This is a genomic window from Synechococcus sp. RS9909 (assembly GCF_014279595.1).
Classification (GTDB): Bacteria; Cyanobacteriota; Cyanobacteriia; order PCC-6307; family Cyanobiaceae; genus Synechococcus_C.
Genome location: NZ_CP047943.1, coordinates 1,211,781 through 1,315,162 on the forward strand (window position 1 = coordinate 1,211,781; position 103,382 = coordinate 1,315,162).

Below are 103,382 nucleotides of genomic sequence, written 5' to 3' on the forward strand. Positions count from 1 at the left end.
GGCCTTCATGCCGGCAGCTGTTGGGCCCTGGTGAGTGACCTGAGAGTAACTCTGGAGTCACTCCGGGGCAACTGCGGGGTTGCTGTGAGGCTCGCCTTCAGCGGCGGAACAGCAGGCAGAGGTTGTTGGCGGGCATCGTTTGGAGCTGCTCCAGCGTCAGCCCCGAGTTGCTGGCGAGTTGCTCGACGGCCTCCAGCTCGCGCACGCCCCAGCGGGGATTGCGGGCCCGCAGGGATTGATCAAACGCGGCATTGCTGTCACTGGTGTGTTGCCCGCCGCGACGGAAGGGGCCATAGAGGATCAGGGCGCCGCCGGCGCTGAGCCGAGCAGCCGCTTCCTCAATCAGGGCCTGGCAGCAGCTCCAGGGGGCGATGTGGATCAGATTGATCGCCACCACGGCATCCAGGTGCTGCTCCAGCCGTTGGGGAAGCGGCCAGGGGCGGGATTCCACATCGAGTGCCAGCGGTGCTGGCAGGTCTGGCATGCCCGGTGGATGGCGAATCCAGGCGCTGATGCTGCGTCGATGGGCCGGATCTGGATCGCTCGTCTGCCAGTGGATGCCTGGGAGCTGCCGCTTGAACCAGAGGGCGTGCTCGCCGCTGCCACTGGCCACTTCCAGCACCACGGCGCCATCGGGGAGCCAGGCTTTTAGTAAGGCGGCGATCGGCTCCCGATTGCGTTCGGTGGCCGGAAAGAACAGGCGGGCATCCTCCATGGTGCTTTTCACTGTGGTTGCAGCCCTTGACCGGGCGTTGGCAATGGATGAAGAGGGAACCCTGCCAGGCCTGGAGCACCAACAGGCCTGGTGCATCAAGTCGTTCCGACTTGAGCTTGAACGTTAACTCCAGTCAGCGCCCACGTAGCTTGAGTTTCTGATCCCCGGCCCGCCTCAGCGGCTTCGCCTGCACCATGCCCCATCCCGCCCGTCTTGCCGCTTTGCAGGCCATCCAGCAGCGACAGCCGCTGGCTTGTGAGGCCACACCACCGCTGGCGAAGATCTGGGCCAGTGATGTGTTCACCCTGGGGCGGATGAAGAATGCCTTGCCCAAAGAGGCCTACAAGGCGGTCCGCAAGGTGATTCGCGATGGCGGCAAGCTCGACCTCGAGGTGGCCGATGTGGTGGCTCAGGCGATGAAGGATTGGGCCGTGGCCCAGGGCGCCCATTACTACGCCCATGTGTTCTATCCGCTCACCAATTCCACCGCGGAGAAGCACGACGGCTTCATCAGCCCCCAGGGTGATGGCGATGCCATCCATGAATTCTCCGGCAAGTTGCTGGTGCAGGGCGAACCGGATGGATCCTCGTTCCCCAACGGTGGCATTCGCTCCACCTTTGAAGCCCGCGGCTACACCGCCTGGGACATCACCAGCCCGGCCTATCTGATGCGCACTCCGAACGGGGTGACCCTGTGTATTCCCACCGTGTTCGTGAGCTGGACCGGTGAAGCGCTCGACAAGAAGACGCCCCTGCTGCGCTCCAACGCCGCGATGAACCGGCAGGCCCAGCGGCTGCTCCGCATTCTGGGCAACCAGGAGGTGGCTCCGGTGAACAGCTCCTGTGGCGCTGAACAGGAGTATTTCCTTGTGGATACCCAGTTCGCGACGCTGCGGCCCGATCTTCTCCTCGCCGGGCGCACCCTTTTCGGGGCGCCTTCACCGAAGGGGCAGCAATTTGATGATCACTATTTCGGAGCGATTCCGGAGCGGGTGCAGGTGTTCATGCAAGACGTGGAGCAGCAGCTCTACCGCCTCGGCATTCCGGCCAAGACCCGCCACAACGAAGTGGCGCCGGGGCAGTTCGAGATCGCTCCCGTGCATGAAGCGGCGAATGTGGCCACCGACCACCAGCAGCTGATCATGACCGTGCTCAAAGGCACGGCCAAACGCCATGGTTTCACCTGCCTGCTGCATGAGAAACCCTTTGCCGGCATCAATGGCTCCGGCAAGCATGTGAACTGGTCGGTGGGCAACAGCACCCAGGGCAATCTGCTCGATCCGGGGCATACCCCACACGACAATCTGCAGTTCCTGCTCTTCTGCGCCGCGGTGATCCGCGGCGTGCATCGTCACGGTCCCCTGCTGCGCGCTGTGGTGGCCACCGCCGGCAATGATCACCGCCTCGGGGCGAACGAAGCGCCACCGGCGATCATCTCCGTGTATCTCGGTCAGCAACTGGAGCAGGTGTTCCAGCAGATTCAGCGTGGCGAAGTCACCGGCAGCGCCAGTGGCGGTGTGATGCGCTTGGGGGTCGACACCCTGCCCGAATTCCCCAAAGACGCCGGAGACCGCAACCGCACCTCGCCCTTTGCCTTCACCGGCAACCGTTTCGAGTTCCGCGCCGTCGGCTCCGGCCAGTCGGTCGCCGGCCCGTTGGTGGCGATGAACACGGTGCTCGCCGATTCCCTTGAGTGGATCAGCGATCGCCTGGAGGCGGAGATGGCTTCAGGTCAGACGCTGGAACAGGCTGCTGGCGCCGTGCTCAAGCAGGTGATGGACCTGCATGGTGCGGCTGTGTTCGGGGGCGATGGTTACGCCGACGCCTGGCACCGGGAAGCGACGGAGCAACGCGGATTGGAGAACCTCCGCAACACGGCGGAGGCCTTGCCCGTGCTCCGTCGCGATGACGTGCGCGATCTCTTCCAGCGCCAGGCGGTGATCAGCCCGGTGGAACTGGAGAGTCGTTATGAGGTGTATGGCGAGCAGTATGTGTTGGCCATCGAGGTGGAGGCCCGCGTGGCCCTTGCGATGGTGCGCACCCAGATCAGCCCCGCCGTGGACAAGCAGATCAGCAGCCTGGCGCGCAGCCTTCAGCAGCAGCACGCCCTTGGCCTCCAGCCCGATCAGCGCCGTCTGCACCAGCTCAGTGACCTGCAGCGACAGATGGACGACCACAGCCTGGCCCTGGAGGGCGAGCTGGATCCACTGCACCACGGCGACACCGCCGCCTCGATGCACCACTGCGCCCAGGTGATCCTGCCCCGCCTCGCCCAGCTCCGGGAGGCGGTGGATGGCCTGGAAGCCAGGGTTGATGACGATCGCTGGCCGCTGCCCTCCTATCGCGAGATGCTGTTCGTGCGTTGAGCGCGTTGCTGTGAGGCAAGCCAGGCAAGCGATCGTGGTGACGTTCGGGCTTTCGGTGTGCGCCGTCAGCCCTGCAGCGTTGGCTCAGTCGCAGGCCGCCGCCCGCCTGCAACCCGTTCAGGTTCTGGCGGTGAACAACGGCCAGGAGCTGTTGGTGGAGATTGATGGCCAGGGCCGCACCCTGCGCCTCAGCTGTTTGCAGGCCCCCAGGCCCCAGCAGCAACCCTGGGCCGAGCAGGCGAAAGATGTTCTTGCCCGGGAGGCCCCGGTGGGCAGCCGTTGGCAATTCCAGCTGCGAGCGCGCGATGTGTATGGGCGCCTGGTGGGCACGCTGCAGCGCAACGGAAAGGATCTGGCCTCAACCTTGCTGCGCCAAGGGCGCGTGTTTGCCTACGACGGTTTTCTGGGCCGCTGCGACGACCTCCCCTACGCCCGCTGGCAGCAGGAGGCGGCGGCACAACGGCTCGGGGTGTGGAGCGTGCCGGGAGGGATCACGCGGCCCTGGGACCAACGGGAGCAGACCGCTGCAGCCGAGCGCCTGGCGCCATGATCCAAGCGTTACCGCCAACGGTGTGCAATCGCACAGCATCGGCCCTCGCTGGCTGAGTGAATGGAGGTACCGACTGATCCGCCATGCCCTACGAACCCGGCAGCACCGATTGCCGTCTTTTGATTGATGCCAAGCAACATCTCGAGGAGGCGATCCGCACCCTCAGCGGTCTGCCCCACACCGACCACATCCAGCGTCAGTTGAAGGCGGTGTACAGACAGCTGGAGGGGATGCATGATCTCAAGCGTGCCGGTGGCGCCGGCATCTCCCTTCGCAACGCTGACTGGTGTTCCGCAACGACCAACGCCCTGCCTGGCTGAACTGGCTGTTCCTGGCGATCTTCCTCTGGAGCTCCTGGCAGCTGGCCGGTTTCTGGTTTGCCCAGCTGCATGGCTGATCGGCACGAAAAAGCTGGATTATGCGTAGGGGTATGCATTCGGCACGAAGAACTGTTCATTGATCGGCGGCCGCACGTAGTCCCCCTGCTCCGGGCGGGGGGGCAGCTCGATCGCCGGCGGTGTCATGTCGTCCCAGGGCACCTTGCTGAGCACATGGCGCAGACAGTTGAGCCGGGCCCGCCGCTTGTCATCGGCCTCCACGGTGAACCAGGGGGCTTCCGGGATGTTGGTGTGGGCGAACATTGCGTCTTTCGCTCGTGAGAATTCCACCCAGCGATTGCGCGCTTCCAGATCCATCGGGCTCAGCTTCCAGCGCCGGGTCGGGTCATCGATCCGCGACTGAAATCGTGCTTCCTGCTCCTTGTCGCTCACGGAGAACCAGTACTTGAGCAGCAGAATGCCGCTGCGCACGATCATCCGCTCGAACTGAGGGCACGCCTCCATGAACTGATCGACCTGGTCGTCGCTGCAGAAGCCCATCACCCGCTCCACACCGGCGCGGTTGTACCAGCTGCGGTCGAATACCACGATTTCGCCGGCGCTGGGGAAATGCTCCACATAGCGCTGGAAATACCACTGGGTTTTCTGTTGATCCGAGGGGGTGCCCAGGGCCACCACCCGACAACCCCTGGGGTTCATCGGCTCGGTCAACCGTTTGATCGTGCCGCCCTTGCCCGCTGCGTCGCGCCCCTCGAAGAGCACGATCATTCGATACCCCGTCGCCTTGATCCAGTACTGCATCTTGACCAGATCGGTCTGGAGACGCACCAGCTCCGACTCGTAGAGCTTCTTGTTGAGCCGATCACCGTTGTGGTTGCGACCTTCCAGCAGGTCATCGAGCAGCTCGGATGGATGGTCGATGTCGCCTTCGCTGCCATCGAGGACCTCGAGCACGGTGTCGGGCAGCTTGCCCTTCACCTTGTTGTGCTTGTGTTTGTCTTTGGCCATCGTGCGCGAGGCTGCCCTCCCCATTGGTGCCGCGATCCGTTGCCAGGACGCCGCAGAGCAAAGCTTTTCTCAACCATTGCCCGGGCAGGGCAGCGCAAGGGCGATGCCGAACCGCCCTGGAGCCGTTGGCGGCTCGCCATGCAGCTGGTGCAGTGAGCCGCCGTGGAGCTGGGCCACATGGGCAACGATCGCCAGGCCCAAGCCGCAGTGTCCCTGCTGGCCTCGGGCTTCATCGAGCCGCTGAAACGGTTGCAGTGCCCGCTCCCATTGATGGGAGGCCATGCCGGCGCCCTGGTCCCACACCTCAACGGTGCAGTGCTGCGGTTGCCGTCGCAGGCGCAACACCACCGGTGGCTCGCCGTAGGTGAAGGCATTGTCGATCAGGTTGGCCACGGCGCGACTGAGGGCGACCGGTCGCACCACGATCTGCACCGGCTCGAGATCCAGACGCAGCAACTCCGAGGAATGGCTGCTCGACACCTCCGCCAGCAGCTGATCGAGGGGGAGATCCACCGGTTCCTCCGCATCGTTGCCACCGGCAAAGAGCAGAAACTGCCCGGTGATCCGTTCCAGGGCCTGCAGATCGTTGGCGCAGCGCTCACGCTCATCGGCATTGAGCTCGGGCAGGGAGAGCCGAAATTGCAGGCGGGTGATCGGTGCCCGCAAATCATGGGCAATCCCCGCCAGCATCGTCGCCCTTTCCTGGCGATTCGCTGCCAGTCGCCGCACCATCGCATTGAACCGATGGGTGAGCCGTTGCACCTCCGGTGCGCCGCGGGCCGGCACCGCCGCCGGGTCTTCCCCATCGCCCACTCGGCGCAGGGCCTTTTCCAGGCCCCTCAGCGGTCGCTCCACCTCCAGCAGCAGAAACAGCCCCCCCGAGATCACCGCGGCCCCCACCAACGACAGCCCCAGCAGGGTGGGCTCGGGGGGCCAGGCCATCGCTGAGCGCAGTTGCAACCGCAACCACACCGGCTCCAACGGGGAGATCAGCTCGATCCACACCACCCGGCCCCGGGCGCTGGCCTGCACCATCGGGCAGTGGGCCAGCCGCTGACAGAGTTGTTGTTGCAGGGCTTCCGCCTGGCGCTGCAACGCCAGCGCGGGCGCTGGCGTTGCGGGTGGTCGTGGACGCACCGCCAGATCGAGGCCGGTGAGTTCACTGACCAGATCAGGCGGGTAGCGCTCCAGTGCCAGTTCGGTGAGACGCACGTTCAAGGCCAGCTCGCGCGCCAGCTGCACCGTTTGCAGCGTTTCGATCTGCCGGCCGAACAGGCCCTGCAGCACGAGCAGGCAGAGGCCCCAGCTCGCCAGCGCCAGCCCGCCCCAGCCCAGGCCCCTGGCCAGGCGAGGGCCCCAGCTGGCTCGACGTTTCATCGCGACCGGGGCGTGCCGTCGGGAACGAACACATAGCCGTAGCCCCACACCGTCTGGATGTAGCGGGGGCGGCTGGGATCGGGCTCCACCAGCTTGCGCACCCGCGACACCTGCACATCCATGCTGCGGGTGTCGGTGTCGCAGCCCGGTCCGCGGGCCAGCTCGATCAGGCGATCGCGGGAGAGGGGGCGATGGGGATGTTGCACAAAGGCGGCCAGGAGGCTGAACTCACCGCTGGTGATCACCGTGGCCTGGCCGTCCTTGCACAGGGTGCGCGCGGCGAGATCGAGTTCGTTGTCGCCGAACTGGATCGATCCACCCTCCGCCAGGGGAGTGCCGGCGGGCATGGCGGTGCGGCGGCGCAACACCGCTTCGATGCGGGCGGAGAGCTCCCGGGGCAGGAACGGCTTGGCCAGGTAGTCGTCAGCCCCCTGCTCAAGGCCGATAATCCGATCGATCCCATCGCCTTTGGCGGTGAGCATCACCACTGGCAGGTCGTCGTCGGCATCCCGCAGCCGGCGCAGCGCCGTGAGGCCGTCATCGCCGGGCATCATCAGATCGAGCACCACCAGGTCGGGGCGCTGGAAGTCGAGGCGAGCTTCGAATTGCTTCACATCGCTGAGGCAACGCACCTCGTAGCCCTGATCGATCAGGTAAGTGCCCACCATCTGGCGCAGCTCAGGATCATCATCCACCACCCAGATCATCGTGGTGCGTGTCATCGCCGCGGCCGCCATCACTCGGCCTTGATCGTATGGAGACCGGCCCCACCTGTCCGCAGGAATCGGACCCTGTCACAGCTCGCGGGCTCTCGGTTGCGGATCAGACATGACCGGGCTGGCGGTCGTCCATAGGGTGGCGTCATGACGCGTGTTTCCGCCACCTTCCTGGCTGTCGGTCTGGCGCTGTGCCCCACCGCCGCTTCGGCCGCACCCGATGGCGTTCGCGCCTATGGCCGCCGGATGGAGGCTCTGTTCGTGCGCATGGATGCCAATCGTGATGGCCGGCTGGACTTGCATGAAGTGCGCGGCCATCCCTATCTGGAGCGCCGGCTGCTGCGCCGGGATTCGCCCGGTTTTCTGCGTATGGAGCATCTGCGCGGTCCGGCAAGTGCGCCCAGCGGTCAACGGCTGCAACGCCGCTTCCGTCAGGCCGATCGCAATGGCGATGGCCGGCTCGATCGTCAGGAGGTGCGCCGGCTGCCCTGGTTGGCGCGTCACTTCCAGAGCCTTGATCTCAATCAAGACGGCGTCCTCACCCTGGAAGAGCTCTGGATGTTGCAGCGCGCCCTTGCCCCTCGCCCCCAACCGTGATTCGCTGCGGCTAGCGCTGCAGTCCGCTGCGCTTCGTCGTTGGCTTCAGGGCCTGACTGAAGGCCCGGAGAATGCGCACACTGCCGCTCACCAGGGCGATCAGGCTCACAAGGAGCAGCGCGGCGAGCAGCAGCACGGCTCCGATCCCGAGCAGGGCCTCGAGCAACTGGCTGAGGCCACGGATCAGATCGGCAATCGCTTCACTCACCACCACCAGGGCATCGATGCGCTGAGGCAACCAGCTCAGGAACGCGAGCAGGCCCACTCCGAGCGCCAGCAGCAGCAGACCCTCCAGACCCTGACGCCAGGGGGCACGCTGCCGTGGCCGAGACCCCTTGGCGAACACCTTGCGTTGGCCACTGAGGGTTTGGATCGGTCTAGGACGACGCTGCTTCATACCACCAAAGGGTGCCCGGCGCCGCGCATCCAGCGTTCAAATTCCAGCACCACCAGTTCGTTGGGGCAATCGATCAAGGTCAGATCACCGACCGTGCAGTCGCCGTAGCCGCTGTGATGCAGGGTGAGGTGATAGCCGGAGCCGCTGAGTCCGCACACTTCAGGGTCACTGCGCACCACCACATCCAGTGCCGCACCGATGCGCGCCACCCGTCGCCTCAGATCTGACCAGCTGGATGCCATGGCAGGGTCCGGCGACGACCCCAATTCTCTTCCTCAGGGTGCGTTCGTCAACGCTTCCTTAACCGCCTGCTCGGCTGCGGGCGGTGCGCTGGGGGGCTGCACCGGCACCATCACCGCCACCACGGCCACGAGCGCCAGCGCCGAAGCGCCCAACAGGGGGGCGCCGAAGCGTCGACCTGCGGGAATCGATTCGCTGAGGTCGCGGCGGGCCAGGGGTTGGAGGCTGGGGCTGGGCCAGGCCACCTGCACATTGGGATCGAGCCGCAGCGCATCAAGGCAGCGCATCAGGTCGGCCAGTTCAGCATCATCGAGCTGGATCGTGAGCGGTTCCACCCCAGGTTGGCTGCTGCGCAGTTGCAGTTGATGCCCCGTGGCGTTGGGGCCGATGCTCACCGGATCCTGCTCGGCACCGAAGCGGCGGGCGACGCCGGAGAGCAGGTGCCGGCTGTAGGCGGTCACCACCTGGAGCAGGGCTTCGAGATGCTCCCGTTTGCCCTCCAGTTCCGGTGCTCCCACCAGTTGGAGGCGCCAGGTGGAGAGGATGCCGATCACACCGCTGCCCTGATCGGAGGAGAAATCGGGCAGACCCTCCACCACCAGGCGCACTGCCGACTGGTCATAGCGATAGGTGAGTTTGAGCATGACGTCAGGGAGTCGGATCGAGAAGGCTGGCGCGCAGACGATCAACACCGCCACTGCCGGCGGCGAGGGCCAGGGTGAGCACCAGTTGTTTCTGCAGCGGTCGGGACTGCTCCGGATCCAGCATCCGCTGCACGGCGCCGCGGCGCGGGTTCATGCGTTCGGCCACCAGATCACGCAGGCGCTGATCGAGCAGATCCCAGCGCTGTTGGCTGAGTGCCTCCGGCTCGCGGCTTGACAGCAGTTGATGCAACAGGGGGTAGAGCCGATCGGCCATGGCGCAGAGCAGCCGGATCAGCGCTTCGGTTTCAGCACCACTCACCACACCGCGGCGCGTCGATCGACGCAGGGGGTTGTGGCAGCGGCGCTTCCACAGTTCCACCCGGTTGGGAAACAACTCCGAGAACCCCAGCTGCTGGGTGGCCCAGAGCATGGCTTCACCGCCATTGAGGTCGAGGGCTTCAACGGTGAGCAGCAACAGATCAAGACGTTCAAATCCCCGTCTGCTCAGCTCGGCGGTGGCGTTCGTCATGGCTGCGATGATGACAGGGCTCTGGCCTTTACGTCACCTCTCCTTGGATCTTCGCCAGCTCATCCGGGACATTCCCGATTTTCCTAAACCTGGAATTCTGTTTCGGGACATCAGCCCCCTGCTGCGGGACCCGGCGGGATGGTCGGAGGTGATGCGGCGCCTCGGTGGTGTGTGCGACCAGTTGCAGCCGGATCTGATCGTGGGGATCGAATCCCGGGGCTTCATCGTGGGCACCGCCCTCGCCACCGATCGGAAACTGGGTTTCGTGCCGGTGCGCAAGCCGGGCAAATTGCCCGGTGAGGTGATTGCGATCGACTACTCGCTGGAATATGGCAGCGATCGCCTTGAAATGCATGCCGATGCCCTGCGGGACGGGGCACGGGTGTTGATTGTGGATGACCTGCTCGCCACCGGCGGCACAGCCAGCGCCACCGCCAGCCTCGTGCAACAGGCCGGCGGTCAGTTGGTGGGCTGCGGCTTTGTTGTGGAGCTGGCTGGTCTGGATGGACGCCGTCGCCTGCCCGATCAGACCCCGGTGGAATCCCTGATCATCTACAGCTGACCCAGGCGCCGCTGCCACTCCAGGACCTCCTGGTATTGCAGGAGGTTGAGCAGGCCGAAACTCCAGAGCACGATCGGCAGGGGTGCTTGCTCCAGCTCCGCCTGGCGCAGGCCCAACTCCAGAGCGTTATCGCTCAGGCCCAGTTTCTGTTGCAGAAACGCGAGCAGCTCCGCTGGCGGTTTTGGTTGGGGCTGCGTGCTGAGCACCATGGCGGCACGGGTTGATGGCCTCAGTCTGGTGGCCGTCGCCCGAATGTCATCGCTGCAGGGTCAAAGGTGATGGGGCAAGGGCCCATCGGTCATCGCTGCTAAGGCCAATCGCCGCAGGCTTGGCGAACGTTGGAGCAGGGCGAGGGCGATGCGGCGCAGACCGAGGAGCAGGGGCTGGCGGTTTGAGAACAGACGCACCAGGGCATCGGTGGCCAGGCCCACCAGGATCAGATCCGGCAAGCGGCGTCGGCTGTAACGGCGGGCGATCCGGCCGGGGGACACGGCTGCAGACGCGTGGTGTTCCAGCAGATCGAGCAGGGTGGCCACATCACGCCAGCAGAGATTGAGCCCCTGGCCGCCGACGGGATGGCAACGGTGGCCCGCTTCCCCCACCAGCAGGCGATGCCCCTGATGCAAGCGCGGGGCCAGGCTCAGCTGGAGGGTCACAGCGCTGGGCTGATCCAGGAGGGCTTCGACCTCAAGCCCGGCCGGAAGCACGCTCGCGAGTTGATCGAGCAAGCGTGGTCCGGTTAAGGAGGCTCGCTCTTGGCATCGCGCCAACGGAGCACTCCAGACGATCTGGAAAGTGCGATCACCGAGGGGCAACACCGCCAGGGGACCTTCGGCCCGGAACAGTTCGTAGGCCAGTCGCGGCTCTGGATCGCGCAGACGCACCTTCAGGGTGAGACAGCCCTGGTTGTAGGGCAGGCTCCAGAACGGCAGCTGCCACTGCTTGCGGTGGGCTGAGCCCGGGCCGTCGCAGGCGATTTCAAGATCAGGCCTGCTGCTGGCGGCCTCTGGCGAACCCTGACTGGCCAGCCTCAGCTCCACAGCGGCTTCGCTGCGCAAGCGATCGAACAGCAACGTCATCAAGGGCTGGTGGTCGAGGATCCAGCCGATCGCAGCAATGCCACGGTTGGCACCGTTCAGATCGTCAGGGCCGAACATCACGACCCGATGCAGCTCCTGGTCCTCAAGCCGCAGGGCCTGGAATGGGATCAGATGCTCCGACAGCGGTCCCCAGAGACCGAGGCGCTCCAACAGGCGCCGCGAGGAATGGGTGAGGGCATAGGCGCGACTGCGTGCCAGGATCTGGTCCTGGCTCAGGGGATCCTGAAGGATCACCGAGCACTGGCGTCGAGCCAGCCCGAGGGCAAGAAGAGCCCCGGTGGGTCCGGCCCCGGCGATCGTCACCCGCAGGAGCGCGTCCTGGGTGCGGCTGACGTCGGTGAGGGGCTGGGTGACCAGGGGAAGGGCCAGGGGCTGCAATGAGTCTGCATCACATGCCCCTGCCATTGCGGCTGATCAGCCGAGGCCGAGCAGGCCGTGGGTGAAGGCTTCACCGCCGAGGGCGAATTCGGTGGCGAGCAGGGCGATGAAGCCGAGCATGGCCATGCGGCCGTTGAGCTTCTCGGCGCGCTCATGGAAGCCCCAGCCGCTTTCCGGAGCCACCACTTCCATGCGGGGCTCGGTGGCGAAGGCGTTGAGGCGACCGCCGTCTTCGGTGGTGACGGTGGCACCGCGGATGGTGGGAGCAGAAGAGGGAGTGGATTGGGTCATGGTTCTCGTGGCGTCTCCCTGAAGTGTAACCCGTTGTTAAGAAATTTTTCGCGCTCGTGACAAGCGGAGTTGGCAGAGCTCTTCGAATGCGGGCCGCAGCAGATAGGGATACTCCCCCACCCAGAGGCGCAGGCCCGGCAGCCAGGCATCACTGAGGGCAGCCACGCGGGAGAAATCCTTGCGGTCGCTGAGCACCAGGCAGCGCAGCCGCGCTCCAGCGCGAATGCTGGCGTATTTCTTCTGCATCGGAAAACTGAGTCGGCCCAGATAGCCGTCCTCATCCGCCAGTTCCAGCACCATCCAGGTGCGCCGTTGTTCCACCAGCTCCAGGTCGCCGTTTTGATCGGCCTGTTCGCGGCGGTTCTCCACCCGTTCGCGGGTGTAGGCCTCAGCCACCTCGCCATCGAACAGGGCGGCTGCCGGATAGCGGCGCAGGGTCGCATTGCGCTGTCCCGCCTCCAGAATCGGCCCCCAGAGGATGTAGAGCAGCAGGGCCACTCCCGCCACCAGCCACACCGAGCCCCAGCGATTGAAGGACAGGGTCTGGCTGATCAACAGGGTGATGACGCCGCCGATGGTGGAAATCAGCACCCGCTGCAGGATTTTGCGTGGGTTGCCCAGGGCAGCGGTGAACTGGTTGCTGGTGGCCACCGCAGGGATCAGCCGCTGCAGCTCACCAGGACGTAGGGGAATCAGCATGACCGGATCGCAGGTGTGGACAGCTCAGTTCAAAGCAGCCGTTCCAGGCCGTACACCAGCCCGTCGAGTTGGCGCACGCGCCGCACGCTGAGCAGCACGCCGGGCATGTAGGCGGAGCGATCGATCGTGTCGTGGCGGAGGGTGTAGGTCTCGCCGGGGGCTCCGAACATCACTTCCTGATGGGCCACCAACCCGGGCAGGCGCAGGGAATGCAGGCGCAGGCCGCTGGGACGCAGGCCACCACGACTGCCCTGCAGCGATTCGTGCTCCTCCACCTCGCTGGGATTGAAGCGTTTGCCCAGCTCCTCCATCAGTTCTGCGGTTTTGATGCAGGTGCCGCTGGGGGCATCGGCCTTGCGGTTGTGGTGCAGTTCCGTGAGCTCGGCGTGGTCGTAGAAGCGGGCCGCCGCCGCTGCGGCCTGTTGCAGCAGCACCATGCCCACCGAGAAGTTGGGGATCACCGCCCCGCCCATCGAGGCCTTCTCGGCGAATAACTGCAGCTCCTTCAGTTGCTCTGGGGAGAGGCCGGTGGTGCCGATCACCGGATGCACCCCATAAGCAATCGCTGCGCGGGTGTGGTCATAGACCACAGAGGGGTGGGTGAAATCCACCATCACGGCCCCCTGCCCCGGGCCCGCCTGACGCACCTCCTGGCTCACGGCACAGAGGCAACCCTCCAGATCGGCGGTGACTGCCACCTCCAGGCTGCCCAGACCCAGCGCTTCACCCACATCGACGCCCTCCTTGCCGCTGGTGGTGTCGACGGCACCTGCGAGCCGGCAATCGGCGGAGGCCTGCACGGTTTTCACCACCTCAGCGCCCATCCGCCCCAGGGCACCCACCACCACCACGGGAATCGGGTTGGCTGTTGCGGTTGTCATCGCGTTGGACTGGCTGGCAAGAGCCTATGGGGCCGGGCGGCTCTGTAACACCAGGGCCTCAACCCTCGCAGCAAGAACACGAACGCCCGTAGGCTTCTTCACATTGCTCAAACCACGCCGATGTTCACGCAGGTTCGCTCCTCCGACCGCCGGATTGCTCCTGCCGAGAACAACAGCCATCAAGCGGTGATGAAGGCTGTGTATGTGGTGCTTGAACCCCAATACCAGAACGCGCTCACCCAGGCCGCCCAGAGCCTCAATGCCCAGAATGGTCCCTTGGGGCTCGAACTGAGCGGCTATCTGATCGAGGAACTGCGCGACCCCGACAACTACGCCGATTTCCAGGCCGATGTGGCCCAGGCGGATGTGTTCATCGCCTCGCTGATCTTCATCGAGGATCTGGCGCAGAAGGTGGTGGAGGCGGTGGCCCCCCATCGGGATCGGCTCAAGGCCGCGGTGGTGTTCCCCTCCATGCCGGAGGTGATGCGCCTCAACAAGCTGGGGAGCTTCTCAATGGCCCAGCTCGGCCAGAGCAAGAGCGCCATTGCCGGCTTCATGAAGAAGCGGAAGGAGTCGGGTGGCGCCGGGTTCCAGGACGCCATGCTCAAGCTCCTCAACACGCTGCCCACCGTTCTCAAGTATTTGCCGGTGGAAAAGGCGCAGGATGCGCGCAGCTTCATGCTCAGTTTCCAGTACTGGCTGGGCGGCACTCCCGACAATCTGCGCAATTTCCTGCTGATGCTGGCGGATAAATACGTGTTCCCGCCGTCGGCTGGGGCGGAGCGCCCGGAGCTGGTGGTGGCCGACCCCGAAGTGTTCCCCGATCTGGGGATCTGGCATCCGCTGGCTCCCTCGATGTTTGAGGACCTCAAGGAGTACCTCAACTGGACAGCCAGCCGCAGCGACCTGAGTGAGGCGGCCCGCAAGGGACCCGTGATCGGTCTGGTGCTGCAGCGCAGCCACATCGTCACCGGGGACGATGCCCATTACGTGGCCGTGGTGCAGGAGCTGGAATTCCGCGGTGCCCGCGTGATTCCGATCTTCTGCGGCGGCCTCGATTTCTCCAAGCCGGTCAACACCTTCTTCTACGACCCGCTCAATCCGGATCAGCCCCTGGTGGACGGGGTGGTGTCGCTCACCGGTTTTGCCCTCGTGGGCGGTCCGGCTCGACAGGATCACCCCAAGGCGATTGATGCGCTCAAGCGCCTGAACCGCCCCTACATGGTGGCGTTGCCCCTGGTGTTCCAGACCACCCAGGAATGGGAAGACAGCGACCTCGGCCTGCACCCCGTGCAGGTGGCGTTGCAGATCGCGATCCCTGAGCTGGATGGTGCGATTGAACCGATTGTGCTCTCCGGCCGTGATGACGCCACCGGCAAGGCCCACACCCTCCAGGATCGGGTCGATGCGATCGCAGAGCGGGCGATCCGCTGGTCGTCGCTGCGGATCAAGCCCCGCGCTGAGAAGAAGCTGGCGATCACCGTGTTCAGCTTCCCGCCCGATAAGGGCAACGTGGGAACGGCCGCCTATCTCGACGTGTTCGGCTCCATCCATCGCGTCCTGGAGGAGATGAAGGCGAAGGGCTACGACGTGCAGAACCTGCCGCGCGATGCCAAAACCTTGATGGAGGCGGTGATCAACGATCCCGAAGCCCTGCAGGGCGCACCGGAATTATCGATTGCCCATCGCATGAGTGTGGAGGAGTACGAACGACTCACGCCGTACTCCGAGCGTCTCGAAGAGAACTGGGGCAAGCCCCCCGGCAATCTCAACAGCGACGGCCAGAACCTGCTGATCTACGGCCGCCACTTCGGCAACGTGTTCGTTGGCGTGCAACCCACCTTCGGCTACGAGGGCGATCCGATGCGCTTGCTGTATTCGCGCAGTGCCAGCCCCCATCATGGTTTTGCTGCCTACTACACCTATCTGGAGAAGATCTGGAAGGCAGATGCGGTGCTCCACTTCGGCACCCACGGCTCCCTCGAGTTCATGCCCGGCAAGCAGATGGGCATGAGTGAAACCTGCTATCCCGATTCCCTGATCGGCGCCCTGCCCAATCTTTATTACTACGCCGCCAACAACCCCTCGGAGGCGACGATCGCCAAACGTCGTGGTTATGCCTCCACGATCAGCTACCTGACGCCACCGGCGGAGAATGCCGGCCTTTATAAGGGCCTCAAGGAACTGGGTGAACTTGTTGGTTCCTACCAGCAGCTGCGGGAAGGCGGTCGCGGCGTGCAGATCGTCAACGCGATCGTGGAAACGGCGCGCCAGTGCAATCTTGACAAGGACGTTGCGCTTCCTGAAGGCGATGCCGCCAGCCTCGATCTTGAGGCCCGCGATGCGGTGGTGGGTGCGGTATATCGCCAGTTGATGGAGATTGAGAGCCGGCTGCTGCCCTGCGGTCTGCACACGATCGGCAAGCCACCCACGGCAGAGGAAGCGATCGCCACCCTGGTGAACATCGCCGCCCTGGAGCGCGAAGAGGAGGGGATCCGGTCGCTGCCGGGTTTGCTGGCGGAGGCACTCGGCCGCAAGATCGGCGACATCTACCGGGGTAACGATGACGGCGTGCTCGCCGATGTGGAGCTCAACCGCACGATCACCGAAACCTCCCGGGCTGCCGTCGGCGCGATGGTGCGCTCCCTCACCGGCCTGGATGGTCGGGTGAATCTGCGCGGCAACTTCGGCTGGTTGCTTGATTGGCTCACCAAGTTCGGCTTCAAGTTGCCGACCCCCTGGTTGCGTGCCTGTTGCAGCGCCGGTTTCACCAGTGTGGATTCAGTGGCGCTCGACAAGCTCTTCGCCTATCTGCGCTTCTGCCTTGAGCAGGTCTGTGCCGATATGGAAATGCAGAGCCTGCTGCGGGCCCTCGATGGTGAATACGTGCTGCCCGGTCCTGGTGGTGACCCGATCCGCAATCCCGGTGTGCTGCCCAGTGGCAAGAACATCCATGCCCTCGATCCCCAGGCCATTCCCACCCGGGCCGCCGTGGCGGCGGCCAAGGGCGTGGTCGACAAGCTGATCGAGCGCCAGCGCGAAGAGCAGGGTGCCTGGCCGGAAACGATCGCCTGCGTGCTCTGGGGCACCGATAACATCAAGACCTACGGCGAGTCGCTCGCCCAGATCCTCTGGTTCATCGGCGTGCGTCCGGTGCCGGATTCCCTCGGCCGGGTGAACAAGCTGGAGTTGATCAGCCTGGAGGAGCTGGGCCGACCCCGCATCGATGTGGTGGTGAATTGCAGTGGTGTGTTCCGCGATCTATTCATCAACCAGATGGCCCTGATCGATCAGGGCGTGAAGATGGCAGCAGAAGCTGATGAGCCTCTCGACCAGAATTTCGTGCGCAGGCACGCGCTGGAGCAGGCCGAGAAGGAAGGCACCAGTCTGCGCGATGCCGCCTGCCGTGTGTTCTCCAATGCCAGCGGCAGCTACAGCTCCAATGTGAACCTGGCGGTGGAGAACAGCACCTGGGAAGAGGAGGGTGAACTGCAGGAGATGTATCTCTCTCGCAAAACCTTCGCTTTCAATGCCGATAACCCCGGCGAGATGAATCAGAAGCGTGAGGTGTTCGAATCGGTGATGAAAACGGCCGATGTGACCTTCCAAAATCTTGATTCCGCTGAGATCTCGCTCACCGATGTGAGCCATTATTTCGATAGCGATCCCACTAACCTGATCAAGGGGTTGCGGGACGACGGCAAGGCTCCCACGAGTTACATCGCCGACACCACCACCGCCAACGCCCAGGTGCGCTCTCTCAGTGAGACGATTCGACTCGACTCGCGCACGAAGCTGCTCAATCCCAAGTGGTATGAGGGCATGCTCAATTCCGGCTACGAGGGTGTGCGGGAGGTGGCCAAACGTCTCAACTTCACCCTGGGTTGGAGTGCCACGTCAGGCCAGGTGGATAATTTCGTGTATGAGGAAGCCAACGAGACCTTCATCAACGATCCGGAGATGCGCAAGCGGTTGATGGAGCTCAACCCCCATAGCTTCCGTCGCATCGTTGGCACCCTGCTGGAAGTGCATGGCCGTGGTTATTGGGAAACGTCCGATGCCAACATCGAGCAACTGCAGGAGCTCTATCAGGAAGTGGAGGACCGGATCGAGGGGGTGGCCCCGGCCGCTTGAGGCTCGGATTACTGCCCTGGATTGTGCTGTCGCTCGGGTTGGGCATCACGGCACTCTGGTGTGCGGATCAGCGCGATTTCCAACGCCTCGAACATGAGCGGATCGAGCGGGACCTCAGTCAAGAGGTCAGCCAGGCAATCAGCGAACGCCTCCACACCAACATCGTGACGCTCGACTCGGTGGTGGGGTTGTTCAACGCTTCCGAGCAGGTGAGCCTGGCCGAATTCACCACTTTTTATGACACCCTGAACGGCCGAGGGTCCACGCTGAAGGGCATCCAGGGCCTCGGCTATGCCGCCGTGGTGCCGGACAGCAATATCGCCGCCTTTGAGCAACAGGTTCGCCGGGAGGGGCAACCGGATTTCACGATCAAACCTCTCCGCCCGAGGGACATCACCACGGCGATCGTGTATCTCCAACCCAACGATTGGCGCAACCAGCGGGCCGTGGGCTACGACATGTATTCCCAATCCACCCGTCGCGATGCGATGCAGCAGGCGGCCCTGACGGGGGAGCCGGTGCTCAGCGGACCGGTGCGCCTGCTGCAGGAAACCAATCTTCAACCCCAGGTAGGAGCGCTTCTGTATCAGGCGGTGTATCGCCAGCCTGAGGCGGTTTTCCCCTCCAGCGAGGACCGGTTACGGCGACTCCGGGGTTGGGCCTATTCGCCTCTGCGGATCGACGATCTGATCGAGGGGGCGCTGGCAACGGTGCAGGCGCCGGCCTTGGAGAGCGCTGCGGTGGTGATTTACGACAGCGATCGCACAATCAAGCGGAATCTTGTTTTTGACAATCGCAATCTTGCCGGCAGTGCCCGGTTGACCCATCCCACCTGGCGCAATCTCATGGTGGCCCAGCGCAACTGGCTGATCGGTGTGCAACTCGATCACCGCAGCATCGATCCGGACGGATGGAGTCAGGGGCTGTTGCTCGAGGCATTGCTGGGCATGAGTCTCAGCGCCCTGGCGGCCGTGATCAGTCAGCGCCTGCTCGCCAGTCACCTGGAGCTGCGCAAGGCGCTGGCACGGGAGCAGGAAGCTGCCAAGGAGCGGGCCCTCGCCACCACGGTGTTTGACACGTCACCCATTGGCATCGTGGTGACCGATCCCGACGGCATCATCGTGCGGGTGAACCCGGCCTTCACGCAACTGAGTGGCTATTCCGATCGGGAGGCCCGGGGGCAGAAAACCAATCTGATGCGCTCCGGTCGCCACGAGACCAGTTTTTATGCGCAGATGTGGACGGCGATCATTCAACGCTGTTACTGGAGCGGCGAAATCTGGAATCGCCACCGCAATGGTCAGATCATGCGCCATGAACTCACCATCACCGCCGTTCTTGATGCTCGCCACCAGATCGCCAACTTTGTGGGCCTGCTGAGCGATGTCAGCGATCGTTATCGCCAGCAGGAGCAGATGCAGTATCTCGCCACCCATGATCCGCTCACCGGTCTGGCGAACCGTGCCCTGCTCGCCGAAGAACTGGAACGCAGCCTTGCCCTCGCCAGGCGGGAGAACCGTGGTGTGGGGTTGTTGTTCATGGATCTGAATGCGTTCAAACCGGTGAACGATCGCTATGGCCACGCCGCCGGCGATTTGCTGCTCCAGTCCCTGGCCAGGCGCCTGAAAGACTGCCTGCGCGACAGTGACACCCTCTGCCGGCAGGGTGGGGATGAATTTGTGGTTCTGGTGCCGAACGCCCCATCGATGGAGAGTCTGCTGGTATTGGCGCGGAAACTGCACCACGCCATTCAGCAGCCGTTTGAAGCGATCACAGGCCTGTCTGAACCGGTGCGCATCTCCGTCAGCATCGGTGTGGCCCGCTGGCCCGATCACGCTGACGATGCCGACAGCCTGATCCGTGCGGCGGATGCGGCGATGTATCGCGCCAAATCGATGCACAAGCCCCGCATCCTCGTGGCGGATTGAGTCCTACCGCCACAGCGCATCGGCCATTTGCGCTACCTGTCGGATCGGGCCGACGTCATGGACGCGCACCATCGCCACCCCCACCGAGGCGCACTGCGCCACCACCGCAGCCGTTCCCCACAGGCGTGCCTTCGCCCGTGGCTCCTCCAGCACCGCACCAATGAAGCGTTTGCGCGATGGACCCACCAGCAAAGGGATGCCCGCATCCCGGAGACGGGGCAGGCCGCGGAGCAGCGCCAGGTTCTGATCGGTGGTCTTGGCAAAGCCCAGGCCCGGATCCCAGATCAGCTGTTGCGGCTGCACGCCACAGGTCAGGGCCCGTTCCGTCGCCCTTTGCAGGGCCTGATGCACTGCCTCCACCACACCAAGGCTGCCGTAGTCGGTGAGGCCATCCATCGTGCGGCTGTCGCCGCGGGAATGCATCAGCACATAGGGGCAGCCCGCTGCAGCGATCAAGGGGAGCATCGCCGGATCACGCGTACCGCCGCTCACATCATTGATCCAGTCGGCACCGGCCTCCAGGGCGGCGGCTGCGACCGGGGCGTGAAAGGTGTCCACCGACAGAATCGCGTCCGGCTGGCTGCGACGGATGGCGCCAAGCACCGGCAGGAGCCGGGCCAGTTCCTCCTCGCTGCCCACCTCGACGGCACCGGGGCGGGTGCTTTGGGCTCCCAGATCGAGCACATCGGCGCCAGAGGCCAGCATCCGCTCCGCTCTGGCGAGCGCCCGCTCCGGTCGATCAAACTGACCGCCGTCGCTGAAGGAATCGGGTGTGAGGTTGAGCACCCCCATCACCCCGGTGCGTTGGCCCCATCCCGCCGGCCAGCGCTGCATGGTTCAGCTCTTCTGGTAGTTGGCGATCCGGCCAAAGCTTTCCGGATCGAGCGACGCCCCACCCACAAGCACGCCGTCGATGTCGCTCATCGCCATCAGTTGGTCGATGTTGCCCGGCTTCACCGATCCGCCGTATTGGATGATCAGATCAGGAGAGCCCACCCAGCTGCGGATCAGGCCACAGATCCGGTTCGCTTCGCTGGCTTCGCAGGTTTTGCCGGTCCCGATCGCCCAGATCGGCTCGTAGGCCACCACCAGCTTGGCGGGATCGAGGCCCTCCAGGCCCTGTTCCACCTGCCGGCGGATCACCCGCTCCGCTTCACCGCGGCTGCGCTGCTCATCGCTTTCGCCCACACACACGATCGGGATCAGGCCATGGCTCTGGGCCGAACGGCCGCGGTGGTTGATCTGTTCGTCGCTTTCGCTGAAGTATTTGCGCGGCTCGCTGTGGCCCACGATCGCGTATCGAACGCCGTGCTCGAGCAGCATGGTGGGGGAGATTTCACCGGTGAAGGCCCCTTCCCCCTCCCAGTGCACGTTCTGGGACGACAGCTCCAGGCGAGAGCCCTGGCCCATGGCCGCCAGGGTGGAGATCGCCGTGAAGGGCGGCGCCACCACCAGATGGCGATCCTCTGGTGTGTTGGCGATCAGCGGCAGAAACACGGTCATCCAGTCCCTGGCCTGGGCACAGGTCATGTGCATCTTCCAGTTGCCAGCGATCACCGGTTTGCGCACGCTTGCGTCCTCTGCAGCTCAGCAGCAGCCAACTTACGGCCCAGGCTGAAGCGGCTCCTCAACGCTGGCGACCTCCAAACCCAGCTGCACGCGATCACCGTTCTGCAGCTGCCGCCCCCGCCGTTGCTCCACCGCACCGTTCACCGACACATCCCCCGCCTGGATGCGCAGCTTCGCTTCCCCACCGGTGCCCACCCAACCCTGCCATTTGAGGAATTGATCGAGCCTCATCACGCCTGGGTCCACAGGATGCCATTGATAGTGTGGCGCGATGCTCAGCCCTTCTGAAGCCGGTTTCCGCCGGTTGTTGCCGCTCCTGCGACCCCATGGACGCCGGCTGCTCTGGGGTGGTCTGAGCATGGCGGTGTTTGTGGGTAGCTGGCCGGTGCTGATGCACCTGGTGGGGCAGTTCATCCCCGCCCTCGGCTCCGGTGACCTCCAGGTGGTGGTGCCCGTGCTGGGCCTGGTGCTGGTGGTGTTTCTGGTGCAGAAACTGGCCCAGTTTCTCCAGGATTCCCTGTTGGCCGGTCCGGCGTTGCAGGTGAGTCAGGCGCTGCGGCGCGATCTGTTTGAGCGGTTGCAACGGGTGGAGCTCGGTGCGCTCGAGAAGCTGTCGGCCGGTGACCTCACCTATCGCCTCACCGAGGATGCGGACCGGGTGAGTGAGGTGATCTACAAAACCCTGCACGACACGATCCCCAGTGCTCTGCAGCTGGTGGCGGTGCTCGGATACATGCTCTGGCTCGACTGGAAGCTCACCCTGGCCATCCTGTTGCTGGCCCCCCTGATCGCCTGGTTGATCAGTCTTTTCGGTGCCCGGGTGATGGCCGCCACCGAACGCAGTCAGAAGAAGGTGAGCGAACTGGCCGGTCTGCTCGGTGAAGCGATCGAGGGGTTGCCGCTGGTGCGGGCCTTTGCGGCGGAACCGTGGTTGCAGGGTCGCTTTGAAGAGGAGATCGATCAGCATCGGCAAGCGCGCTACAACACCTATCGGCTGGTGGCGCTGCAGCATCCGGTGGTGGGGGTGATCGAGGTGCTCGGCATCGCCTTTGTGCTCGTGTTGGCGGCGATCCGCATCAGCAGCGGCGATCTCGACAGCCAGGGGTTGAGCAGCTATCTCACCGGATTGATCGTCTTGATCGATCCGATCGCCCACCTCACCACCAACTACAACGAATTTCAGCAGGGTCAGGCGTCGCTGCGACGCTTGCGGGCGATCGAGAAGGAACCCGCCGAAGCGGCCGACCCCCAGCCAGCCCTGCCGCTGGGTCGCCCCCGTGGTGATCTGGACCTGGAGCGGGTGGAGTTTGCCTATCAGGAGGGGCAGCCTGTGCTGCACGACCTCAGCCTGCAGGTGGCGGCGGGGCAGGTGGTGGCCCTGGTGGGTCCGTCGGGCGCCGGCAAGAGCACCCTGTTTTCGCTGTTGTTGCGCTTCAACACGGCCCAGCGCGGACGGGTGTTACTCGATGGCAAGGACCTGGCCCAGGTGAAGGCCCGGGAGCTGCGGCAGCAGGTGGCCCTGGTGCCGCAGCGCAGCAGTGTGTTTTCCGGAACGATCGCTGAGGCGATTCAGTTCGGGCGCCAGGCCAGCCAGGAGCAGCTGGTGGAGGCGGCGCAGTTAGCCAACGCCCACGACTTCATCATGCGCTTACCGGAGGGGTACAACACCCGCTTGGAGGAGCGGGGCACGAACGTGTCGGGGGGGCAGCTGCAGCGGTTGGCGATTGCCCGGGCCGTGCTCGGCAACCCGGCGGTACTGTTGCTCGATGAGGCCACCAGCGCCCTTGATGCGGAAGCGGAGGCAGCCGTGCAGGTGGGTTTGCGCCAGGCGATGCGCGGTCGCACGGTGCTGGTGATTGCCCATCGCCTGGCCACGGTGCAGGAAGCGGATCGGATTGTGGTGATGGAACACGGGCGCATCCGCGAGCAGGGCAGCCACGATGAGTTGATGCAGCGGGGCGGCCGCTACCGCGAACTCTGCGAGCGCCAGTTCATCCGCGATTTGCAGAACGTTTGAACGCTGTCTGAGCGCCGTGCAGGGCTCAGTACAGTCAGGCCGAATCCGTGACCCCCATCGAGGCCCCTGCCATGACCAGTTCTGCCGGTGAACAGAACCCCGTGCTCACTTTCGAGGGCAAGCGTTATGACCTCAACGCCCTGCCCGACGAGCTGAAGGAGCTGGTGCGGGGCATGCAGGTGGCCGACGCCCAGCTGCGGATGCATGAAGACACCCTCAAGGTGCTCGCCGTTGGCCGCCAGTCGATGGCGATGCAGCTGAACGAGCGCCTCAAGGACATCACCCCTCTTCCGGACGGGAACTGAAGCGGTAGGCGCCGGTGAGTCGGAAGACCACCGGCGAGAGCAGCAGCAGCGCCACAAGGTTGGGCAGGGCCATCAGGCCGTTAAGGATGTCAGCCACGGTCCACACCGTGCTGAAGGTGGCGACAGCGCCCACCACCACCACCGCAACCCAGACGAGGCGGAAGATGGTGAGGGGGAGGCCCACACCCACCAGAAATTCCAGGCAGCGCTCGCTGTAATAACCCCAGCCCAGGATGGTGGTGGCGGTGAAGAGGATCGTGGCGAAGGTCACCAGGTGATCCCCCCCCGGCAATCCCCAGGCGAAGGCGGCTTTGGTCATGTCGACCCCGGCCAGGCCTTCGTTGTATTGGCCACTGATCACAATCACCAGGGCGGTCATCGTGCAGATGATCAAGGTGTCGATCACCGTGCCAAGCATGGCCACCGCACCCTGCAGCACCGGATCACCGGGGCGGGCGGCGGCCTGCGCGATCGGTGCCGTGCCCAGGCCGGCTTCATTGGAGAACACACCCCGGGCGATGCCCTTCTGAATCACCACCCCCACCACGCCACCGGCGGCGGCCTGACCGGTGAAGGCATCGCGCACGATCAGGCCAAGGGCCGCTGGAATCGCCCCGAGGTGGGCGATGAGAATCCAAAGAGCCCCCACGATGTAGATGATCGCCATGAAGGGCACGACCAAACCGGCGATCCGTCCGATCCGCTCGATGCCGCCGATGATCACTGCGAAGGTGATCGCCGCCATCACCACGCCGGTGAGCAGGTCGGGGATGCCGTAATCGTCGAGAGCGTTGGCGAGTTCATGGGCCTGAACGCCGTTGCCGATGCCGAAGCCGGCAAGGGTGCCGAAGATGGCAAACAGGGTTCCGAGCCAGGCCCAGTGGGGGCCCAGACCGTTGCGGATCGCATACATCGGTCCGCCCACGTGTTCGCCGAGTGCATCGGTTTCGCGGAAATGCACCGCCAGGAGCGACTCACCGAATTTGGTGGCGGTGCCGAACAGGGCCACCAGCCACATCCAGAACACGGCGCCTGGTCCTCCCACACCGATGGCGGAGGCGACACCGGCCACATTGCCGGTGCCGATGGTGGCAGCCAAGGCGGTCATCAATCCCTGAAAGGCGCTTACATCGCCTTCGCCGTTGGAGCGGCGAACGGAATCGAGCATCGCCTGCACCGCAAAACCGAGGCGGCGCAGGGGCATGAAGCGCAACCCGATCATCAGATACACGCCGGTGAAGGCAATCAGGGTCAGGGTGACCGGTCCCCAGACCCAGCCGTTGATGGCATTGAGAAACTCCATGCAGCGGCTGACCCCCAGCGCAATCTTTAATTTTTCGATTCAAGCGAAAAAAAACTGATCAGCAATCAGGCGGCGTCGAGGGGCTCACAATCGAGGAACTGGAAGACCTGCTCGGACGCGGGGGTGTCGCCGTGGGCTTCGCTGCTGACGCGACGCTCATGCAGCACCCAGGGGCCACCCTCCTGGAGCGGAACAAAGGTGTCGATGAAGCGATTCAGGCCGCCGCGGGCTTCACCGGTGGCGGGATCGGCGTAGGCGCTGGTGTAGGTGTGGCTCAAATAGCCAGACCCGGTGTCGGTGGTGGAGCCGGTGTGGATCGTGACCACGGTGCCATGAATGTGGCGATGCACCATGGTCACCACCCGGTTGTGGATGCGGTAGCGATCACCGGCATTCTTGCCACCGACGATCACCTCCAACCCCTCATCGTTGCTGTCACCGGCGGTGAAGGTGTTGTCGCCATGCACCTGATCGAAACTGCGCCTCACCCGGTGGATCGCCACTTCCCAGAGCTGGGAGTGAATCGCCTTCTCCACCTCAGGATCCTCGATCCCTTCCACCGTCGCCTTCAGGTCGGCACCAACCTGGAAGCGCCCCTCGAGGTGGCGATCGCCCTGTTTCCAGAGGCAACGGCCGCGATAACCGCCGAACTCCGGATCCCAGGTGTAGCGGTTCTCATAGGCGGCCCGGAAAGCATCCCGGCAGTCGGCTCCCTGAGCTGGGGCGGCGGTGGTGGCGATCGTCACGGGCGCTCGTTTGACAGAGAGATGACCCTAACGAGCCGCCGGTGAGGCATGCACATCCTGGAGTGCATGGATCTCCAGTTGTTGATGCTGCAGGGCATCGATGCCCTCCACCGCAGCGCGGGCGGCGGCCAGAGTGGTCACCGTCGGCACGTTGTAATCCAGAGCGGCACGGCGGATGTAGCGATCATCGTGGGCGGCCTGGCGTCCGATGGGGGTGTTGATCACCAGTTGCACGCTGCCCGAGCGGATCAGATCCTCGATGTTCGGCCGGCCCTCATGCACCTTGAGCACGGGCGTCACCGCCAATCCCGCATCGGCCAGCACCGTGGATGTGCCGGCGGTGGCGATGATCTGGAAACCGAGGTCGATCAGCCGGGAGGCAATCGGCACCAGGGCCGGTTTGTCGCGGTCGTGGGTGGAGAGGAACACGGTGCCACGGGTGGGCAGGCCGTCACCGGCGCCCAGTTCCGCTTTGGCGTAGGCCATGCCGAAATCGGCGGCGGAGCCCATCACCTCACCGGTGGAGCGCATCTCCGGACCCAGCAGCGAATCCGCTCCCGGGAACCGGCGGAAGGGCAGCACCGCCTCCTTCACCGCCTGAAGGGGAGGCACCGGTTCGCTGAGCAAGCCGACCTGCTCGAGGCTTTCGCCGGTCATCAGGCGGGTGGCGATCCGTGCCAGGGGCTGACCGGTGGCCTTGGCCACAAACGGGACGGTGCGGGAGGCGCGGGGATTGGCTTCGATGATGTAGACCACCTCCTTGCCGCTGGTGTCGCGCTGAACGGCGAACTGCAGATTGATCAACCCCTGCACCTTCAGGGCCAGGGCCAGGGCTTTGCTCCAGCGGCGGATCGTGGCCAGGGCCTCCGCACCCAGGGACACGGCAGGCAGGCAGCAGGCGGAATCGCCGGAGTGGATCCCCGCCGGTTCGATGTGTTCCATCAACCCACCGATCACCACCGTGCCGGAGGCGTCGCAGAGGGCATCCACATCCACTTCCGTGGCGTTCTCCAGGTATTGGTCGATCAGCACCGGGTGATCCGGTTCCACCTGCACCGCTTCGGCCATGTAGCGATCCAGCTCCTCTTGATCGAACACCACCTCCATCGCCCGGCCGCCGAGCACATAGGAGGGACGCACCACCACCGGGTACCCCACAGCTGCCGCCACCTCCCGGGCCTCGGCCTCGCTGCGGGCCAGTCCGTTGCGTGGTTGGCGGATGTCCAGCTGCCGCAGGATCGCTTCGAACTGCTCCCGGTCTTCGGCGCGATCGATCGATTCCGGTGAGGTGCCGAGGATGCGTGTGCCGGTCTTGAGGCCCGGCTCGGTTTCTAACCAGCGCAGCAGGGGGAGGGCGAGCTTCAGCGGTGTCTGGCCACCGAACTGCACGATCACCCCCTCCGGCCGCTCCGTTTCGATCACGTTGAGCACGTCTTCGAGGGTGAGCGGCTCGAAATAGAGCCGATCGCTGGTGTCGTAATCGGTCGACACCGTTTCTGGATTGCTGTTCACCATCACCGTGGCGAAGCCCCGCTCCTGGGCGGCAAAGGAGGCGTGACAGCAGCAGTAGTCGAATTCAATGCCCTGGCCGATGCGATTGGGGCCGCCCCCGAGGATCATCACCTTGGCCCGTTCCTCGGGCTGCACCTCGCTCTCCGGCGCCAGGGTCTCCAGGTGACCCTCGGCATTGAGGCGCTGCACCGGTCGTTCGTAGGTGGAGTAGTGATACGGCGTGGTGGAGGCGAATTCAGCCGCACAGGTGTCCACGGTTTTGAACACCGGCCGCACGCCGAGACGGTCGCGCTGGCTGCGCACCGCCAGCTCATCGGACCCCACAGCGAAGGCGATCTGGCGATCGGAGTAGCCCAGCTGCTTGAGTTCGAGCAAGGCCTCAGCCGAGAGTTGCTTCAGTTGCTGCCCCTGCAGCAACCGTTGCTCGGCTGAGATCAGCTGGCGCAGCTTGGCCAGGAACCAGGGGTCGATGCGGCTCAGCTCATGGATCTCGCCATCGCTGCGGCCGGCCAGCATCGCCGCTCGCACCGCCAGGATCCGATCGGGTGATGGGGTGCGCAGGGCCCGCTCCAGATCGGTTTTGCTCCAGACGGCCTCGTCGCGATCACAACCCCAGCCGGAGAGGCCCGTTTCCAGAGAACGCAACGCCTTCTGGAAGGATTCCTCGAAGCAGCGCCCGATCGCCATAGCCTCGCCCACCGATTTCATCGCTGTGGTGAGAATCGCTGGTGATCCCTTGAATTTTTCGAAGGCGAAGCGGGGAATCTTGGTGACGACGTAGTCGATCGTGGGCTCGAAACAGGCGGGTGTTTTGCCGGTGATGTCGTTGAGGATTTCATCGAGTGTGTACCCCACCGCCAGCCGGGCGGCGATCTTGGCGATCGGGAATCCGGTGGCCTTGCTCGCCAGGGCTGAGGACCGACTGACGCGGGGGTTCATCTCGATCACCACCACATCGCCATCGACGGGGTTGATGGCGAACTGGATGTTGCTGCCGCCGGTGGCGACTCCGATTTCTCGAATGATCGCGATCGCTTGGTCGCGCAGGCGTTGATATTCCCGATCGGTGAGGGTCTGAGCCGGCGCCACGGTGATCGAATCGCCGGTGTGCACCCCCATCGGATCGAGGTTTTCGATGCTGCACACAATCACGACGTTGTCGGCCAGATCGCGCATCACCTCCAGTTCGAATTCCTTCCAGCCGAGCAACGACTGCTCGATCAGGATCTGGGAGACGGGGCTGGCATCAAGGCCGCTCTTGCAGATGGCGGCATAGTCCTCCGGGTTGTAGGCGATGCCGCCACCGCTGCCACCGAGGGTGAAGGCGGGGCGGATGATCCGGGGAAAGCTGCCAATGGCGGCACCCACCGCGTCCGCTTCCTCCAGGCTGGAGGCGATGCCCGATGGGCACACCTTCACGCCGATGCGCTCCATCGCCTGTTTGAACAGCAGGCGGTCTTCCGCTTTCTGAATCGCCTGGAGATCGGCGCCGATCAGCTCCACGCCGTAGCGCTCCAGCGTGCCGTTCTCCGACAGAGCAACGGCGAGATTGAGGGCGGTCTGGCCCCCCATGGTGGGCAGCAGGGCGTCGGGGCGCTCCTGTTCAATCACCCGGGTCACCACCTCGGGGGTGAGCGGCTCCACGTAGGTGCGATCGGCCATGTCCGGATCGGTCATGATCGACGCGGGGTTGGAATTCACCAACACCACCTCGAAACCATCGGCGCGGAGCGCTTTGCAGGCCTGGGTTCCCGAGTAATCAAACTCGCAGGCCTGTCCGATCACGATCGGGCCGGATCCCAGGAGCAGAATGCGACGCAGATCAGACCGCCGTGGCATGGGCCTCTTGGGATAGGCAAACCTGTTAAGCCTCCCACGCGGATGCACCTCTCACTGTTCATGCTGCGAAGGATGCTGGATCGAGTCGCTAGCGTGAGGAGATCGGCACGCAAGATCGAGATCATGAGCGAGCTCCAGCGCCTGAAGGGGCTGCTGCCACCGGAGATGCAGAGCTGGGTGTTCGTGGAGGCGGCGGCGGCTGTTGATCCGCCCCTGATCACCCTGGAGGAAATCGGCCGCGATGAGGTGGAGATTCAGGTGGATCTCGAGCCCTGGGACAACCTGGCGCTCGACCACCGCAACCTGCTCTTCTGGCATGAAGTGGGTCGGATCCAGAACGACACGATTCCCCGCGACGGTTGGGAGATGGCGGCCCTTGCCATCGGCCTTGGTGGCGCCATCGGTGAGCTCTGGGTGCAGGACGGCCTGCTGCTGGTGATGGCCCTGGGGCTGTCGGGTTTTGCCGGTTATCGCCTCTATCTCAAAAACAATGCTGAGAAACGGCTGCGGGATGCGATTGCCGCCGATGAACGGGCGATCGACCTGGCCTGCCGTTTCGGCTACAGCGTTCCCAATGCTTATAAGAGTCTGGGTGGTGCTCTGAAGGATCTGATCGAGCAGACGCGCAAGAAGAAGAAGCGGGGCTTCTATGAAGACCGTCTGGAAGCCCTGCGCAAGAGTGCGGGCAAGGCCCGGGCGGAAATGGCCCAACAGCAGGGATCCCGTCAGTCCGTGACCAGCGAGAACGTCTATGGCTGATGGCAGCGCCCCGGCTCCGGAGCTGGAGAGTGTTCAACTGGCGGAACTCGCCGCTGATGCCTGCGACGATCGCAAAGCCACAGACATCGAGCTGATCCGGGTCGATGCCGTTTCGAGCCTGGCGGACTGGCTGGTGATTGCCGGCGGACAGAGTGATGTGCAGGTGCGGGCGATCGCCCGGTCCGTCCAGGATCGGCTCGAGGCCGAAGCCGGCCGGCTGCCGCTGCGCAAGGAGGGCCTCAACGAAGGGCGCTGGGCGTTGCTCGATTACGGCGAATTGATTGTGCACATCCTCCAGCCCGGTGAGCGGGGCTATTACGACCTGGAGGCGTTCTGGAGTCACGGTGAGCGCCGACCCTTCGTAGCGTCGGCAACGACACCGGAGTCCTGAGTTGCGCACGCTGCGTTCAGGCCCGCCTGATTGCACCGATGGCCGCCACTCCCTGCCCTGTTCCGCCGGATCAACGCCCCCAGGAGGAGTTTGAGCAGCTATGCCGCTCCTGGTTCTTCGCCTGGCCCACCCGGGTCCCCCAGGGGCTGGATAGGGCCCTGCTGGTGAGTTGGTTGGTGTTTCTGCCGATCACCGTGCTCGTGGCCAGCGGCAGCTGGACCCTCCGCCATGACCCACCGCGTCTGCTGGCCGCAGGTGCAGTGGCGGCCCTGGTGTTGCCCATGCTGCTGCTCGTGCGTCAGTGGCTGGGTTGGAGCTACGTGCACAAACGTCTGCTCTCAGAGAGGGTGGAATACGAGGAATCCGGTTGGTATGACGGCCAGGTGTGGGAAAAACCCCTGGCCTGGCGTGAGCGGGATCTGCTCATGGCACGCCATGAGGTGCGTCCGATCCTGGGACGACTGGCCCGCTCGATGGCCTGGACCACGGGGTTGCTGCTGGCGGGAGCGAGTCTCTGCCAGGCTCTTTGAGCGCTGTTGACGTCGAGCACCATGGCATTGCCTGCAGGCTTCGGGAGTGGTGGTGCGTCGTTGGCTGGACCAAGCCCGCTGGAGGTGCGCCTGCGGCGGGGTGGTTGTGTGGAATCGGTGCACCGCGTTCATGCGGTGGTGTGCGATCAGCGGGGCCGGATCCTGATGCGGGCCGGACGCCCCGATCACGAAACCTTCATCCGGTCAGCCCTTAAACCCTTCCAGGCCCTACCCCTGCTCAGCAGCGGTGCGGCCGAGCAGTTCCATTGCGGCGAGAAGGGGGTGGCGATCGCCTGTGCCTCCCACGCCGGCACCCCCACCCATGCCCGCGAAGCCTTCAAGTTGCTGTGGAACGCGGATCTGGAGGTGTCGCAGCTGCAGTGTCCTGTCCCGTCAGGGGCGAGCAGCCCGCTGGAACACAACTGTTCCGGCAAGCACGCGGCCTTTCTGGCCACCTGCCGCAAGATGGCCTGGCCCACCGAGAGCTACCTGCAGGGGGACCATCCGGTGCAACGGGAGGTGCATCGGCGTGTGGCCGAGTTGCTCGGTCTGCCCGCCGCGGAACTGGTGGCCGCCCGCGATGATTGCGGCGCTCCGACGCTGCGCCTGCAGTTGGCGCAGATGGCGCTGCTCTATGCCCATCTCGGTGCCTCCACCCTGGCGGAGCTGGAGCAGATCAGCCGGGCGATGCTCGCTCACCCGGAGCTGGTGGCCGGTGAGGGTCGGTTTGACACCGAACTGATGCAACGGGCCCACGGTCAGGTGTTGAGTAAGGGAGGAGCGGAAGGCATCCAGTGCCTGAGCCGAATCGGCGAAGGTCTCGGTGTGGCGATCAAGGTAGATGACGGCTCCAGACGTGCCAAGCAGGCGGTGGCCCTGCATCTGCTGCGCCAACTCGACTGGTTGACCCCCTCAGGGCTGCAGGAGCTCGAGGAGCAGGTGCTGATCCTCAATCCCGGCGTGAGCCTGGAGGTGGAGGGGGCGCTTCGTTTCCAGGAGGGCTGACCGCCCAGGCCGCTGACCGCCCTGCCCATGGTGTCGGGTGACACCAAGTTGTACGATATGGAGGCCGACGCGGGGTAGAGCAGTCTGGTAGCTCGTCGGGCTCATAACCCGAAGGTCGGGAGTTCAAATCTCCCCCCCGCCACCACTTGAAAGCCCCCGGGAGGACCACCTTCCGGGGGCTTTTTGCTGTTGGGGACTGGGATCTTCCAGGTCTGACAGGACAAGTGCCTTTATCCCCTTCATCGGCCTCATGCGGATCAAGGCGCTGCCCACGGCCAGGCTGGGCCTGATTCCGACATCGATCCGCTGATCACCGCACCTGACAGCTGGCTTGAGAAGCACCATCGCTTTGAGGTGCTCAATCAGCTGCTCAACTCCCGCAGTGAATGTGAGGCTCGGCGCCATTGGCGCAGCCATGTGATCGGCCGCGCCTACGGCGAGGGAAAGCTTCACGTGGAGCAGCTTCTGGGCTGAACAGAAGCCAAAGGGGCAGCGCATGACCCCGCGCTTGTCAGATGTCAATCAGGTTGATGTGTGGCGTCAATCAGGTTGACCGGTGAATGAGCTTGGTTTCGGGACCTGCTTCTGGCTTGAAATCCAGTTGGGATCTGGATCGTGACCAGGCCTGTCGCGGCGCGTCAATTCGGTTGTCCTGGTGGGCTTACTGATTGGGTGGGTGGGCCAGTTTTCGTGTCGCCGCCTTGGTTCTGTTTGCTTAGGCCGATGGTGGTTGTGATCGTGCCGGCGATGACGCTCGCGTCAATTACGTTGGCGGGTTGCTCTGATCACTGGAAACCCTTGCAGCAGCTGCTTTCTGCCGGTAGCTCTCGCCTTTGATGCCGATGATGTGGCAGTGGTGCACCAGCCGGTCTACCGCCGCCACAGTCATCGATCCGTTGGGAAAGATGTCGTCCCACTCCCGGAACGGTTGGTTGCTGGTCACCAGCAACGAACGGCGCTCATAGCGGTGGCAGATCAGCTCAAACAGCACCGAGGTCTCCAGTTCGCTGCGGCGCACGTAGGAGATGTCGTCGATCACCAGCAGGCTGTAGCGGTCCAGCTTTTGCAGAATTGCCGGCAGGTCATAGGCCGCCTTGGCCTTCTGCAGCAGCTGCACAAGCGCCGTGGCCGGGAAGAAGCGGCAGGCCTGGTCCTGCGCAGCCATCGCCATCGTGATCGCAATCGCCAGGTGGGTCTTGCCCACGCCGCTAGGGCCAAACAGCAACAGGTTTTCCGCCTGCAGCAGCCAGGTGGTCTGCTGCGTCAGGCCTTGCAGCTCCTGCCATTGACGCGGGTCGAGATGCTGGTGGTCAAACCCGTCGAGCCCTTTCTGCCAAGGGAGATGGGCGCCGCGCAGCAGGCGCTGCTGGCGGGCGATTTGCCGCTGCTCCAGCTCCAGTTCACAGAGCGAGTAGAGGAACTGGCCAGGGCTCCAGCCCTGGGCCTCAGCCTGCTCGGCCAGCGGCTGCCAGTGGCTGCGAAAGCGCGCGAGTTTCAGCTGTTTGAGCAGCAACGGCAAGGTCGCTTCCACCGCCTGAGAGCGAGGAACCGGTAAGGAGGTGGTCATAGGAAGCCAGCAGGTGTTGAGGAATCACGGGATCAGGCAGGGCGCTCCGCCGCGGCGGCAGCCGGAAGCGTTGCTGCAACAGCGAGAGCGACAGGGCCTTGCGTTGGTGGGCTTGCTGCAGGAAGCTGAGCACAAGCTCAAAAGACGCCACCCGCACGGCGACATACAGTGCCTCGACCATCAACCGGGCCGCGCCGTCACGGTCACCGCCGGCCAAGAGCTGTTGCCACAAGCCCCACCAGCGCTCATCGGGGAACAGGTGGCGCTGGTAGCGGCAATGGAGCAGAGCCCGCGGCTTGGCACGTAGGCCATCGATCAGGTGCTCCAGATCGATGCACCAGGCTCGCTTCTCGCCAGAAGCGCCATAAGCGCGTGGGAGCTGGCAAACCCAGTCGCGACCGAGGTAAACGACCAGTCGGTCATGGTGCAAGCGCACCGCAACCTGGCGACCGATCAGGCTCGGCGGCACCGAGTAGACGACCTGGCGCACCTCGATCGTGCTGGTGCTCCGCACCCGCACCGTGAGCAGCTCGTAGTCGGCAAAGCGAAAGGCCGGCAGCGGGCTGAGCACCTCCAATTCCTGTTCGTAGCGCCGTTGCCGCGGGGCATTGAGCGTGCTGAACACCTCAGCGACCAGCTTGCCGTATTCGGCGGGTTCCTCGAAATCGCAGCTGCCGCGCAGGATCAGCTTCTGCTCCAGCCGCCGTTTCACGTGGCCATGGGGTGCCTCGACGATGCCGTTCTCATGGGCCACACCACGGTTATTGCGGCTGGGGCTCAGGCCGTAGTGGCTGCAGAGCGCCTGGTAGCGGGGCGTGATGTCGAGGGCGTAGCTGCCGTCACGGTTGCGGCTGGCGGCCGATAAGCGATCAGTACGCAGTTCTTTTGGCACCCCACCGCAGGCAGCCAGGGCGTTCTGCAAGCCCTCGGAAAGGGCCACAAAGCTCTCGCCGCCATGGATCACCTGCCCGTAAGCCCAGCCACTCCAGGCCAGGCGGTAATGGAACAGCAGGTGCGGGAATGGTTCTCCCCGCAGGGTGATCTCCACGCGCTTGACCTTGGTGAAATCACAGAAGCCGATCTCGCCGGGCTGGTACGCCAGCGGGAACATCACCTCAGGCGTTTGGCCATGGAGGGTCTTCCAGTGCTGAACCCGCCGCTGCAGGGTGCGTTTGACAGAACTCCAGTCCTGATCAGGATTTTGCTCCTGCAGGTGCTCCAGCAGCGTGGTGGGCGTGAGGGCTGGATGGCGTTCAAGCAGGGGAAGCAGCAACGGCTCCCACACCGCCGCCAATGGGTCAGGGCGTCGTCTACTGCGGGGCTTGGCGGCTTTGGGTTGCAAGCGACCGGAGTCGATCCGGTGGGCACTGCTCACCGAGATGCCCGCCGCAGCGGCAGCCACCTCCTGGCGGCTGCCGGCTCGTCGTTTGGACATGTACAGCGAAATCTGTTGAGCGGTGAGGGGAGCAGGCATGTCCCGGTGCCCTGCGCATGGCAACCGGATTCAGCAGAACCCCTCAAGAGCGGTCAACCAGATTGGCGTGACCCCTCAACCAGATTGTCGTCGAACACCGCGCTGGCGCTTAACGTTCGCGGCATGTCCGGGTTGGGGGTTGCGGCCATGGCGATCAATAACCTGCCGATCTGGGCGGACTGTCCCGCTATGGATCAGGCCTGATGCGGATCCTGCTTGATCCAGGCACCCCGGAGCTTCTGCGGCGCTGGTTGATCAACCATGAGGTGAGCACCGCCGCGGAAGAGGGCTGGCCAGTCGCCAGCAGCCTGGACCTGATCCAGCTGGCGCAACAGCGGGGCTATGAGGTGTTGATCAGCACTGATGTGAGCCTGAAACATCAGCCCAACCTGCAGCGTCCAGCGATCGCGATCCTGGTGCTCTCCTCAGGAGAATGGGACAGAGTGGGAGTGATCGCAGGCAACGTCGCCGATGTGGTGAATGCGTTGCGCCCGGGCGAGTACTGCGAGATGACCATCCCCTGACGCCCCCGGGCGGAACGTGAGGCGAGGATCCACTCCACGGCGCGATAGCAGGACTCCCCCAGGGCGATCGGATCACCTGGAGATGCCCGGCGCAGCGTCTCTTGCGGTGCGTCAGAAGCCGGTGGGGTGCATCTGGCGGGGTGCTCAACCCCTGGCACTGGCGGTAGTGAACGAACAACAGTGACAGACAGATGTCCTCTGCAAGCTTCACCGAACGGTGACGCGCTCCTGCAACGTGCCGCTCACGTATTTGTGCAGAACGCTGCTGATCAGGGTCTGATAAGGGATCCCCTCCTGGAGTGCCCGGGTGCGGATGGCCTGGAGATCACCACTGGAGAGGCGGATGTTGATGCGCTGATCCTTCTGCCCTGTAGCCCGGGCGGATTGGCGTAGGTCATTCAGCAGCGCAGGAGTGGCCACGCTGGTCAGCGCACCCTGCTCGAAAGCATCGAGGAGCTGCTGTTCGTCGGCTTCAAGCGCTGGCACAGGGTTCTGTTCAGGCATCGTTCTCTTCGTCAGAAGGATCGGGGGTGTACTGGCGCTGAGCTCTGCGGCTCGGAATGATCGTCTTCAGGACTAAGTGGTCATCTGACTCCGCATAGGGCACTAGGTGCACATAACCGCTGAGCCGGACCACCAGGATCCGTTGACCGGGGTAACGGGCCTGGTTTGGGTGGTCGAGCACGTCGAGCACGTCGAGGAGCTCTCCGGCTTCGATGGCGACCACGACCGTCTCGAAGCAGATCCCCCGTTCGGCCATGAGCTGATCATTCTTTTCAGTGCTCCAGGCGAACGGCTTCATGCCATCAAACTAGCCCGCCTGTGTGCCTGATGTCTTCACGTTGCCTGACGACAGCGATCGGGGTGGCCTGGCCCCCCACCTGCTCAGGCAAGAGGGATGGCCTCCTCTTCTATACGTTGACGCAGCTCAGCCCGCAGACCCCGGCGCGTCACCAGGTCCACCGGAACGCTCAGCAGATCCTCCAGCGCCAGCTTGAGGTCCATGACCTGCCCAAAGCTGGGGCTGGCCGGGAACTCCACCAACCAGCAGATCCAGATCGCTGCCCGGTCGCGCCGTCCCGTGAATCACCGAGCCGAACACCTGGAGGCCCAGCCCGCCATGGCGATGCCGTGTCCACGCCAGTTCTCTCCATGGCACATCCCTCTGCTCCCTGCTGCGAAGTCCGCTTCCTGCTGATGCACGTCTACCCGGCTGGCATCAAGGCCTATGGCCATGAGCGGATCACCATCCCACTCGGCCGGCGCGGCAAGCCCATCAAGAAGCTGCGCCTGATCCCTGCCGAGAGGGCCCATGCCCTGGCGCTGCAGCGCCGCCGCGACGGAGCGTGACTTGGGACCGTGCTGAAAATGGCGCCGTGAGGGGGGAGCCGCCTGGGTTGATGCGGATCCTGCATGAAGACGCGATTCGGGTTGCGCTCAGCCTTCATTCAGTAGAAGTTGGTAGCAGCCCATTCGTTCGCGTTCTAGACGCGTGAGTCCAATTGTTGCCCCCCCCCCCCTGAGTCGGAATTGAGGGAGCTGTTGGCCTTTGTCGCGGTTTGTGATGGCCGTTCCGATCTGCAGCAGGCCATTTCTTGCTGTACATCACCGCAGGAGATCATCGATCTGGCGGCGAAGGAAGGACATGGAATCAGCGTCAAGGCCTTGCGCTCATGCTCTCGCGACCTGGCAGCTGCGTACTGGCCCTGGTCTCAGAAAGGCCACGCCTGGCGTCGGGCCTTTTTTGCGTCTTGATCCGCCCCGCCTGATCCAGTGCTGAGCCCCGCCAGAAGCGGGGCTTTTTCATGGCAATGGCTGGAGGGCCGCTGCTCAAAGCACCGAGACGGTGACGCCAGGGTTGCCCTGCAGCTTGCGGGCGATGACGGGTCGCGGTTGAAGCAAGCTGTGCGCTTGTTGATTGCAGTGCACCAATGCACCAAAGCATTGAGGCGCTCAGTCAGAAAGGATGCAAGTGGAAGCGATGCCGAGTCGCCGTTTTGTACGCGAAAGCAGCAGAGAGCCAATTTGTTAGTTTCTGCGCGCCGGATGCCAACGCCTTCATGGAGATAGATCCGAACCAATTGCCCCGCCGCATTGAGATTGACGTGCCTGAGCGTGTGTTGGAGTGGGTGCGCCAGAAAGCTGCGGAGACGGGCCGCGATCCAGATGAGCTGCTGCTGGAGCTTCTGGATCGGGGACTGCAGCGGGAAGTGAACTGAAAGGCCCACAGGGCCTCGGTTGATTGACGGATGCGTTCAGCCAAAGGCCGCCCGTTCAAGCAGAAAGGCGGCGAGGTTGCTCATCGAGCGTCCCTCCTGGGTGCTGCGCTTGGCGATCTGTTCGTAGACGTGCAAAGGAATGGTGATGGTGATCCTCTGGGGAGCCCGAGCGATCAACAGGGGAGCGACGAAGTGAGACCTTGTCACTGAAGGGAAAGAAATTGTGCTTGGCGACTCTGAAGACCAGCTAGCCCCTGGTCAATATCATGAAGAAAATCTTAAATCTTGCACAAAGTGCATGATTGTGTTGGTTGCTGTGTCGTTGCAGGCGTTGTGCAGGTCTATTGGTTCGATGCGAACGGTTGATCTGCTGCAGAGTGCGGCAGATTTGCTGCAGACAGAAACAGCAACACCCAGCCACTAGCGCGCTGGCAGGCAGCTGGGTGAGGCCCTGTGGCTTAGAGCACCGAGACGGTGACGCAGGGGGGCCCTGCAGCTTGCGGGCGATGGCATGGGCGCGCTCAGCGGGAATCAGGCGCATTTTCTTGACGGGTTTGCCGCGCTTACCGAGCCACTGCAGCTCATAGGGGCTGGTGCCGCCTTTGCCCACGCCGGGCGCATAGCGATGGATGCAGAGGAATCGGATCGGGCAGGAGAGGGGTTGAACAGCGCAGTCCGTGGAGCAGAAGTGCGAGGGACCCCCCGAAGGGGTGCATGGCTCGATCCTTGCCGGGTGAGTAGGCCTGTGGCTGGATGGGGTTGCCCTCGCGCTGTTCTGTGGGCGGCAGTGCTCAACCAGAAGCGGTTGGTCGGTTCGACCCGCGTGAATTCAGAAGTGGGTCCGCTGGGCCTCGGCGCTGTTGCCCCAGAGCTTGCGTTTGGCGGCCTCGGCATCGGCGATGAACAGCCGTGCTTCTGCGCGGTTGGTGCAGGTGCGTGCCCGTTCTTCCAGTTGCATCAACTGCACCAGCTGTTGAGTGGTGGCGGTCATGGTCACCTTCTGGTGTTCCTGCATCAAGGTTAACCCTGGGTTAACCCATTGTGCGCGTTGGCGCGGATGGCGGTTGGGATGGGTCTGATCAGGCGGCGTGGTGCTCCTCTGCGGTGGCATGGAAGGGGAAGGGAGCCGGTGCAATGGTGCTCTGCCGGCGCTGGGCGCGGAGACGGCCGTGTTGCTGTTGCAGCAACTCGATCACCAGCGTGGGGTGGCGATGGATGAGCTCGAGAAAGGAGGCTCGATCCAGGCGCAGCAGCTGCACGGGTGTGAGCGCCCTGGCCGCCAGTTGGTGGTGCTGATGCCGTGAGGCGAGATCGGGATAGGAGAAGAGATCGCCGCTGCGGCAGCGAGAGGAGGAGGCGATATTCGGGCCATCAAGTGACACCAGCCCGCGCTCGACGGCAAAGATGGCGCGGACCGGATCGCCTTGCTGCACGATCACGCTGCCCGTGGGCAGGAACCAGCGATCGGCACCGGTCTGTTCTGCAATCAGCTCGAGGGGTGTAGGCAGGGTGCGCTGGCTGAGAATCTCCATTGCCAACGCCAGGGACTTGATGGAGTTGTAGGCACAGCAGCGCAGCGGCGCCAGGGTCTCCAAGGGAGCGCGTCCTGGTTCCTGTTGTGTTGCCACTCAGGGCTCGCTGCCATTGATCTCCCTGAGCAGCTCCTCCAGCAGCTGGCGTTCGTCTGGTGTGGGTTGATTGCGCAGGGGTTCCGCCATGTGGAGATCGTCGATCAGGCCGTAGAAGCGCACATCGAACCAGAGCAGGAACAGCTCGAGCGTGAGTGGTTGGGGCCAGTGGCTGGGGTCCTCACACCAGCAGCGCAGCTCCTCTCGAAAGATCGGCAGGACATGCTCCCGCAGGCGCTCGTTGGGGGGGCGGTCCTGATCCTGGAGGGGGATCAGATAAAGCGAGGGCTCCAGTTCAGCCAGCATCGTCCCCTCCGGTTCCATTGCATGGGCCCAGGCCCGCATGGGTGAACGGGCGCGGATGCCGATGGCGCAACGATTCACCACTCCCATGCGCCCGTTGCTGAACCGCGCCTGTCGGTGTTCCAGCGAACCTCCTGCACGCAACCGTAGAAGCGGCCATGGCGCCCGTCAGCTGATGAGGAGCCCTACGGGTCGACCGATCAGCCCTGCTTGCTGGCGTTGTCACCGCCGCAGTGTCGTTATGCGCGCTCTGGGATCAGACGATCTCGCGCTAATCCCTGGGCTTCGTAAGCCCGTAAGCTTGTGTACAAGTTATGAATTGATGGCATGGCCGCCAAGCGCTGCACCTCCAGTCGGGAGGGCAAGGTGCTCCTCTCCTGCTGGATCACACCCGAGTTGCGCATGGAACTCGATCGCATCTGGGCCGCCAAGGGCCATCGTCCCCATGGCCGCACCCAGAAGGGGATGGAGGAGGTGCTCTCCCGCTACCTGGCCTCAGAAGCGAGCCAAGGCTGATGGGCCGGGCGACTCCCTATCAGCCGTCCCTGCTGCGTTTGCTGCATGGCGTCACGGCGCTGGTTGTGCCTCTGGCCTGGCTGAGCGGATTGGTGGTGTTGATCAATCACGACGGTCGATGGCTGCAGCTGCCAGCCGTTCCGGGCGATTGGATTGATGTGCATGGAACGATCGGTGTGGTGCTGTGGCCCGTGGCGCTGCTGTTGGCGCTCTATGCCTTCACTGCTGGTCGGGCCCGATTGCGCCACCCGGCCAATGCTGCGGTGTTGATCGGACTGCTGCTGGCGATCGGCAGCGGCAAATTGATGGATGAGGACTGGTTGCGGACCGGTGAACTGGAGCATTGGCCTTATCACCTGCATCTTCTGGCGTGGATGATCATCAGTGGGGCTGTGATCTGGCACGTCGGTGATGTGGTGCGACGCGGCGGTTTGCCCTTGGCAGGTTCCATGGTGAAGTTGACTGTGCGCGAATCAGATCGTCCGCGCCACTGGCCAAAGCAGCTGCTGCAACGGCGATGATGCCATCTCTGCGATTGATTGGACTCTCTTTCCCATGAGTGATCACACCGAGACGAAGCTTTCTGGCCGGGAGATGATCCGTGCCCACGCCTATCCATTGCTGGCCCTGATCAGTACGGCGACTCTGATTGTTGTCGCGTTTTTGTTGACTCCTCAGGCTGTAAGGCATCATCGATACAATCTCTGCATCGATGAGCAGATGCGATTAAGACGCAGTAGTGGTCCAAAAGGCCAGGACGGTCCTGGCAAATTGTTCTATCTCAAGGCCGTTCAGCACTGCGAAGGTCGTTGAGGCAATTGCACTCTTTGTAGTCAGTGTTGGTGACGATGGTGAGCATCGCTCACGTGAGGGTGTTCATGCTCCGTTGCTTCATGGGGTTCGATTTTGTTGCGATGCAGGCCCACCGCCATGGGGGAGAGATCCGCGTGGTGTCAGAGCCGGGGCGCGGAGCCACATTCACGACACTGCTGCCAGCGGCTGGCTGAAGCTGTCCGATCGCCTTGACTCTCCACCTTCTGGAGACAATACGGTTGATGGAAATGCCTGATCCCGTGATGCGCACGCTCCCTCTGGTCCTCGCTCTGGCGGGCCTCTCCATCACCGCCGCCACACCAAGTCACGCCTCAGAGGTGGTGGTGGCTTACCGCTCCTCCAGCTGCGGTTGTTGCAAGGGTTGGCTCGATCACCTCAAGAAAGCTGGCTTCACGGTGCAGGACACCATCGTGAACAATCTCACCGCAATCAAGCAGCGGTACCGCGTTCCCGTCGCATTGGACTCCTGTCACACTGCCACGATCAATGGGTATGTGTTCGAGGGGCACGTGCCGGTCTCAGCGATTGAGAAGCTGCTCAAGGAGCGCCCCAGGGTGGCTGGCATTGCAGTGCCCGGCATGCCTCTGGGTTCTCCGGGGATGGAGTCGCCCTTGAAGCGTGAGACCTACACCGTGTTCACGTTCACCAATTCAGGGGTGATCAAGCCGTTCCAGACGATCAAGGGCTGATGACACCAGTTTCTCCCGAGGCCCGCTCAGCGCTGCGCGATGTTCAGCTTTATCGGATGGACACGCCGGAGCACGCCTGCCCCTGGGGCCTGAAGGCGGTGGCCCTGCTGCAGAGCCAGGGCATTGCGTTTGAGGATCATCCGCTGCGCAGCACTGACGACGTGGAGGCGTTCAAACGCAACCACGGGGTGAGCAGCACGCCCCAGGTGTTCAGCGGACCGGTGCGGATCGGTGGCTACAGCGAACTGGCCGCGCGGTTGGGTGTGAAGGCGGAGGGACTGGAGGTGTCCTACACCCCGGTGATTGTGGTGTTTGTCAGCGCGGCCTTGATGGCCCTTGCCCTCGCCGCGAGCGTGCGGGGCTTCATGGGCCTGGCGATCAGTCTGCTGGCCATGCTCAAGCTCATGGATGTGCCGGCCTTTGCTGCCAGTTTCCTGAAATACGACCTGCTCAGCCAGCGCTGGCGAGCCTGGAGTCGGCTCTACCCAGGGGTCGAGTTACTTGTGGGGCTGGGCATGCTTTTGCAACCGGCGTCTGGCTTGGATGGCCTGGTGGGAGCGGTGGCGGTGTTGTTGGGGGGGATGGGGATGCTGTCGGTGGGCAAGTCAGTGTTCATCGATCACCTCGCCCTCAATTGCGCCTGCGTGGGCGGCAACACGCGCACACCGCTAGGTGTGGTGAGCTTTGCTGAGAACCTGATCATGACCTTGATGGGTGCGTCGCTGCTGTTTGGCGTCAGCTTGAGTCCCATGATGAGGAGCGGTCTGGGATGAACCGGCGCTCGTTTCTCGCCTTGACGGCCGGAGGAGCGGCCGCTGCTTCTGCAGGGTTGCTTGGTCAGCACTGGCTGAGCCGAGCCGGTCAGGTGTCGCCGGTCATGTCTCAGCCTGTTGTGCGTTCGAGCCAAGGCGCCCTGATCCTTGATCTCGTCGCTCAGGAGACGCGGATCACGATCCCGGGGACAGCGGGTCGCGCGCTCACTTACAACGGCCTGCTGCCAGGGCCGGTGTTGGAATTCAACGCTGGTGATGACGTCAAGATCCAACTGCACAATCGGCTGAATCAGCCGACCAATCTTCATTATCACGGCCTTCATGTCTCGCCAGAGGGGAATGCCGACAACGTGTTTCTGAGTGTTCAGCCGGGTGCGAGTCAGAGCTATTCCTTCCAGATTCCAGATGACCATCCAGCCGGGCTGTTTTACTACCACCCCCATCACCATGGAACGGTGTCCGATCAGGTGTTCGGCGGCCTTGGTGGTGCGCTGATCGTGCGCGGCGAACTCGACCGAATTCCTGAGGTGCAGTCCGCTCAGGAAGAGGTGCTGTTTCTCAAAGATCTCCCAGCCGATCGTCAGCCAGGGATGGGCGGAGCGATGCTTGGCCGCGAGGGGTCCGTGCTCACCGTCAATGGGCAGGTCAACCCCACAATTGAGGCCCCTGCCGGAGGATTGCTGCGGCTGAGATTGGTGAATGGCTCCAATGCACGCTTCTGGCGTCTGGCATTGGAAGGGCAGCGACTGCATCTGATCGCCACCGATGGCGGTGCGCTGGAGCAGCCGCTTGCAATCGAAGATCTACTGCTCGTGCCTGGTGCACGCGCCGATGTTCTGGTGCAGATTTCACCGACGGGTGGGCAGTTCCGCCTGCGAAATCGCTCCTACAACCGCGTTGGCCGCAGGATGATGGGAATGCGGCGGATGGTGGCTTCCTCCCAGGGTGAGGAGACCATTGCCACGATTCAGACCCATGGCACGACAACACCAGTGGCGCTCCCCCGGGAATTGCTTCCCATTCAGCCGCTCAACAATCCAGTGCGAACGCGCCGGTTTGTGATGAACCATGGCATGGCACCAAGTATGGGGATGATGTTTCTGATCAACGGGCAGCCTTACGACCATCAACGCATCGACACCCGGGTGCGACTGGGTGATATCGAGGAGTGGGACTTGGTGAATACGGGGGTGATGGACCATCCCTTTCACGTCCATGTCAACCCCATGCAGGTCATCAGCCGCAATGGCGAGCCAGAGCGATTGCTTGCCTGGCGTGATGTGGTGCTGGTACGTGCCGGTGAAACAGTACGGGTTCGAACGCAGTTCCGTGATTTCTCTGGCCGCAGCGTGTACCACTGCCACATTCTCGATCACGAGGATCTGGGCATGATGGGGAATCTCTTGATTGAGGCTTGATCAGCGACCGCCGCAGGATTCCCAGCCAGCGAGCAGGGTGTTGAGATCGTGCTCCAATGCCCTTAGGTCATCAATGCGTTGATGGATTTCCGTGACTTTGTCGCGGATTGTGGCCTGCAGATCCGCGCAGGTGCAGAGTCCTGAACGTCGCGCCTGCAACACTCTGCGGATGCAATCAAGAGGAAGTTCCATGGCACGCAGCGTACGAATCATGGCGATGTCATCAAGGATATCAGCAGAAAATAGGCGATAATGACTATCGGATCGGGTTGTTGGTGCTAGCACCCCTTGATCGCAATAAAAGCGGATTGTTTTGACCGAGACGCCGGAAGCCTTGGCAACAGCTCCGATCTTGAGGAGAGTGTTAGCCATGGCGGAACCTGAACCTGATCAATCAAGTCTGCCATGTCTGAATCAGGTTTCGAGTCCTGATACTTCTTGTTGACGGGTGGCGAGGAGTCGATGAGTGTTTTGCTTGGTGCCGTCGATGCAAGCCATCGATGGTGTTCAATCCATCAGTCATGAGGTGTTGTTGGCCCCCCGGCGGCGGTGGATGAGGATGCCACGCGGCGCAAGGGCTGCGCGAGCCGATCAAGGCGCGATGCGCTGATCGGCCCTTGCGCTCGCGTGTTGTTGTTCTCCTCGCCGCCACCGGGGTGGGTGGTGTGGGTCATTGCAGCAAAGGGGTTCTCCCGCGGCTGCGGTGGCCCGGCGCATTGAGGTCCATCTGCGGCGCCTGGAAGCGGCTGTGGTGGCTGCGTTTCGGGCGCTCGATGGTGTGCGTTGGCTTGCTGATAGAGGGACGCTGGTCGTCACGCCGTGGCCTGAAGTGCAGCTCCTGGCGTCCATCGGACGCTTCTAATCAATGGGCTTGTTAGGCGGCACCTTCAGGAATCTGCGACACGGCAGTAGCAGTAGATGAACTTTTGGGTTGTCCCGAACGGTGTGTGATGCTCCTCTCTCTCCTGCTTTAGAAGAGCGAAGCTCGACCCGAACTGCCCGTGCAACTGCTCTGGCGAATACCGCATTACGGGCAACCCACTGCATTGCGTAGGACCGTCCTCGGCGAACGTAGCGATGATGACATGGCCGTGCGGCTTTACCGAGCGAAGAACCTGGTTCACGTAGGCCTGACGCTCGGCCTCCACCGTCAGGAAATGGAAGACTGCGCGGTCATGCCACACGTCGTAACCATGCTCAGGTAAGGCGGTATCAATGATGTTGCCCTCAATCCATGCCACCGATCGCCCGCGGTCGCCCAGTCGAACCCGCGCAGCTTTTAGTGCTGCGGCTGACAAATCAAGTACTGCGACGGAGCGATAACCATCGCGTAGCAAATCATCAACAAGTGTCGATGCGCCACCTCCAACGTCAATAATAGACGCAGTGCGGGGAACGCCAGTCGCATGGATGAGTTGCAGAGACTGCTCCGCGTGCTCCTGATACCAACTCACGTCGGTGGCTGGCTTGGTGCTGTAAACGTGCTCCCAGTGATCCTTGGATTGCATCACACCTTCCTGTTGATGCCGAACTTAGCCTGCATTTCAGGTTTTGAGACATAGGCCCAATTCAGCCTATGCAAGCGATCCTCGCAGGGCTTTCGCAAGCCTCGCCATCGCCATTGCCATCGAGATAGCGGTGCCGCTGCCGCCTCCAGGCGCGCCGGGCCGCAGGGCGAATATCGGCGAGCCTTGGGCGACGAACAGAACTGCCAAGGCTGGTAAAGGCGTCAAGGCTGCCGGGAGGGTTGCTGGATCAGCCCCAAAATGTCCACCCGGGTCGCTGGACCTTGGCTGCAGGGGTGCTCAGCCGCAGGTGGTTGCCATAACAGAGGGGCTGAAAGTGCCTATGCGATGGCCCGATATTGCCAGGGCACTCCCCGCACCACCATCTCGATGATCTGAGCCACCTCGGGAGGCCCCCCGCCGGCCCCGCGCATTGAGGCCCATCTGCGGCGCCTGGAAGCGGCTGTGGTGGCTGCGTTGCGGGCGCTTGATGGTGTGCCTGGCGCGTACACATGGAGTGGCGCTGCTGAATCAATAGGCGCGGTTGATTGATCGCATGAAGTTCTACAAAGCCAGCCCGAAAAGCCCCGTCTCATGTGGCGCATAGTACGCCCGTACTGATACAATAAGGGGGTGCTCAAGGGAGGACGTCTCGCCCGTTGATTCTCTTGTTGCTGCTGTCTTTTGCTATCTCATTTTCGTCATGGTTTTGTTGTCTGCTGCCGCCGCATTGGCGCCGCCTGTTTGTTCATCGGATCGCTTGTCTGGTTGCACGCAACTGGTGATCGTGGCCGGTGGTGGTCGTGATCTCGATTGGCCCCCGCCTCAGATCGCTGCCCATCTGCTGCAGGCCACCAGTGGCCGCTTGGTTCAGGCCTTGTTCCATGGCGCAGGCCGCGGTGCTGATCAAGCGATTGCCGCTGCCGCTGAGCAATTGGGTTGGCCCCAGATCGCCTGCCCCGCGGCCTGGCAGCAGTTCGGTCGCTCCGCCGGGCCGATCCGCAATCGGCAGATGCTCGTCGCAGCGCTGGAACGCGTTGCGGCTTTGCCACAAGGTTGCGGCCTGCTGGTGCTCGGCTTTCCCGGTGCCAATGGCACCCGCTCCTTGCTCGATCAGGCCCGCGCCATGGCGCAGCGCGCCAGTTCCTTCCCGATCGCGGTGCTCCAGATCCCAGCGGCCTAGCGGCTTGCGGTGGGGTTCAGATCCCCCCCATACCTCTGTTCTTAGCTCTCACGCCTCAGCTTTTCCCCCCTTTGCTTTTCATCCCATGTCTGTTGCCATTCCCCTCACTGCCCCTCCGGTTGAAACTCAGAAGCTGCCCAGCCTTTGGGAGCTCGGCCGTGATCTTGAAGCTGAAACCCACTGGATCGCCCAGTTGGCGGAACGCCTTGATACCGGCGACGACGAGGAACGCGCCCTCGCGATCGCTGATCTGGAGGAATCGCTCGCCTCTGAGGAGCACCAGCGCGAGGCATTTGTGCGTAAGGCCGATGCCACCTGCTGGGTGATCGAACGGCTGCGCGCTGAGGCCAGCTACCACCAGAGCCAGGCGAAACGGTTTGCGGCCCTGGCCAAGGGGGAAGACAACCGCGCTGATGCCCTGGAATCCACCCTGGTCCACCTGCTCGATCGTCTGGAGCCCGGCGCCAGCAGCCACCGGCTCCACGATCACACCCTGCGATCACGCACCACAGAAGCGATCGAGATCGACGATCCCGAGGCCCTGCCCGCTGAGTTGCTCACCACCCAGACGACGAGCACCCCGAACAAAAGCTCGATCAAGGCCCGCATCCGCGCCGTGATTGCAGCAGCCGTGGCGGGCCTGCCCAAACCAGAAGCGGCCCACCTCGCCTTTTCCCTGGCCGCAACAGCCGTGCCCGGCGCGCGGTTGATCAAACGGCGCCACTGGTCCATCACCTGAAGCCCCCCAGGGGGCCAGAGGCCCCCTCTCGGCGGCGGTTGCCGCTGCAGGCCCCACTCCGACTGATCTCTCCACTCCGCACACCCGCATTCCTCACCATGGCCATCACATCCACAGCCAGCACCAGCCAAGCCAGCAAGAGCGCAAGGCCGACGACCAGCCCAGGAACCGAGCGCACCACCATGCCGCGGATGCCCAGGCGCCATCCCTCGGCGCTGCAACTGCTGCGCGACTCGCTCCAGCAGGAGGGTGATGCCACCACGCCCGCTCCAGCGTTGCCAGCCCAGGTTGCAGCTGCTCCAGCTGTTTCTGGATTCAGCTCCCGTCAGCGGGAGCTGCTCGCCGCCCCGCTCGATCGCGCCAAGGTGCGGCAACGGGAACAGGGCCGGATGCGCGTCAGCTACCTCGAGGGCTGGCAGGTGATCGCTGAGGCAAACCGGATCTTTGGCTTTGATGGCTGGGACCGGCTCACCATGGATGCGAGCTGCGTGGCGGAACACGAACGGCCGGTGGGGCGGGAACGCAAGAGCGGCTGGGGGGTGACCTACACCGCCCGGGTGCGGATTGTCGTGATCGCCGGTGAGCGCTGCTTGATCCGCGAGGGCTCCGGTGCCGGCCATGGCATCGACGCCGACCTGGGCCTGGCCCATGAATCAGCGCTCAAGGAAGCCGAAACCGATGCGACCAAACGGGCGCTGATGAGCTTTGGCAACGCCTTTGGCCTGGCGCTCTACGACAAACAGCAACGGCAGGTGAGCAGCACAGCTTCGGCGCAGCCGGCCCCGGTGGCTATAGGCAAAGCTATGCCCGCCGAGGCTCCGGAGGCTCTACTCCCACCCGCTGCCATCACCCGGCTGCAGACCCAGATCAAGGCGCTGCCCCCGGCGCGGCTGGAGGCGTTCGCCAGGGGCTTCCGTGCTGCGTTCCAGGTGCCTGATGCCCAGCCCTCGCTGGCGGGACTGATCACCACAGGCCGCCACCAACGCTGGATCGAGGGCTTCCTGGCGGAGAGCGCTGCTGCCTGACCGACCCCGCGGGCCCACCGGGAGCAACAGAAAAGGCCGGCCAACGGCCGGCCTGGCCTCGGGCCTCAGCAGAGCTGAGAGGACGAGGCCTGCAATGCCTCGATCAAGGCCTCCTGCTCGGCCTCAAGCGCCTGATCGATTTCATCGATGCGGGCGAGGAAGGAGGCGATCACGGGCAGCACCTCCTCTTCCAGGCGTGTGATCTCTTCTTCTCCGTAGGGGTGATCAATCCAGGGCCTGGGGATCAGGAGCCCCTTGGCGGCATGTGAGGCGAGAATCCACTCCACAGCGCGGTAGCAGGACTCAACCAGGGCGATCGGATCACCTGGAGAGGCGGAGATCAGGGAATGAAAAGCCATGAGCAACTGACGCCTGATGGCGCAGCGACGGGACGCCTCAAGGAGCACCCCGCCCGTCAAGGGGCGATGCCGTAAGGGAAGGTGCGATGAGCAGCGGCGCACAGCGGCTCGCTGCGATCGCACCAGAGCAACCAATTCATTCGCCTCGCGTCAGCCCTTGACCAGGGGTGACCCTGGAGAGGCCCGGCGCAGCGTCTCTTGCGGTGTCTCCGGGTGTTGGTGGGGTGCATCTGGCGGGGTGCTCACCCCCTTGGTCAAGCGCTCACCGCCGCCGGCCTTGCCGTCCCAGCCGACGTTCCGCATCAGCTCCCTGATCATCAGAGTGCTCACCTCGATTGCATGTGCTGTTGGCCTGGTTTGGCTCAACGGCAGGCCTTTAGATCCAGTGATGGGGATACGATTCAGATAATCCGTTCAGCCGGCTGAAGAGCACGGCCGTGGCGGTAAGCAATACGGACCCAGCAAACACCGGCAGGAGCACAAACATCGGCTTCGCCTGTAGCAACACCCCCAGCAAGGCCACGGCTCCGGCGGGTGGATGCAGACAACGCAGGCGCTGACCAAGGGCAATGGCGATGCCAACAGCGAGACCCATCACCCAGGGATCGCTGCCCAACCAGTGGACGCAGGCCACGCTGACCAGCGCCGCCAGAGTGTTGCCCATCACAAGGTTGCGTGGCTGTGCCAAGGGGCTTTGGGGATGGCCAAACAGCAACACCGTGGAAGCGCCGAACGGCGCCTCCACCAAGGGGTAATGGCTCCACAGGCTGATCAACCCCAGCAACGTGATCGCCAGCACACCACCAAGCCAGGCCGCCAGGACGTCCCGGTTCTCAAAGCGTGGCTGGAAAGCACGGCCACGTGCACGATCGGCCTGGAGCCAGCGCCACACCATTTGGTATCAAGAGATATCAAATGGTCGTTTGCCTGGTGGCTGGCGTCAAGCCGAATCAGCGCGCCGAACCACTGAAAGACGACTGCGCCTCTGCAATCAGTCAGCTGCTATCGCGCAGGCGATCCTGGAGAGGCCCGGCGCAGCGTCTCTTGCGGTGCCTCCGGGAGTTGGTGGTGCCGTGTTCGACGACAATCTGGTTGAGGGGTCACGCCAATCTGGTTGACCGCTCTTGAGGGGTTCTGCTGAATCCGGTTGCCATGCGCAGGGCACCGGGACATGCCTGCTCCCCTCACCGCTCAACAGATTTCGCTGTACATGTCCAAACGACGAGCCGGCAGCCGCCAGGAGGTGGCTGCCGCTGCGGCGGGCATCTCGGTGAGCAGTGCCCACCGGATCGACTCCGGTCGCTTGCAACCCAAAGCCGCCAAGCCCCGCAGTAGACGACGCCCTGACCCATTGGCGGCGGTGTGGGAGCCGTTGCTGCTTCCCCTGCTTGAACGCCATCCAGCCCTCACGCCCACCACGCTGCTGGAGCACCTGCAGGAGCAAAATCCTGATCAGGACTGGAGTTCTGTCAAACGCACCCTGCAGCGGCGGGTTCAGCACTGGAAGACCCTCCATGGCCAAACGCCTGAGGTGATGTTCCCGCTGGCGTACCAGCCCGGCGAGATCGGCTTCTGTGATTTCACCAAGGTCAAGCGCGTGGAGATCACCCTGCGGGGAGAACCATTCCCGCACCTGCTGTTCCATTACCGCCTGGCCTGGAGTGGCTGGGCTTACGGGCAGGTGATCCATGGCGGCGAGAGCTTTGTGGCCCTTTCCGAGGGCTTGCAGAACGCCCTGGCTGCCTGCGGTGGGGTGCCAAAAGAACTGCGTACTGATCGCTTATCGGCCGCCAGCCGCAACCGTGACGGCAGCTACGCCCTCGACATCACGCCCCGCTACCAGGCGCTCTGCAGCCACTACGGCCTGAGCCCCAGCCGCAATAACCGTGGTGTGGCCCATGAGAACGGCATCGTCGAGGCACCCCATGGCCACGTGAAACGGCGGCTGGAGCAGAAGCTGATCCTGCGCGGCAGCTGCGATTTCGAGGAACCCGCCGAATACGGCAAGCTGGTCGCTGAGGTGTTCAGCACGCTCAATGCCCCGCGGCAACGGCGCTACGAACAGGAATTGGAGGTGCTCAGCCCGCTGCCGGCCTTTCGCTTTGCCGACTACGAGCTGCTCACGGTGCGGGTGCGGAGCACCAGCACGATCGAGGTGCGCCAGGTCGTCTACTCGGTGCCGCCGAGCCTGATCGGTCGCCAGGTTGCGGTGCGCTTGCACCATGACCGACTGGTCGTTTACCTCGGTCGCGACTGGGTTTGCCAGCTCCCACGCGCTTATGGCGCTTCTGGCGAGAAGCGAGCCTGGTGCATCGATCTGGAGCACCTGATCGATGGCCTACGTGCCAAGCCGCGGGCTCTGCTCCATTGCCGCTACCAGCGCCACCTGTTCCCCGATGAGCGCTGGTGGGGCTTGTGGCAACAGCTCTTGGCCGGCGGTGACCGTGACGGCGCGGCCCGGTTGATGGTCGAGGCACTGTATGTCGCCGTGCGGGTGGCGTCTTTTGAGCTTGTGCTCAGCTTCCTGCAGCAAGCCCACCAACGCAAGGCCCTGTCGCTCTCGCTGTTGCAGCAACGCTTCCGGCTGCCGCCGCGGCGGAGCGCCCTGCCTGATCCCGTGATTCCTCAACACCTGCTGGCTTCCTATGACCACCTCCTTACCGGTTCCTCGCTCTCAGGCGGTGGAAGCGACCTTGCCGTTGCTGCTCAAACAGCTGAAACTCGCGCGCTTTCGCAGCCACTGGCAGCCGCTGGCCGAGCAGGCTGAGGCCCAGGGCTGGAGCCCTGGCCAGTTCCTCTACTCGCTCTGTGAACTGGAGCTGGAGCAGCGGCAAATCGCCCGCCAGCAGCGCCTGCTGCGCGGCGCCCATCTCCCTTGGCAGAAAGGGCTCGACGGGTTTGACCACCAGCATCTCGACCCGCGTCAATGGCAGGAGCTGCAAGGCCTGACGCAGCAGACCACCTGGCTGCTGCAGGCGGAAAACCTGTTGCTGTTTGGCCCTAGCGGCGTGGGCAAGACCCACCTGGCGATTGCGATCACGATGGCGATGGCTGCGCAGGACCAGGCCTGCCGCTTCTTCCCGGCCACGGCGCTTGTGCAGCTGCTGCAGAAGGCCAAGGCGGCCTATGACCTGCCGGCAATTCTGCAAAAGCTGGACCGCTACAGCCTGCTGGTGATCGACGACATCTCCTACGTGCGCCGCAGCGAACTGGAGACCTCGGTGCTGTTTGAGCTGATCTGCCACCGCTATGAGCGCCGTTCGTTGCTGGTGACCAGCAACCAACCGTTCCGGGAGTGGGACGACATCTTTCCCAACGGATCGATGACTGTGGCGGCGGTAGACCGGCTGGTGCACCACTGCCACATCATCGGCATCAAAGGCGAGAGCTACCGGCAGAAAGCAGCTGCTGCAAGGGTTTCCAGTGATCAGAGCAACCCGCCAACGTAATTGACGCGAGCGTCATCGCCGGCACGATCACAACCACCATCGGCCTAAGCAAACAGAACCAAGGCGGCGACACGAAAACTGGCCCACCCACCCAATCAGTAAGCCCACCAGGACAACCGAATTGACGCGCCGCGACAGGCCTGGTCACGATCCAGATCCCAACTGGATTTCAAGCCAGAAGCAGGTCCCGAAACCAAGCTCATTCACCGGTCAACCTGATTGACGCCACACATCAACCTGATTGACATCTGACAGTGCGCCTTGATCGGTGTTGCTGTCGTGCTGGGTGTAGTACGGCACCTGGAGCTGGAGGCGATCACCACCGGCCACGGCGCTGTCGTCGGTGCTGGAGCGGTAGGTCTGCACCCAGGGGTGATTCGCCTCGAGAACGGGATGGCCGTTGAGGGCCTGCTGGAGCAGGGCGATCGCCTGGCGCTGGTGGGGTAGAGCGGCGTAGTGGGAAAAGAAATCCAGCAGGACGAGCGGCTCTTCGTCTGCAGAGCTGGTGGCAGTCGAGCTGCTCGTGTCTGGTGCGGTGCTTGTGGCCAGGGCCACTTCTGCCGCGCGCCTGCGGCTCAGGCCGGCAAGAACGCCGTTGACGCTTTTGTTCCAGCGGGGCAACTCCTCACGGATCACCCGATCGATGGCCTCTCCCTGGAGGATGCGGCGGCGCAGGCTGCTGGTTTCAACAGCGCCGAGGCCGACATTGAAGGCCCAGCTGACCAGGGCACCGAACTGCTGATCGTTGAGGCCTGGAATCAGGCGCTCGACGCCGCGTTCAAAGCGCGCAAGATCCTGATCCAGCAGTCGCTCGCATTGCTGCTGGCTGTAGGTCTGCCCGGGCTGCACGTCCGGGCCGGTGTGGCCCCAGCAGCAGGTCCAGGGCGCACCGCCGGTGCCGGGATCGGGATAGCTGCGGAGCTCGAGCCCCTCAAAGGACTGGATCAACTGACGGGCTGCCGCTGTGATCTGACGCTGCATGGGGCCGCATGAGAAGAGGTGGGACAACAGCAGGGTTCCGGGCTGGATCAGAGCGAGGCCAGGAGGGATGGGGCCGGAACCCTGGAGGGACCCGATGCGTAGGCGTTCTGTGCCCGATGCGATTCCGCCCCTGCCCTGCCCTGATGCGCCTGAGGAGAGAAGGCCATCGCCTGAGCTGGGGCTGGCTGAGTGGCCGGCCTCGCTCTGGGCGCTGCTGCGCGATTGGCTGCGTCCGCCGCGGAGTGCTGCTGGGGCGCTCTGGAAGGTGTTCTCAACCCTGAGCCTGGCGGTGCTGCTGGCGAGCGGCTGGCTGCTGTGGCGCCATCCGGAGCTGGTGGTGGAGGTGCTGCTGCAACGGGAGCAGGGCACCTCGATGGCGGTGCTGCTGCAGCGCTGGCCCAGACGCCAACGGCAGGTGATGGAGCTGCTGGCGGGATTTGCCGTGGAGTACCAGCCGACGCAGATCGCCCTGGTGGGCCGTCATTCAGCGGTGGGGATCGAGCTGATCTGGTCGAATGAACCGACGAGCGGCTGGCCGACGGCAACAGCCGGGGTGATGCACGCGAACCTGATGCCAGCGCTGGCGGCGATGCTGCATGGGGAGTGCTGGAGCGGTGCGCTTGTGCATCCGGCCCCCCGCTACCGCGGTGGTGCAGGGGGTGCAGACGGGCCCTGGTTGGTGTGCGGGCTGAGCGATGGCCGTGATGTGCGCGGTTATCTGCTGGTGCACTGGCAGGAGCAGGAGATGGTTCCAGCGGGAGCCGAAAAGCGGCTGGCGGGGTTGCGCCGGGGGATGGAGCAGGTGCTGTTCTGATGGCGAATCCGGGCCCGGAACCCTGCAGGAGAGCCAATCGAGACGACAGGAGGTTGCGTGTGATGGGTGCGGCGGAATGGCTGGCGGCGGGGCTGCTGGCGAGTGCGCTGGCAGCGCCGGTGTCGCAGGCATGGGAGCAGCAGCGCAGTGACGTGCGCTCTGGGAGCGGAGCTGGTGCGGGCTATGTGCTGCGGTCGGACTGCGGCGCTGATGCGCAAGGAGCTGGAGCAGAAGCCAGTGCGGGGCCGTGCCTGATTGAGCTCTCCAGTGGTGTGCGGCTGGGTGTGGCGATGCCCCTGCTGCCCACAGCTGTCAGGAGCGCAGCAGGTCTGGCCGGTGGTGAATCACAGGAGGTGAACTGATGAGCGGTGCCTGGGTGAAACGGCTGATCACCGGTGTGGTGATGGCGATTGCCGCCTGCGCGGTGTTGCTGTTTGCCGGTTGCAGCACAGGAGCGCTGCAGGGAAAGCAGTGCGATGACGGGCAGGAGCGCGCCTTTGCGGTGCTCAGCGGTCTGCTGACGACGGTGATGGGCCTGGCGATCAAGCTGGAGGCCCTCGATGGCCCCGGCGGAGGAACCAACCCCAACCCTGGTGCTGGTGCCGGTTATGGCGTGCAGCGCACGCGGCGGCAGGTGCTCGACCCGGACCGCTGAGGTGGGGCCACGGAGCCCGGAACACGGAGCCCGGAACCCTGTGGCAGCCACATCAGCTGTCATGGATCAGGTTCTGCGCATCGTCTTCTGCAACGGACAGGTGGCGGAGCGCCGTGGCGAAGACGATCTGGTGGCGGCCCTGTTTGCTGCGGATGCTGCGGGCTTGATCGATTACGTGCTGGCGCTGGAGGTAGACAGCGGCCGTTGCTTCTTTTTCACCCGCCCCGGTGATCAGCGCTTTGATGGCGAGACCGTGCTGAAACTGGCGTTCTGAAAGGGGAGGCGCCTGAGTTGATGCGGATCCTGCATGAAAACGCGATTCGGGTTGCGCCCAGCCTTCATTCAGTAGAAGTTGGTAGCAGTCCATTCGTTCGCGTTCTAGACGCGTGAGTCCAATTGTTGCCCCCCCCCTGAGTCGGAATTGAGGGAGCTGTTGGCCTTTGTCGCGGTTTGTGATGGCCGTTCCGATCTGCAGCAGGCCATTTCCTGCTGTACTTCACCGCAGGAGATCATCGATCTGGCGGCGAAGGAAGGACATGGAATCAGCATCAAGGCCTTGCGCTCATGCTCTCGCGACCTGGCAGCTGCGTACTGGCCCTGGTCTCAGAAAGGCCACGCCTGGCGTCGGGCCTTTTTTGCGTCTTGATCCGCCCCGCCTGATCCAAAGCTGAGCCCCGCCATAAGCGGGGCTTTTTCATGGCAATGGCCGGCGGGCCTGTGCTCAGAGCACCGAGACGGTGACGCCGGGTGTGCCCTGCAGCTTGCGGGCGATGGCATGGGCCCGCTCAGCGGGAATCAGGCGCATTTTCTTGACGGGTTTGCCGCGCTTGCCGAGCCACTGCAGCTCAAAGGGGCTGGTGCCGCCTTTGGGGACACCTGGGGCATAGCGATGAATGCAGAGGAAGCGGATCGGGCAGGAGAGGGGTTGAACAGCGGAGGCCATGGAGCGGAAGTGCGAGAGACCCCACCGCTGAGCCACGGCCGCGCAGCCCTCAGGCAAGGACACCCCGCAGGGGTGCATGGCTCGATCCTTGCCGTGTGAGCAGGCCCGTGTCTGGATGGGGCTGCCCTCGCGCTGCTCTGTGGCCGGCAGTGCTCAACCAGAAGCGGTTGGTCGGTTCGACCCGCGTGAATTCAGAAGTGGGTCCGCTGGGCCTCGGCGCTGTTGCCCCAGAGCTTGCGTTTGGCGGCCTCGGCATCGGCGATGAACAGCCGTGCTTCTGCGCGGTTGGTGCAGGTGCGTGCCCGTTCTTCCAGTTGCATCAACTGCACCAGCTGTTGAGTGGTGGCGGTCATGGTCACCTCCGGGTGTTCCTGCATCAAGGTTAACCCTGGGTTAACCCATTGGTGCGCGTTGGCGCGGATGGCGGTTGTGATGGGTCTGATCAGGCGGCGTGGTGCTCCTCTGCGGTGGCATGGAAGGGGAAGGGAGCCGGTGCAATGGTGCTCTGCCGGCGCTGGGCGCGGAGACGGCCGTGTTGCTGTTGCAGCAACTCGATCACCAGCGTGGGGTGGCGATGGATGAGCTCGAGAAAGGAGGCTCGATCCAGGCGCAGCAGCTGCACGGGTGTGAGCGCCCTGGCCGCCAGTTGGTGGTGCTGATGCCGTGAGGCGAGATCGGGATAGGAGAAGAGATCGCCGCTGCGGCAGCGAGAGGAGGAGGCGATATTCGGGCCATCAAGTGACACCAGCCCGCGCTCGACGGCAAAGATGGCGCGGACCGGATCGCCTTGCTGCACGATCACGCTGCCCGTGGGCAGGAACCAGCGATCGGCACCGGTCTGTTCTGCAATCAGCTCGAGGGGTGTAGGCAGGGTGCGCTGGCTGAGAATCTCCATTGCCAACGCCAGGGACTTGATGGAGTTGTAGGCACAGCAGCGCAGCGGCGCCAGGGTCTCCAAGGGAGCGCGTCCTGGTTCCTGTTGTGTTGCCACTCAGGGCTCGCTGCCATTGATCTCCCTGAGCAGCTCCTCCAGCAGCTGGTGTTCGTCTGGTGTGGGTTGATTGCGCAGCGGCTGTTCCATTGCCAGATCATCGATCAGGCCGTAGAAGCGCACATCGAACCAGAGCAGGAACAGCTCGAGCGTGAGCGGTTGGGGCCAGAGGCTGGGGTCCTCACACCAGCAGCGCAGCTCCTCCCGAAAGATCGGCAGGACATGCTCTCGCAGGCGCTCGTTGGGGGGGGGGCGGTCCTGATCCTGGATTGGGATCAGATAGAGCGAGGGTTCGAGATCATCGATCAGAGGGGCTTCTGGTTCCATTGCCTGGGCCCAGGCCCGCATCGGCTCCTTGGCAGAAATGCCGATGGCGCAACGATTCACCACTCCCATGCGTCCATTGCTGAACCGCGCCTGTCGGTGCTTCAGCGAACCTCCTGCACGCAACCGTAGAAACGGCCATGGCGCCCGTCAGCTGATGAGGCGCACTACGGGTCGACCGATCAGCCCTGCTTGCTGGCGTTGTCACCGCCGCAGTGTCGTTTTGCGCGCTCTGGGATCAGAAGATCTCGCGTTAATCCATAGATTTCGTCCAGCTGCGTACACTTGTGTACAAGTTATGAATTGATGGCATGGACGCCAAGCGCTGCACCTCCAGTCGGGAGGGCAAGGTGCTCCTCTCCTGCTGGATCACACCCGAGTTGCGCATGGAACTCGATCGCATCTGGGCCGCCAAGGGCCATCGTCCCCATGGCCGCACCCAGAAGGGGATGGAGGAGGTGCTCTTCCGCTACCTGGCCTCAGAAGCGAGCCAGGGTTGATGGGCCGGGCGACTCCCTATCAGCCGTCTCTCCTGCGTTTGCTGCATGGCGTCACGGCGTTGTTTGTGCCGCTGGCCTGGCTGAGCGGATTGGTGGTGTTGATCAATCACGACGGTCGATGGCTGCAGCTGCCAGCCGTTCCGGGCGATTGGATTGATGTGCATGGAACGATCGGTGTGCTGCTGTGGCCCGTGGCGCTGCTGTTGGCGCTCTATGCCTTCACTGCTGGTCGGGCCCGATTGCGCCACCCGGCCAATGCTGCGGTGTTGATCGGGCTGCTGCTGGCGATCGGCAGCGGCAAATTGATGGATGAGGACTGGTTGCGAACCGGTGAACTGGAGCATTGGCCTTATCACCTGCATCTTCTGGCGTGGATGATCATCAGTGGCGCTGTGATCTGGCACGTCGGTGATGTGGTGCGACGCGGCGGTTTGCCCTTGGCAGGTTCCATGGTGAAGTTGACCGTGCGCGAATCAGATCGTCCGCGCCACTGGCCAAAGCAGCTGCTGCAACGGCGTTGATGCCATCTCAATAGGTGAGAGCTTACATGCTAAGTGATTTTGTTGAGGCCTGGTGTCGGTTGGTTAGTGTAAAAAGCATTCAAAAATATCTGTTTGAGGAACGTTCTGGCTACCGGCAACACGCTCCAGGTCCACCTCCGAAATCTCTGATTGAGTCTTTTTGAGGTCAGCGGTTGAAATCGCAAAGCTTGCAGTCTTGGCAATCACGACCACGGCGTCGGCATCCTCAGCTGCCTTCAGCTCCGCATCAGCATTGACGGCTTCCAGGAAAGCTTTGAGTTGTTCTTCTGAGATCGCCTGGAATCAGTGGAGCACAAAGACGAACTTTTTATACGTGCATAACTGTTGTGTCTGCGCTCATCATGGTCGTGATGGCAAAGCGGCTGAGGGGTGACTCCGGCTCGGGTCGGGCGGCTTCGCATGTAAGATTCAAAGAATTATCTCTATCTATGGAAAGCGAGCCACAGAGCCAACCGCAGGCGAGGCGGCGATGGGGTGCACTGTTCGAATTGTTTCTGGCAATCGCAGCGGAGCAGATCGGGACCTCGGCTATGAAGGCATCGAATGGCTTCACGCAATTGCCACTTACCGTGCTGGCTCTTGCAGGCTACGCCCTCTCCATGCTGTGGTTCGGGAGAAGCATGCGGGTTCTGCCCATGGGATTCGCCTATGCGCTTTGGGTTGGTGTTGGCATGGTGGTGGCGAGTGTTTCGGGTGTTTTTCTTTTTTCAGAGGCTTTAACGCCTTCTGTCTTCCTTGGCTTGATGTTCGTTTTTGTTGGAATTCTTGTTTTGAACTCAAGTCAACAGGAGGCGGCCTGATGTTGCTTGGTTACGCCGTTCTGATTGCCGCCATTCTTTTTGAGAATATTGGCACGACCGCGTTAAAGGGCTCCAATGGCTTTAAGAGGCCAGTCCTGGGTTCTGTCGCGGTCCTGGGATACATCCTGTCGTTCGCTTTTATGGGGCAGGCCTTGGCAAGGCTGCCCCTTGCAATTGCCTATTCCATCTGGTGTGGCCTCGGTATGTCTGTTGTGACCCTGACGGGAATTCTCGTTTATAAAGAGAAATTTGGATGGAAGGTTGCTCTTGGCTTGCTTCTCATCTTCTCAGGAGTCATGATCTCGAACTATCATGGTTTGGTGGAGTCAATGCCAGGAGTCGGAAGGTGATTTGGGACTGTTCAGCTCAGGGATGAGTTTTCGGAGCAAGTCGTGATGTTCCCGCAACGCTTTTTCAGAGTCTCCGAGCAGCCCATGTTCCCAATAGTTCGACGCAGTGGCCTGATAGTGCAGTTCGCAGACATGTTTGTCCTCCAGCATTACCTCCGCATCGATTGCTGTTGATGTTTCCCTGGCGAGTGTCATGCTCTCGCTTTCTCCGTCGTACTTGTACGTCGCTCCCGTCATCACCGAGGTCTGCGCGTCGAGCGGAATAGAGCGGTAGAAGCCTGCTGATTCTGGATAAAAGACAAGCACGGAGACTGGAAACAGGCCGATGTAAAGCCAGGCTTGTGGAATGGAGCGGAAGGGCTCCGGGTGTTGCTCCACCAGCTCTCGGTAGCGCTGATTCAACTCTCGCCTTGATGGGTTCTCGTTGAAGGGGCCTCGGATGCGATGGGTTCCATCAATCCATGGACCTTCCTCGTAGCGACGTCCGTAGAGATCGGTGAGGCCCGGATGGGCAGTGGGGCAGTGGTAACACTCGTTGTCGACGTCGACCATTGCTTTCCAGTTCACCGGTGTGATCGGGCTGGTGTACAGGCCATCGGTTGGTTCGAGTGATTCCAGCGGGTAAACACTGAGCTCGTCCTCGTGTCGCGCCATCATTTCCGCGATCGAGCCCTGCGGCCCAGGTTCAAACCGCAGAAATAGGAAGCCTCGCCAGATCTCTAGCTCCAAGGGCTTCAGTGCCCAGGTGTTGCTGTCCAGATCAGGGAATTTTTCTGGCTGGGAAACTTTCTTAAGCTCTCCTTCCAATGTGTAAATCCAGGCATGAAATGGACACATGATGGCGCCACGACAATGCCCCTGGTCCCCTTCCACCAGCCTTGAGCCCCGATGCCGGCATGTGTTGTGAAAGGCGCGAATCACAGCGTCCTGACCCCGCATCACCAGGGCTCGTTCACCCAGGAGCTCAAAGCTCAGCCAGTCTCCAGGCTGCTTGAGATCGTTGGCGTGACCGACGACATGCCAATGATTAAGAAAAACCTTCTCTTTCTCCAGTTCTAGTAACCGTGCGCTGCGGTAGCTCCAGGCCGGGAGTCCGTCGCGATTCCAGGTGCTTGCCGATGTCATGGTTCGATTCGACTCAACCACTGATAGCAAGCGCGGAGCTGATTGACCTGATCTGACATGGGTCCGCAGGGCGACTCGAGACGTTCCAACCCGGTGAATTGATCTTTTGCAAGGGAGGTTGCTTCAATGTGTGATTGCCAGCATGTTGACAGCAGTGTGATCGATAATCTGTCAATCGAAGAAGCCAGATGCTGCACCTTTGGCCATGTGATCGCAATCTACTGCCAAAACTGACAACAAGCTGATCCAGTGGCTGGCCGACGATTATGTCTTCGATTCTGGGTCCGACGTGGCAAATTCAATTTGGTGCTTGAGGCTGGCTATCAGGAAACAAGGCACCACCAGGTTGCCCTCGAGGCCATCCGCCAATGGCCGGCGAAACCGGCTCGAGCTGTCTTAGCGGCTCCATTGATCGAGCAGGTTGGAGAAGAGCCTGCGGGCCTGCTGTTCGATCTGGGGGTGCAGCTGGCTCCAGTCCTGAAGCAATTGCTCAGGTCCATCGGCTCCCATCGCGGCGATGACGTAGTCCCGATCCTCCTCAATCCAGCGCTCCAGGCTGGGACCACTCACCTCGAGGTGGCATTGCAGAGCGAAGACATGCTGCGCGATGCGAAAGACCTGCTCGCGGCAGTGCAGGGAGGAGCCCAGCAATGTCGCTGAGGCGGGGAGGCGAATGCGATCGCCATGCCAGTGCAAAACGATTTCGCTTGGGTTCATGCCCCTGAGCACGGGTTCCTGCTCTGCGTTCCTGAGCCAGTGAATGGCGCCGTAGCCGACTTCTCTCAAGGGAACGGGTGGTTCACCGACCCGCAGGGGTTCCACCGAGCCACCTGCGGCGATAGCGAGGAGCTGGGCCCCAAGGCAGATGCCGAGGATCGGTTGTTGCATTTGGTGTCTGCAGCGGAGCCACTCGAGCTCCAGTTGCAGCCAGGGCAGCGGATCGGAGGTGCTCATCGGGCCACCGAGCACCAGGGCGATACTGCCAGGCGTTTCGGTGTGATCCGGTAAGCGATCGCCGCAATCAGTCCGGAACACCTCCACAGCCAGCCCACGCTCAAGTGCCAGATCAGCGATGAGATCCGGTCCCTCACAGTCGAGATGTTGAAGCACCAGCAGTCGATCGACCATCAGGGAAACCAGGCGCCATGACCCGGCCGAAGCCGGCAGGACAATGTCACTGTCGGATGCGCTGTCCAGGCTTGTTTGTTGCCGTTGCTGCAGACCAGGCCCTGATCCTCAGGAGATGGTGATGAAGGGATCAATTGGAGGCTAGGAGCCTGTCGCACATAGATCGGCGCACGCTCCTCTCTCCGCCGCCCCTGAATCCGCCCAGATCCCTGTGACAGCAGGGGCTCTGGGTGAGAGAATGGGGCATGGTGAAACCCAAGTCCTTCCGTCCCTGGAATCCCGAGCAGACCCTGCTGCTGTCACCGTCTCCGGTGGAGTGGCTGCCGGAGAACCACCTGGTGTTCTTCCTGCTGGATCTGTCGGCTAAAAGGATCCGCGCGGGGAGAAGGCCTATGACCCGCGGATGATGGTGGTGCTGCTGCTCTACGCCTACTGCGTCGGGCTGCCCAGCTCCCGCAGGATCGAGAAGGCCTGCTGGGAAGACGCCGCCTTCCGGGTGCTCACCGGCAACCAGCAACCGGACCACAGCCGCATCAGTGACTTCCGCCGTCGTCACCTCGATGCCCTGGCCGGGCTGTTTGTTCAGGTGCTGCGGCTGTGTCAGAAGGCCGGGTTGGTGAGCCTGGGCCATGTCGCCCTCGATGGCACCAAGGTGTAGACGAAGTCTTCTCCGAAGGAGTAAGCCAATGCCAGCAGGCACAAGGCCATGAGCCACGAACGGATGCTCAAAAGCGAGAAGCAGCTTGAGAACGAGATACGGGCGCTGCTGCGCAAGGCCGAGATCCTCGATGCCCAGGAAGACGGTCAGTACGGCAAGGGCAAGCGGGGCGATGAGCTGCCGGAAGAGCTGCAGCGCCGAGCCAGCAGGCTGGAGTGGATCCGCAAGGCCAAAGCGGAGTTGGAGGCAGAGGCTGCTGCCGGTAAGGCACGGCAACGGGAGGAACAGGCAGAGGCGGCCGATCAGGAGGCTGCAGACGCCGAGGCCACTGGCGAGGAGCAGCGCAGCAAGCGGGCCATACGCCGGGCCCGTGCAACCCGCCGGCGAGCAGAGGAGGCCCGGAAGCTGGCGACCTTGAAGGCAGAAGCAGCGGGGCTGGACTCCCCAGTCCTCAACGCAGGTGACGATCCGCTGGCGCTGCCCAGTCGCCAGCTCCCCACCGATGCAGCAGGTGAACCCAAACCTCAGGCCCAGCGCAACTTCACGGATCCAGAGAGCCACATCCTCAAAGGCTCGGGCGGCTGGATCCAGGGCTACAACGCCCAGGCCGCAGTGGATGGGGATCACAAGGTGATCGTGGCGATCGGCGTGAGCAACCAGCCCAGCGACGCGGTGCACCTGCTGCCGATGCTGGAGCGGATCGAGGCCAATATCGGTCAACCTCCCGAGGCCCTGATTGCTGACGCGGGGTACTGCAGCACCGCCAACCTGGAGGCGTGCGAGCAAAGGGGCCTGAAGGCCTACATCTCCACGAGCCGGGAGCAACACGGACAGAGGCCCCAGCCATCGCGGGGACCTGCACCCAGAGATCTCGATGCGAAGGGGCGGATGGATCGCAGGCTCAGGTCCAAAGCGGGTCAGGCGATCTATGCCCTGCGCAAGACGATCGTGGAGCCGGTATTCGGTCAGATCAAGGGCGCCAGGGGACTGGATCGCTTCTGCCTGCGCGGCCTGGAGAAGGTGAACGGGGAATGGGCGCTGATGGCCACCACCCACAACCTGCTGAAGCTGTTCCGGGCCTCGACCGCCCCGGCCTGAGGGCCTGGTTCAGTTCGCTCCAGCTGAGAACAGGTATCCCTGAAGCTCAGGGGCTCCATGTCGACGCTATGGCCCCAGCAAAATGTGCGACAGGTTCCTAGCAGATCCAGGTCGCTGCCCGGTCGCGCCGTCCCGTGAATCACCGAGCCGAACACCTGTAGACGCAGCTCACCCAGGGTTGGAGGAGATAAGGAGTCATCTGCTCATCATCGCGGCTTCTGGCTGCAGTGTCGTCCACATCTGATCGTCCGCACCAGGAAGCCATCGCAGGCCTCGGCCCCCAAGCTGATCGAGATGGTCCACCCGGTGGTGACCGCGGCCTTCACTGTCACGGAAGCACCACCAGTTTCAAGAGCTTGGCGGCCTGATTGAGTCGCCGATCGAAGCAGGCGAAGGTGAGCGGAAGCGCAAACTGCTCATGCAACTGATGGGCGGCTGCAAGCTGCACGCTGTCGTAGCCACGCAGGGCGAAGGCTTCGGAGAAGACTCCAGCTTTTTCGACCAGCGACTGGGTGACATCGGCGATTGCAAAGCCAGGCCAAGCCTGCTCAAACATGGATCTGGCCTGTGCCAATCCAGCTTGATTGGCACCCTTGCAGCGAGTGCGCTGGGCCAATGCGGCCATCGACTCGGCCCAGGTGATTCTGCAAACTGCAATTCCTTCTGAAGCGGAGCGCGCCTTGATCATGCTCTCGCTGTCCTGTTCATCAATGAACAGCTTGAGAAGAGCAGAGGTGTCACAGAAAAGGATCACAGTGTCTAGCCACGATCCTCGATCACAATGTCGCTCATCAGTGGACCACCATCATTCAGCTTGACCGGTGGTGGAATGACAGGGTTCTGACCATTCCAGCTGATCACGCCGGCATTGATCGCGCGCTGCAGCGGGCTCGCTGGAGCTGGTGCAGCTGGCTTCACAGCCGTGATGCGGGCGATCGGTTTGCGGTGTGAGGTGACTTCCACCTCCTCACCGGCCTGAACCCGGCCCAGCCATTCGGAGAGGTGGGTCTTGAGATCCCGCACCGAGACCTGGCTTGCGACTACTTCTGACACGACTGACTCCGCTGATGCGACCACAGTAGGTCTGATTTCGGCGCTCATGCCTCGCCTCCCTCCACCATTCCACTTGCCTGGATCCGCTCCTGGCGGCAGTGTGATTTCACCCCTGGGGTTGGCCCCGCATGAGCTGGCAGGCGTTCGAACGCCTGGTGGATGATGCCGAGAGCGATCGGGAGCTCCGCTGGAACTGTGGCAAGCACCCTTTCCACCTAAGGGGGCGATTCCGATCAAGTCCAGAACCTCCTGCAGGAAGCGCAGACCGAAGTGCAACCCGGCGTTGCTGAGCCCCGCACGCTGCTCCAGATCGCGGTACTCCTCCCAGAGCTCCTTGGGGCGGGCCATGGGGCAGAGGAGCTCGAAACGTGAATTGCGCTGTCAAACTGAAGGGAGATCTCACTCAGCCAGGAGGCCTGGCCCGATGGCCACCCTGACCCTGCACGACGTGCCTGATGCGGTGGTGGCGCGGCTTGAGGAGCGTGCCCGTGCCCATGGCCGCAGCCTCAACCATGAAGTGCTGGCAGCCCTGGAGTGCATCGCCGCCGATCCCAGCCCAGTGGAGCCGCCCGTTCCTCTGCCCGAAGACGCGTTGCACAGCATTCGAGCGACCATGGCCCGCTTCCCTGGTTCTGCGCAAGCGGCGCAGCAGCCCCGTGACCCCGGAGAGGTGAGAGCGGAACTTGATGTGTTGGCGCGGCTGAGAAGTCAGTTCAAGGGGCCACCGCTGACCAGCGAAGAAATCATCGCTGCGATTGGGAGAGACAGCCATCCACCGGAATTGGATCGCTTCGGTTACCGCATCAATCCGGAATCCTGATGCTCGTTGCTGATACCAATGTTCTGATCGAGCTGTTCCTACCGACGCAAAACTCCGCAGCCGTTCAGCAATGGCGCGTTGCAGACAAAGATTGGCGACTGCCGGCTCTCTGGGTTTTTGAATTTCGTCATGTCCTGCTGAAGTATCTGCGTGCAGAACGGCTTGATCTGGATGGGGCCATGGCTGCTCCAGCTATGACGCCGAATTCGTGGTGCTCGCTTAGGAGCTGAGCTGCCCGCTACTGACCTTCGATCGGAAGCTGCTCGAACTGTTCCCTGATCTTGCTGTGAAACCTGGTTCGTAACAGCGGCGCCGGCAGGAGTAGGAACAGCCCGATCACATCCACCGCCGGTGCTGGTTCGCTGGGATCGGGGTAGCGGAAATCAACGGCTGCTAACGACAACCGGTTGAGATCGATCGATGACGCACTCCAGCTTTCATCGGCCTGATGCAAAAGATCAGACAACTCACGCAGGTTATGGACTTTGGGAACAGGTTGTTCCATTCGCATCAGTTCAGCCTTGAACAGCTTCTCGAGGCATTGCTGCAGGTGAAAGCAGACATTGCGTTGATGACCACCTGCATTGATCAGGATCAGGCTGTCGTGCCAGTCATCCTCCGCATAGCGGATCCAGGCCTTCACCAATGGGGTGCATTCAGCCATGAAGGACTTCGCCGTGATCCAGTGCTTCCCGGATGAACGGATCTCCCCATCCATACCGCTGCACGGCTGCTTCCGGTTTGCAGAGCAGCAGGTCCACGGGGAACGACGGCGCTGCCAGCTCCAACATGGTGAGCCGCTGCTCAAGCGAACTCCCCTCAAACGGCATCACCACCAAGATGTCTGCGTCGGAATCCCAGCTCGCCTCGCCCCTGGCCTGCGACCCAAATAGGATCACCTTCTCAGGCGCGAAATGATCCACCAGTCTGTTGGTGAAGGCCAACAGGGCTTCACGGGTCACCAGCGGGCTGGGTGTGGCTGCCATGGCTCCATCATCGCGCGCCTTGCGGGATTTTCACGCAAGCGGTATCGGCTGGAACCAGTCGCCCTCAGGGCCTGATGTCGGTGGCCTCGAGCCGCTCCAGCAGCATCTCGAGTGTGCGGGTCTGACGCTCCAGCTGCAGCAGGAAGCCCCCACTGATCAACGCCAGGATCACCAGCCAGACCGCTGAGGTGATGAGCACCAGCCCAGAACAGACCCCAGGCGCGCTTGTCTTGCTGCAACGCCACCCAGCGGTGCGGCCGGGCGTCGTTGCGGATCAGCTTTTTGCGGCGTTTGACGGGATGGTCCGTCATGGCTTCAGACAGGGCGGGTCAGGCGGTTGAGACGCAGGGGCGCTCACCGAGGCTATGGCTTCAAAGTCGGCGTCGAAGGTGACCAGCACAGCGTTGTGGTGCAGGGCTACTGCGGCTATCAGCAGATCCAGGCTCAGCAACGTGCGGCCGATCTGACGGCAGGCCTGGCCAAGATCGATGGCCCGTTGCCAGAGGTTCTCTGGGGTAGCGAGCAGGGTCATGAACTGAGCTCCTGAGCGCGCCTCCGTTCGCGCTCCTGGTCGGCCTCATAGGTGTCCAACTCCACCCCCCACTCACCGTTGAGAAACTTCTGGGCAATCCGAGCCCTGCGCCGCAGCTGCAAAGCCTCCTCCATCAGACGGCGGATGGCGGGTCCTTTTTTGCGCTCGCCCGTCAGGTCAAGGATTTCGCTCATCTCAGAGTCCGATAGTTCAACGGTGACTTTCGTGGTTCGGGCCTCCCAGAGTCGGACTTTGGGGTCAGCATGGCAGCGCTTGTCAATGCGGTGCCTTCCCAGCTGCCTCCAGGCGGCGGAACTGGCCGGCCGGTTGCTGAATGCTGCATCGATCACAACAGCGTCCGCGAACCGGGCCTAGACAGTTTTGAGACGCCTGAGACTCATGTCTGCTTTTGCTGTTGCCTCCACGCCCCGCGGTTCTTCGATCGAAAGGCTCGACTCCGGTCGCTACCGGGTTTGTGACGTCGATCATCACTGCCGTGAGGTTGAGGACGTCTGGACCGCCTTTGAGCTGGTGCACGGTCAGGAGCTGGAGCTCGAGGGTGCACCGCTCTCCGACACCAATCTCGCCCAGCGCAGCTGATCAGCTCTGCCATTCCCTCTGCCAACGCTCATGTCAGCTCAACGCCTCGGTTGCCTGGGTGACGGATTCACGAATGATTGCTTGATCTGCCAGCTTGGGGATGGACCCATTGCGGAAAGCATGAACCGGAGCAGGTGCTTGGGGTGGACCACCGTCGCTGCGCTGGGCCTGACGCTCTCGATGGCGAGTTACCTGGTGCTCCAGGATGGTGCACTGCCCAGGAAAAAGAAGCCGGTGGCGGTGATCACCAGCAAAGAGATTGTCAAGAAGGCCGGCCGCCAGTGAGCTGAGGGGGTTCAAGGGGCTGCTGGTCTGGCTGTTTGTCCTTCAAAGATCACAGTCAACGCCAGTGCCAATTCGCGTGAGCACGCCTGATTTCTTGTTGATTGTCTCCATCCATTCGGCCGTGCCTAATCCAGAGAGGGTTGACCATCACGCTCCTTGTTGCGCCTTCCTGCAGCGCTTGGTTTGTTGGTGCCAAGACCGATGCTGCCCGTCGATGAGCCCTGCCCCTACTGGTGCTGACTTGTTGATCGACCCGTGAATTCAGAAGTGGGTCCGCTGGGCCTCGGCGCTGTCGCCCCAGAGCTTGCGTTTGGCGGCCTCGGCATCGGCGATGAACAGCCGTGCTTCTGCGCGGTTGGTGCAGGTGCGTGCCCGTTCTTCCAGCTGCATCAACTGCACCAGCTGTTGGGTGGTGGCGGTCATGGTCACCTCCTGGTGTTCCTGCATCAAGGTTAACCCTGGGTTAACCCTCGTGTCAGGGCTCGCTGCCATTGATCTCCCTGAGCAGCTCCTCCAGCAGCTGGCGTTCGTCTGGTGTGGGTTGATTGCGCAGCGGCTGTTCCATTGCCAGATCATCGATCAGGCCGTAGAAGCGCACATCGAACCAGAGCAGGAACAGCTCGAGCGTGAGTGGTTGGGGCCAGTGGCTGGGGTCCTCACACCAGCAGCGCAGCTCCTCTCGAAAGATCGGCAGGACATGCTCTCGCAGGCGCTCCTCTACCGGGCGGTCCTGATCCTGGAGGGGGATCAGATAGAGCGAGGGCTCCAGCTCAGCCAGCATCGTCCCCTCCGGTTCCATTGCATGGGCCCAGGCCCGCATCGGCTCCTTGGCAGAAATGCCGATGGCGCAACGATTCACCACTCCCATGCGCCCGTAGCTGAACCGCGCCTGTCGGTGCTTCAGCGAACCTCCTGCACGCAACCGTAGAAACGGCCATGGCGCCCGTCAGCTGATGAGGCGCACTACGGGTCGACCGATCAGCCCTGCTTGCTGGCGTTGTCACCGCCGCAGTGTCGTTTTGCGCGCTCTGGGATCAGAAGATCTCGCGCTAATCACGTGGTTTCGTCCAGTTCCGTAGACTTGCGTACAAGCAAGGAGTTGATGGCATGATCGCCAAGGGCCATCGTCCCCATGGCCGCACCCAGAAGGGGATGGAGGAGGTGCTCTTCCGCTACCTGGCCTCAGAAGCGAGCCAGGGTTGATGGGCCGGGCGACTCCCTATCAGCCGTCTCTCCTGCGTTTGCTGCATGGCATCACGGCGTTGTTTGTGCCGCTGGCCTGGCTGAGCGGATTGGTGGTGTTGATCAATCACGACGGTCGATGGCTGCAACTGTCAGCTGTTCCGGGCGATTGGATTGATGTGCATGGAACGATCGGTGTGGTGCTTTGGCCCGTGGCGCTGCTGTTGGCGCTCTATGCCTTCACTGCTGGTCGGGCCCGATTGCGCCACCCGGCCAATGCTGCGGTGTTGATCGGGCTGCTGCTGGCGATCGGCAGCGGCAAATTGATGGATGAGGACTGGTTGCGAACCGGTGAACTGGAGCATTGGCCTTATCACCTGCATCTTCTGGCGTGGATGATCATCAGTGGCGCTGTGATCTGGCACGTCGGTGATGTGGTGCGACGCGGCGGTTTGCCCTTGGCAGGTTCCATGGTGAAGTTGACAGTGCGCGAATCAGATCGTCCGCGCCACTGGCCAAAGCAGCTGCTGCAACGGCGATGAGCGATTCAAGGCGGTCAAGTGGTCTGAAAGGCCAGGACGGTCCTGGTCAATTGTTCTATCTCAAGGCCGTTCAGCACTGCGAAGGTCGTTGAGGTATTAGCACTCTTTGTAGTCAGTGTTGGTGACGATGGTGAGCATCGCTCACATGGGAATGGTCGTGCTCCTGTTCTTGATGGAGATGCTCATGAGCATGCCAGAACGGTTGCTCGTCTGCGTTCTCAGGCTCAGAATCAGGCGGATGCTCGTGGTTGTGATGCAGGCTTTCGGCCTGGGGGGTATGACGGTGGCGATGGTTATGACGTTGCGGCGCATGCCGGTGTCTGTGGGTGTGTTCATCGCCAAGCAGAAGCACCACCCCGATGAGCATCAGAGCTGATGCCAGCGTGATGGCAATCGTGAGCGGCACTTGCAACACGACGACGGAAAACAATGCACCTACAAAAGGAGCTGCCGCAAACAGCACCGCTTCTCTGGCCGCCCCCAGATTGCGGAGTGCCAGCAGATCCAGCCAGATCGAGAGGCCATAGCCCAGTGCACCGATCAACAGCAAGAGGGCCATCACCGCAGGCGATGGAAATCGTTCCTGCATGACCATGGCGAGGCCCAGCATGGGAGCGGCTGCACCAAGGGATTTGATCGCGGCGATCTGAAGTGGATTGCGCAGAGTCAGGCGTTGGCTGATGGTGTTGTCGATGCCCCAGGCCAGTGTGGCCACGGTGATCCAGGCGCCGCCTTGCCAGGTGCTGCCAGCCAGTGAACCCTCCGAGAGGATCAGGGCCCCGGCAATGGTCAGGCCCGCGGCGAGAACACCACGAGCGCCGATGTGTTCCCGGCCAAGGAGGACTGCGATCAAGAGCGTGAACACGGTTTCCAGATTGAGCAGGAGCGAGCTGGATGCTGGTGAGAGCAGCGCCAGTCCGTTCACCAGGGCCAATGGGCCGATCACACCGCCAAGAAGGGTCAGGATCACCAACCCTCCCCAGTCGCTTTTTTGCACAGGCGTTTCTTGCGATTGCCCGGCCTTGAGCAGCTGCAGGGGCCAGAGCATCAGTGCCGCACCGCCATAAAGCAGGCCCGCCAGGGTCAAGGGAGAGCCAGTCGCCGTGAGCGTGCTGATCAAGGGAGCACTGCATCCGAACAGCAGGGCAGCGCCGAGGCCAGCCCATTGGCCTCGCGATCGTGCCGTGATCTCAGGACTGGGGCTGATCGTCTTTCGCATCAGTCAGAATGGTGATGTGAGGTCGATGCGATCGGCAATGGCTTCGCTGCGGATGGAGTTTCCACAAGACTGATCCAGCCGTTCCAGACGATCAAGGGCTGATGACACAAGTTTCTCCTGAGAATCGTTCAGCGCTGCGGGATGTTCAGCTCTATCGGATGGACACGCCGGAGCACGCCTGCCCCTGGGGCCTGAAGGCGTTGGCTCTGTTGCAGAGCCAGGGCATTGCCTTTGAGGATCATCCGTTGCGCAGCACTGACGACGTGGAGACGTTCAAACGCACCTACGGCGTGAGCAGCACGCCCCAGGTGTTCAGCGGCCCGGTGCGGATCGGTGGCTACAGCGAACTGGCCGCGCGGTTGGGGGTGAAGGCGGAGGGACCGGAGGTGTCCTATACCCCGGTGATTGCGGTCTTTGTCAGCGCGGCCCTGATGGCCCTTGCCCTTGGCGCAGGCCTGCGCGGCTTCATGGGCCTGGCGATCAGTCTGCTGGCGATGCTCAAGCTGATGGATGTGCCGGCCTTTGCCGCCAGTTTCCTGAAATACGACCTGCTCAGCCAGCGCTGGCGGGCCTGGAGCCGGCTCTATCCAGGGGTGGAGTTGCTGGTGGGGCTGGGCATGCTCATGCAACCGGCGTCCGGTCTGGATGGCCTGGTGGGAGCGGTGGCGGTGCTGTTGGGCGGGATGGGGATGCTGTCGGTGGGCAAGGCGGTGTTCATCGATCACCTCGCCCTCAATTGCGCCTGCGTGGGCGGCAACACGCGCACACCGCTTGGTGTGGTGAGCTTGGCCGAGAACCTGATCATGACCTTGATGGGTGCGTCGCTGTTGTTTGGCGTCAGCTCACCATCAGGTTGGTGACCATGCTGAAGATTGTGGAATAGAAGAGGAAGCTGACGATGGCCTGCACGAACACCACACGTCGGGCAAATCCATCCTCCAGTTCAACATCGCTTATCGCAAAGGTCAGCGCAACGCCGAGATGCAGCTCCAGCCAGGTGGTGAACAGTGCTGCGAAAACAGGCAGATCCGCAAAAGCACGTGGATGGGGAGCAATGGAGCGATGGCTCCCCACCGGAGCAGACGCCATGGAGTGTTCTTTCAAGGTAGGTATTGCCACCAAGGCTGGATGACTTGTTGACGGCCGCCCGAAGGCAGGCGCTTTCAGTGATGCAGGCACGTCATCGCACGACACCTCCAGGGAGCGGCGCCTACCTGGCCCTGCTCCTGCCGATCTCCCTGGAACTTGGTAGACCTATGGGGTATGCACGATCTGCATGAGTGTGGCTGAGCTGGAGCGTTTGGTGGAGGCGGCGGAAACCGATGGGACGGTCCGTCACTCCCTTCGCCAGTGCCGATCGCGACGCGAGCTGGTTCTTGTCGCTCGGAAGCTTGGGTACCGCATCACCCGCATCGATCTTGATCACGCTGTGGAGGCCGATCGCCAGGAACAGCGCATCCGCCGACTCAATGCCCAGTGCACCATCGTGTCGCTGACGGATCCAGCCGACAGTGCTGACAGGTAGAACGGGCTCTGGCGCTGTTGCTGAGCGGTGGATCTGCGGCCCTGGGAGGCGATCGTGGTGGGCTCCGGCGCCACCGGTGGTGTGGCCGCCCTCACCCTGGCCGAGGCCGGAGTGCGGGTGTTGGTCATTGAGGCGGGGCGCTCGCTGTCGGTGCGCGATGCCCTGGGCTTTGAACCGCTCAACAGCCTGCGCCGCTTCAGCGCCCTCAGCAGCGGACGACAGCAACGCCAGGCTCAGCATCCCGGCTACTGGAAGCACAACCCCCAGCTTTATATCGACGAACAGGAGCACCCCTACAGCCATCCGGCCGATCGTCCCTTTCTCTGGACCCGTGCCGATCAGGTGGGGGGCCGCAGCCTCACCTGGGGCGGCATCACCCTGCGGCTTTCAGACGCTGATTTTCAGGCGGCTGAACGGGATGGCGTCGGCAGCAGCTGGCCGATTCGCCACGCCGATCTCGATCCGCACTACACGGCCCTGGAGCAACGGCTCGGCGTGCATGGGCAACGCGATGGCTTTGGCCAGGTTCCCGATGGCTGGGCCCAGCAGGCCTTGTCCTCCACCCTCGAGGAACAGCGCTTTGCTGCCGCCGTGCGAGAGCAGCTCGGCTATCCGTGGATGCCCTCCCGTGGCTTCGCGGCCCACCCAGCCAACGCCAGGACGCGTTGGCCCAGCTCCAGCAGCCCCGGGAGCACCCTGCAGGCCGCTCTGGCGACAGGGCGCGTGCAGCTCCTGAGTGATCACCGCGTCGAGAGCTTCGAGCTCAACCGCCATGGCGACCGCGCTGAAGCGGTGATTGCAATCGATCGGGCCACAGGCCAGCGGCAGCGACTTGCGGCTGAGCAGATCGTGCTCTGCGCCTCCACGATCCAGACCCTGCGTCTGCTGTTGCAGTCAGAAGAACAGGCGGCTGAGGGTCGCGGCTTCATCGATCCCTCCGGGCGACTCGGCGTGGCCCTGATGGATCACGTCTCGACCTGCCGCTTTTTTGCCATGCCGGCAGCAACGCCCGCCGATCCAAGCGCTCACGCGGCGACCCCGGCGGAGCTTTCCGGCGCCGGCAGCTTTTTTCTTCCTTTCGGTCATGAGCTGCCCGACACCAGTGCCGCCCTGCCCCTGCGGGGCTATGGCCTCTGGGGCGGCATCAACCGCTTTGATCCGCCCGCCTGGCTCAAACGGCAGCCCGATTGCCGGCTCGGGTTCCTGATCGGCCACGGTGAGGTGCTTCCGGATCCGGCTAATCGGGTCAGCCTTGAGGGGCCTCTCGATCGCTGGGGCAGCCCCACCGTGCACATCGACTGCCGCTGGCGCCGCAATGAGGAGGCGATGACCCGGCACATGGAGCAGACGATCGCCGCTGCAATCGCTGTTGCCGGCGGCACGATGTTGCCCCTGGTCGATCTGGTCAAGGCCCCCCTGATCGAACCGCTGCTGCGCCAGGCGGTCGCCTTGGCTGATGGTGCCGCTCCCCCCGGCTACTACATCCACGAGGTGGGCGGGGCAGCGATGGCGGCCAACGAAGCCGAGGGTGTGGTGGACCCCTGGAATCGGCTCTGGCGTTGCCCGAATGTGCTGGTGGTGGATGGCGCCTGCTGGCCCAGCTCCGCCTGGCAGAGCCCCACGCTCACGATGATGGCGATCACACGCCGGGCCTGTCTGGCGGCGCTCAGGCCTGGGAGCGACTGAACAGGTCGTCGAGGTAGCGCTCCGTCACAGCCCGATCACTGCAACCGTTCTGGAACAGGAAATGGGCCAGGGCGGAACTCATCAGCCGGTATTGATCCCAGTGGGGGTGATCGCCGATGAACTCCTTCATGCCGCGATAGAGCACTTCGGGAATTTCCGCTTCCATACTCACGTAGGTGGGGGCGTTCTCGGCCGCAGCCGATCCATCCACACAGCGTTCCAAACGATTCCGATCCATTCAGCGCCTCTGGCGTCGGCATGACATGACCCCAGTAGGAAGCCACAGAACGGCGGCGGGCGTCAAAAGCTGACGCAATCGATCACCATCTCCCGATCTTAGGCGAGACTCAAGCGCCCCTCGGCGGGACCTTGGCCGTCGGGTGGTCCTTAATACCTTCGCTAGCTCGGCTTGTCGCCATGTCAAGCCGACCTGGTTCCCGATCCTGCATTTCACAGCCGCTGCACCGGTGAAGCGATCTCAACCCCTGGCCTGGGGAAAACGCTGCACAGGTTGTGGAAACGCGGCGCAAAACCGATGGGGTCGCAAGCTGATAAGCCTTGCTAATGCGAGTGAGTCTCGCGAGACCAGGCCGGGAATGAGAAGGATGAGGGGGCGGGAATCACCGGTTTCCTTCAGGTTTCTGTCGCGTTCCCGTTACCGGAAGCCTTGGCGGGCCCCAGGGTGCTCGGCCCGAGGGGATGGGTCGCGTGGGGGTAGGGGTGGTGGCCATGGCTGTTCTCATGGTCATGGCTGTGCTCATGGTCATGGCTGTGGTCGTGCCCGTGGTCATGGCTGTGGCCACCCAGGGGAATCGGGATGCCATCGGGCTGGCAGGCGCCGGTGCATTCGCGCTCGCACAGATCGCAGCCCTCGGTGAGGCCCTCCACGTGATGGTGATGGCTGGCCTGCGCCAGGCCCACCTCCGCCTCGAAGCCCAGCACCTGGGCCCGGTATTTGCACAAGGAACAGTTCATCACCGCCTCGCCGCCCAGCACCTCCTCCAGCCGCTCCAGAAAGGTGTCGAGCACCAGGGGGTGATCGCCGAGATAGGGCGCCGAGAGGAAGTCGATCTCGGGATGGTCGGCGGCCACCTTGTCGGTGTGCATCCGGATCCGGCTCACCAACACGCCGGAGAAGAGGAAGTAGGGGAACACCACAATGCGGCGGAAGCCCAGACGCACCACATGGCGCAGGCCGGGTTCCACCAAGGGGAAGGTGACACCGGAATACACAGTTTCACCCCAACCGAAGCCGAACCCCTCCACCAGCATCCGCGTCACCTTGGCCACATTCGAGTTGGCATCGGGGTCGGAGGAGCCGCGCCCCACCACCACCAGCAGCGTTTCGGCCAAGGGCAGCGCGGGCTCCGCCTCCAGGGTCTCCCGGATCCGGGCGCCAGCGGCGGCGATCATCAGCCGGTCCACCCCCAGCTCACGCCCGTAGTCGATCGGCAGGTTCCACTCGGCGCTGTAGGTGTTCAACACCGAGGGGATGTCGTTTTTGGCGTGGCCCGCAGCAAACAGCATCGCCGGCACGGCGAGCACCCGCTGCACGCCCTGCTCCCGCAACCGATCGAGGGCATCGCGCAGGATCGGTCTGGCGAATTCGAGGTAGCCGTGTTCCACCGGAATCCCCGACAGCTTCGGGCGCAAGCCTTCGGCCAGCTGGGCGAATTCCTCAACAGCCAGTTTGTTGCGGCTGCCGTGGCCGCAGATCAAGACCCCATAGCCCTTGGCCTTCAGTTCCGATAACGATGGGATCACAACGGGAAAGTTCCTGTTCTGACCCTATCGCCATCAGGTCATCGCTCCAATTTCAGTCCTGGCCAAGGCATTGCTGTCACACCGGCCTGGCGTGGCGAACTAGGAGCCTGTCGTGTTGACAGATTCCGGCAGGTCGCATCGAGCGCCGATGACAAAAGCAGGCGTTTCGCTGATGCGATCAAATAGATCCAGACTCTCTTGATTGAGATTGATCAACTCGACTTTGGAGCCGCCTTGCTGAAGCTTACGAATAACCTGGTCGAGAGCTCGCATGCCAGTTTGATCCCAGACATGAGCCTGGGCCATGTCAATCGTAACACGGGCTGGATGGACGTGCTTCTTGAAGCCTGCCAGGAAATACACCGTGCTCACGAAGAAGAGCTGTCCCTGCACCGTGACGTAGAGATGATCGTTGGTGAGCTCAGTGGTGGTAACGGAGATCACTTTGGCCACTTTGCGGCTGAAGAGAATGCCAGCCAGTGCAACCCCGACCACCACCGCGATAGCCAGATTGCGGGTCATCAATGCCAACACCAGGGTGAGCAGCATCACAGAGGTGTCGCTCTTGGGCACGACTTTGACCTTGAGAAACGAATCCCAACTCACCGTGCTGATCGACACCATGATCATCACGCTCACCAGCGCCGCCATCGGGATGCGGGCCAACCAGCTGCTCAGTGAGATCACCAGGATCAAGAGCCCCACGCCAGCCGTGAGGGTCGACAGGCGGTGGCGACCACCAGAGTTCAGGTTGATGACCGACTGGCCGATCATGCCGGCGCCGGCCATGCCTCCAAACAGTCCGGCGGTGATATTCGCGAATCCCTGGGCCCTTGCCTCTGCCTCATAATCGGCTTGCTGATCCAGCATGTCCTCCACGACATTGGCGGTGAGGAACGATTGCAGCAGGCCCACGAATGAAATAGCCAGGGCGGTGGGCAAAATGATCCCCCAGCTGTCCCAGGAGCCGAAGACCGCCGGGATCTGAAAGACAGGCAGGCTGTTCGGGAGCTGGCCCAGGTCACCCACGCGGGGAATGGGTAATTGCAGCCATTCCGCCAGGCCGCTGATCAACAGGATCGCCACCAGGGTCGAAGGCACCAGCTTGGTGAGCCGGGGCAGCCCATAGATGATCAGCAAGCCCAGAGCCACCAATCCCCAGACCCACGGCCAACTGATGCTCTCTCCAGTGGCTGCAAGGCTGGGAATGGTTTCACCGCCGTCGCGGCCGATGCCCAGTTGTGGCAACTGGGCTAAAAAAATCAGCACGCCGATGGCGTTCACAAAGCCCACGGTCACGGCCCGAGGCACGAAACGCATTTGTTGCGCTAGCCGCAGGTAACCCCAGAGAATCTGAAACACACCGGCCAGGATCGTGGCGGCCAGCAGATAAGGCAGCCCATGGGACTGCATCAGGCCGCCCATCAACAGAGCCACACCGGCGGTGCAGGCTGACACCATGGCCGGTCTGCCGCCAAGCAGGGCCACAACGATAAGAATGCAGATCGAGCCGAACAAGCCAACCTGAGGATCCACGCCGGCCACAATTGAGAACGCGATCGCCTCGGGAATGATGCCGAGGGCCACCACAAGGCCAGCGAGGCATTCCTTGGGTATCGCTTGACGGTTGGGAATCAACGACAGACTTTGTGGCACTTTGAATGAAACGAAGAGCAGCAGCTTGATCAACCTGTTCTATACCGCAGCGACTAACGCTCTGATTCGTTCTCCCTATCGCCATAACGCCATTGCCAGAACTTGAGCCCCGTCCCGGTGATCTCTCCCGCTGCATGCGCGACTGGAGCGGGCCGACTCCCGTGCTCGTGCGCAGCGGCGGTACCTCGAGCCGGTCCCGTGATCCAGCCCTGTGGAGCCTCGATCTTCGCACCCATTGCCGTGAGCTGCAGCTCAGCGACAACGGCCACAGGGTGCGCGTCGGCGCCGGCGTGACGATGGCGGAGTTGCAACGGGCTCTGGCTCGAGCAGGGCGCAGCATTCCCACCGGCCTTTCCGGCCTGCCGGGAGCCGGCTATCTGCTCACCGGAGGGATCAGTCCGCTCAGCCGCAGTCAGGGTCTGGCCATCGATCGGATCCTTGCTCTGGAGGGGGTGTGGGGCGATGGGGAGCCGTTGGCGCTCACGGCAGAGCAAAGCCTGGAGGCCGATGGCCATGGCTCTGAGGCTTGGCGGGGTCTGCTCGGGGCGGCGCCGTTTCTGGCGGTGGTGAGCGCGATCGAGCTGTGCACCACCCCACGCCAGCCCCTGCAGATCGCCCGTGCCCTGGTGTCGCCCGAGCAGCTGGCTGAGTGGATTCAGCGGGCGGAGACCTGGCCGGATGGCCTCAGCCTGCAGTGGTTCTGGGCGGAACGGATCGAAATCCTGCTGGTGGCGATCGAGGTGGATGCCCCGTCGGTTCAGGCCTGGGCCGCGTGTCAACCGCAGCTCGCCCGCCTCCCCGGCGCCATGGTGGAGCGAATTGATGGGCTGGAGGCCTTGCCGCCGTTCGGATCGTTGGCGCGCACCCCCCACCAGGGACCGCCTGGCGCTCAGGAGGTGCTCGGCCTGCTGGCGCCCGCCTGGGGGGCGGCGACCCCGGCCCTGATCCAGATGGCGTGCCAGGCGTTGGCGCAACGGCCCGATCCCGGCTGTGCCCTGGCGAGTCAGCAGCTGGGGGGGGCGACCGCCCGGGTGTCTGCAACCGCGACCTCGTTTGTGCATCGCCAGGCGATCTGGAAACCCTGGATCACCGCCGCCTGGCCCGCCGACGATCCAGCGGCGCGGCAGCGCAGCCTGACCTGGCTGCTGCAGCTGCGGGATCAGCTTCGGCCCCACTGCCCCGGGGTTCACCTCGCCCAGCTGCATGACCATCTGCCCTGGCATGGCTGGGAGCTGGAGGCCGCCTTCGGCGATTGGCTTCCCGGTTTGCGACGCCTCAAAGCGCATCACGATCGTCACCGACTCCTGCCGGGGTTGTCATAATCCGCGCCCCCCGCTTCAGCGCTTCTGCGGCGGCTCCGGGGTGTCGGAGGGCTTGAGGAGAACGGCCACCGTGCCCGCCACGATCACCAGAATCAGCAGGCCACCGCCCAGAAGGGGAAGGGTGAGATCGGCATCCATGGCGGTGCGGCAACAAACCCCATGCTGACGCCCGATTCGGTTCAGCGGGTCTGCTGCATCAGCGCCAGGCAGCTGAGCAGGTCTTTGCGCATGCCCTTGAGCCGCTTGCGGATCTGTTCATCCTTCGGTTTGGCCTGCACGTACCGCTCGGTCACATCCACGCCGATGCCGAGCACAAGGCAAAGGGTTTCCACATCGCCGCTCTGGGCAGCCCGCTGCCCGGCGCCATCACGAATCACCTGCAACAGCGCCATCTTGTTGTTGTAAAGCTGGCGATCGTTGGCGTCCCAGGCGCGCACCTCGATCGGTGTGCCAAGGCTGAGGGCCATCCCCACCAGTCCTGCGGTCCAGGGCCAGCTCAGCGTCACGATCCGCCCCGACACGTTTGCGCGGAACTTAGGGACCCTGGCGTCGTTCTGCCATCCTCTCCTCAGCGAGGAGGTTGGAAGCCATGGTCAAGCATCGCCCCATGGCCCTGCTGCTGGGTCTGGCCCTGCTCGCGGGCTGCGCCACCCTCGGTGAGGGCGGCGCCTCACGGCTCGATCTGATCCGACAGCGCGGCAGCCTGCGCTGTGGCGTCAGCGGCAAGATTCCTGGCTTCAGCTACCTGCAGACCGACGGCCGCTATTTCGGTCTTGATGTGGATCTCTGCAAAGCGTTTGCGGCAGCCTTTGTGCCCGAAACCGGCGCTGTCGACTATCGGCCGCTGACGGCACCGGAACGGTTTACGGCCCTGCGCACCGGAGAGATCGATCTGCTCTCGCGCAACACCACCATGAACCTCAGCCGGGATGCGGCGGGTGGCAATGGCCTCAGTTTTGCCCCGGTGGTGTTTCACGACGGCCAGGGCTTGATGGTGTCATCAGGCAGCGGCATCAAGCGGCTGGAGGATCTTCAGGGGAAAAGCATCTGCGTGGGCTCCGGCACCACCACCGAGCAGAATCTCAACGATGCCTTTGAGGCCCGGGGCATCGCCTACACCCCGATCAAATACCAAGACCTGAACCAGGTGGTGGCCGGCTATCTGCAGGGCCGTTGTCAGGCGATGACCTCCGATCGCTCCCAGCTCGCAGCGGCCCGGTCCGGATTCGCCGATCAGCGCAACCACCGGATCCTCGAGGAGGTCCTGAGCAAGGAGCCCCTGGCGCCCGCCTCGGTGGGCGGCGACCAGCGCCTGGCCGATGCGATGCGCTGGGTGGTGTACGCCTTGATCACCGCCGAGGAACTGGGCATCACCCAGGCCAATGTGCAGGAGCGCTACGCCGAAGCACAGCGGCGCCCGGAACTGACCCGGCTGCGGCGGTTCTTCGGGCTCAATGCCGGCCTGGGCGAGACGCTCGGCCTGCGCGATGACTTTGTGGTGCAGGTGATCCAGGCCACTGGCAACTACGGCGAGATCTATGCCCGCAACCTCGGGCCTGACAGCCAGGTGCCGATCCCCCGTGGCCTCAATCGTCTCGGGCGCGATGGCGGTGTGATGGTCGCCCCTCCCTTCCAATGAGCGCTCCCATGTCTGGGCGTCGTCGCTGGTGGCTTCAGGCCCTGGTCGTTCTGGCGGCCCTCACCCTGCTGGGGCTGCTGGTGAACAACCTCACGGTGAATCTGATCCGCACCGGCCTTGGCCTCAGTTTTCGTTGGTTGTCGCGGCCGGCGGGTTTTGCGCTGGCCGAGCATCCGCTGCCCTACGCCCCATCCGACAGCTACGCCTGGGCACTGCTGATGGGGTGGCTCAACAGCCTCAAGGTGATCGTGGCGGGCCTGATCCTGGCCACCCTGCTCGGAGTGAGCGCCGGGGCTGCCCGCCGCAGCGCCAATGCCCTGCTGCGTTGGTTGGCGGCGCTCTATGTGGGCCTGATCCGCCAGATCCCCCTGCTGCTGCAGTTGTTGTTCTGGTATTTCGTCGCCTTTCTCGGGCTGCCCCCCGCCTCGGAACCCCTCAGCCCGCTGCCGGCGCTGCTTCGTCTCTCCAACCAGGGCATCGAGCTGCTCGGCGTGCCCTTGAGTGTGGAGTTCAGTGCGGTGTTGGTGGGCTTATCGGTGTTCAGCGGTGCGGCGATCGCCGAGTTGGTGCGGGGCGGCCTCGATGCGGTGCCCAGGGGGCAGTGGGAGGCCTTCCGCAGCCTCGGGTTGCCGGAAGGGTTGGGCCTGCGACGCGTGATCCTGCCCCAGGCCCTGCCGGCGATCCTGCCCGGACTGAGCAGCCAATATCTCAATCTCGCCAAGAACAGCACCCTGGCGATTGCAGTCGGTTACGCCGATCTCTACGCCGTCAGCGACACCACCATCACCCAGACCGGCCGGGCGATCGAGGGATTCCTGCTGCTGTTGCTCAGTTTTCTTCTGCTCAACCTGCTGATCAATGGCGGCATGCAACTGCTCAATCGTGTGGTCGTGAGCGGACGGCACCGCCCCTAAGCTGCGGCCGTTCTTTCCAGAAAGGTCATGGGATCCCGTCGGATCGCTGCCGTGCTGCTGATCGTTGCCGCGATCGCCGCCATCCTGCTCCCCTTCGCGTCCGGAACGCTGCTCACCATCGGCCTGGGCGGCATCGCCTTCGCGGCCGGTATCGGTCAGTTCCTGCGTCTCGGCGGAGAAACCGGCCTGCAGGCCCGCCTCTTCCGTGTGCTCACCGGCCTGCTCTACTGCGGCGCCGCCATCTGGGTGTTGATCGATCCGATCGACAGTGAAATCAGCCTCACCCTGTTTGTGGGTGTGTTGCTGCTGGTGGAAGGGGTGATGGAACTGGCGGTCGGTGCCACCGCAGCGGTTCCCGCCGCTGGCCTGGCGGTGCTCGATGGTGTCGTTACCGCGATTCTCGGTCTGTTGCTGGTGCTCGAGTGGCCCAGCGACAGCCTCTGGGCCCTGGGCACCCTCTTCGGTGTGGGTCTGTTTCTCTCCGCCCTCAACCTGTTCCAGTCCCCCACCCCCAGCGGCGGCGCCAGCTGATGGGGCGTTGGCGCCATCTCCGGCGCCATCTGCGCCGCCACCCCCTGGATTCGGTCCTGTCCCTGGCGATCCTGCTCCTGATCGCCTGGGCCCTCTGGGCCACCGGCCAGTGGGTGGTGCAGGTGGCCGATTGGCGGCTGGTGAGCGCCAACCTGCCGCTCTACGCCAGTGGCAGTTATCCCGCTGAGCAACGCTGGCGCCCCCTGCTCTGGCTGGCCCTGATCCTGGTGCTCACCCTGGTCACCCTGCTGGCGCCCCGGCCCGCGCCAGGGCAACGTCCCGGACCCTTCCGGTTGGCCCTGCCCTGGTTGTGGCTGCTGATGCTCCCCCTGGGGCTGCCTGTGCTCGCCGGTGGTGCGGGCACCGGGCTCAGTGCTGTTTCGTCCCGGACCTGGGGAGGGCTGGTGCTCACCCTGTTGCTCACGGGCGCCAGTGGACTGCTCGCCCTGCCCCTGGGCGTGATGCTCGCTCTCGGCCGCAGCAGCGACCTGCCGGTGCTCCGTCATGGCAGTCGTCTGTATGTCGATCTGATGCGGGCCGTGCCGCTGATCGCCGTGTTGTTCTTCGGTCAGCTGCTGATCCCCCTGTTTCTGCCCGTGCAGCTCGAACTGAATCGGGTGTTGCGCGCTGTGCTGGCCTTTGCCCTGTTCGCATCGGCCTACGTGGCCGAAGATGTGCGCGGCGGGCTGCAGTCGATTCCCTCCACGCAAAAGGAGGCGGCAGCGGCCCTCGGCCTCAGTGCCTGGCAGAGCCTGCAGCTGGTGGTGTTGCCCCAGGCGCTCCAGATCGCGATTCCCGCCCTCACCAATCAGGCGATCGGCTTGCTGCAGAACACCAGCCTGATGGCCCTGCTCGGCCTGGTGGAATTGCTGGGCATCAGCCGCAGCCTGCTCGCCAACCCCGCCTTCATCGGTCGGCACCTGGAGGTGTATGTGTGGCTGGCGTCGCTCTACTGGCTGCTCTGCACGGCGATGGCCCTGTTGGCCCGTCGCCTTGAGCGTTCCGTCCAGCCGATCCCCCGCGCCCCAGGCCGATGACCACTGCCGCTTCCAGCCCGATCCAGCCGGCGATCCAGGCCAGCGCGATCTGCAAGCGCTACGACCAGGGGCCTGCCGCCCTTGATCAGGTGTCGCTGGAGGTGCGACTGGGTGAGGTGCTGGTGGTGATGGGGCCGTCGGGATCGGGGAAGAGCACCCTGATCCGCACCTTCAATGGGTTGGAGGCGATCGATGCCGGTGCGCTGAATGTGCTCGGGATCCACCTCGATGCCGACCATGACGAGCGCCAGATCCGCCGCATCCGCCGGCGGGTGGGGATGGTGTTTCAACAGTTCAATCTGTTTCCCCATCTCTCGATCCTCGACAACATCACCCTGGCGCCGATCCGGGTGCAGAAGTGCTCCCGCCAGGAGGCCGAGAGCCAGGCACGGCAGTTGCTCGAGCAGATGGGCATCGCAGAACACATCCACAAGCGACCGGGACAGCTCAGCGGTGGTCAGCAGCAGCGGGTGGCGATTGCCCGGGCCCTCGCCCTGAAGCCCGAGGTGATGCTGTTTGATGAACCCACCAGCGCCCTGGATCCGGAACGGGTGAAGGAGGTGCTCGATGCGATGCGTGTGCTGGCGTCCCAGGGCATGACCATGGTGGTGGTGACCCATGAACTGGGTTTCGCCCGGGAGGTGGCCGACCGGGTGTTGTTCATGGATGCCGGCCGGGTGGTGGAGCTCAATGACGCCCGCAGCTTCTTCCGCCACGCCGAAGAGGAACGCAGCCGCCGTTTCCTCAACCAGATGCAGCACTGACTCAAACTGCCTGGAGCCGTTGCAGGGCCCGCTCCGCCGCCATCAGCTCCCGTTCGGTGTGCAGCCAGCTCTCATTGCCCTGGGGCAGCCGGTCCACCTGGTCGGCCAGGCGAAGCAGCAACTGGTCTCGGCGCCCCCGCAGGCTCTCCACCAGAGAGAGCCAGTGCCTGGAGAGGGAGCAGGTCGGTCCGGCGGCAACCATGGAGACAATCTGTAGACAGTTGCCATTCTGGCACAGCTTTGGTTTTGATTTGCTCCTGGCGCTGGCCCTGGTCACCGTGCCGCTCTGGTGGTGGATCCTGCAGAACGGGCTGCCATGAGAGGGGTGAGGCCTGCTGGCGGGCGGAAGACGCGGAAGGTGAGATTGATGCGCGCCGTGCTCACCTTTTTGCGCACGGGCACGGCGTGCAGCCAGGCCTGTTGACAGCCCGCTGCCATCACGAGCAGATCACCATCGCCAAGCTCAAGGTCGTGCCGTTCCCGGGTCTGCCGGTGACGGAACTGAAAGGTGCGGCTGGCACCGAGCGAGAGGGACGCAATCGCCTGATCGGCGACGATCTCCGGCTCGTCGTCGGCATGCCACCCCATGCGGTCGTTTCCATGCCGATAAAGATTGAGCAGACAGCCGTTGAACGGCGTCTTTGCTGCCGTCCGGACCCGCTCGAGCAGGGGCCGGAACCAGTCGGGCCAACCCTCGCCGCGATGGACCACGCCGCTGTAGCGGTAGGCGAGCCCCGGATCGGCCAGAAAGAGGGTGAGACGGGGCACCGGATGCTCCCGCCCGTAGACCCGCACCACCGGTTGCTGCCACAGCAACCGCTCCGAGAGAAGGGCCTGCCAGTGCCGACAGTCGGGTTCCGGTAACCAGCCCCCATACCAGTGCCAGGGACGCGTCATCATGCGGCAATGGATCCAGCGGACCTTGCCCATGGTGGCTGACTCCTCCGATGGGCAGCCGCCCCTGATTGCGGCCCTGCTCCGGCCTGAGGCCTACCCCCATCCGGTGGAGGCGGTGCAGCTGGTGGAAACCCACATCTCCTGGGTTCTGCTCACCGGTCGCTGGGCCTACAAGATCAAAAAACCGATCGATCTTGGCTTTGTGCAGGCCAGCTGCCTCAGCCAGCGGCAGCATTTCTGCCGCGAGGAGCTGCGTTTGAATCGCCGCCTCGCCCCCGATCTCTACTGCGCCGTGGTGTCTGTGCTCGGCCCTGCGGAGCGGGCTCGGATCGCCCTGGTCGAGGGGGCGGAGGGATTGATCGAACCGGCGGTGCGGATGCGTCAGTTTCCGGCCCGATCCCTGCTCAGTCGCTGCCTGGCCGATGGGGTGCCGCGCAGCAGCTTTGAGCAGCTGGCCGAGGATCTGGCCCGCTTCCATCACCGGGCCGAGGCGGCGCCGGTCGGTGGCCGCTTCGGCAACGTCGAGGCGGTGGTCGAACCGGTTGAGACCAACCTGCGGGTGCTGGAGGAGGAGGTGAGCCCAGCCACCAGCCGCCATCTCCTCGCCCGCCATCGCGCCTGGGTGGCCTCCGAGGCCAGCCGCCTCGGGCCCCGGTTCCGGGAACGGCTCCGCGACGGTGCCATCCGGGAATGCCACGGCGATCTGCACTGCGGCAATGTGCATCGCCGCGACGACGGCAGCCTGGAGGTGTTCGATGCCATCGATTTCAACCCGGGCCTGCGTTGGATTGATCCGATCAGTGAGATGGCCTTTCTGGCCATGGATCTGCAGGTGCTCGGTGAGCCAGCGGCGGCGGCGTGTCTGCTCAATCGCTGGTTGGAGTGCAGCGGCGACTACGCCGGGATGGACCTGTGGCGTTGGTATTCGGCCTATCGGGCGATGGTGCGCGCCAAGGTGACAGCGTTGCGGCAGCGCCAGGCCCCGAATCCGGCCAACCAGGAGGAACTGGAGCGCTACCTCGCCCGCGCCGCCGCCATGGAGTCAGCGCCTGGGGGTGGGCTGGTGTTGATGCATGGGCTCAGTGGCAGCGGCAAGTCCTTTTGCAGTGAGCAGCTCGTGGCCTCCCTGCCGGCCCTGCGTCTGCGCTCGGATCTGGAGCGGGCTCGTGCCTTCGGTCGTCTGCCGGGGCAGGAGGGTTGGCGCCACGATGCCGATCCCTACAGCCCGGAAGTGAATGCCTGGCTGTTCGGTCAGCATCTGCCCGCTCTGACGCAGCGACTGCTGAGCAGCGGCTTCCATGTGATCGTGGATGCCACGTTCCTGCGTCAGCGGGAACGGCAGCAGATGTTGCGCCTGGCCTCGCGCTTGCAGCGACCCGCCTGCATCGTGGCCTGCCACTGCAGCGACGCCACCGCCGCCCAGCGGCTGATCCGCCGGCAGCAGCAGGGAAGGGATCCTTCCGAAGCCGACCTGGCGATTCGTCAGCGGCAGCAGCGATGGCTGGAGCCCCTGGTGGACAGCGAACGGAGCCGCTGCCTGCCGTTCGATGAAGGAGATGATCCGGTGGCCCTGGCGGTACAGCTGCGGCAACGCTTGACTGCTGAAGCTGCGTAACGACGCTGCGTAACAAGGGATGACATCGCCCCGGGCCTGATCGGTCCACCCCCATAGATTTCCGCTATGGCAGCGCGCATCACCAAAGACGAGTTTTTGGCCCGGGCGCAGCAGCGCTTCGGTGATCGCTTTGATTATTCCGGCATTCACTATCGCAGCTACAAGAGCCCGATCAAGATCATCTGCCGCAAACATCCCGTGCAGCCGATTTCAATCACACCGGAAAAGCATCTGCAAACCACCGGCGGTTGTCGTCATTGCCTGCGGGAGAAGCGCGTCGAGTCGCTGGAGCGGGAGTTGAATCGCCAGTCGCCGAATCGCCCGTCGCCGGAGCGCCAGCCGGAGACGCCGATCAGCCAGGTGCAGCGTCTGGCCCTGCTGGCCCTGCTTCTCGCTGCGTCCCTTCCGGTTCAGGCCGGCAGCATCACCGCCGAATCGGTGTGGAGTGAAGACGATGCGACGCAGCGCGCCGAGGTGCAGGTGCCCAAAAACAGCACCGTCACCGACAGCCAATGCGAGACCATCCAGGTGAGAAACAGCGACCGTTATCGCTGCACAGTGTTTTTTAAGCCGTAAACCGCATTATTCCGTCAGACTGACGCGTTGATAGCAGAACCAGACCCACTGCTGAAACAGCAGATTGCGGTGGGATCGCCACAGGGTGCGGGGTTGATCGGCATCGAAATTTTCAGGAGGGGGCACATCGCCGCGGGCGCGATCCCGCTCCATTTCCCCAAGGATGCGGGAGGTGTTGTATTCCGGGTGACCCAGATGCATCAGTTGGCGCTGATCGGTGGTTTCAAAGATCGTGTAACCCACCTCCTCGCCATGGGCGAGCAGGCGCAAGCGACCCTGGCGCTGGGCTGCTTCCATCGCCGCATCGCGCAGACCGGCATGGCGACTCTGGGGACAGACAAAGCGGTCGTCCTGGGTGCCCATCAGGGCGTGACCCGGCACCAGACTGCGCAGCGGATACACCCCAAAGAGTTTGCGCTCGAACGGCACCTTGTCGACTCCGGCCAGATAGGCCAGCGCGAAACCGGCCCAGCAGAGGCCCAGGGTGCTGGCACACACCCGCCGCGCCTCCTCGATCAACTCCACCAGTTCAGGCCAGTAGTTCACCTGCTCATAGGGCAGATGTTCAACCGGGGCGCCGGTGATGATCAAGCCATCCAGGGGAGCCTGAGCCGTCGCTTCGTCCCAGCTCACATACAGCTGGTCGAGATGATCGTGATCCCAGGTTTTGTAGCTGTGACTCTGCAGGCGAATCCAGATCGGCTCGATCTGCAAGGGCGACAGCCCGAGTGGATGGAGCAGATTGAACTCATATTGCTTCCCCAACGGCATGATGTTGAGGATGCCGATGCGCAGCGGTCGGATGTCCTGACGTTCCGCCAGGGCCGGTTCAATCCAGGAAATGCCGTTGCGTTCAACCGAGGCGATCTTGTGATAATTACGCGGCAGAATCAGAGCCATGGCGTCCGATTGTGAGGTCGCAGATCAGGGAAGGAGGGCCAGGGCCTGATCGAAATCGGCCTTGATGTCGTCGATGTGCTCCAGACCCACCGAGACCCGCACCATGGTGGGCGTCACACCGGCGGAAGCCTGCTCCGCTTCCGAAAGCTGCTGGTGGGTGGTGGAGGCCGGGTGGATCACCAGGGTCTTGGCATCGCCCACATTGGCCAGATGACTGGCCAGTTTCAGGCCATTGATGAACTGCACCGCATCATCGAAACCGCCTTTGAGGGCGAACATCAGCATGCAGCCCATGCCGCGACCGGTCAGGTAGTGCTTGGCGCGGGTGTGGTAAGGATCCCCGGGGAGACCGGGGTAGCTGACGGACGCCACCTTCGGGTGCTCCTGCAGCCAGCTGGCGAGGGCCATCGCATTCTCAGCATGGCGCTCCACCCGCAGACTCAGGGTCTCCAGGCCCTGCAGCAGCAGGAAGCTGTTGAACGGGCTCACCGCCGGCCCCCAATCCCGCAATCCCTCCAGACGGGCCCGCAGAGCGAAGGCGATGTTGCGGTCATCGGGCACACCGAGCATCTTGCAGATGTCGCTGCCGAAGCCGAAGGCCTGCCAGTGCACCAGGCCGTGATAAGCGGCGCTGGGTTCACTCATCAGGGGGAAGCGGCCATTGCCCCAGTCGAACGTGCCCGCATCAACGATCACACCACCCAGGCTGGTGCCGTGGCCTCCGATCCATTTGGTGGCGCTCTCCACCACCACATCGGCCCCATGCTCGATCGGCCGGAGCAGGGCACCGCAAGCACCCAGGGTGTTGTCGACAATCAGCGGAATGCCCCGCTCCTTGGCAAGGGCGGAGAGGCCGGCGAAATCGGGAATGTTGAAGCGGGGATTGCCCATCGCTTCCACATAGATCGCCTTGGTGTTGGCATCGATCTGGGTCGCGAAGCTGTCCACGTCATCGCCTTCGGCGAACTTCACCTGGATTCCCAGGCGGGGAAACTGCACCTTGAACTGGTTGTAGGTGCCGCCATAGAGGAAGGAGGTCGACACGAGGTTGTCGCCCGCCTGCATGCAGTTGGTGATCGCCAGAAACTGCGCCGACTGGCCCGATGCCGTCGCCAGGGCGGCCACACCCCCTTCCAGGGCCGCCACCCGCTTTTCGAACACATCCGTCGTCGGGTTCATCAGACGGGTGTAGATGTTGCCGAACTCCTTCAGCCCGAAGAGGTTGGCGCCGTGCTCGGCGTCATTGAAGACGTAGGAGCTGGTCTGGTAGATCGGCACCGCCCGGGAGTTGGTCACCGGATCCGGGACCTGGCCGGCGTGGAGCTGGAGGGTCTCGAAACGTTGGGATGCCAAGGCGTGCCAGGTCTGGGTCATCTGTTCTAGCTGGCGGCCCCACCCCCCGGACTCCAGTCGGCGGGGGGCTCGGGCTTGTCACTTTCGGCGAGGGAGGGCAGGGTCTCGCGTACCAGGGGGACGAAGCGGCTGCGCACCTGCTGCCGGAAGCCATCCACCGCCTCAGCGTGCAGCACCGGATAGGCCTGAGGACCGGCCTGATCCCGAAGGGGCCGCCAGCGGTTGTTGTCTTTCGCCTTGAGCTCCTGCAGTGGTGTGCTCAGATCGAGCTGACGCAGTTCTCCCTGGGAGGCGGCCAGCGTGGTCGCCACCCCCGCCAGTTCGTCACGCACCGGGTCAAAGCCCTTGGCCTTGAGCGTGTCGGGCAGGCCGAGCACAGGCTGGTAATAGTTGAGCAGGCGCAGCTCCTCCTCCAGCAGGATCGCCCAGGCGCCCCGGGCCCCCTCCGGCAGTCCAAATCCCGCCTCCGCGCTGGTCATCACGTCGAGGTGAAACTGAAGCCAGCGGTAGTACGACTTGTCGCGCAGGCCTTTGCGCACGGCGGCCTTGCCGCTGAGGATCACGGGGAGGGCCGCTTCCGCCTTGCGCAGAAACAGGCGGTCCTCCCGCTCCAGATTCATCGCTCCCCAGCGCTGGCGGTATTCCCACAGCTCGGCATAGCGGGCCACATCCTCCTCGGACCAGCCCAACGCTTTCAGCTCATCGCCCCGATGGGTCAGTTCCTTGGCCACGCGCAGGATCGGTTTCAATCGATGGCAGCGTAGGCGGTGGCCTCAGGCCCACCCGTTCACGACGCCGGTGGACTGCTGGCGGGTTGCTGCTGAAGATAGGCGCCAACTCCGATCGGCTCGGTCTGGGCGTAACCCACCGGCAGCCAGAGATCCCCCGTCGCTGAAGCGAAATGAATTTCCCAGTGATAAAGCCCGCGATAGGCCGCCGGGTTGTCCTTGAGCAGGGCGGCGTAGCGGAGGACGGCGTCGCCGTAATGGTCGCTGTTGTTGTAACCCCAGAGCCCGCGGCGGATGTCCTTCAGCCCACCCCGCCGCACCAGATAGCGGGCAGCGGCATGGATCGCATCCCAGGGATTGCGGATGTCGCCTCCCTGGCCGATGCCTGGCTCCGCCCAGGTGCTGGGCAGAAACTGCATCGGGCCCTGGGCATTGGCCACTGACACCCCATCGATGCGGCCCATGCCGGTTTCCACCAGGTTCACAGCCGCCAACACCTCCCAGTCGATACCGGTCTTGGCGGCGGCGCTGCGGTAGGCCTTGAGCAATTGGTCAGCCGGTGCGGGTGGGCGGATTCGCCAGGCGGGCAGGCGGTTGCTGGCCGGCCCGCGATGCATGGCCAGGAATTGGCGGCGTGCGGCAATGTGCTGATCGAACACCCAGTGCCAACGCTCTGGCAAGGCGTTGCGCACGGCGGCAGCCCGCTCCGGCTGTTTGGACAGCACCCGATAGATCACCTGCTGCTGATGCGCCAGTGGGGGCAGGGCGCTGCCAGGCAACTGCGGATCGCGGATCGAGGACTCCAGTGCCGCAAGCAGAGTCGCCAGGGCCATGGCGTCCTCCGGAACCAGCGGGTAGTGACGCCCTGTGGCGGTACGGGGCAGGGTTGGATCGGTGGGTAACGCCGGACCCTTGCTGCGTCGTCTCGCGGTCGGTTCGTCGACCTGGGGAGCGTCGCTCTGGGGTTGGGGTCGGGGCTGGCTGGCGATCACCGCCGGCACCAGGGCGGCAGCGATCAGGGGCAGAAGCCAGCGCATCGATCGAGCCATCAACAATTGGTGCAGATCAGGTGGGCAGGAAGGCGCGCCGATCGTGAAAATCAGGCTGGTCGCCGGGGTGGGAGAGGGCCCAGTAGGAGAGGCGACCCTCTTGCTCTTCCACCACCATCGCAAGGCCGATCTCCGGTTGCATCGCCTCGGGCCAGCACGGGGGCAGATCGAGCTGGATGTCGCAGCGCAGATCCCTGGCCTGACGTCGCAGCTGAATCCGGGGTGGCTGGGGCAGATCCACCAGCTCCGGAGGGCTGCGATAGGTGCTGAAGGCGTAGAGGTTCCAGTCGCCGTTGGCAGCGGCGTTGAGCTCCCAGTAGCGCGGCGACTCAGGCCAGCCGAGGAAGGCCTCAAAGCAGGTGTGGTCCCAGAGGCCATCCCGGCGTTGCGGGGGGCCGGTGCGGCTGGGGCAACGCAGGCCCTCCAGGGACTCCCAACCCGGCCCGGGCCGTAGACCGAAGCTGAAGGCCATCGCACCGGAGGCCTGCCAGACGGCTTCCACCCGCAACAGCAGAGGCGGGCTGATGTGCGGCGCAAATGGCTGCAGGACGCAGAGCTGGCGCACCATCACCGCGTGACGTGCCATCTCAGGCCGGCTGCTGCGACAGCACGTCGCGGACCAGGGCTTCAATGCCATCCCACTGACGCTCGATCGAGTCGGTGAGGGCGAATTGCACCAGGGCCCGATCCAGGTTGTGGCCCGGACGCTCGGTGCGGAAGTAGCGATCTCCCTCCAGGTGATCGGTGAGGAAGCGCAGGCCCAGTTCAAAGGGCAGCAGGCGGATGCAGTCGGGCAGATAGTGGCGATCGGCTGTGCTCAGAAACGAACGTCCCACGCCCAGATAGCCCTTAAGGATGGAGCGGCAGAGGTCGAGATCAAAGTGCACCGTGCTCCACTCACGGCATTCCTCTCCGGCTGGGTTGCAGCAGGAGCGCAGACAGTCGCCGATGTCGTAATGCACCAGCCCGGGCTTGACCGTGTCGAGGTCGATCAGGCCCACGGCCTGGCCGGTGCGCTCATCGAGCATCACGTTGTTGATCTTCGGATCACCGTGGATCGGTCGGCGCTGCAGTTCGCCACGGGCACAGGCCGCCTCGAGCACATCCACCGCATGGCGGCGGCGTTCCACATGGTCGAGGGCCAGGCTCAGGGCCGCATCCGTGGATCCCTGTTGACAGGCCTGCCGCACCTGATCGAAACGGGCCAGATAGGCCGGGGTGATGTGAAATCCCTCCAGTGTGTCCGCCAGATCGGCGATCGGCAGGTCACTCACCAGGTGGTGAAACATGCCCAGGCCATAGCCGATTTCACGGGCATGGGCTTCATCGCGGATCACATCGCTGGTGGTGGCGGCGCCGATGTAGCTGATCGATCGCCAGAACTGCCCTTCATGCTCCACCCAGTGCTCCCCGTCGGCGCGCGCGCTGAGCACCCGGGGCACCTCCCAGCGACGCCCGGCCAGCTCCGCCGGTGCGTTGGCGAGGCGATGGTCGACATGACGGCCCAGGGTGAGCAGGTTGCCCATCACCAGATCGGGACGCTGGAACACGGTGGTGTTCAGCCGTTGCATCACGAAGGCGTCCGGTTCCCCCTCGCCGCGCAGCTGCACCAGGTAGGTGTCGTTGACGTTGCCCGTGCCGAGGGCGCGGATTCCGGCGATCCGCTCGGGCGCATGGAAGCGGCCGGCCACCAGCTGGAGGGAGCGTATAGACAGGGTGGCCCCATCCGCCATGGCTGATCGCATGCGTCTAAAGGGGAGAATGACGTGCTTCCCAGCCGCCGCCAGGCCCGAGTGTGCGGAACCTCAGGCAGCATGGGGCTGACCCAGGCCGTCATTGCCCTTGCCCCGTCTGTTGCATACGGCCGACTGGCAGATCGGCAAGCCGTTCCGCTGGGTGGAGGACACCGCCAAACGCAGCCGGCTGCAGCAGGTGCGCATCGCCATGATCGAGCGCCTCAGCGCCCTGGCTCAGGAGCACAGGCCGGAGGCGCTGCTTGTGGCCGGAGATTTGTTTGATTCCGCTGCGGTGCCCACCGCCACGGTGTTGGAGGTGCTGGAGGCGATCGCTGCCATCCCCTGTCCGGTGCTGGTGATCCCTGGCAATCACGATCACGGTGGCGCCGGGGGGCTGTGGCGGCGCAACGACGTGCAACGGGAGATGACCCGGCGCTGCCCGGATCTGCACCTGCTCCTGGAACGGCGTCCTGTGGAGATCGGCGATCTGGTGGTGTTGCCCTGCCCTCTGCTGCGTCAGCACGAAAGCGACAGCCCCACCGCCTGGCTGGAGTCGTTCGACTGGAGTCAGCTGCCTGCCGATCGCTGTCGTGTGGTGTTGGCCCATGGTTCTGTGCAGGGGTTCGGCGCCAGCGATGCGGACCTCAACGCCGCCACTGCCGGGCGCCGCAGCGATAGCAACAGGCTCTGTCTGGAGCGTCTGCCCCCGGCGGAGATCGATTACATCGCCCTGGGCGATTGGCATGCCCTGCATGCGGTGAGCGATCGCTGTTGGTACAGCGGCACACCGGAGCCGGACCGCTTTCCCCGCACACCGGAGGATCAGCGCGGTCAGGTGCTTCTGGTGGAGCTGGCGCGGGGCACCAGGCCGGCCGTGACCCCCCTGCCCACGGCATCGCTGCGCTGGCACAACGAACGGATCAGCCTGCGTTCCGCCGCCGATCTGCACCGGTTGGATCAATGGCTGGAGCACCGCATCGGTCGCCGGGTCGGGCGAGACCTGCTCCGGCTCGAGCTCGAAGGGCAGCTCGGTCTTGCGGAGCATCAGCGGCTCGGTGAGCGTCTGGAGGAGCTGCGCCAGGCGTTGCTGCATCTGCGTCTGCGCGGTCATTGCCATCGCCGCCCTGAGGCGGATGAGCTCCTGGCCCTGCGGGACTGCCCTGAGGGCCCCCTGATCCGGGCCGTGGCCGAGCAGCTCTGCCAGGGCCTCAAGGCCGCTGGCGAGCCAGGCGAGGTGGAGCGTCTGGAGACCGCCCTCTGTGAATTGCATCGGCTCACGGACCTGGAGCGCAACGCCCAGGAGACGCCATGCGCCTGACCCACTGCCGGCTTGAGAGTGTGCGGCGCCATCGCCAGCTGGAGCTGGTGTTTGCCCCTGGCGTGACCCTGGTTGCCGGTGCCAATGAGAGCGGCAAGAGCACCCTGGTGGAGGCGATGCATCGCGCCCTGTTCCTGCGTGCCAATGCCACCGGGGCGCCGATCCAGGCCCTGCGCTCGCAGCAACACCCCGGCCATCCCCAGGTGGAGATCGGCTTTGAGGCGGCAAACCGGGCCTGGACGCTCCAGAAGCGCTTCAGTGGCGCCAGTGGCACCGCATCCCTGCGAACAGCAGGGCAGGACGTGCTTCAGGGGGGCGAGGCGGAAGATCGCCTCGCCCAACTTCTCAGTGTTCCGGAAAGTCTGGGCAGTCGCCAGGTCAACCGCCAACTGCCAGGCCGCTGGGCCCATCTCTGGGTGATGCAGGGTGAAGCCGGGCGCGATCTGTTGGCCCAGGGCGCGGAGCATTACGCCCTGGCGGCCCTGATTGAGGCGCTGGAGGCGAAGGCGGAGGGGGCGTTGCAATCGCCCCTGGATCAACGCGTCAACGACCAGCTCGAAAGCCTGGTGCAGGCGGCGTTCACCAGCCGTGGTGTGCGCACCAACAGCGTGCTCTGGCAATGCCAACAGACCAGCGCAGCGGCTCGAGAGGGCCTGGAGACGGCGATCGAGACCCGCGAGCGGTTCGAGCAGAGCGGGGAAGCGCTCGATCAGCTGGTGCAGCAGATCGACACGATCGAACGTCAGCAGCTGCCCGCGCTGCAGGGCCGCATCCGCAGCCAGAAGCAACGCATCAGCCTGCTGCAGAGCCTCGAACCGTTGCGGCTGCGGCGTGAGCCGTTGGAACGCCAGCGCGGCAGTCTGCAGCGCCTGGAGACGGAGGCGCGCAGCCAGGCGGAGCGTCAGGTCCAGCTGGACCTGGCGCTGGAACGCTTGCAGCAGGAGAACGACCAGGCGGTCCAGACCTGCCGGCAGCAACGCACGGACCTGCAGGCGCTGGAGCAACAACGCCAGGCTCTCGAGCAACGCGGCCAGACGCTGCGACGCCTGGAGGAACGTGCTGGCCTCGAGCAGCGCTGCCGAGAGCTGGAGATCCGTCGGACGACAGTTCAGGCGTTGCAGCGTCAACGCCAGCAGCTGCAGGAGAAGCTGAGGCGTTGTCGCTCCCTCAGTGCCGCAGAGCATGAGGCATTGCAGGAGCAGCGTCAGGCCCTGGAGGCCCTCAGGATCCGGCGCGAAGCGATGGCCACCCGGGTGCGTCTGCTGCGGGCTTCCTCGCCCGTGGCGCTGGGTGGCGCAGCGCTTCAGGTGGGGGAGGAACGCCTGCTCAGCCAACCCTTCGGCCTGACCGTTGGCGAAGGAGTGGAGCTGGAGCTGACGCCCGGGGGAGGGGCGGACCTGGAGGCACTCGAACGGGAATGCCAGCAACGGCGACAGCAGCTGGAGCAGATGCTTCAGCGCCATGACTTCGCCAGTGTTGAGGAGGCCGAAGCCCAGTGGCAGCAGCGCTTGCGTCTCGATGCCGAGCAGCGGCTGCTTGAGGGGCAGTGGCAGCAGGTTGCGCCAGCGGAGGATCTCGAGACGGAGCTGCAGACCCTGCGCCAGCGGCTGGCGGCACTCCAGGAGGAGGAGACGGCTGTTTCCAGTGGCCAACCTGTATTGGATGACCAGCTGGAGCAGCTCGCGCAGCAACCCGACGCTCTGCATCGGGCTCTGGAGCAGTGCCGGATCAGCTATCGAACGGTTCAGGAGAGCTGGAAGCGCCTGCAGGGCCAACGGGACCCCGCGGAGGCGCGCCTGGCCCAGACCGCAAAGGACTTGCAGAGCCATCAGCTGCAACGGGAACGGCTGCTGACGGAGCAGGCCTCAGGCCTGAAGCAACGGCAGACCCTGGTGGAGGAGTGCGGTGATCTGGCCCAGCTGGATGCCGCCCTCGAGGCGCTGCGGCGCGAGGAGGACGCCCTGCGCCGCAGCGCCCAGGACCTCCCAGCCGAGGCGGGAGGGGTTGAAGCGGTGCGCGAGGCCGAAGCTGAGCTGCAGCGCCTGGAGGCGGAGGAGCAGCGTCTGGCACGCAGCCTGCAACAGCTCAGTGCTGAGCGGGGCGGATTGCAGGAACGCTGCCTGGCGCTGAGTGATGCCGACCCCTACGCGGCGGAGGAGGAGGCTGCCGCCCGCCTGGAGCAGGCGGAGGCGCGGGAGCGCAGTGAGCGGTTGGTGGTAGAGGCGCAACAGCTGTTACTGCACGAATTCCAACGGGCGCGCAGCGATCTCTCCAGCCGCTACACGGTGCCGCTGCGCCGCAGCATGGATCGCGTTCTCGCCCCCCTCTTCGGCCCTGACGGGGCACGCACCGCTCTGGGGTACTCCGCCAAAGATGGCCTTGGCGACCTGGGGCTGGAACGGGATGGGCTGTTGTTGCCGTTTGCGGCTCTCAGTGGTGGCCTGCGCGAGCAACTCAACGCGGCCCTGCGCCTGGCGATCGCCGATGTGTTGCGTGTGGGCCACGACGGATGTCTGCCCGTGCTCTTCGATGACGCCTTCAGCAACAGCGATCCGCAGCGTCTGCAGGCGGTGCTCACCATGCTCCGGCAAGCGGCGGATCGGGGGTTGCAGGTGATTGTGATGAGTTGCGATCCCGATCCCTACCGGGCCATCGCCGATGCGGTGGTGGAGCTGCCAACCAGCTGAGAAGCCCCGGCTTCAGAGCACCGTCATCAGAGCACCGTCATCAGAGCGCCGTTTCGATCACATTCATCGCCCGCAGGTAGGCGGGAGGTTCGGTGGCAGCGTCCAGCTCTTCGAAGCTGTTGTCGTCGCGGATCAGGCGACGGGCGTTGTCGGCAATCACCGCATTCACCACCAGATCCATCGCCTCCGGTTGGTGCAGGTTCTGCAGCGCCTCGGCGTAACGGCGACTGTGGGTGGGACGCACCGATTCCTGGCAGTAGTTGGAGAGCTCCCGGCTGTCTGTCATCACCGAGAAGGCCACCTCCTTGGTGGAAGTTTTGCCGTAGATCGCCATGTAAAGCAGGTTCACCATCGAGGCGTCATGCACAGGGATGGCGTAATTCCGCACGATCTGCGGCCAGTAACGCAGCGCCTTCAGCCCTTCCAGTCCACCTTTACGCAGACCCGCCTGTTCGCACCAGTCCTCCACCTCTTCCATCGTGTGGGGGCAGCGCTGCACCTCGCGCATCCGATCCGCCAACACCTGTCCAGCCTGGAAATTGCGCGTCGGTTTCCCCGACACAGGCAGCATCATGCTGCCGCGCACATCCGCCACCATGGCGGTGAGCTGGGCGAAGGTGTGGTCACGCACCTTTTCCATGTCTCCGCCCCGCACCAGCGCCGCTTCGATCCGCTGCACGCCATAGCCGAGTTCGGTGAGGGCGAAGGGTTGACGGTTGTAGAGCCGCTGACGATCCCGCCTGGCCATCGACACGGTGGCCGCCTGATCCAGGCATTGATCCAGCAGAAGGGTGAGCAGGGTCGGCAAGACCCCCGGATTTTGCTGGTGATAGTTGTATCCGAAGCCGGCAAACACCGACGACATGTTTTTCGCCGCCTTGATGTATTGCCCTTCGACGTTGTGCACGCCGGGGGACACTTGAATGTTGGGGGAGAGGCGATCGAGCATGCGTGCACCGAGCAGGGCGGTAAGCGCATTGGGATGGCAGAAGTTGGCAGTGAAACTGTCGAGTGGGTTGCGCAGGGCGCCGTGACGGTGGAAGCCGGAGAAGAAGGCCAGGTTCGGCACCTTCTCGCAGAGCACATACGACGCATTGGCGATGTGGTCGTGGCTGAAGGAGCCGGCAAGGCAGGCGAGCACCACCTGCTCACGTCCCAGCTCCTCCCGCAGTCGGCAGGCCTCCTGCAGGTCATCCTCCACGTGGTTGCTGTTGGCGCTGAGCACCACCAGTTCGCAGCGCTGCAGCAGGTCGGCCAGGGAATTGGGGCACCGCTCGCCAGCACCGGCGTCGTGGCTCGCCATCCGCTCCACGGCGGCCACATGCTCGGGATCCATGCCGGCGAGGGCGTCGGCGTTGAAGGCACCGAGCAGGCTGCGGCCGGGGCGGGCCGCCAGCAGCAGATCGCCTTCGCCCTCCTGCTGCATGGCGCAGTTGTAGGCCAGGGAGGCCGGGTAGAGCCCCACGCTGTAGAAGCCCACCTTGCCCACCTCCAGCTCACGGATGCGTTGACGCACCAGCTCGGCGTCGAGGCTGCGGGGGAAGAAGGTGTTGCTCTTCAGCGAGGTCTGCATCGTGCTGGCATCACGTGGGGCCTCGGGGCCATGATCCCCCGACACCTTACGCAGCGATCCGATGACGCTCACGCTCTACGGCGGGCAGCGCACCCGCGCTTCGATGCCGCGCTGGTACATGGAGGAGAAGGGCATCGCGTACCGCCTGGAGGAGCTGGATCTCCAGGCCCAGGAGCAGCGTCAACCGGAGTTTCTGGCGATCAATCCCTTCGGCAAACTGCCCGCCCTGGTCGACACCACGGTGCAGGGGGCCGATGGCCAGCCGCTGACGTTGTTTGAAAGCGGCGCGATCCTGCTCCATCTCGCCGACTGCCACAGCGACGACATCACCACCGCGGCGGAGCGGGCCCTCACCAGCCAGTGGCTGCTGTTTGCCAATGCCACCCTGGCGATCGCCCTGTTTGTTCCCAGCAACCGGGAGCGGGACTTTCCCCGTCTGATGGGGGTACTCAACGAGCAGCTCGAACCCGATCGGCCTCTGGTGGGGCGCTGCTGGGGTGCGGCTGACTGCGCGGTGCAGGCCTATCTGGCCTACCTGCCGATCTTTTTCCCCGACATCGATCTGAGCCCCTATCCCAGGATCCAGGCCGTGATTGACGCCGTGCAGCAGCGACCGGCCTATCAAACCGCCATGGGAGCGCGCTGAAGCCGATGCAGACCCTCAGTCTCAACCAGCTGCATGACGAGCTCGCCGCCAGCCCCGATCTGTTGATCATTCAGGACCTCGATGGGGTCTGCATGCCCCTGGTGCAGGATCCCCTCACCCGGAAGCTTCCGGCCGACTACGTGCAGGCAGCGGCGGAGCTTCATGGCCATTTCAATGTGCTCACCAATGGCGAACATGAGGGGCGCCGTGGCGTGAACCGCCTGGTGGAACAGGCCCTGGGCGATCGGGAGCGTCCCGGTCGCGAGGGCTTCTACCTCCCCGGCCTCGCTGCCGGTGGTGTGCAGCTGCAGGATCGCTACGGCAGCCTCAGCCACCCGGGCGTCAGTGAAGCGGAGATGGCCTTCCTCGCCGCTGTGCCCGCCACGATGGCGGCGCTCCTTGCCGAGCAGTTGCCGCCGCTGCTGCCCGAGCTGGGGGAAGGGGAGCTGAAGCTGGAGATCGAGCGGGCGATTCTCGACACCCAGGTGTCGCCCACGATCAACCTGAACAGCCTCTTCGCCCGGCTCCCCGACGCTGTCGAGCGGCAACGTCAGCTGCAGACGATGCTCGCGGCTGTGATGGCCTCCCTGATGGACCAGGCGGCGGCGGCGGGATTGGCGGAGTCGTTTTTTCTGCATGTGGCGCCCAACCTGGGCCGGGATGCAGAGGGGCAGGAGCGCCTCAAGCCGGCCCAGCCTGGGGATGTGGGCAGCACCGACATTCAGTTCATGCTTCGCGGCGCCATCAAGGAGGTGGGGCTGCTGGTGTTGATCAATCGCCACATCGCCGCCCGCAGCGGTGAGGCTCCCCTCGGCGCTGACTTCAACGTGCGCTGCGCCCCCCACGATCACGCCGCCCTGCTCGATCTCTGCCATCGCCACATCCCGGCCGATCAGATGCCCCATCTGGTGGGGGTGGGTGACACGGTCACCTCCCATCCCTGTCCGCAGGGGTCGGGCTGGCTGCGTGGCGGCAGCGATCGCGGCTTCCTCACCCTGTTGCAGGAACTCGGCGAGAGCTATGGCCAGCCCAACCGCGTTGTGTTGGTCGACAGCAGCGGTGGCGAAGTGGATCGCCCCTCGCTCGCCGATGGATCGTTGGCGGGGATCAGCGATCCGGAGGATCCGCTCCGCTTCGATGTCTGCGTTCCCGGTGGCCCGGAGGCCTACGTGACCTGGTTCAAGACGTTGGCATCCGCCCGGAAGCGGACCTGAGACTTCGGGGCAGGACCCGCATCATGAAGGGCAGGGCGGTGATCGACGGTTTGCCGCCACTGACCCACACCGCCTGCTCTTCGCTCCACATCCTGCGGCCCGGCACGATCAGGCGCGATTTGGAGGCATGGTCGGGCAGGAACGCCGCCGTGAAACCTCGGGCCTGCACAAAGCGATGCAGGTCATCGAACAACACACCATCGTCGGTTTCGATCACCTCCAGGCGGCCATCGGGCCGGAATCCATACACGATGCGCACATCGGCCAGACGCATCGGGCCATACACGCCCCGATAGCTGCTGGGCGGGGTGGCTTGGGGATGGGCGAAGGCATGCAACCCACCGATGAAGAGGCGGTAGCGCTCCTGGCGCGCGGGGGTGAGATCACCGAAGCCGTAGCGCAGCTCGCCCGCCTCGGTCACGGCGATGTAGGCACGCTCGGAGGCGGCGGCCCGATTGCCGGCACGGCGGATGCCATCGCTGAGCATCAGATCGCCATGGAGCACCATGCCGAGCGGTTCGTTCGGATGACCCTTTTCAAAGGTGGGTCCGGTGAAGAACAGCAGGGCCTCGCCATCCCGATTCGCCTCGAACTCCCTGTTCCAGCCGCCGAAGAATTCCAGATCCACCCAGCGGGGATCGAGGATCACACTGGAATACCCCACCGACACCGTGCTGCCGTCATCGCGGCTGAGCTGCTGCACCCGGTCGGCTTGGAAGACGGCGATCTCCTCTGGCGGGGGTGGTTGGGGAGGAGGCTCCGGCAGGAGCCAGGCCAACGACTCGATGGGGCTGGCTTCGGGATCAGCCTTCTGCGCGACCCGCCAGAAGGGTTGGCTGGCGGCCACCAGGGCACCGAGACAGGCGGAGGCCACTCCGATCGCCACAAGGGTGCCCGTCCTCATGATCCGAAGGGGATCTCGGCATTGTGATTCTGTCGCGATCCGGCGCGAGGCTGCGGCATTTTCACCGAAGCCTCATCCAATCGTGTGGACGCAGAGCGTCCTGGGCTTCCAGAATGACGTTATGGCGACAGGGGGGCTGATCGCACCATGGGACAGGTTCATCCACCTCTGTCGCTGCCGCGGCACGCCAGCCTCTGTCTGGCGGTCGGTCCCGACAGCGGCGATGCCGATCTGGGTCCGACCCGGGCCAGCCATGGCCACCTCAGCCTCGAAGACGCGCAGGGCCATTTCGGGCAGCGGCGTCGGGTGCGTGTGCTCTGGCATCGACGCGACATGGGCCACAGCTGCCTCGGTCTTGGCTTCACGTCCTGAGGAGAACGCCCTGGTGCTGCCTTACCGCCTGCTGACGCTCCGCCTGCTGACGCTCACCGGGGCCCTGGGGGCCTCTGCCCTCGCCGGGCCGCTGGCCCGTGCCGCCGAGCCGCCTGCGGCCTGTGCCGCACCACAGCCCGGTCAGTATCTGGTGGTGGCGCGGGGCAGCCGCGACGGTGTGCCGGTGGGCCGGCTCAATCTGGAAACCTGGCAGGCGGATGGTTCCGTGCGCGGTCGCCGTTTCCTGCGCGTGGGTCGCAGCTACAGCGCCTCCAGTTATGAGGGTCGCTGGTCCACCCTGGGTGGATGCGGGGTGACGGTGAGCCGTGGGGATGCCGGGCCGTCGAGCCAACTGTTGCTCAATCAGGTCGGTCGGCCCCGGGTGGGCCTCACCATGGCCGCAGACACGGTGGTGAGTGAGCGCTGGATTCACCAGCCCGACACAGCCTGCACCGCCACCACGCTCGAAGGCACCGTGCTCAGCGATCAACAGGGCTTCAATGCCAATGGCGCCGACTGGGTGGCCAATGCCGTGATCCAGCGGGAGGTGTGGTCGAACTGGGGCATGGCCGGCCTGGCGGTGTCGTCCTATGGCGGCAAGGCCGAGGTGGCGGCCTATCAGGGTCGCTTCACCCAGGAGGAGGGCTGCCTGGGGCGCATCCGCCAACAGGACGCCAAGGGTGTCACCTATGCCTATGTGGCGATCCTGCGCTCTGATGGCCAGGGCTATGCCTATCTGCAGACCCAGGGGGATGGCCTCACGGTGGCTCTGCTTCATCGTGAAGGCACGTTGTGATGCGACAGATTGTTCGTGAAGAGACCTGAAGCTGAGTGAAGAAATCGGCGGATCTCGCCCTTACCGGTTGCTTGATCAGGGCCCTTGATCAACACTGAGATCACTGATTCGGAGGCTCCTATGTCGGATGACACTCCACCCCGCCAGCAACGAGGAGTTGGCTGACGTGTTCGGACCCTGCTCCAACAGTCTCACTTGATTTCTGAAGTCTTCAGCTGGACAAAGTCCCTGCGAATGGACGGTTCTGCTGAGTCCCGATGCATCGCCCTAGGTGCCCCCGGGTGAACAAGACTTCCCACCTGAAACGTCATGGCCCCAGGGCCCTTCGCCGGCAACTCCGCCACACATTGTCGACTCCATTCATTTCACGGTTCACGATCACAACGATCCGCTGCATCGACAGCACCTTGAACTGGAGGCCCGGCCCTAGGTCGGGCCTCTCTGTTGTTCGCCAGAATGCGTTGGCGCCTCAAGCTGCCCGCTGACCTGCTCCTCGACGTCTCGTCTGTTTCCGCCCCTGCAGCGCCGTCGGCTGCACACCCTGCAGGTGAATCTCGGCTACCGCTGCAATCAGAGCTGCAGCCATTGCCACGTCAACGCCGGGCCGTGGCGCACCGAAGCGATGGCGGAGGAGCAGATCGAGCAGGTGCTCGAGGTGTTGGCCCATCCCAGCATCGAGACCCTCGATCTCACTGGTGGCGCTCCGGAGCTGCACCCCCGCTTTCGCTCCCTGGTGCAGCGGGCTCGGGCCCTGGGGCGGCAGGTGATCGATCGCTGCAATCTCACCATCCTGCTGGAACCAGGCCAGGAGGACCTGGACGCCTTTCTTGCCGATCAGGCTGTGCACGTGGTGGCCTCCCTGCCCTGCACAGAGGCGGAACGGGTGAACCAGCAGCGGGGTGATGGGGTGTTCGAGCGCAGCATCGAGGCACTGCACCGCCTCAATCACCTCGGCTACGGAGATCCCACCGGCCCGTTGCGACTCGATCTCGTTTACAACCCCTCAGGCGCCAAGCTGCCGCCGCCGCAGGCCAGTCTGGAGGCCCACTACCGCGAGGCCCTCGCCCGGGATTACGGCCTCCGCTTCAATCGCCTGCTGACGATCACCAACATGCCGATCGAGCGCTTCGCCCGCGATCTCGCCCATCGCGGTGCCCTCGACGACTATCTCGAGCGGCTCCAGCAGGCCCATCGGCCCGAGAATCTCGAAGCGGTGATGTGCCGCGGTCTGATCAGTGTGAACTGGAAAGGGGAGCTGTTTGATTGCGACTTCAACCAGCAGCTGGGACTGCCGTTGGGCGGACGCCACCGCCACCTCAGTGATCTGCTCGATCAGGTCGGCGACCTGGAGGGGGAGTCTGTTCGGGTGGCGACGCATTGCTTCGGTTGTACGGCTGGTCATGGCTCCAGCTGCGGTGGCGCCTTGAGCTGAGAGCATGGACCGAACACCGACTTGAGCATGGAGACCCCGGGGCCGGCCCACTGCGGCAGCAAACCGAAACGCATCGCCGTGGGAATTGCCCCGCTGGGCACGATTTCGATCGGCATCGTGCCGATGGGAGTGGTGTGCATCGGCATCGTGCCGATGGGGGTGGTCTCCATCGGTGTGGTGGCGATGGGGGTGATCAATTTCTCCGTGGTGGGCATGGGCCTGCTTGCCGTGGGGCTGAACACGATGGGGGTGTGGACAGCCGGTCCCGAGAGCCATGGATTGGTGGATTTGGGTGGCGGCCAGGGGGGGCACCACAACCATCAGGGCCATCATTCCGGCCCCGAGGGCGCAGCAACCGGAGCTGAGGCCAACATGCTGGCCTACCCCACCCGGGAGGAGGCGGAGGCGAAAGCGAAACAACTCGGCTGCTCAGGGGTGCATCGCATGGGCAGCTTCTGGATGCCCTGTGAGAATCATCCAGGCAGCTGAGCGATTCAGCTGCGGCAGTCGGGGCAGATGCCGCGCACGTTGAGGCTCGATTCGATCAGGTCGAAGCCAAACAGACGGGCAGCGTCCTGGCCGGCTTCGATCACCGGCGTGCTCTCGAATTCCTCGGTGCGTCCGCAACGCACGCACACCAGATGGTGGTGGTCGTGATGGTCGTCGCAACGGAGCTCGAAACGGCGACCGGCGTCGGTGAGTTCCAGCTCCTGCAGGAAACCCATCTCCACCAGCAGACGCAGGGTGCGGTAGATCGTGGCCAGCGACACCCGAGCATCCGCTTCGAGCAGCTGCTGGTGCACGTCTTCAGCGCTGAGGTGCCGGCCGGAGCCGATGCGTTCAAACAGATCGAGGATCCGCCGCCGCTGGGGCGTCAGACGGCGCCCATCCTCATGCAATCCACGCTCCAGGGGCTCTTCAACACGAGCCGACGTCGATCCTGAAGGCATCGGCCATGACCCAATCTTCTCAACAGTAACGACTAATGA

The 103,382-nt window shown here is 63.9% G+C and carries 129 protein-coding genes, 1 tRNA gene and 2 pseudogenes (1 of these 132 only partly in view); 63 read left to right on the forward strand and 69 right to left on the reverse strand.

Annotation, left to right across the window (positions count from 1 at the left end; genetic code table 11):
• Both SynRS9909_RS06000 and SynRS9909_RS06005 read right to left on the reverse strand, forming a co-directional pair.
• Window positions 1–9, reverse strand: the start of a protein-coding gene (locus tag SynRS9909_RS06000) for a hypothetical protein (RefSeq protein ID WP_007102692.1). Its footprint begins 234 nt before the window's first position; 9 of the gene's 243 nt are visible here — the first part of the coding sequence; its start codon is at window positions 7–9; its stop codon lies beyond the left edge, outside the window.
• Between the two features lie 88 nt (window positions 10–97).
• On the reverse strand, window positions 98–715 hold the full coding sequence (locus SynRS9909_RS06005; RefSeq protein WP_007102691.1) for a DUF938 domain-containing protein: 618 nt from the start codon (window positions 713–715) through the stop codon (window positions 98–100).
• A gap of 194 nt (window positions 716–909) precedes the next feature.
• On the opposite strand from SynRS9909_RS06005, the gene SynRS9909_RS06010 reads away from it, so the two are divergent.
• The 3 genes from SynRS9909_RS06010 to SynRS9909_RS06020 all read left to right on the forward strand — a co-directional run bounded on the left by SynRS9909_RS06010 (window position 910) and on the right by SynRS9909_RS06020 (window position 3,951).
• Window positions 910–3,081: a glutamine synthetase III gene (locus SynRS9909_RS06010; protein WP_007102689.1), complete on the forward strand. Its 2,172-nt coding sequence runs from the start codon at window positions 910–912 to the stop codon at window positions 3,079–3,081.
• Between the two features lie 79 nt (window positions 3,082–3,160).
• On the forward strand, window positions 3,161–3,631 hold the full coding sequence (locus SynRS9909_RS06015; protein WP_007102688.1) for a thermonuclease family protein: 471 nt from the start codon (window positions 3,161–3,163) through the stop codon (window positions 3,629–3,631).
• A gap of 83 nt (window positions 3,632–3,714) precedes the next feature.
• The gene (locus tag SynRS9909_RS06020) at window positions 3,715–3,951 is read left to right on the forward strand and encodes a hypothetical protein (protein WP_007102687.1); all 237 of its coding nucleotides are present in this window, start codon (window positions 3,715–3,717) and stop codon (window positions 3,949–3,951) included.
• Window positions 3,952–4,047: 96 nt separating this feature from the next.
• On the opposite strand, the gene ppk2 is transcribed toward SynRS9909_RS06020, so the two are convergent.
• The 3 genes from ppk2 to SynRS9909_RS06035 form a co-directional block, all read right to left on the reverse strand.
• The gene (gene ppk2 / locus SynRS9909_RS06025; RefSeq protein WP_186593824.1) at window positions 4,048–4,977 is read right to left on the reverse strand and encodes a polyphosphate kinase 2; all 930 of its coding nucleotides are present in this window, start codon (window positions 4,975–4,977) and stop codon (window positions 4,048–4,050) included.
• A 69-nt stretch (window positions 4,978–5,046) separates the two neighbouring features.
• Window positions 5,047–6,354, reverse strand: a complete 1,308-nt coding sequence (locus tag SynRS9909_RS06030; protein ID WP_007102684.1) for an ATP-binding protein — start codon at window positions 6,352–6,354, stop codon at window positions 5,047–5,049.
• A complete protein-coding gene (locus tag SynRS9909_RS06035) occupies window positions 6,351–7,076 on the reverse strand; it encodes a response regulator (protein WP_186593825.1) in 726 nt (241 codons plus the stop codon). Before SynRS9909_RS06035 ends, SynRS9909_RS06030 begins: the two co-directional genes overlap by 4 nt.
• A 141-nt stretch (window positions 7,077–7,217) precedes the next feature.
• Here SynRS9909_RS06035 and SynRS9909_RS06040 point away from each other — a divergent pair, with 141 nt between their 5' ends.
• Complete coding sequence (locus tag SynRS9909_RS06040) at window positions 7,218–7,667, forward strand: EF-hand domain-containing protein (protein WP_186593826.1); 450 nt, start codon at window positions 7,218–7,220, stop codon at window positions 7,665–7,667.
• Window positions 7,668–7,677: 10 nt separating this feature from the next.
• Here the strand turns inward: SynRS9909_RS06040 and SynRS9909_RS06045 are convergent, their stop codons facing one another.
• Genes SynRS9909_RS06045 through SynRS9909_RS06060 form a run of 4 tightly spaced genes read right to left on the reverse strand, consistent with a single transcriptional unit; the run spans window position 7,678 to window position 9,477 of the window.
• Window positions 7,678–8,064, reverse strand: a complete 387-nt coding sequence (locus SynRS9909_RS06045) for a hypothetical protein (protein ID WP_007102680.1) — start codon at window positions 8,062–8,064, stop codon at window positions 7,678–7,680.
• Window positions 8,061–8,306 carry a hypothetical protein gene (locus tag SynRS9909_RS06050; protein WP_007102679.1) on the reverse strand — a complete coding sequence of 82 codons (246 nt, stop codon included), beginning with the start codon at window positions 8,304–8,306 and terminating at the stop codon, window positions 8,061–8,063. The genes SynRS9909_RS06045 and SynRS9909_RS06050 overlap by 4 nt, the downstream gene beginning before the upstream one ends.
• Before the next feature lie 33 nt (window positions 8,307–8,339).
• The gene (locus SynRS9909_RS06055; RefSeq protein ID WP_007102678.1) at window positions 8,340–8,948 is read right to left on the reverse strand and encodes a DUF4335 domain-containing protein; all 609 of its coding nucleotides are present in this window, start codon (window positions 8,946–8,948) and stop codon (window positions 8,340–8,342) included.
• Window positions 8,949–8,952: 4 nt separating this feature from the next.
• The gene (locus tag SynRS9909_RS06060) at window positions 8,953–9,477 is read right to left on the reverse strand and encodes a DUF3038 domain-containing protein (protein ID WP_007102677.1); all 525 of its coding nucleotides are present in this window, start codon (window positions 9,475–9,477) and stop codon (window positions 8,953–8,955) included.
• Between the two features lie 10 nt (window positions 9,478–9,487).
• On the opposite strand from SynRS9909_RS06060, the gene SynRS9909_RS06065 reads away from it, so the two are divergent.
• Window positions 9,488–10,039: an adenine phosphoribosyltransferase gene (locus SynRS9909_RS06065; protein WP_370587897.1), complete on the forward strand. Its 552-nt coding sequence runs from the start codon at window positions 9,488–9,490 to the stop codon at window positions 10,037–10,039.
• Here SynRS9909_RS06065 and SynRS9909_RS06070 read toward each other — a convergent pair.
• The 5 genes from SynRS9909_RS06070 to dapB are packed head-to-tail and all read right to left on the reverse strand — an operon-like array spanning window position 10,030 to window position 13,388.
• Window positions 10,030–10,248: a DUF2949 domain-containing protein gene (locus tag SynRS9909_RS06070; RefSeq protein WP_007102675.1), complete on the reverse strand. Its 219-nt coding sequence runs from the start codon at window positions 10,246–10,248 to the stop codon at window positions 10,030–10,032. The two genes, SynRS9909_RS06065 and SynRS9909_RS06070, sit on opposite strands and share 10 nt — an antisense overlap.
• Window positions 10,249–10,308: 60 nt before the next feature.
• Complete coding sequence (locus SynRS9909_RS06075) at window positions 10,309–11,544, reverse strand: FAD-dependent monooxygenase (RefSeq protein ID WP_083774498.1); 1,236 nt, start codon at window positions 11,542–11,544, stop codon at window positions 10,309–10,311.
• 9 nt (window positions 11,545–11,553) lie between these two features.
• Complete coding sequence (locus SynRS9909_RS06080; protein WP_007102673.1) at window positions 11,554–11,808, reverse strand: hypothetical protein; 255 nt, start codon at window positions 11,806–11,808, stop codon at window positions 11,554–11,556.
• A 36-nt stretch (window positions 11,809–11,844) separates the two neighbouring features.
• Window positions 11,845–12,507 carry a hypothetical protein gene (locus tag SynRS9909_RS06085; protein WP_007102672.1) on the reverse strand — a complete coding sequence of 221 codons (663 nt, stop codon included), beginning with the start codon at window positions 12,505–12,507 and terminating at the stop codon, window positions 11,845–11,847.
• A gap of 29 nt (window positions 12,508–12,536) precedes the next feature.
• Complete coding sequence (dapB, locus tag SynRS9909_RS06090) at window positions 12,537–13,388, reverse strand: 4-hydroxy-tetrahydrodipicolinate reductase (protein ID WP_007102671.1); 852 nt, start codon at window positions 13,386–13,388, stop codon at window positions 12,537–12,539.
• Between the two features lie 120 nt (window positions 13,389–13,508).
• Here dapB and SynRS9909_RS06095 point away from each other — a divergent pair, with 120 nt between their 5' ends.
• Together SynRS9909_RS06095 and SynRS9909_RS06100 are read left to right on the forward strand one after the other, a co-directional pair.
• Complete coding sequence (locus SynRS9909_RS06095; RefSeq protein WP_007102670.1) at window positions 13,509–17,522, forward strand: magnesium chelatase subunit H; 4,014 nt, start codon at window positions 13,509–13,511, stop codon at window positions 17,520–17,522.
• A complete protein-coding gene (locus SynRS9909_RS06100) occupies window positions 17,519–19,450 on the forward strand; it encodes a CHASE domain-containing protein (RefSeq protein ID WP_007102669.1) in 1,932 nt (643 codons plus the stop codon). Before SynRS9909_RS06095 ends, SynRS9909_RS06100 begins: the two co-directional genes overlap by 4 nt.
• A 3-nt stretch (window positions 19,451–19,453) precedes the next feature.
• On the opposite strand, the gene folP is transcribed toward SynRS9909_RS06100, so the two are convergent.
• From folP to SynRS9909_RS06115, 3 genes are read right to left on the reverse strand one after another with little or no spacing between them, the layout of a single operon-like run.
• Window positions 19,454–20,284, reverse strand: a complete 831-nt coding sequence (gene folP, locus SynRS9909_RS06105) for a dihydropteroate synthase (RefSeq protein WP_007102668.1) — start codon at window positions 20,282–20,284, stop codon at window positions 19,454–19,456.
• Between the two features lie 3 nt (window positions 20,285–20,287).
• A complete protein-coding gene (gene tpiA, locus SynRS9909_RS06110; protein WP_007102667.1) occupies window positions 20,288–21,019 on the reverse strand; it encodes a triose-phosphate isomerase in 732 nt (243 codons plus the stop codon).
• A 33-nt stretch (window positions 21,020–21,052) separates the two neighbouring features.
• Window positions 21,053–21,250, reverse strand: a complete 198-nt coding sequence (locus tag SynRS9909_RS06115) for an RNA-binding S4 domain-containing protein (protein WP_007102666.1) — start codon at window positions 21,248–21,250, stop codon at window positions 21,053–21,055.
• Between the two features lie 40 nt (window positions 21,251–21,290).
• Between SynRS9909_RS06115 and SynRS9909_RS06120 the strand changes: the two genes are divergently transcribed.
• Window positions 21,291–23,036, forward strand: coding sequence for an ABC transporter ATP-binding protein (locus SynRS9909_RS06120; protein WP_007102665.1), 1,746 nt, complete (start codon window positions 21,291–21,293; stop codon window positions 23,034–23,036).
• A 71-nt stretch (window positions 23,037–23,107) separates the two neighbouring features.
• Window positions 23,108–23,341, forward strand: coding sequence for a DUF6447 family protein (locus SynRS9909_RS06125; RefSeq protein ID WP_007102664.1), 234 nt, complete (start codon window positions 23,108–23,110; stop codon window positions 23,339–23,341).
• Here SynRS9909_RS06125 and SynRS9909_RS06130 read toward each other — a convergent pair.
• The 3 genes from SynRS9909_RS06130 to carB all read right to left on the reverse strand — a co-directional run bounded on the left by SynRS9909_RS06130 (window position 23,316) and on the right by carB (window position 28,741).
• Window positions 23,316–24,644 carry a sodium:alanine symporter family protein gene (locus SynRS9909_RS06130; RefSeq protein WP_007102663.1) on the reverse strand — a complete coding sequence of 443 codons (1,329 nt, stop codon included), beginning with the start codon at window positions 24,642–24,644 and terminating at the stop codon, window positions 23,316–23,318. The genes SynRS9909_RS06125 and SynRS9909_RS06130 overlap by 26 nt on opposite strands.
• A 65-nt stretch (window positions 24,645–24,709) precedes the next feature.
• Window positions 24,710–25,390 carry a DUF3386 domain-containing protein gene (locus SynRS9909_RS06135; RefSeq protein ID WP_007102662.1) on the reverse strand — a complete coding sequence of 227 codons (681 nt, stop codon included), beginning with the start codon at window positions 25,388–25,390 and terminating at the stop codon, window positions 24,710–24,712.
• A 27-nt stretch (window positions 25,391–25,417) separates the two neighbouring features.
• A complete protein-coding gene (gene carB, locus SynRS9909_RS06140) occupies window positions 25,418–28,741 on the reverse strand; it encodes a carbamoyl-phosphate synthase large subunit (protein ID WP_007102661.1) in 3,324 nt (1,107 codons plus the stop codon).
• Between the two features lie 123 nt (window positions 28,742–28,864).
• Between carB and SynRS9909_RS06145 the strand changes: the two genes are divergently transcribed.
• The 5 genes from SynRS9909_RS06145 to SynRS9909_RS06165 all read left to right on the forward strand — a co-directional run bounded on the left by SynRS9909_RS06145 (window position 28,865) and on the right by SynRS9909_RS06165 (window position 31,571).
• Window positions 28,865–29,500, forward strand: coding sequence for a DUF3318 domain-containing protein (locus SynRS9909_RS06145; RefSeq protein ID WP_007102660.1), 636 nt, complete (start codon window positions 28,865–28,867; stop codon window positions 29,498–29,500).
• A gap of 22 nt (window positions 29,501–29,522) precedes the next feature.
• The gene (rsfS, locus tag SynRS9909_RS06150; RefSeq protein ID WP_038002044.1) at window positions 29,523–29,891 is read left to right on the forward strand and encodes a ribosome silencing factor; all 369 of its coding nucleotides are present in this window, start codon (window positions 29,523–29,525) and stop codon (window positions 29,889–29,891) included.
• A gap of 38 nt (window positions 29,892–29,929) precedes the next feature.
• Entirely contained in the window at window positions 29,930–30,421 is a 492-nt protein-coding gene (locus tag SynRS9909_RS06155; protein WP_007102658.1) for a CGLD27 family protein, read from the forward strand.
• A gap of 21 nt (window positions 30,422–30,442) precedes the next feature.
• Window positions 30,443–31,426, forward strand: coding sequence for an asparaginase (locus tag SynRS9909_RS06160; RefSeq protein ID WP_038001406.1), 984 nt, complete (start codon window positions 30,443–30,445; stop codon window positions 31,424–31,426).
• Between the two features lie 68 nt (window positions 31,427–31,494).
• Window positions 31,495–31,571: transfer RNA gene (locus tag SynRS9909_RS06165), tRNA-Met, on the forward strand.
• A gap of 618 nt (window positions 31,572–32,189) precedes the next feature.
• Here SynRS9909_RS06165 and istB (SynRS9909_RS06170) read toward each other — a convergent pair.
• The gene (gene istB / locus SynRS9909_RS06170; RefSeq protein WP_007102656.1) at window positions 32,190–32,945 is read right to left on the reverse strand and encodes an IS21-like element helper ATPase IstB; all 756 of its coding nucleotides are present in this window, start codon (window positions 32,943–32,945) and stop codon (window positions 32,190–32,192) included.
• Window positions 32,872–34,428 (reverse strand): IS21 family transposase, encoded by a 1,557-nt coding sequence (gene istA / locus SynRS9909_RS13970; RefSeq protein WP_162858297.1) that lies wholly within the window; start codon window positions 34,426–34,428, stop codon window positions 32,872–32,874. The genes istB (SynRS9909_RS06170) and istA (SynRS9909_RS13970) overlap by 74 nt, the downstream gene beginning before the upstream one ends.
• 242 nt (window positions 34,429–34,670) lie before the next feature.
• On the opposite strand from istA (SynRS9909_RS13970), the gene SynRS9909_RS06175 reads away from it, so the two are divergent.
• Window positions 34,671–34,991: a hypothetical protein gene (locus SynRS9909_RS06175; RefSeq protein WP_007102654.1), complete on the forward strand. Its 321-nt coding sequence runs from the start codon at window positions 34,671–34,673 to the stop codon at window positions 34,989–34,991.
• 207 nt (window positions 34,992–35,198) lie between these two features.
• On the opposite strand, the gene SynRS9909_RS06180 is transcribed toward SynRS9909_RS06175, so the two are convergent.
• The 3 genes and pseudogenes from SynRS9909_RS06180 to SynRS9909_RS14195 form a co-directional block, all read right to left on the reverse strand.
• Entirely contained in the window at window positions 35,199–35,495 is a 297-nt protein-coding gene (locus SynRS9909_RS06180; RefSeq protein WP_007102653.1) for a hypothetical protein, read from the reverse strand.
• Window positions 35,488–35,793 (reverse strand): DUF4258 domain-containing protein, encoded by a 306-nt coding sequence (locus SynRS9909_RS06185; protein ID WP_007102652.1) that lies wholly within the window; start codon window positions 35,791–35,793, stop codon window positions 35,488–35,490. The genes SynRS9909_RS06180 and SynRS9909_RS06185 overlap by 8 nt, the downstream gene beginning before the upstream one ends.
• Before the next feature lie 276 nt (window positions 35,794–36,069).
• Window positions 36,070–36,150, reverse strand: a pseudogene (locus SynRS9909_RS14195) (hypothetical protein); the annotation flags it as partial.
• Here SynRS9909_RS14195 and SynRS9909_RS06195 point away from each other — a divergent pair.
• Together SynRS9909_RS06195 and SynRS9909_RS06200 are read left to right on the forward strand one after the other, a co-directional pair.
• A complete protein-coding gene (locus SynRS9909_RS06195) occupies window positions 36,144–36,341 on the forward strand; it encodes a hypothetical protein (RefSeq protein ID WP_007102650.1) in 198 nt (65 codons plus the stop codon). The pseudogene SynRS9909_RS14195 and the gene SynRS9909_RS06195 overlap by 7 nt on opposite strands.
• A gap of 710 nt (window positions 36,342–37,051) precedes the next feature.
• Entirely contained in the window at window positions 37,052–37,210 is a 159-nt protein-coding gene (locus SynRS9909_RS06200) for a hypothetical protein (protein ID WP_007102649.1), read from the forward strand.
• A 36-nt stretch (window positions 37,211–37,246) separates the two neighbouring features.
• Here SynRS9909_RS06200 and SynRS9909_RS06205 read toward each other — a convergent pair whose 3' ends face one another.
• The 4 genes from SynRS9909_RS06205 to SynRS9909_RS06220 all read right to left on the reverse strand — a co-directional run bounded on the left by SynRS9909_RS06205 (window position 37,247) and on the right by SynRS9909_RS06220 (window position 39,231).
• On the reverse strand, window positions 37,247–37,387 hold the full coding sequence (locus SynRS9909_RS06205; protein ID WP_007102648.1) for a hypothetical protein: 141 nt from the start codon (window positions 37,385–37,387) through the stop codon (window positions 37,247–37,249).
• Between the two features lie 652 nt (window positions 37,388–38,039).
• The gene (locus SynRS9909_RS06210) at window positions 38,040–38,201 is read right to left on the reverse strand and encodes a hypothetical protein (RefSeq protein WP_240307797.1); all 162 of its coding nucleotides are present in this window, start codon (window positions 38,199–38,201) and stop codon (window positions 38,040–38,042) included.
• A gap of 88 nt (window positions 38,202–38,289) precedes the next feature.
• Window positions 38,290–38,838 carry a cyclic nucleotide-binding domain-containing protein gene (locus tag SynRS9909_RS06215; RefSeq protein WP_007102620.1) on the reverse strand — a complete coding sequence of 183 codons (549 nt, stop codon included), beginning with the start codon at window positions 38,836–38,838 and terminating at the stop codon, window positions 38,290–38,292.
• Complete coding sequence (locus SynRS9909_RS06220; RefSeq protein ID WP_007102646.1) at window positions 38,839–39,231, reverse strand: hypothetical protein; 393 nt, start codon at window positions 39,229–39,231, stop codon at window positions 38,839–38,841.
• A gap of 237 nt (window positions 39,232–39,468) precedes the next feature.
• Here SynRS9909_RS06220 and SynRS9909_RS06225 point away from each other — a divergent pair, with 237 nt between their 5' ends.
• From SynRS9909_RS06225 to SynRS9909_RS06250, 6 genes are all read left to right on the forward strand, one after another.
• Window positions 39,469–39,657, forward strand: a complete 189-nt coding sequence (locus SynRS9909_RS06225; RefSeq protein ID WP_007102645.1) for a hypothetical protein — start codon at window positions 39,469–39,471, stop codon at window positions 39,655–39,657.
• Window positions 39,657–40,178 (forward strand): hypothetical protein, encoded by a 522-nt coding sequence (locus SynRS9909_RS06230; protein ID WP_007102644.1) that lies wholly within the window; start codon window positions 39,657–39,659, stop codon window positions 40,176–40,178. Before SynRS9909_RS06225 ends, SynRS9909_RS06230 begins: the two co-directional genes overlap by 1 nt.
• Before the next feature lie 34 nt (window positions 40,179–40,212).
• Window positions 40,213–40,470: a hypothetical protein gene (locus SynRS9909_RS06235; RefSeq protein ID WP_007102643.1), complete on the forward strand. Its 258-nt coding sequence runs from the start codon at window positions 40,213–40,215 to the stop codon at window positions 40,468–40,470.
• A 263-nt stretch (window positions 40,471–40,733) separates the two neighbouring features.
• Window positions 40,734–41,180 carry a DUF411 domain-containing protein gene (locus tag SynRS9909_RS06240; RefSeq protein ID WP_240307802.1) on the forward strand — a complete coding sequence of 149 codons (447 nt, stop codon included), beginning with the start codon at window positions 40,734–40,736 and terminating at the stop codon, window positions 41,178–41,180.
• Complete coding sequence (locus tag SynRS9909_RS06245; protein ID WP_007102640.1) at window positions 41,180–41,953, forward strand: MauE/DoxX family redox-associated membrane protein; 774 nt, start codon at window positions 41,180–41,182, stop codon at window positions 41,951–41,953. The genes SynRS9909_RS06240 and SynRS9909_RS06245 overlap by 1 nt, the downstream gene beginning before the upstream one ends.
• Window positions 41,950–43,371: a multicopper oxidase family protein gene (locus SynRS9909_RS06250; RefSeq protein ID WP_007102639.1), complete on the forward strand. Its 1,422-nt coding sequence runs from the start codon at window positions 41,950–41,952 to the stop codon at window positions 43,369–43,371. Before SynRS9909_RS06245 ends, SynRS9909_RS06250 begins: the two co-directional genes overlap by 4 nt.
• On the opposite strand, the gene SynRS9909_RS06255 is transcribed toward SynRS9909_RS06250, so the two are convergent.
• Together SynRS9909_RS06255 and SynRS9909_RS06260 are read right to left on the reverse strand one after the other, a co-directional pair.
• On the reverse strand, window positions 43,372–43,743 hold the full coding sequence (locus SynRS9909_RS06255) for a MerR family transcriptional regulator (protein WP_038001401.1): 372 nt from the start codon (window positions 43,741–43,743) through the stop codon (window positions 43,372–43,374).
• Window positions 43,744–44,258: 515 nt separating this feature from the next.
• Window positions 44,259–44,879 (reverse strand): class I SAM-dependent methyltransferase, encoded by a 621-nt coding sequence (locus SynRS9909_RS06260; RefSeq protein WP_007102637.1) that lies wholly within the window; start codon window positions 44,877–44,879, stop codon window positions 44,259–44,261.
• Between the two features lie 757 nt (window positions 44,880–45,636).
• On the opposite strand from SynRS9909_RS06260, the gene SynRS9909_RS06265 reads away from it, so the two are divergent.
• From SynRS9909_RS06265 to SynRS9909_RS06275, 3 genes are all read left to right on the forward strand, one after another.
• Complete coding sequence (locus SynRS9909_RS06265; protein ID WP_240307801.1) at window positions 45,637–46,059, forward strand: SLOG family protein; 423 nt, start codon at window positions 45,637–45,639, stop codon at window positions 46,057–46,059.
• Window positions 46,060–46,144: 85 nt separating this feature from the next.
• Entirely contained in the window at window positions 46,145–46,798 is a 654-nt protein-coding gene (locus SynRS9909_RS06270) for a siphovirus Gp157 family protein (RefSeq protein WP_007102634.1), read from the forward strand.
• A gap of 98 nt (window positions 46,799–46,896) precedes the next feature.
• Window positions 46,897–47,823 (forward strand): RAD52 family DNA repair protein, encoded by a 927-nt coding sequence (locus tag SynRS9909_RS06275; protein WP_240307800.1) that lies wholly within the window; start codon window positions 46,897–46,899, stop codon window positions 47,821–47,823.
• 65 nt (window positions 47,824–47,888) lie between these two features.
• Here SynRS9909_RS06275 and SynRS9909_RS06280 read toward each other — a convergent pair whose 3' ends face one another.
• From SynRS9909_RS06280 to SynRS9909_RS06290, 3 genes are all read right to left on the reverse strand, one after another.
• The gene (locus SynRS9909_RS06280; RefSeq protein WP_255479247.1) at window positions 47,889–48,305 is read right to left on the reverse strand and encodes a hypothetical protein; all 417 of its coding nucleotides are present in this window, start codon (window positions 48,303–48,305) and stop codon (window positions 47,889–47,891) included.
• A gap of 27 nt (window positions 48,306–48,332) precedes the next feature.
• Window positions 48,333–48,485, reverse strand: a complete 153-nt coding sequence (locus tag SynRS9909_RS06285; protein ID WP_162858339.1) for a hypothetical protein — start codon at window positions 48,483–48,485, stop codon at window positions 48,333–48,335.
• A gap of 73 nt (window positions 48,486–48,558) precedes the next feature.
• Window positions 48,559–49,077 carry an HPP family protein gene (locus SynRS9909_RS06290; protein ID WP_007102630.1) on the reverse strand — a complete coding sequence of 173 codons (519 nt, stop codon included), beginning with the start codon at window positions 49,075–49,077 and terminating at the stop codon, window positions 48,559–48,561.
• Window positions 49,078–49,392: 315 nt separating this feature from the next.
• On the opposite strand from SynRS9909_RS06290, the gene istA (SynRS9909_RS13975) reads away from it, so the two are divergent.
• The gene (gene istA / locus SynRS9909_RS13975) at window positions 49,393–50,949 is read left to right on the forward strand and encodes an IS21 family transposase (protein ID WP_162858297.1); all 1,557 of its coding nucleotides are present in this window, start codon (window positions 49,393–49,395) and stop codon (window positions 50,947–50,949) included.
• A complete protein-coding gene (gene istB / locus SynRS9909_RS06295) occupies window positions 50,876–51,631 on the forward strand; it encodes an IS21-like element helper ATPase IstB (protein WP_007102656.1) in 756 nt (251 codons plus the stop codon). The genes istA (SynRS9909_RS13975) and istB (SynRS9909_RS06295) overlap by 74 nt, the downstream gene beginning before the upstream one ends.
• Window positions 51,632–51,841: 210 nt before the next feature.
• Here the strand turns inward: istB (SynRS9909_RS06295) and SynRS9909_RS06300 are convergent, their stop codons facing one another.
• Window positions 51,842–52,612 (reverse strand): lysozyme, encoded by a 771-nt coding sequence (locus tag SynRS9909_RS06300; protein WP_007102627.1) that lies wholly within the window; start codon window positions 52,610–52,612, stop codon window positions 51,842–51,844.
• 94 nt (window positions 52,613–52,706) lie between these two features.
• Between SynRS9909_RS06300 and SynRS9909_RS06305 the strand changes: the two genes are divergently transcribed.
• The 4 genes from SynRS9909_RS06305 (at window position 52,707) to SynRS9909_RS06320 (ending at window position 54,355) form a co-directional block, all read left to right on the forward strand.
• Entirely contained in the window at window positions 52,707–53,426 is a 720-nt protein-coding gene (locus SynRS9909_RS06305; protein ID WP_162858338.1) for a hypothetical protein, read from the forward strand.
• Window positions 53,426–53,788 carry a hypothetical protein gene (locus tag SynRS9909_RS06310; RefSeq protein ID WP_186593827.1) on the forward strand — a complete coding sequence of 121 codons (363 nt, stop codon included), beginning with the start codon at window positions 53,426–53,428 and terminating at the stop codon, window positions 53,786–53,788. Before SynRS9909_RS06305 ends, SynRS9909_RS06310 begins: the two co-directional genes overlap by 1 nt.
• Window positions 53,788–54,081 carry a hypothetical protein gene (locus SynRS9909_RS06315; protein ID WP_007102624.1) on the forward strand — a complete coding sequence of 98 codons (294 nt, stop codon included), beginning with the start codon at window positions 53,788–53,790 and terminating at the stop codon, window positions 54,079–54,081. The genes SynRS9909_RS06310 and SynRS9909_RS06315 overlap by 1 nt, the downstream gene beginning before the upstream one ends.
• 61 nt (window positions 54,082–54,142) lie before the next feature.
• A complete protein-coding gene (locus tag SynRS9909_RS06320; protein ID WP_007102623.1) occupies window positions 54,143–54,355 on the forward strand; it encodes a hypothetical protein in 213 nt (70 codons plus the stop codon).
• 447 nt (window positions 54,356–54,802) lie between these two features.
• Here the strand turns inward: SynRS9909_RS06320 and SynRS9909_RS06325 are convergent, their stop codons facing one another.
• From SynRS9909_RS06325 to SynRS9909_RS06340, 4 genes are all read right to left on the reverse strand, one after another.
• Window positions 54,803–55,024, reverse strand: coding sequence for a hypothetical protein (locus SynRS9909_RS06325; RefSeq protein WP_038002037.1), 222 nt, complete (start codon window positions 55,022–55,024; stop codon window positions 54,803–54,805).
• Between the two features lie 191 nt (window positions 55,025–55,215).
• Window positions 55,216–55,377, reverse strand: a complete 162-nt coding sequence (locus SynRS9909_RS06330) for a hypothetical protein (RefSeq protein ID WP_240307797.1) — start codon at window positions 55,375–55,377, stop codon at window positions 55,216–55,218.
• A gap of 89 nt (window positions 55,378–55,466) precedes the next feature.
• Entirely contained in the window at window positions 55,467–56,015 is a 549-nt protein-coding gene (locus SynRS9909_RS06335; RefSeq protein WP_007102620.1) for a cyclic nucleotide-binding domain-containing protein, read from the reverse strand.
• Complete coding sequence (locus tag SynRS9909_RS06340) at window positions 56,016–56,411, reverse strand: hypothetical protein (RefSeq protein ID WP_007102619.1); 396 nt, start codon at window positions 56,409–56,411, stop codon at window positions 56,016–56,018.
• A 239-nt stretch (window positions 56,412–56,650) separates the two neighbouring features.
• On the opposite strand from SynRS9909_RS06340, the gene SynRS9909_RS06345 reads away from it, so the two are divergent.
• Both SynRS9909_RS06345 and SynRS9909_RS06350 read left to right on the forward strand, forming a co-directional pair.
• A complete protein-coding gene (locus tag SynRS9909_RS06345) occupies window positions 56,651–56,839 on the forward strand; it encodes a hypothetical protein (RefSeq protein WP_007102618.1) in 189 nt (62 codons plus the stop codon).
• The gene (locus SynRS9909_RS06350; protein ID WP_007102617.1) at window positions 56,839–57,360 is read left to right on the forward strand and encodes a hypothetical protein; all 522 of its coding nucleotides are present in this window, start codon (window positions 56,839–56,841) and stop codon (window positions 57,358–57,360) included. Before SynRS9909_RS06345 ends, SynRS9909_RS06350 begins: the two co-directional genes overlap by 1 nt.
• 63 nt (window positions 57,361–57,423) lie before the next feature.
• On the opposite strand, the gene SynRS9909_RS06355 is transcribed toward SynRS9909_RS06350, so the two are convergent.
• The gene (locus tag SynRS9909_RS06355) at window positions 57,424–57,654 is read right to left on the reverse strand and encodes a Nif11-like leader peptide family RiPP precursor (RefSeq protein ID WP_071933969.1); all 231 of its coding nucleotides are present in this window, start codon (window positions 57,652–57,654) and stop codon (window positions 57,424–57,426) included.
• 53 nt (window positions 57,655–57,707) lie between these two features.
• Between SynRS9909_RS06355 and SynRS9909_RS06360 the strand changes: the two genes are divergently transcribed.
• Window positions 57,708–58,181, forward strand: a complete 474-nt coding sequence (locus SynRS9909_RS06360; RefSeq protein ID WP_255479249.1) for a multidrug efflux SMR transporter — start codon at window positions 57,708–57,710, stop codon at window positions 58,179–58,181.
• The gene (locus SynRS9909_RS06365; RefSeq protein WP_050752537.1) at window positions 58,181–58,531 is read left to right on the forward strand and encodes a multidrug efflux SMR transporter; all 351 of its coding nucleotides are present in this window, start codon (window positions 58,181–58,183) and stop codon (window positions 58,529–58,531) included. The genes SynRS9909_RS06360 and SynRS9909_RS06365 overlap by 1 nt, the downstream gene beginning before the upstream one ends.
• On the opposite strand, the gene SynRS9909_RS06370 is transcribed toward SynRS9909_RS06365, so the two are convergent.
• Together SynRS9909_RS06370 and SynRS9909_RS06375 are read right to left on the reverse strand one after the other, a co-directional pair.
• Complete coding sequence (locus SynRS9909_RS06370) at window positions 58,508–59,656, reverse strand: aromatic ring-hydroxylating dioxygenase subunit alpha (RefSeq protein WP_007102614.1); 1,149 nt, start codon at window positions 59,654–59,656, stop codon at window positions 58,508–58,510. The genes SynRS9909_RS06365 and SynRS9909_RS06370 overlap by 24 nt on opposite strands.
• A 396-nt stretch (window positions 59,657–60,052) precedes the next feature.
• Window positions 60,053–60,784 carry a type 1 glutamine amidotransferase gene (locus SynRS9909_RS06375; RefSeq protein ID WP_007102612.1) on the reverse strand — a complete coding sequence of 244 codons (732 nt, stop codon included), beginning with the start codon at window positions 60,782–60,784 and terminating at the stop codon, window positions 60,053–60,055.
• Window positions 60,785–61,029: 245 nt separating this feature from the next.
• Here SynRS9909_RS06375 and SynRS9909_RS06380 point away from each other — a divergent pair, with 245 nt between their 5' ends.
• Genes SynRS9909_RS06380 through SynRS9909_RS06390 form a run of 3 tightly spaced genes read left to right on the forward strand, consistent with a single transcriptional unit; the run spans window position 61,030 to window position 62,540 of the window.
• Window positions 61,030–61,191, forward strand: a complete 162-nt coding sequence (locus SynRS9909_RS06380; protein ID WP_007102611.1) for a hypothetical protein — start codon at window positions 61,030–61,032, stop codon at window positions 61,189–61,191.
• Window positions 61,188–61,442: an IS1182 family transposase gene (locus SynRS9909_RS06385; protein WP_007102610.1), complete on the forward strand. Its 255-nt coding sequence runs from the start codon at window positions 61,188–61,190 to the stop codon at window positions 61,440–61,442. Before SynRS9909_RS06380 ends, SynRS9909_RS06385 begins: the two co-directional genes overlap by 4 nt.
• A 48-nt stretch (window positions 61,443–61,490) precedes the next feature.
• On the forward strand, window positions 61,491–62,540 hold the full coding sequence (locus tag SynRS9909_RS06390) for a transposase (RefSeq protein ID WP_007102609.1): 1,050 nt from the start codon (window positions 61,491–61,493) through the stop codon (window positions 62,538–62,540).
• 328 nt (window positions 62,541–62,868) lie between these two features.
• Here the strand turns inward: SynRS9909_RS06390 and SynRS9909_RS06395 are convergent, their stop codons facing one another.
• Together SynRS9909_RS06395 and SynRS9909_RS06400 are read right to left on the reverse strand one after the other, a co-directional pair.
• A complete protein-coding gene (locus SynRS9909_RS06395; RefSeq protein WP_007102608.1) occupies window positions 62,869–63,294 on the reverse strand; it encodes a type II toxin-antitoxin system VapC family toxin in 426 nt (141 codons plus the stop codon).
• 5 nt (window positions 63,295–63,299) lie between these two features.
• Window positions 63,300–63,593, reverse strand: coding sequence for a type II toxin-antitoxin system Phd/YefM family antitoxin (locus tag SynRS9909_RS06400; protein WP_038001398.1), 294 nt, complete (start codon window positions 63,591–63,593; stop codon window positions 63,300–63,302).
• Between the two features lie 424 nt (window positions 63,594–64,017).
• On the opposite strand from SynRS9909_RS06400, the gene SynRS9909_RS06405 reads away from it, so the two are divergent.
• Complete coding sequence (locus SynRS9909_RS06405; RefSeq protein ID WP_007102606.1) at window positions 64,018–64,413, forward strand: Arc family DNA-binding protein; 396 nt, start codon at window positions 64,018–64,020, stop codon at window positions 64,411–64,413.
• On the forward strand, window positions 64,413–64,643 hold the full coding sequence (locus SynRS9909_RS06410) for a PIN domain-containing protein (protein WP_162858336.1): 231 nt from the start codon (window positions 64,413–64,415) through the stop codon (window positions 64,641–64,643). The genes SynRS9909_RS06405 and SynRS9909_RS06410 overlap by 1 nt, the downstream gene beginning before the upstream one ends.
• Before the next feature lie 8 nt (window positions 64,644–64,651).
• On the opposite strand, the gene SynRS9909_RS06415 is transcribed toward SynRS9909_RS06410, so the two are convergent.
• The 5 genes from SynRS9909_RS06415 to SynRS9909_RS13990 all read right to left on the reverse strand — a co-directional run bounded on the left by SynRS9909_RS06415 (window position 64,652) and on the right by SynRS9909_RS13990 (window position 66,125).
• A complete protein-coding gene (locus SynRS9909_RS06415; protein WP_007102605.1) occupies window positions 64,652–65,077 on the reverse strand; it encodes a HEPN domain-containing protein in 426 nt (141 codons plus the stop codon).
• The gene (locus SynRS9909_RS06420; protein WP_007102604.1) at window positions 65,070–65,399 is read right to left on the reverse strand and encodes a nucleotidyltransferase domain-containing protein; all 330 of its coding nucleotides are present in this window, start codon (window positions 65,397–65,399) and stop codon (window positions 65,070–65,072) included. The genes SynRS9909_RS06415 and SynRS9909_RS06420 overlap by 8 nt, the downstream gene beginning before the upstream one ends.
• Before the next feature lie 64 nt (window positions 65,400–65,463).
• On the reverse strand, window positions 65,464–65,598 hold the full coding sequence (locus tag SynRS9909_RS13980; RefSeq protein ID WP_007102603.1) for a hypothetical protein: 135 nt from the start codon (window positions 65,596–65,598) through the stop codon (window positions 65,464–65,466).
• Between the two features lie 108 nt (window positions 65,599–65,706).
• Complete coding sequence (locus SynRS9909_RS13985; protein ID WP_007102602.1) at window positions 65,707–65,931, reverse strand: PIN domain-containing protein; 225 nt, start codon at window positions 65,929–65,931, stop codon at window positions 65,707–65,709.
• On the reverse strand, window positions 65,928–66,125 hold the full coding sequence (locus SynRS9909_RS13990; protein WP_007102601.1) for a hypothetical protein: 198 nt from the start codon (window positions 66,123–66,125) through the stop codon (window positions 65,928–65,930). The genes SynRS9909_RS13985 and SynRS9909_RS13990 overlap by 4 nt, the downstream gene beginning before the upstream one ends.
• 205 nt (window positions 66,126–66,330) lie before the next feature.
• Here SynRS9909_RS13990 and SynRS9909_RS06430 point away from each other — a divergent pair, with 205 nt between their 5' ends.
• Together SynRS9909_RS06430 and SynRS9909_RS06435 are read left to right on the forward strand one after the other, a co-directional pair.
• Window positions 66,331–66,531 carry a hypothetical protein gene (locus SynRS9909_RS06430; protein WP_007102600.1) on the forward strand — a complete coding sequence of 67 codons (201 nt, stop codon included), beginning with the start codon at window positions 66,331–66,333 and terminating at the stop codon, window positions 66,529–66,531.
• A gap of 138 nt (window positions 66,532–66,669) precedes the next feature.
• On the forward strand, window positions 66,670–66,816 hold the full coding sequence (locus SynRS9909_RS06435; RefSeq protein ID WP_162858335.1) for a hypothetical protein: 147 nt from the start codon (window positions 66,670–66,672) through the stop codon (window positions 66,814–66,816).
• Between the two features lie 261 nt (window positions 66,817–67,077).
• Here the strand turns inward: SynRS9909_RS06435 and SynRS9909_RS06440 are convergent, their stop codons facing one another.
• Together SynRS9909_RS06440 and SynRS9909_RS06445 are read right to left on the reverse strand one after the other, a co-directional pair.
• Entirely contained in the window at window positions 67,078–67,239 is a 162-nt protein-coding gene (locus SynRS9909_RS06440; protein ID WP_162858278.1) for a hypothetical protein, read from the reverse strand.
• A 52-nt stretch (window positions 67,240–67,291) separates the two neighbouring features.
• On the reverse strand, window positions 67,292–67,684 hold the full coding sequence (locus tag SynRS9909_RS06445; protein ID WP_007102597.1) for a hypothetical protein: 393 nt from the start codon (window positions 67,682–67,684) through the stop codon (window positions 67,292–67,294).
• Between the two features lie 334 nt (window positions 67,685–68,018).
• Here SynRS9909_RS06445 and SynRS9909_RS06450 point away from each other — a divergent pair, with 334 nt between their 5' ends.
• The gene (locus SynRS9909_RS06450) at window positions 68,019–68,540 is read left to right on the forward strand and encodes a hypothetical protein (RefSeq protein WP_007102595.1); all 522 of its coding nucleotides are present in this window, start codon (window positions 68,019–68,021) and stop codon (window positions 68,538–68,540) included.
• A 112-nt stretch (window positions 68,541–68,652) separates the two neighbouring features.
• On the opposite strand, the gene SynRS9909_RS06455 is transcribed toward SynRS9909_RS06450, so the two are convergent.
• Window positions 68,653–69,759 (reverse strand): DMT family transporter, encoded by a 1,107-nt coding sequence (locus SynRS9909_RS06455; RefSeq protein ID WP_007102594.1) that lies wholly within the window; start codon window positions 69,757–69,759, stop codon window positions 68,653–68,655.
• A 101-nt stretch (window positions 69,760–69,860) separates the two neighbouring features.
• Between SynRS9909_RS06455 and SynRS9909_RS06460 the strand changes: the two genes are divergently transcribed.
• Window positions 69,861–70,619 (forward strand): MauE/DoxX family redox-associated membrane protein, encoded by a 759-nt coding sequence (locus SynRS9909_RS06460; protein ID WP_007102593.1) that lies wholly within the window; start codon window positions 69,861–69,863, stop codon window positions 70,617–70,619.
• Here the strand turns inward: SynRS9909_RS06460 and SynRS9909_RS06465 are convergent.
• Complete coding sequence (locus SynRS9909_RS06465; RefSeq protein WP_162858334.1) at window positions 70,597–70,938, reverse strand: DUF1345 domain-containing protein; 342 nt, start codon at window positions 70,936–70,938, stop codon at window positions 70,597–70,599. The two genes, SynRS9909_RS06460 and SynRS9909_RS06465, sit on opposite strands and share 23 nt — an antisense overlap.
• 97 nt (window positions 70,939–71,035) lie before the next feature.
• Here SynRS9909_RS06465 and SynRS9909_RS06470 point away from each other — a divergent pair, with 97 nt between their 5' ends.
• Both SynRS9909_RS06470 and SynRS9909_RS06475 read left to right on the forward strand, forming a co-directional pair.
• The gene (locus SynRS9909_RS06470) at window positions 71,036–71,284 is read left to right on the forward strand and encodes a Nif11 family protein (protein ID WP_007102591.1); all 249 of its coding nucleotides are present in this window, start codon (window positions 71,036–71,038) and stop codon (window positions 71,282–71,284) included.
• A gap of 27 nt (window positions 71,285–71,311) precedes the next feature.
• Window positions 71,312–72,970: a GMC oxidoreductase gene (locus SynRS9909_RS06475; RefSeq protein ID WP_007102590.1), complete on the forward strand. Its 1,659-nt coding sequence runs from the start codon at window positions 71,312–71,314 to the stop codon at window positions 72,968–72,970.
• Here SynRS9909_RS06475 and SynRS9909_RS06480 read toward each other — a convergent pair.
• The 3 genes from SynRS9909_RS06480 to SynRS9909_RS06490 all read right to left on the reverse strand — a co-directional run bounded on the left by SynRS9909_RS06480 (window position 72,951) and on the right by SynRS9909_RS06490 (window position 76,390).
• Window positions 72,951–73,208 carry a DUF2811 domain-containing protein gene (locus SynRS9909_RS06480; protein ID WP_007102589.1) on the reverse strand — a complete coding sequence of 86 codons (258 nt, stop codon included), beginning with the start codon at window positions 73,206–73,208 and terminating at the stop codon, window positions 72,951–72,953. The genes SynRS9909_RS06475 and SynRS9909_RS06480 overlap by 20 nt on opposite strands.
• A 395-nt stretch (window positions 73,209–73,603) precedes the next feature.
• Window positions 73,604–74,734, reverse strand: a complete 1,131-nt coding sequence (locus SynRS9909_RS06485; RefSeq protein WP_007102588.1) for a sirohydrochlorin chelatase — start codon at window positions 74,732–74,734, stop codon at window positions 73,604–73,606.
• 99 nt (window positions 74,735–74,833) lie between these two features.
• On the reverse strand, window positions 74,834–76,390 hold the full coding sequence (locus SynRS9909_RS06490; RefSeq protein WP_050752645.1) for a SulP family inorganic anion transporter: 1,557 nt from the start codon (window positions 76,388–76,390) through the stop codon (window positions 74,834–74,836).
• Window positions 76,391–76,524: 134 nt separating this feature from the next.
• Here SynRS9909_RS06490 and SynRS9909_RS06495 point away from each other — a divergent pair, with 134 nt between their 5' ends.
• On the forward strand, window positions 76,525–77,712 hold the full coding sequence (locus tag SynRS9909_RS06495) for an FAD-binding oxidoreductase (protein WP_038001388.1): 1,188 nt from the start codon (window positions 76,525–76,527) through the stop codon (window positions 77,710–77,712).
• A 15-nt stretch (window positions 77,713–77,727) separates the two neighbouring features.
• Here the strand turns inward: SynRS9909_RS06495 and SynRS9909_RS13995 are convergent, their stop codons facing one another.
• The gene (locus SynRS9909_RS13995; protein ID WP_007102585.1) at window positions 77,728–77,850 is read right to left on the reverse strand and encodes a hypothetical protein; all 123 of its coding nucleotides are present in this window, start codon (window positions 77,848–77,850) and stop codon (window positions 77,728–77,730) included.
• 41 nt (window positions 77,851–77,891) lie between these two features.
• Window positions 77,892–78,218, reverse strand: a complete 327-nt coding sequence (locus SynRS9909_RS06500; protein ID WP_038001384.1) for a hypothetical protein — start codon at window positions 78,216–78,218, stop codon at window positions 77,892–77,894.
• Window positions 78,219–78,319: 101 nt separating this feature from the next.
• Between SynRS9909_RS06500 and SynRS9909_RS06505 the strand changes: the two genes are divergently transcribed.
• Genes SynRS9909_RS06505 through SynRS9909_RS06525 form a run of 5 tightly spaced genes read left to right on the forward strand, consistent with a single transcriptional unit; the run spans window position 78,320 to window position 82,597 of the window.
• Window positions 78,320–79,351: an amino acid ABC transporter substrate-binding protein gene (locus SynRS9909_RS06505; RefSeq protein WP_007102583.1), complete on the forward strand. Its 1,032-nt coding sequence runs from the start codon at window positions 78,320–78,322 to the stop codon at window positions 79,349–79,351.
• 8 nt (window positions 79,352–79,359) lie between these two features.
• Window positions 79,360–80,265: an ABC transporter permease subunit gene (locus tag SynRS9909_RS06510; protein ID WP_007102582.1), complete on the forward strand. Its 906-nt coding sequence runs from the start codon at window positions 79,360–79,362 to the stop codon at window positions 80,263–80,265.
• A 27-nt stretch (window positions 80,266–80,292) separates the two neighbouring features.
• On the forward strand, window positions 80,293–80,796 hold the full coding sequence (locus SynRS9909_RS06515; protein ID WP_007102581.1) for an HdeD family acid-resistance protein: 504 nt from the start codon (window positions 80,293–80,295) through the stop codon (window positions 80,794–80,796).
• On the forward strand, window positions 80,796–81,833 hold the full coding sequence (locus SynRS9909_RS06520) for an amino acid ABC transporter permease (RefSeq protein ID WP_007102580.1): 1,038 nt from the start codon (window positions 80,796–80,798) through the stop codon (window positions 81,831–81,833). Before SynRS9909_RS06515 ends, SynRS9909_RS06520 begins: the two co-directional genes overlap by 1 nt.
• Before the next feature lie 20 nt (window positions 81,834–81,853).
• Window positions 81,854–82,597, forward strand: coding sequence for an amino acid ABC transporter ATP-binding protein (locus SynRS9909_RS06525; protein ID WP_116431430.1), 744 nt, complete (start codon window positions 81,854–81,856; stop codon window positions 82,595–82,597).
• A gap of 1 nt (window position 82,598) precedes the next feature.
• On the opposite strand, the gene SynRS9909_RS06530 is transcribed toward SynRS9909_RS06525, so the two are convergent.
• Together SynRS9909_RS06530 and SynRS9909_RS06535 are read right to left on the reverse strand one after the other, a co-directional pair.
• On the reverse strand, window positions 82,599–82,799 hold the full coding sequence (locus SynRS9909_RS06530; protein WP_007102578.1) for a hypothetical protein: 201 nt from the start codon (window positions 82,797–82,799) through the stop codon (window positions 82,599–82,601).
• A gap of 71 nt (window positions 82,800–82,870) precedes the next feature.
• A complete protein-coding gene (locus tag SynRS9909_RS06535; RefSeq protein WP_007102577.1) occupies window positions 82,871–83,527 on the reverse strand; it encodes an alpha-ketoglutarate-dependent dioxygenase AlkB in 657 nt (218 codons plus the stop codon).
• On the opposite strand from SynRS9909_RS06535, the gene SynRS9909_RS06540 reads away from it, so the two are divergent.
• Window positions 83,526–85,109, forward strand: a complete 1,584-nt coding sequence (locus tag SynRS9909_RS06540; protein ID WP_007102576.1) for a bifunctional aminoglycoside phosphotransferase/ATP-binding protein — start codon at window positions 83,526–83,528, stop codon at window positions 85,107–85,109. The genes SynRS9909_RS06535 and SynRS9909_RS06540 overlap by 2 nt on opposite strands.
• A gap of 66 nt (window positions 85,110–85,175) precedes the next feature.
• A pseudogene (locus SynRS9909_RS06545) lies at window positions 85,176–85,457 on the forward strand (hypothetical protein); the annotation flags it as partial.
• 234 nt (window positions 85,458–85,691) lie between these two features.
• Here the strand turns inward: SynRS9909_RS06545 and SynRS9909_RS06550 are convergent.
• The 6 genes from SynRS9909_RS06550 to SynRS9909_RS06575 are packed head-to-tail and all read right to left on the reverse strand — an operon-like array spanning window position 85,692 to window position 91,448.
• Complete coding sequence (locus tag SynRS9909_RS06550) at window positions 85,692–86,585, reverse strand: homoserine O-succinyltransferase (protein ID WP_007102574.1); 894 nt, start codon at window positions 86,583–86,585, stop codon at window positions 85,692–85,694.
• A 24-nt stretch (window positions 86,586–86,609) separates the two neighbouring features.
• Window positions 86,610–87,959: an O-acetylhomoserine aminocarboxypropyltransferase/cysteine synthase family protein gene (locus SynRS9909_RS06555; protein WP_007102573.1), complete on the reverse strand. Its 1,350-nt coding sequence runs from the start codon at window positions 87,957–87,959 to the stop codon at window positions 86,610–86,612.
• Window positions 87,960–87,964: 5 nt separating this feature from the next.
• Window positions 87,965–88,669: a hypothetical protein gene (locus tag SynRS9909_RS06560; protein WP_038002025.1), complete on the reverse strand. Its 705-nt coding sequence runs from the start codon at window positions 88,667–88,669 to the stop codon at window positions 87,965–87,967.
• Window positions 88,670–88,725: 56 nt separating this feature from the next.
• On the reverse strand, window positions 88,726–89,715 hold the full coding sequence (locus SynRS9909_RS06565; protein ID WP_007102571.1) for a lytic transglycosylase domain-containing protein: 990 nt from the start codon (window positions 89,713–89,715) through the stop codon (window positions 88,726–88,728).
• 16 nt (window positions 89,716–89,731) lie between these two features.
• Entirely contained in the window at window positions 89,732–90,301 is a 570-nt protein-coding gene (locus SynRS9909_RS06570; protein WP_038001381.1) for a DOMON-like domain-containing protein, read from the reverse strand.
• 1 nt (window position 90,302) lies between these two features.
• Window positions 90,303–91,448, reverse strand: a complete 1,146-nt coding sequence (locus SynRS9909_RS06575) for a phosphotransferase enzyme family protein (protein WP_007102569.1) — start codon at window positions 91,446–91,448, stop codon at window positions 90,303–90,305.
• A 109-nt stretch (window positions 91,449–91,557) separates the two neighbouring features.
• Between SynRS9909_RS06575 and SynRS9909_RS06580 the strand changes: the two genes are divergently transcribed.
• Window positions 91,558–92,769, forward strand: a complete 1,212-nt coding sequence (locus SynRS9909_RS06580; RefSeq protein ID WP_007102568.1) for a DNA repair exonuclease — start codon at window positions 91,558–91,560, stop codon at window positions 92,767–92,769.
• Window positions 92,760–95,456 (forward strand): AAA family ATPase, encoded by a 2,697-nt coding sequence (locus SynRS9909_RS06585; protein WP_007102567.1) that lies wholly within the window; start codon window positions 92,760–92,762, stop codon window positions 95,454–95,456. The genes SynRS9909_RS06580 and SynRS9909_RS06585 overlap by 10 nt, the downstream gene beginning before the upstream one ends.
• A 40-nt stretch (window positions 95,457–95,496) precedes the next feature.
• On the opposite strand, the gene SynRS9909_RS06590 is transcribed toward SynRS9909_RS06585, so the two are convergent.
• Window positions 95,497–97,029, reverse strand: a complete 1,533-nt coding sequence (locus tag SynRS9909_RS06590) for a hypothetical protein (RefSeq protein ID WP_038002024.1) — start codon at window positions 97,027–97,029, stop codon at window positions 95,497–95,499.
• 61 nt (window positions 97,030–97,090) lie between these two features.
• On the opposite strand from SynRS9909_RS06590, the gene SynRS9909_RS06595 reads away from it, so the two are divergent.
• Together SynRS9909_RS06595 and stpA are read left to right on the forward strand one after the other, a co-directional pair.
• Entirely contained in the window at window positions 97,091–97,675 is a 585-nt protein-coding gene (locus SynRS9909_RS06595) for a glutathione S-transferase family protein (RefSeq protein WP_007102565.1), read from the forward strand.
• Window positions 97,676–97,680: 5 nt separating this feature from the next.
• Window positions 97,681–98,889: a glucosylglycerol 3-phosphatase gene (gene stpA, locus SynRS9909_RS06600; RefSeq protein ID WP_007102564.1), complete on the forward strand. Its 1,209-nt coding sequence runs from the start codon at window positions 97,681–97,683 to the stop codon at window positions 98,887–98,889.
• On the opposite strand, the gene SynRS9909_RS06605 is transcribed toward stpA, so the two are convergent.
• Window positions 98,855–99,793, reverse strand: a complete 939-nt coding sequence (locus tag SynRS9909_RS06605) for a hypothetical protein (protein ID WP_007102563.1) — start codon at window positions 99,791–99,793, stop codon at window positions 98,855–98,857. The genes stpA and SynRS9909_RS06605 overlap by 35 nt on opposite strands.
• Window positions 99,794–99,940: 147 nt before the next feature.
• On the opposite strand from SynRS9909_RS06605, the gene SynRS9909_RS06610 reads away from it, so the two are divergent.
• The 4 genes from SynRS9909_RS06610 to SynRS9909_RS06625 all read left to right on the forward strand — a co-directional run bounded on the left by SynRS9909_RS06610 (window position 99,941) and on the right by SynRS9909_RS06625 (window position 102,882).
• Window positions 99,941–100,165 (forward strand): hypothetical protein, encoded by a 225-nt coding sequence (locus SynRS9909_RS06610; RefSeq protein ID WP_007102562.1) that lies wholly within the window; start codon window positions 99,941–99,943, stop codon window positions 100,163–100,165.
• Window positions 100,149–100,961 carry a hypothetical protein gene (locus SynRS9909_RS06615; protein ID WP_007102561.1) on the forward strand — a complete coding sequence of 271 codons (813 nt, stop codon included), beginning with the start codon at window positions 100,149–100,151 and terminating at the stop codon, window positions 100,959–100,961. Before SynRS9909_RS06610 ends, SynRS9909_RS06615 begins: the two co-directional genes overlap by 17 nt.
• Window positions 100,962–101,466: 505 nt before the next feature.
• Window positions 101,467–102,393 carry an arsenosugar biosynthesis radical SAM (seleno)protein ArsS gene (gene arsS, locus SynRS9909_RS06620; protein WP_050752533.1) on the forward strand — a complete coding sequence of 309 codons (927 nt, stop codon included), beginning with the start codon at window positions 101,467–101,469 and terminating at the stop codon, window positions 102,391–102,393.
• Window positions 102,394–102,420: 27 nt separating this feature from the next.
• On the forward strand, window positions 102,421–102,882 hold the full coding sequence (locus SynRS9909_RS06625; protein ID WP_007102559.1) for a hypothetical protein: 462 nt from the start codon (window positions 102,421–102,423) through the stop codon (window positions 102,880–102,882).
• Between the two features lie 5 nt (window positions 102,883–102,887).
• On the opposite strand, the gene SynRS9909_RS06630 is transcribed toward SynRS9909_RS06625, so the two are convergent.
• Window positions 102,888–103,343 (reverse strand): Fur family transcriptional regulator, encoded by a 456-nt coding sequence (locus SynRS9909_RS06630; RefSeq protein ID WP_038001377.1) that lies wholly within the window; start codon window positions 103,341–103,343, stop codon window positions 102,888–102,890.
• Window positions 103,344–103,382 lie beyond the last annotated feature (39 nt).

What these genes read in the sequence shown, in the direction of transcription:
- ppk2 (WP_186593824.1), bottom strand. Translation starts at nt 4,977, where the DNA reads ATGGCCAAAGACAAACACAAGCACAACAAGGTGAAGGGCAAGCTGCCC.
- SynRS9909_RS06445 (WP_007102597.1), bottom strand. Translation starts at nt 67,684, where the DNA reads ATGGGAGTGGTGAATCGTTGCGCCATCGGCATTTCTGCCAAGGAGCCG.
- SynRS9909_RS06350 (WP_007102617.1), top strand. Translation starts at nt 56,839, where the DNA reads ATGGGCCGGGCGACTCCCTATCAGCCGTCTCTCCTGCGTTTGCTGCAT.
- SynRS9909_RS06175 (WP_007102654.1), top strand. Translation starts at nt 34,671, where the DNA reads ATGCGGATCCTGCTTGATCCAGGCACCCCGGAGCTTCTGCGGCGCTGG.
- SynRS9909_RS06550 (WP_007102574.1), bottom strand. Translation starts at nt 86,585, where the DNA reads ATGGCTCTGATTCTGCCGCGTAATTATCACAAGATCGCCTCGGTTGAA.
- SynRS9909_RS06030 (WP_007102684.1), bottom strand. Translation starts at nt 6,354, where the DNA reads ATGAAACGTCGAGCCAGCTGGGGCCCTCGCCTGGCCAGGGGCCTGGGC.
- SynRS9909_RS06255 (WP_038001401.1), bottom strand. Translation starts at nt 43,743, where the DNA reads ATGGCTAACACTCTCCTCAAGATCGGAGCTGTTGCCAAGGCTTCCGGC.
- SynRS9909_RS13995 (WP_007102585.1), bottom strand. Translation starts at nt 77,850, where the DNA reads ATGGATGCCGATCTCACCCTTCCCCTTCTGGGCGGTGGCCTGCTGATT.
- SynRS9909_RS06290 (WP_007102630.1), bottom strand. Translation starts at nt 49,077, where the DNA reads ATGGTGTGGCGCTGGCTCCAGGCCGATCGTGCACGTGGCCGTGCTTTC.
- SynRS9909_RS06405 (WP_007102606.1), top strand. Translation starts at nt 64,018, where the DNA reads ATGGCCACCCTGACCCTGCACGACGTGCCTGATGCGGTGGTGGCGCGG.
- SynRS9909_RS06300 (WP_007102627.1), bottom strand. Translation starts at nt 52,612, where the DNA reads ATGCAGCGTCAGATCACAGCGGCAGCCCGTCAGTTGATCCAGTCCTTT.
- SynRS9909_RS06385 (WP_007102610.1), top strand. Translation starts at nt 61,188, where the DNA reads ATGATGGTGGTGCTGCTGCTCTACGCCTACTGCGTCGGGCTGCCCAGC.
- stpA (WP_007102564.1), top strand. Translation starts at nt 97,681, where the DNA reads ATGCAGACCCTCAGTCTCAACCAGCTGCATGACGAGCTCGCCGCCAGC.
- SynRS9909_RS06010 (WP_007102689.1), top strand. Translation starts at nt 910, where the DNA reads ATGCCCCATCCCGCCCGTCTTGCCGCTTTGCAGGCCATCCAGCAGCGA.
- SynRS9909_RS06210 (WP_240307797.1), bottom strand. Translation starts at nt 38,201, where the DNA reads ATGACCGCCACCACTCAACAGCTGGTGCAGTTGATGCAACTGGAAGAA.
- SynRS9909_RS06345 (WP_007102618.1), top strand. Translation starts at nt 56,651, where the DNA reads ATGGACGCCAAGCGCTGCACCTCCAGTCGGGAGGGCAAGGTGCTCCTC.
- SynRS9909_RS06505 (WP_007102583.1), top strand. Translation starts at nt 78,320, where the DNA reads ATGGCCCTGCTGCTGGGTCTGGCCCTGCTCGCGGGCTGCGCCACCCTC.
- SynRS9909_RS06005 (WP_007102691.1), bottom strand. Translation starts at nt 715, where the DNA reads ATGGAGGATGCCCGCCTGTTCTTTCCGGCCACCGAACGCAATCGGGAG.
- SynRS9909_RS06610 (WP_007102562.1), top strand. Translation starts at nt 99,941, where the DNA reads ATGGGACAGGTTCATCCACCTCTGTCGCTGCCGCGGCACGCCAGCCTC.
- SynRS9909_RS06080 (WP_007102673.1), bottom strand. Translation starts at nt 11,808, where the DNA reads ATGACCCAATCCACTCCCTCTTCTGCTCCCACCATCCGCGGTGCCACC.
- SynRS9909_RS06450 (WP_007102595.1), top strand. Translation starts at nt 68,019, where the DNA reads ATGGGCCGGGCGACTCCCTATCAGCCGTCTCTCCTGCGTTTGCTGCAT.
- SynRS9909_RS06330 (WP_240307797.1), bottom strand. Translation starts at nt 55,377, where the DNA reads ATGACCGCCACCACTCAACAGCTGGTGCAGTTGATGCAACTGGAAGAA.
- SynRS9909_RS06340 (WP_007102619.1), bottom strand. Translation starts at nt 56,411, where the DNA reads ATGGGAGTGGTGAATCGTTGCGCCATCGGCATTTCTGCCAAGGAGCCG.
- SynRS9909_RS06070 (WP_007102675.1), bottom strand. Translation starts at nt 10,248, where the DNA reads ATGGTGCTCAGCACGCAGCCCCAACCAAAACCGCCAGCGGAGCTGCTC.
- SynRS9909_RS06575 (WP_007102569.1), bottom strand. Translation starts at nt 91,448, where the DNA reads ATGGCGGATGGGGCCACCCTGTCTATACGCTCCCTCCAGCTGGTGGCC.
- SynRS9909_RS06020 (WP_007102687.1), top strand. Translation starts at nt 3,715, where the DNA reads ATGCCCTACGAACCCGGCAGCACCGATTGCCGTCTTTTGATTGATGCC.
- SynRS9909_RS06120 (WP_007102665.1), top strand. Translation starts at nt 21,291, where the DNA reads ATGCTCAGCCCTTCTGAAGCCGGTTTCCGCCGGTTGTTGCCGCTCCTG.
- istA (WP_162858297.1), top strand. Translation starts at nt 49,393, where the DNA reads ATGTCCAAACGACGAGCCGGCAGCCGCCAGGAGGTGGCTGCCGCTGCG.
- SynRS9909_RS06430 (WP_007102600.1), top strand. Translation starts at nt 66,331, where the DNA reads ATGTCTGCTTTTGCTGTTGCCTCCACGCCCCGCGGTTCTTCGATCGAA.
- SynRS9909_RS13985 (WP_007102602.1), bottom strand. Translation starts at nt 65,931, where the DNA reads ATGACCCTGCTCGCTACCCCAGAGAACCTCTGGCAACGGGCCATCGAT.
- SynRS9909_RS06510 (WP_007102582.1), top strand. Translation starts at nt 79,360, where the DNA reads ATGTCTGGGCGTCGTCGCTGGTGGCTTCAGGCCCTGGTCGTTCTGGCG.
- SynRS9909_RS06045 (WP_007102680.1), bottom strand. Translation starts at nt 8,064, where the DNA reads ATGAAGCAGCGTCGTCCTAGACCGATCCAAACCCTCAGTGGCCAACGC.
- SynRS9909_RS06220 (WP_007102646.1), bottom strand. Translation starts at nt 39,231, where the DNA reads ATGGGAGTGGTGAATCGTTGCGCCATCGGCATCCGCGCCCGTTCACCC.
- SynRS9909_RS06325 (WP_038002037.1), bottom strand. Translation starts at nt 55,024, where the DNA reads ATGGCCTCCGCTGTTCAACCCCTCTCCTGCCCGATCCGCTTCCTCTGC.
- SynRS9909_RS06535 (WP_007102577.1), bottom strand. Translation starts at nt 83,527, where the DNA reads ATGGGCAAGGTCCGCTGGATCCATTGCCGCATGATGACGCGTCCCTGG.
- SynRS9909_RS06195 (WP_007102650.1), top strand. Translation starts at nt 36,144, where the DNA reads ATGGCACATCCCTCTGCTCCCTGCTGCGAAGTCCGCTTCCTGCTGATG.
- SynRS9909_RS06235 (WP_007102643.1), top strand. Translation starts at nt 40,213, where the DNA reads ATGAGTGATCACACCGAGACGAAGCTTTCTGGCCGGGAGATGATCCGT.
- SynRS9909_RS06145 (WP_007102660.1), top strand. Translation starts at nt 28,865, where the DNA reads ATGAGCGAGCTCCAGCGCCTGAAGGGGCTGCTGCCACCGGAGATGCAG.
- SynRS9909_RS06230 (WP_007102644.1), top strand. Translation starts at nt 39,657, where the DNA reads ATGGGCCGGGCGACTCCCTATCAGCCGTCCCTGCTGCGTTTGCTGCAT.
- SynRS9909_RS06310 (WP_186593827.1), top strand. Translation starts at nt 53,426, where the DNA reads ATGGCGAATCCGGGCCCGGAACCCTGCAGGAGAGCCAATCGAGACGAC.
- SynRS9909_RS06440 (WP_162858278.1), bottom strand. Translation starts at nt 67,239, where the DNA reads ATGACCGCCACCACCCAACAGCTGGTGCAGTTGATGCAGCTGGAAGAA.
- SynRS9909_RS06075 (WP_083774498.1), bottom strand. Translation starts at nt 11,544, where the DNA reads ATGGCAGGGGCATGTGATGCAGACTCATTGCAGCCCCTGGCCCTTCCC.
- SynRS9909_RS06035 (WP_186593825.1), bottom strand. Translation starts at nt 7,076, where the DNA reads ATGACACGCACCACGATGATCTGGGTGGTGGATGATGATCCTGAGCTG.
- SynRS9909_RS06260 (WP_007102637.1), bottom strand. Translation starts at nt 44,879, where the DNA reads ATGCAATCCAAGGATCACTGGGAGCACGTTTACAGCACCAAGCCAGCC.
- SynRS9909_RS06225 (WP_007102645.1), top strand. Translation starts at nt 39,469, where the DNA reads ATGGCCGCCAAGCGCTGCACCTCCAGTCGGGAGGGCAAGGTGCTCCTC.
- SynRS9909_RS06375 (WP_007102612.1), bottom strand. Translation starts at nt 60,784, where the DNA reads ATGGTCGATCGACTGCTGGTGCTTCAACATCTCGACTGTGAGGGACCG.
- SynRS9909_RS06065 (WP_370587897.1), top strand. Translation starts at nt 9,488, where the DNA reads ATGACAGGGCTCTGGCCTTTACGTCACCTCTCCTTGGATCTTCGCCAG.
- SynRS9909_RS06570 (WP_038001381.1), bottom strand. Translation starts at nt 90,301, where the DNA reads ATGGCACGTCACGCGGTGATGGTGCGCCAGCTCTGCGTCCTGCAGCCA.
- SynRS9909_RS06530 (WP_007102578.1), bottom strand. Translation starts at nt 82,799, where the DNA reads ATGGTTGCCGCCGGACCGACCTGCTCCCTCTCCAGGCACTGGCTCTCT.
- dapB (WP_007102671.1), bottom strand. Translation starts at nt 13,388, where the DNA reads ATGACAACCGCAACAGCCAACCCGATTCCCGTGGTGGTGGTGGGTGCC.
- SynRS9909_RS06060 (WP_007102677.1), bottom strand. Translation starts at nt 9,477, where the DNA reads ATGACGAACGCCACCGCCGAGCTGAGCAGACGGGGATTTGAACGTCTT.
- SynRS9909_RS06115 (WP_007102666.1), bottom strand. Translation starts at nt 21,250, where the DNA reads ATGAGGCTCGATCAATTCCTCAAATGGCAGGGTTGGGTGGGCACCGGT.
- SynRS9909_RS06305 (WP_162858338.1), top strand. Translation starts at nt 52,707, where the DNA reads ATGCGTAGGCGTTCTGTGCCCGATGCGATTCCGCCCCTGCCCTGCCCT.
- SynRS9909_RS06160 (WP_038001406.1), top strand. Translation starts at nt 30,443, where the DNA reads ATGGCATTGCCTGCAGGCTTCGGGAGTGGTGGTGCGTCGTTGGCTGGA.
- SynRS9909_RS06520 (WP_007102580.1), top strand. Translation starts at nt 80,796, where the DNA reads ATGGGGCGTTGGCGCCATCTCCGGCGCCATCTGCGCCGCCACCCCCTG.
- SynRS9909_RS06040 (WP_186593826.1), top strand. Translation starts at nt 7,218, where the DNA reads ATGACGCGTGTTTCCGCCACCTTCCTGGCTGTCGGTCTGGCGCTGTGC.
- SynRS9909_RS06625 (WP_007102559.1), top strand. Translation starts at nt 102,421, where the DNA reads ATGGAGACCCCGGGGCCGGCCCACTGCGGCAGCAAACCGAAACGCATC.
- SynRS9909_RS06285 (WP_162858339.1), bottom strand. Translation starts at nt 48,485, where the DNA reads ATGCGGAACGTCGGCTGGGACGGCAAGGCCGGCGGCGGTGAGCGCTTG.
- SynRS9909_RS06380 (WP_007102611.1), top strand. Translation starts at nt 61,030, where the DNA reads ATGGTGAAACCCAAGTCCTTCCGTCCCTGGAATCCCGAGCAGACCCTG.
- SynRS9909_RS06460 (WP_007102593.1), top strand. Translation starts at nt 69,861, where the DNA reads ATGACACAAGTTTCTCCTGAGAATCGTTCAGCGCTGCGGGATGTTCAG.
- SynRS9909_RS06050 (WP_007102679.1), bottom strand. Translation starts at nt 8,306, where the DNA reads ATGGCATCCAGCTGGTCAGATCTGAGGCGACGGGTGGCGCGCATCGGT.
- SynRS9909_RS06125 (WP_007102664.1), top strand. Translation starts at nt 23,108, where the DNA reads ATGACCAGTTCTGCCGGTGAACAGAACCCCGTGCTCACTTTCGAGGGC.
- SynRS9909_RS06275 (WP_240307800.1), top strand. Translation starts at nt 46,897, where the DNA reads ATGGCCATCACATCCACAGCCAGCACCAGCCAAGCCAGCAAGAGCGCA.
- SynRS9909_RS06630 (WP_038001377.1), bottom strand. Translation starts at nt 103,343, where the DNA reads ATGCCTTCAGGATCGACGTCGGCTCGTGTTGAAGAGCCCCTGGAGCGT.
- SynRS9909_RS06250 (WP_007102639.1), top strand. Translation starts at nt 41,950, where the DNA reads ATGAACCGGCGCTCGTTTCTCGCCTTGACGGCCGGAGGAGCGGCCGCT.
- SynRS9909_RS06315 (WP_007102624.1), top strand. Translation starts at nt 53,788, where the DNA reads ATGAGCGGTGCCTGGGTGAAACGGCTGATCACCGGTGTGGTGATGGCG.
- folP (WP_007102668.1), bottom strand. Translation starts at nt 20,284, where the DNA reads ATGCAGCGCTGGCCGGCGGGATGGGGCCAACGCACCGGGGTGATGGGG.
- SynRS9909_RS06245 (WP_007102640.1), top strand. Translation starts at nt 41,180, where the DNA reads ATGACACCAGTTTCTCCCGAGGCCCGCTCAGCGCTGCGCGATGTTCAG.
- SynRS9909_RS06240 (WP_240307802.1), top strand. Translation starts at nt 40,734, where the DNA reads ATGCGCACGCTCCCTCTGGTCCTCGCTCTGGCGGGCCTCTCCATCACC.
- SynRS9909_RS06320 (WP_007102623.1), top strand. Translation starts at nt 54,143, where the DNA reads ATGGATCAGGTTCTGCGCATCGTCTTCTGCAACGGACAGGTGGCGGAG.
- SynRS9909_RS06270 (WP_007102634.1), top strand. Translation starts at nt 46,145, where the DNA reads ATGTCTGTTGCCATTCCCCTCACTGCCCCTCCGGTTGAAACTCAGAAG.
- SynRS9909_RS06605 (WP_007102563.1), bottom strand. Translation starts at nt 99,793, where the DNA reads ATGAGGACGGGCACCCTTGTGGCGATCGGAGTGGCCTCCGCCTGTCTC.
- SynRS9909_RS06085 (WP_007102672.1), bottom strand. Translation starts at nt 12,507, where the DNA reads ATGCTGATTCCCCTACGTCCTGGTGAGCTGCAGCGGCTGATCCCTGCG.
- SynRS9909_RS06540 (WP_007102576.1), top strand. Translation starts at nt 83,526, where the DNA reads ATGGTGGCTGACTCCTCCGATGGGCAGCCGCCCCTGATTGCGGCCCTG.
- SynRS9909_RS06595 (WP_007102565.1), top strand. Translation starts at nt 97,091, where the DNA reads ATGACGCTCACGCTCTACGGCGGGCAGCGCACCCGCGCTTCGATGCCG.
- SynRS9909_RS06455 (WP_007102594.1), bottom strand. Translation starts at nt 69,759, where the DNA reads ATGCGAAAGACGATCAGCCCCAGTCCTGAGATCACGGCACGATCGCGA.
- SynRS9909_RS06515 (WP_007102581.1), top strand. Translation starts at nt 80,293, where the DNA reads ATGGGATCCCGTCGGATCGCTGCCGTGCTGCTGATCGTTGCCGCGATC.
- SynRS9909_RS06200 (WP_007102649.1), top strand. Translation starts at nt 37,052, where the DNA reads ATGGAGATAGATCCGAACCAATTGCCCCGCCGCATTGAGATTGACGTG.
- SynRS9909_RS06180 (WP_007102653.1), bottom strand. Translation starts at nt 35,495, where the DNA reads ATGCCTGAACAGAACCCTGTGCCAGCGCTTGAAGCCGACGAACAGCAG.
- SynRS9909_RS06410 (WP_162858336.1), top strand. Translation starts at nt 64,413, where the DNA reads ATGCTCGTTGCTGATACCAATGTTCTGATCGAGCTGTTCCTACCGACG.
- SynRS9909_RS06130 (WP_007102663.1), bottom strand. Translation starts at nt 24,644, where the DNA reads ATGGAGTTTCTCAATGCCATCAACGGCTGGGTCTGGGGACCGGTCACC.
- SynRS9909_RS06585 (WP_007102567.1), top strand. Translation starts at nt 92,760, where the DNA reads ATGCGCCTGACCCACTGCCGGCTTGAGAGTGTGCGGCGCCATCGCCAG.
- carB (WP_007102661.1), bottom strand. Translation starts at nt 28,741, where the DNA reads ATGCCACGGCGGTCTGATCTGCGTCGCATTCTGCTCCTGGGATCCGGC.
- SynRS9909_RS06590 (WP_038002024.1), bottom strand. Translation starts at nt 97,029, where the DNA reads ATGCAGACCTCGCTGAAGAGCAACACCTTCTTCCCCCGCAGCCTCGAC.
- SynRS9909_RS06055 (WP_007102678.1), bottom strand. Translation starts at nt 8,948, where the DNA reads ATGCTCAAACTCACCTATCGCTATGACCAGTCGGCAGTGCGCCTGGTG.
- SynRS9909_RS06495 (WP_038001388.1), top strand. Translation starts at nt 76,525, where the DNA reads ATGCGCGACTGGAGCGGGCCGACTCCCGTGCTCGTGCGCAGCGGCGGT.
- SynRS9909_RS06370 (WP_007102614.1), bottom strand. Translation starts at nt 59,656, where the DNA reads ATGACATCGGCAAGCACCTGGAATCGCGACGGACTCCCGGCCTGGAGC.
- SynRS9909_RS06365 (WP_050752537.1), top strand. Translation starts at nt 58,181, where the DNA reads ATGTTGCTTGGTTACGCCGTTCTGATTGCCGCCATTCTTTTTGAGAAT.
- SynRS9909_RS06185 (WP_007102652.1), bottom strand. Translation starts at nt 35,793, where the DNA reads ATGAAGCCGTTCGCCTGGAGCACTGAAAAGAATGATCAGCTCATGGCC.
- istA (WP_162858297.1), bottom strand. Translation starts at nt 34,428, where the DNA reads ATGTCCAAACGACGAGCCGGCAGCCGCCAGGAGGTGGCTGCCGCTGCG.
- SynRS9909_RS06565 (WP_007102571.1), bottom strand. Translation starts at nt 89,715, where the DNA reads ATGGCTCGATCGATGCGCTGGCTTCTGCCCCTGATCGCTGCCGCCCTG.
- SynRS9909_RS06420 (WP_007102604.1), bottom strand. Translation starts at nt 65,399, where the DNA reads ATGGCAGCCACACCCAGCCCGCTGGTGACCCGTGAAGCCCTGTTGGCC.
- SynRS9909_RS06415 (WP_007102605.1), bottom strand. Translation starts at nt 65,077, where the DNA reads ATGGCTGAATGCACCCCATTGGTGAAGGCCTGGATCCGCTATGCGGAG.
- SynRS9909_RS06480 (WP_007102589.1), bottom strand. Translation starts at nt 73,208, where the DNA reads ATGGATCGGAATCGTTTGGAACGCTGTGTGGATGGATCGGCTGCGGCC.
- SynRS9909_RS13990 (WP_007102601.1), bottom strand. Translation starts at nt 66,125, where the DNA reads ATGAGCGAAATCCTTGACCTGACGGGCGAGCGCAAAAAAGGACCCGCC.
- SynRS9909_RS06555 (WP_007102573.1), bottom strand. Translation starts at nt 87,959, where the DNA reads ATGACCCAGACCTGGCACGCCTTGGCATCCCAACGTTTCGAGACCCTC.
- SynRS9909_RS06390 (WP_007102609.1), top strand. Translation starts at nt 61,491, where the DNA reads ATGAGCCACGAACGGATGCTCAAAAGCGAGAAGCAGCTTGAGAACGAG.
- SynRS9909_RS06095 (WP_007102670.1), top strand. Translation starts at nt 13,509, where the DNA reads ATGTTCACGCAGGTTCGCTCCTCCGACCGCCGGATTGCTCCTGCCGAG.
- SynRS9909_RS06155 (WP_007102658.1), top strand. Translation starts at nt 29,930, where the DNA reads ATGGCCGCCACTCCCTGCCCTGTTCCGCCGGATCAACGCCCCCAGGAG.
- SynRS9909_RS06470 (WP_007102591.1), top strand. Translation starts at nt 71,036, where the DNA reads ATGAGTGTGGCTGAGCTGGAGCGTTTGGTGGAGGCGGCGGAAACCGAT.